This is a genomic window from Kutzneria sp. NPDC051319 (genome assembly GCF_040682195.1).
GTDB lineage: Bacteria > Actinomycetota > Actinomycetes > Mycobacteriales > Pseudonocardiaceae > Kutzneria.
Genome location: NZ_JBFBAM010000036.1, coordinates 1 through 89,365 on the forward strand (window position 1 = coordinate 1; position 89,365 = coordinate 89,365).

Annotated in this window: 81 protein-coding genes; 47 read left to right on the top strand and 34 right to left on the bottom strand. The window is 70.1% G+C overall.

Features of this window, described 5'->3' with window-relative positions; all coding sequences use genetic code 11:
* Positions 1 to 88: 88 nt before the first annotated feature.
* Positions 89 to 1,528 (bottom strand): glutamate synthase subunit beta, encoded by a 1,440-nt coding sequence (locus AB0M73_RS29555; RefSeq protein ID WP_363897084.1) that lies wholly within the window; start codon positions 1,526 to 1,528, stop codon positions 89 to 91.
* A complete protein-coding gene (gltB, locus tag AB0M73_RS29560) occupies positions 1,521 to 6,020 on the bottom strand; it encodes a glutamate synthase large subunit (RefSeq protein ID WP_363897087.1) in 4,500 nt (1,499 codons plus the stop codon). Before gltB ends, AB0M73_RS29555 begins: the two co-directional genes overlap by 8 nt.
* A 406-nt stretch (positions 6,021 to 6,426) precedes the next feature.
* On the opposite strand from gltB, the gene AB0M73_RS29565 reads away from it, so the two are divergent.
* Entirely contained in the window at positions 6,427 to 7,131 is a 705-nt protein-coding gene (locus AB0M73_RS29565; protein WP_363897090.1) for an SDR family oxidoreductase, read from the top strand.
* A 92-nt stretch (positions 7,132 to 7,223) separates the two neighbouring features.
* Positions 7,224 to 8,258 (top strand): zinc-dependent alcohol dehydrogenase family protein, encoded by a 1,035-nt coding sequence (locus tag AB0M73_RS29570; protein ID WP_043732635.1) that lies wholly within the window; start codon positions 7,224 to 7,226, stop codon positions 8,256 to 8,258.
* 3 nt (positions 8,259 to 8,261) lie between these two features.
* Here AB0M73_RS29570 and AB0M73_RS29575 read toward each other — a convergent pair whose 3' ends face one another.
* The 9 genes from AB0M73_RS29575 to AB0M73_RS29615 form a co-directional block, all read right to left on the bottom strand.
* Entirely contained in the window at positions 8,262 to 9,161 is a 900-nt protein-coding gene (locus AB0M73_RS29575) for an acyl-CoA desaturase (protein WP_052396814.1), read from the bottom strand.
* A gap of 98 nt (positions 9,162 to 9,259) precedes the next feature.
* Positions 9,260 to 9,655, bottom strand: a complete 396-nt coding sequence (locus tag AB0M73_RS29580) for a MarR family transcriptional regulator (RefSeq protein ID WP_363897094.1) — start codon at positions 9,653 to 9,655, stop codon at positions 9,260 to 9,262.
* A 55-nt stretch (positions 9,656 to 9,710) separates the two neighbouring features.
* Positions 9,711 to 10,079 carry a nuclear transport factor 2 family protein gene (locus AB0M73_RS29585; RefSeq protein WP_363897097.1) on the bottom strand — a complete coding sequence of 123 codons (369 nt, stop codon included), beginning with the start codon at positions 10,077 to 10,079 and terminating at the stop codon, positions 9,711 to 9,713.
* Positions 10,076 to 10,921 carry an NAD(P)H-binding protein gene (locus tag AB0M73_RS29590; protein WP_363897100.1) on the bottom strand — a complete coding sequence of 282 codons (846 nt, stop codon included), beginning with the start codon at positions 10,919 to 10,921 and terminating at the stop codon, positions 10,076 to 10,078. The genes AB0M73_RS29585 and AB0M73_RS29590 overlap by 4 nt, the downstream gene beginning before the upstream one ends.
* Before the next feature lie 97 nt (positions 10,922 to 11,018).
* On the bottom strand, positions 11,019 to 12,119 hold the full coding sequence (locus AB0M73_RS29595) for a DUF222 domain-containing protein (protein WP_363897103.1): 1,101 nt from the start codon (positions 12,117 to 12,119) through the stop codon (positions 11,019 to 11,021).
* Between the two features lie 585 nt (positions 12,120 to 12,704).
* A complete protein-coding gene (locus AB0M73_RS29600) occupies positions 12,705 to 13,469 on the bottom strand; it encodes a crotonase/enoyl-CoA hydratase family protein (RefSeq protein WP_363897106.1) in 765 nt (254 codons plus the stop codon).
* A gap of 14 nt (positions 13,470 to 13,483) precedes the next feature.
* Positions 13,484 to 16,399, bottom strand: a complete 2,916-nt coding sequence (locus AB0M73_RS29605) for an AAA family ATPase (protein WP_363897109.1) — start codon at positions 16,397 to 16,399, stop codon at positions 13,484 to 13,486.
* Between the two features lie 144 nt (positions 16,400 to 16,543).
* The gene (locus AB0M73_RS29610; protein ID WP_363897112.1) at positions 16,544 to 16,747 is read right to left on the bottom strand and encodes a hypothetical protein; all 204 of its coding nucleotides are present in this window, start codon (positions 16,745 to 16,747) and stop codon (positions 16,544 to 16,546) included.
* A 43-nt stretch (positions 16,748 to 16,790) separates the two neighbouring features.
* Complete coding sequence (locus tag AB0M73_RS29615; RefSeq protein WP_363897115.1) at positions 16,791 to 19,796, bottom strand: type 2 lanthipeptide synthetase LanM family protein; 3,006 nt, start codon at positions 19,794 to 19,796, stop codon at positions 16,791 to 16,793.
* Between the two features lie 228 nt (positions 19,797 to 20,024).
* On the opposite strand from AB0M73_RS29615, the gene AB0M73_RS29620 reads away from it, so the two are divergent.
* Positions 20,025 to 20,387 (top strand): hypothetical protein, encoded by a 363-nt coding sequence (locus AB0M73_RS29620; protein WP_363897118.1) that lies wholly within the window; start codon positions 20,025 to 20,027, stop codon positions 20,385 to 20,387.
* A gap of 31 nt (positions 20,388 to 20,418) precedes the next feature.
* Here AB0M73_RS29620 and AB0M73_RS29625 read toward each other — a convergent pair whose 3' ends face one another.
* From AB0M73_RS29625 to AB0M73_RS29635, 3 genes are all read right to left on the bottom strand, one after another.
* Positions 20,419 to 21,297, bottom strand: a complete 879-nt coding sequence (locus AB0M73_RS29625; protein WP_363897121.1) for a hypothetical protein — start codon at positions 21,295 to 21,297, stop codon at positions 20,419 to 20,421.
* A 497-nt stretch (positions 21,298 to 21,794) separates the two neighbouring features.
* Positions 21,795 to 22,535 (bottom strand): MFS transporter, encoded by a 741-nt coding sequence (locus AB0M73_RS29630; RefSeq protein WP_363897124.1) that lies wholly within the window; start codon positions 22,533 to 22,535, stop codon positions 21,795 to 21,797.
* Positions 22,536 to 22,613: 78 nt separating this feature from the next.
* The gene (locus tag AB0M73_RS29635) at positions 22,614 to 23,165 is read right to left on the bottom strand and encodes a helix-turn-helix domain-containing protein (protein WP_363897127.1); all 552 of its coding nucleotides are present in this window, start codon (positions 23,163 to 23,165) and stop codon (positions 22,614 to 22,616) included.
* Between the two features lie 158 nt (positions 23,166 to 23,323).
* Between AB0M73_RS29635 and AB0M73_RS29640 the strand changes: the two genes are divergently transcribed.
* Both AB0M73_RS29640 and AB0M73_RS29645 read left to right on the top strand, forming a co-directional pair.
* Positions 23,324 to 24,454 (top strand): inorganic phosphate transporter, encoded by a 1,131-nt coding sequence (locus tag AB0M73_RS29640; protein ID WP_363897130.1) that lies wholly within the window; start codon positions 23,324 to 23,326, stop codon positions 24,452 to 24,454.
* Positions 24,455 to 24,468: 14 nt separating this feature from the next.
* Complete coding sequence (locus tag AB0M73_RS29645; protein ID WP_363897133.1) at positions 24,469 to 24,672, top strand: hypothetical protein; 204 nt, start codon at positions 24,469 to 24,471, stop codon at positions 24,670 to 24,672.
* 57 nt (positions 24,673 to 24,729) lie between these two features.
* Here AB0M73_RS29645 and AB0M73_RS29650 read toward each other — a convergent pair whose 3' ends face one another.
* Entirely contained in the window at positions 24,730 to 26,250 is a 1,521-nt protein-coding gene (locus AB0M73_RS29650) for a glycoside hydrolase family 76 protein (RefSeq protein ID WP_363897136.1), read from the bottom strand.
* 176 nt (positions 26,251 to 26,426) lie between these two features.
* Here AB0M73_RS29650 and AB0M73_RS29655 point away from each other — a divergent pair, with 176 nt between their 5' ends.
* Positions 26,427 to 26,918 (top strand): GNAT family N-acetyltransferase, encoded by a 492-nt coding sequence (locus AB0M73_RS29655; RefSeq protein WP_363897139.1) that lies wholly within the window; start codon positions 26,427 to 26,429, stop codon positions 26,916 to 26,918.
* On the opposite strand, the gene AB0M73_RS29660 is transcribed toward AB0M73_RS29655, so the two are convergent.
* Complete coding sequence (locus tag AB0M73_RS29660) at positions 26,869 to 28,044, bottom strand: alpha/beta hydrolase (protein ID WP_363897142.1); 1,176 nt, start codon at positions 28,042 to 28,044, stop codon at positions 26,869 to 26,871. The two genes, AB0M73_RS29655 and AB0M73_RS29660, sit on opposite strands and share 50 nt — an antisense overlap.
* Positions 28,045 to 28,235: 191 nt before the next feature.
* Positions 28,236 to 29,624 carry a hypothetical protein gene (locus AB0M73_RS29665; RefSeq protein ID WP_363897145.1) on the bottom strand — a complete coding sequence of 463 codons (1,389 nt, stop codon included), beginning with the start codon at positions 29,622 to 29,624 and terminating at the stop codon, positions 28,236 to 28,238.
* Positions 29,625 to 29,743: 119 nt separating this feature from the next.
* On the opposite strand from AB0M73_RS29665, the gene AB0M73_RS29670 reads away from it, so the two are divergent.
* From AB0M73_RS29670 to AB0M73_RS29680, 3 genes are all read left to right on the top strand, one after another.
* A complete protein-coding gene (locus tag AB0M73_RS29670) occupies positions 29,744 to 30,400 on the top strand; it encodes an HAD family phosphatase (RefSeq protein ID WP_363897149.1) in 657 nt (218 codons plus the stop codon).
* A gap of 55 nt (positions 30,401 to 30,455) precedes the next feature.
* Positions 30,456 to 31,175 carry a hypothetical protein gene (locus AB0M73_RS29675; protein ID WP_363897153.1) on the top strand — a complete coding sequence of 240 codons (720 nt, stop codon included), beginning with the start codon at positions 30,456 to 30,458 and terminating at the stop codon, positions 31,173 to 31,175.
* A 67-nt stretch (positions 31,176 to 31,242) separates the two neighbouring features.
* Positions 31,243 to 31,695 (top strand): GNAT family N-acetyltransferase, encoded by a 453-nt coding sequence (locus AB0M73_RS29680; protein ID WP_363897156.1) that lies wholly within the window; start codon positions 31,243 to 31,245, stop codon positions 31,693 to 31,695.
* Between the two features lie 66 nt (positions 31,696 to 31,761).
* Here the strand turns inward: AB0M73_RS29680 and AB0M73_RS29685 are convergent, their stop codons facing one another.
* The 3 genes from AB0M73_RS29685 to AB0M73_RS29695 all read right to left on the bottom strand — a co-directional run bounded on the left by AB0M73_RS29685 (position 31,762) and on the right by AB0M73_RS29695 (position 33,662).
* Positions 31,762 to 32,049 (bottom strand): zf-TFIIB domain-containing protein, encoded by a 288-nt coding sequence (locus AB0M73_RS29685; RefSeq protein ID WP_363897159.1) that lies wholly within the window; start codon positions 32,047 to 32,049, stop codon positions 31,762 to 31,764.
* Positions 32,046 to 32,819 (bottom strand): phosphotransferase, encoded by a 774-nt coding sequence (locus tag AB0M73_RS29690; protein ID WP_363897162.1) that lies wholly within the window; start codon positions 32,817 to 32,819, stop codon positions 32,046 to 32,048. The genes AB0M73_RS29685 and AB0M73_RS29690 overlap by 4 nt, the downstream gene beginning before the upstream one ends.
* A gap of 72 nt (positions 32,820 to 32,891) precedes the next feature.
* On the bottom strand, positions 32,892 to 33,662 hold the full coding sequence (locus tag AB0M73_RS29695; protein ID WP_363897310.1) for an enoyl-CoA hydratase/isomerase family protein: 771 nt from the start codon (positions 33,660 to 33,662) through the stop codon (positions 32,892 to 32,894).
* 69 nt (positions 33,663 to 33,731) lie between these two features.
* Between AB0M73_RS29695 and AB0M73_RS29700 the strand changes: the two genes are divergently transcribed.
* Complete coding sequence (locus AB0M73_RS29700) at positions 33,732 to 34,085, top strand: hypothetical protein (RefSeq protein ID WP_363897165.1); 354 nt, start codon at positions 33,732 to 33,734, stop codon at positions 34,083 to 34,085.
* Positions 34,086 to 34,140: 55 nt separating this feature from the next.
* Here the strand turns inward: AB0M73_RS29700 and AB0M73_RS29705 are convergent, their stop codons facing one another.
* On the bottom strand, positions 34,141 to 35,871 hold the full coding sequence (locus AB0M73_RS29705; RefSeq protein ID WP_363897168.1) for an Hsp70 family protein: 1,731 nt from the start codon (positions 35,869 to 35,871) through the stop codon (positions 34,141 to 34,143).
* Between the two features lie 182 nt (positions 35,872 to 36,053).
* On the opposite strand from AB0M73_RS29705, the gene AB0M73_RS29710 reads away from it, so the two are divergent.
* The 4 genes from AB0M73_RS29710 to AB0M73_RS29725 are packed head-to-tail and all read left to right on the top strand — an operon-like array spanning position 36,054 to position 41,459.
* Positions 36,054 to 37,109 carry an IniB N-terminal domain-containing protein gene (locus AB0M73_RS29710; RefSeq protein WP_363897171.1) on the top strand — a complete coding sequence of 352 codons (1,056 nt, stop codon included), beginning with the start codon at positions 36,054 to 36,056 and terminating at the stop codon, positions 37,107 to 37,109.
* Between the two features lie 15 nt (positions 37,110 to 37,124).
* On the top strand, positions 37,125 to 38,894 hold the full coding sequence (locus AB0M73_RS29715; protein WP_363897174.1) for a dynamin family protein: 1,770 nt from the start codon (positions 37,125 to 37,127) through the stop codon (positions 38,892 to 38,894).
* Positions 38,891 to 40,330, top strand: a complete 1,440-nt coding sequence (locus AB0M73_RS29720; protein ID WP_363897177.1) for a dynamin family protein — start codon at positions 38,891 to 38,893, stop codon at positions 40,328 to 40,330. Before AB0M73_RS29715 ends, AB0M73_RS29720 begins: the two co-directional genes overlap by 4 nt.
* 52 nt (positions 40,331 to 40,382) lie before the next feature.
* The gene (locus AB0M73_RS29725; protein ID WP_363897180.1) at positions 40,383 to 41,459 is read left to right on the top strand and encodes a hypothetical protein; all 1,077 of its coding nucleotides are present in this window, start codon (positions 40,383 to 40,385) and stop codon (positions 41,457 to 41,459) included.
* Here the strand turns inward: AB0M73_RS29725 and AB0M73_RS29730 are convergent.
* Positions 41,456 to 42,877 (bottom strand): helix-turn-helix transcriptional regulator, encoded by a 1,422-nt coding sequence (locus AB0M73_RS29730; protein ID WP_363897183.1) that lies wholly within the window; start codon positions 42,875 to 42,877, stop codon positions 41,456 to 41,458. The genes AB0M73_RS29725 and AB0M73_RS29730 overlap by 4 nt on opposite strands.
* 58 nt (positions 42,878 to 42,935) lie before the next feature.
* Entirely contained in the window at positions 42,936 to 43,925 is a 990-nt protein-coding gene (locus AB0M73_RS29735) for a helix-turn-helix domain-containing protein (RefSeq protein WP_363897186.1), read from the bottom strand.
* Between the two features lie 143 nt (positions 43,926 to 44,068).
* Here AB0M73_RS29735 and AB0M73_RS29740 point away from each other — a divergent pair, with 143 nt between their 5' ends.
* The 5 genes from AB0M73_RS29740 to AB0M73_RS29760 all read left to right on the top strand — a co-directional run bounded on the left by AB0M73_RS29740 (position 44,069) and on the right by AB0M73_RS29760 (position 48,091).
* The gene (locus tag AB0M73_RS29740) at positions 44,069 to 44,737 is read left to right on the top strand and encodes a hypothetical protein (RefSeq protein WP_363897189.1); all 669 of its coding nucleotides are present in this window, start codon (positions 44,069 to 44,071) and stop codon (positions 44,735 to 44,737) included.
* Positions 44,738 to 44,799: 62 nt separating this feature from the next.
* The gene (locus AB0M73_RS29745) at positions 44,800 to 45,444 is read left to right on the top strand and encodes an MFS transporter (RefSeq protein WP_363897192.1); all 645 of its coding nucleotides are present in this window, start codon (positions 44,800 to 44,802) and stop codon (positions 45,442 to 45,444) included.
* Positions 45,441 to 46,025 (top strand): MFS transporter, encoded by a 585-nt coding sequence (locus AB0M73_RS29750; protein ID WP_363897195.1) that lies wholly within the window; start codon positions 45,441 to 45,443, stop codon positions 46,023 to 46,025. Before AB0M73_RS29745 ends, AB0M73_RS29750 begins: the two co-directional genes overlap by 4 nt.
* Positions 46,026 to 46,301: 276 nt before the next feature.
* The gene (locus tag AB0M73_RS29755) at positions 46,302 to 47,498 is read left to right on the top strand and encodes a GGDEF domain-containing protein (protein ID WP_363897198.1); all 1,197 of its coding nucleotides are present in this window, start codon (positions 46,302 to 46,304) and stop codon (positions 47,496 to 47,498) included.
* Between the two features lie 80 nt (positions 47,499 to 47,578).
* Positions 47,579 to 48,091, top strand: coding sequence for a LapA family protein (locus AB0M73_RS29760; RefSeq protein ID WP_363897201.1), 513 nt, complete (start codon positions 47,579 to 47,581; stop codon positions 48,089 to 48,091).
* On the opposite strand, the gene AB0M73_RS29765 is transcribed toward AB0M73_RS29760, so the two are convergent.
* Positions 48,088 to 49,011, bottom strand: a complete 924-nt coding sequence (locus tag AB0M73_RS29765) for a hypothetical protein (protein WP_363897204.1) — start codon at positions 49,009 to 49,011, stop codon at positions 48,088 to 48,090. The two genes, AB0M73_RS29760 and AB0M73_RS29765, sit on opposite strands and share 4 nt — an antisense overlap.
* 130 nt (positions 49,012 to 49,141) lie before the next feature.
* On the bottom strand, positions 49,142 to 50,170 hold the full coding sequence (locus AB0M73_RS29770) for a phosphatidylinositol-specific phospholipase C domain-containing protein (RefSeq protein ID WP_363897207.1): 1,029 nt from the start codon (positions 50,168 to 50,170) through the stop codon (positions 49,142 to 49,144).
* Between the two features lie 276 nt (positions 50,171 to 50,446).
* Between AB0M73_RS29770 and icmF the strand changes: the two genes are divergently transcribed.
* From icmF to AB0M73_RS29795, 5 genes are all read left to right on the top strand, one after another.
* Complete coding sequence (gene icmF / locus AB0M73_RS29775) at positions 50,447 to 53,674, top strand: fused isobutyryl-CoA mutase/GTPase IcmF (protein ID WP_363897210.1); 3,228 nt, start codon at positions 50,447 to 50,449, stop codon at positions 53,672 to 53,674.
* A 163-nt stretch (positions 53,675 to 53,837) separates the two neighbouring features.
* Complete coding sequence (locus AB0M73_RS29780) at positions 53,838 to 54,998, top strand: MFS transporter (protein WP_363897213.1); 1,161 nt, start codon at positions 53,838 to 53,840, stop codon at positions 54,996 to 54,998.
* Positions 54,999 to 55,196: 198 nt separating this feature from the next.
* Positions 55,197 to 55,322 carry a hypothetical protein gene (locus AB0M73_RS29785; RefSeq protein ID WP_363897216.1) on the top strand — a complete coding sequence of 42 codons (126 nt, stop codon included), beginning with the start codon at positions 55,197 to 55,199 and terminating at the stop codon, positions 55,320 to 55,322.
* Between the two features lie 70 nt (positions 55,323 to 55,392).
* Positions 55,393 to 56,628, top strand: a complete 1,236-nt coding sequence (locus AB0M73_RS29790; protein WP_363897219.1) for a YcaO-like family protein — start codon at positions 55,393 to 55,395, stop codon at positions 56,626 to 56,628.
* Between the two features lie 76 nt (positions 56,629 to 56,704).
* Positions 56,705 to 57,100: a cupin domain-containing protein gene (locus AB0M73_RS29795; protein WP_363897222.1), complete on the top strand. Its 396-nt coding sequence runs from the start codon at positions 56,705 to 56,707 to the stop codon at positions 57,098 to 57,100.
* On the opposite strand, the gene AB0M73_RS29800 is transcribed toward AB0M73_RS29795, so the two are convergent.
* Together AB0M73_RS29800 and AB0M73_RS29805 are read right to left on the bottom strand one after the other, a co-directional pair.
* On the bottom strand, positions 57,097 to 58,002 hold the full coding sequence (locus tag AB0M73_RS29800) for an alpha/beta fold hydrolase (RefSeq protein ID WP_363897225.1): 906 nt from the start codon (positions 58,000 to 58,002) through the stop codon (positions 57,097 to 57,099). The genes AB0M73_RS29795 and AB0M73_RS29800 overlap by 4 nt on opposite strands.
* Positions 58,003 to 58,201: 199 nt before the next feature.
* Entirely contained in the window at positions 58,202 to 59,068 is an 867-nt protein-coding gene (locus tag AB0M73_RS29805; RefSeq protein WP_363897228.1) for an alpha/beta fold hydrolase, read from the bottom strand.
* A gap of 422 nt (positions 59,069 to 59,490) precedes the next feature.
* Here AB0M73_RS29805 and AB0M73_RS29810 point away from each other — a divergent pair, with 422 nt between their 5' ends.
* The gene (locus AB0M73_RS29810) at positions 59,491 to 59,718 is read left to right on the top strand and encodes a hypothetical protein (protein ID WP_363897231.1); all 228 of its coding nucleotides are present in this window, start codon (positions 59,491 to 59,493) and stop codon (positions 59,716 to 59,718) included.
* Positions 59,719 to 60,688: 970 nt separating this feature from the next.
* On the opposite strand, the gene AB0M73_RS29815 is transcribed toward AB0M73_RS29810, so the two are convergent.
* Positions 60,689 to 61,876 carry a glycoside hydrolase family 88 protein gene (locus AB0M73_RS29815; protein WP_363897234.1) on the bottom strand — a complete coding sequence of 396 codons (1,188 nt, stop codon included), beginning with the start codon at positions 61,874 to 61,876 and terminating at the stop codon, positions 60,689 to 60,691.
* A 252-nt stretch (positions 61,877 to 62,128) separates the two neighbouring features.
* On the opposite strand from AB0M73_RS29815, the gene AB0M73_RS29820 reads away from it, so the two are divergent.
* On the top strand, positions 62,129 to 63,016 hold the full coding sequence (locus AB0M73_RS29820; RefSeq protein WP_363897237.1) for an NB-ARC domain-containing protein: 888 nt from the start codon (positions 62,129 to 62,131) through the stop codon (positions 63,014 to 63,016).
* A 17-nt stretch (positions 63,017 to 63,033) separates the two neighbouring features.
* Positions 63,034 to 64,215 (top strand): tetratricopeptide repeat protein, encoded by a 1,182-nt coding sequence (locus tag AB0M73_RS29825; protein ID WP_363897239.1) that lies wholly within the window; start codon positions 63,034 to 63,036, stop codon positions 64,213 to 64,215.
* Here AB0M73_RS29825 and AB0M73_RS29830 read toward each other — a convergent pair.
* A complete protein-coding gene (locus AB0M73_RS29830; RefSeq protein ID WP_363897242.1) occupies positions 64,142 to 64,408 on the bottom strand; it encodes a hypothetical protein in 267 nt (88 codons plus the stop codon). The two genes, AB0M73_RS29825 and AB0M73_RS29830, sit on opposite strands and share 74 nt — an antisense overlap.
* 14 nt (positions 64,409 to 64,422) lie before the next feature.
* Positions 64,423 to 65,622, bottom strand: a complete 1,200-nt coding sequence (locus tag AB0M73_RS29835; RefSeq protein ID WP_363897245.1) for a hypothetical protein — start codon at positions 65,620 to 65,622, stop codon at positions 64,423 to 64,425.
* Between the two features lie 200 nt (positions 65,623 to 65,822).
* On the opposite strand from AB0M73_RS29835, the gene AB0M73_RS29840 reads away from it, so the two are divergent.
* From AB0M73_RS29840 to AB0M73_RS29850, 3 genes are all read left to right on the top strand, one after another.
* Positions 65,823 to 68,792 (top strand): BTAD domain-containing putative transcriptional regulator, encoded by a 2,970-nt coding sequence (locus AB0M73_RS29840; protein ID WP_363897247.1) that lies wholly within the window; start codon positions 65,823 to 65,825, stop codon positions 68,790 to 68,792.
* Positions 68,793 to 68,943: 151 nt separating this feature from the next.
* A complete protein-coding gene (locus tag AB0M73_RS29845; RefSeq protein WP_363897250.1) occupies positions 68,944 to 69,072 on the top strand; it encodes a hypothetical protein in 129 nt (42 codons plus the stop codon).
* A gap of 260 nt (positions 69,073 to 69,332) precedes the next feature.
* The gene (locus tag AB0M73_RS29850; RefSeq protein WP_363897313.1) at positions 69,333 to 70,325 is read left to right on the top strand and encodes an MBL fold metallo-hydrolase; all 993 of its coding nucleotides are present in this window, start codon (positions 69,333 to 69,335) and stop codon (positions 70,323 to 70,325) included.
* On the opposite strand, the gene AB0M73_RS29855 is transcribed toward AB0M73_RS29850, so the two are convergent.
* Entirely contained in the window at positions 70,322 to 71,176 is an 855-nt protein-coding gene (locus tag AB0M73_RS29855; protein WP_363897253.1) for an SAM-dependent methyltransferase, read from the bottom strand. The genes AB0M73_RS29850 and AB0M73_RS29855 overlap by 4 nt on opposite strands.
* 172 nt (positions 71,177 to 71,348) lie before the next feature.
* On the opposite strand from AB0M73_RS29855, the gene AB0M73_RS29860 reads away from it, so the two are divergent.
* The 7 genes from AB0M73_RS29860 (at position 71,349) to AB0M73_RS29890 (ending at position 76,876) form a co-directional block, all read left to right on the top strand.
* Positions 71,349 to 72,233, top strand: coding sequence for an AraC family transcriptional regulator (locus tag AB0M73_RS29860; RefSeq protein ID WP_363897255.1), 885 nt, complete (start codon positions 71,349 to 71,351; stop codon positions 72,231 to 72,233).
* A gap of 88 nt (positions 72,234 to 72,321) precedes the next feature.
* A complete protein-coding gene (locus AB0M73_RS29865) occupies positions 72,322 to 73,008 on the top strand; it encodes a hemerythrin domain-containing protein (protein WP_363897258.1) in 687 nt (228 codons plus the stop codon).
* Positions 73,008 to 73,877: an LLM class flavin-dependent oxidoreductase gene (locus tag AB0M73_RS29870; RefSeq protein WP_363897261.1), complete on the top strand. Its 870-nt coding sequence runs from the start codon at positions 73,008 to 73,010 to the stop codon at positions 73,875 to 73,877. Before AB0M73_RS29865 ends, AB0M73_RS29870 begins: the two co-directional genes overlap by 1 nt.
* A gap of 90 nt (positions 73,878 to 73,967) precedes the next feature.
* Entirely contained in the window at positions 73,968 to 74,441 is a 474-nt protein-coding gene (locus tag AB0M73_RS29875) for a MarR family transcriptional regulator (RefSeq protein WP_363897264.1), read from the top strand.
* Positions 74,442 to 74,455: 14 nt separating this feature from the next.
* Complete coding sequence (locus tag AB0M73_RS29880) at positions 74,456 to 75,283, top strand: VC0807 family protein (protein ID WP_363897267.1); 828 nt, start codon at positions 74,456 to 74,458, stop codon at positions 75,281 to 75,283.
* A gap of 157 nt (positions 75,284 to 75,440) precedes the next feature.
* On the top strand, positions 75,441 to 76,007 hold the full coding sequence (locus tag AB0M73_RS29885; protein WP_363897270.1) for a TetR/AcrR family transcriptional regulator: 567 nt from the start codon (positions 75,441 to 75,443) through the stop codon (positions 76,005 to 76,007).
* 92 nt (positions 76,008 to 76,099) lie between these two features.
* Positions 76,100 to 76,876 carry an SDR family oxidoreductase gene (locus AB0M73_RS29890; protein WP_363897273.1) on the top strand — a complete coding sequence of 259 codons (777 nt, stop codon included), beginning with the start codon at positions 76,100 to 76,102 and terminating at the stop codon, positions 76,874 to 76,876.
* Between the two features lie 349 nt (positions 76,877 to 77,225).
* On the opposite strand, the gene AB0M73_RS29895 is transcribed toward AB0M73_RS29890, so the two are convergent.
* Complete coding sequence (locus AB0M73_RS29895; protein WP_363897276.1) at positions 77,226 to 77,723, bottom strand: Lrp/AsnC family transcriptional regulator; 498 nt, start codon at positions 77,721 to 77,723, stop codon at positions 77,226 to 77,228.
* Positions 77,724 to 77,839: 116 nt separating this feature from the next.
* Between AB0M73_RS29895 and pdhA the strand changes: the two genes are divergently transcribed.
* Genes pdhA through AB0M73_RS29910 form a run of 3 tightly spaced genes read left to right on the top strand, consistent with a single transcriptional unit; the run spans position 77,840 to position 81,137 of the window.
* Complete coding sequence (pdhA, locus tag AB0M73_RS29900; RefSeq protein ID WP_043725434.1) at positions 77,840 to 78,931, top strand: pyruvate dehydrogenase (acetyl-transferring) E1 component subunit alpha; 1,092 nt, start codon at positions 77,840 to 77,842, stop codon at positions 78,929 to 78,931.
* Complete coding sequence (locus AB0M73_RS29905) at positions 78,931 to 79,944, top strand: alpha-ketoacid dehydrogenase subunit beta (RefSeq protein ID WP_363897280.1); 1,014 nt, start codon at positions 78,931 to 78,933, stop codon at positions 79,942 to 79,944. Before pdhA ends, AB0M73_RS29905 begins: the two co-directional genes overlap by 1 nt.
* Positions 79,945 to 79,946: 2 nt before the next feature.
* Positions 79,947 to 81,137 (top strand): dihydrolipoamide acetyltransferase family protein, encoded by a 1,191-nt coding sequence (locus AB0M73_RS29910; protein ID WP_363897283.1) that lies wholly within the window; start codon positions 79,947 to 79,949, stop codon positions 81,135 to 81,137.
* A 51-nt stretch (positions 81,138 to 81,188) separates the two neighbouring features.
* Here the strand turns inward: AB0M73_RS29910 and AB0M73_RS29915 are convergent, their stop codons facing one another.
* Positions 81,189 to 81,338: a hypothetical protein gene (locus tag AB0M73_RS29915; RefSeq protein ID WP_363897286.1), complete on the bottom strand. Its 150-nt coding sequence runs from the start codon at positions 81,336 to 81,338 to the stop codon at positions 81,189 to 81,191.
* A gap of 70 nt (positions 81,339 to 81,408) precedes the next feature.
* Between AB0M73_RS29915 and AB0M73_RS29920 the strand changes: the two genes are divergently transcribed.
* Together AB0M73_RS29920 and AB0M73_RS29925 are read left to right on the top strand one after the other, a co-directional pair.
* Positions 81,409 to 81,738 (top strand): hypothetical protein, encoded by a 330-nt coding sequence (locus tag AB0M73_RS29920; protein WP_363897289.1) that lies wholly within the window; start codon positions 81,409 to 81,411, stop codon positions 81,736 to 81,738.
* On the top strand, positions 81,731 to 84,067 hold the full coding sequence (locus AB0M73_RS29925) for a caspase family protein (protein ID WP_363897291.1): 2,337 nt from the start codon (positions 81,731 to 81,733) through the stop codon (positions 84,065 to 84,067). Before AB0M73_RS29920 ends, AB0M73_RS29925 begins: the two co-directional genes overlap by 8 nt.
* 56 nt (positions 84,068 to 84,123) lie before the next feature.
* Here AB0M73_RS29925 and AB0M73_RS29930 read toward each other — a convergent pair whose 3' ends face one another.
* Entirely contained in the window at positions 84,124 to 85,053 is a 930-nt protein-coding gene (locus AB0M73_RS29930; RefSeq protein ID WP_363897294.1) for a PAC2 family protein, read from the bottom strand.
* Between the two features lie 187 nt (positions 85,054 to 85,240).
* Between AB0M73_RS29930 and AB0M73_RS29935 the strand changes: the two genes are divergently transcribed.
* The 5 genes from AB0M73_RS29935 to AB0M73_RS29955 all read left to right on the top strand — a co-directional run bounded on the left by AB0M73_RS29935 (position 85,241) and on the right by AB0M73_RS29955 (position 89,269).
* Complete coding sequence (locus tag AB0M73_RS29935) at positions 85,241 to 85,906, top strand: HAD family phosphatase (protein WP_363897297.1); 666 nt, start codon at positions 85,241 to 85,243, stop codon at positions 85,904 to 85,906.
* A 248-nt stretch (positions 85,907 to 86,154) separates the two neighbouring features.
* Positions 86,155 to 87,171: a beta-ketoacyl-ACP synthase III gene (locus AB0M73_RS29940; RefSeq protein WP_363897300.1), complete on the top strand. Its 1,017-nt coding sequence runs from the start codon at positions 86,155 to 86,157 to the stop codon at positions 87,169 to 87,171.
* Between the two features lie 144 nt (positions 87,172 to 87,315).
* On the top strand, positions 87,316 to 87,570 hold the full coding sequence (locus AB0M73_RS29945) for a hypothetical protein (RefSeq protein ID WP_052396089.1): 255 nt from the start codon (positions 87,316 to 87,318) through the stop codon (positions 87,568 to 87,570).
* Between the two features lie 14 nt (positions 87,571 to 87,584).
* On the top strand, positions 87,585 to 88,976 hold the full coding sequence (locus AB0M73_RS29950) for a DUF4331 domain-containing protein (RefSeq protein ID WP_363897303.1): 1,392 nt from the start codon (positions 87,585 to 87,587) through the stop codon (positions 88,974 to 88,976).
* An 11-nt stretch (positions 88,977 to 88,987) separates the two neighbouring features.
* The gene (locus AB0M73_RS29955) at positions 88,988 to 89,269 is read left to right on the top strand and encodes a hypothetical protein (RefSeq protein WP_363897306.1); all 282 of its coding nucleotides are present in this window, start codon (positions 88,988 to 88,990) and stop codon (positions 89,267 to 89,269) included.
* Positions 89,270 to 89,365 lie beyond the last annotated feature (96 nt).

An 89,365-nucleotide genomic window follows, 5' to 3' on the forward strand; every position in this document is an offset into this window, starting at 1 on the left:
GCCGTTCGGAGCAATCCGCATGCAGGGAAGGACGCCTTACCCGCGTTGAACGAGGGTAAGGCGTCCTTCCCTGCATAACCAGGGGGTGTCAGGCGAGGGCTCGGTCGGTGGGGCGGATGGGGGCCGGGAGGACGTCGCGGCCGGTGAGGTAGGTGTCCACCGCGGCGGCGGCGGAGCGGCCCTCGGCGATGGCCCACACGATGAGCGACTGGCCACGGCCCATGTCGCCGGCCACGAAGACGCCGTCGACGCTGGTGGCGAAGGAGCGGTCCCGGGCGACGTTGCCGCGAGGGTCGAGGTCCACGCCGAGGTCGGAGACCAAGCCCTCCTGCTGCGGCCCGACGAAGCCCATGGCCAGCAACACCAACTGGCACTCCAGTTCTCGCTCGCTGCCCTCGACCGGCGTGAACCGGCCGTTCTCCATGCGCACCTCGACGAGCTTGAGCCCCCGCAGGTTGCCGTCGGCATCCCCGAGGAACTCGGCCGTGGACACGGAGTAGAGCCGCTCGCCACCCTCCTCGTGGGCCGACGTCACCCGGTACAGCATGGGATAGGTCGGCCACGGGTGGTGCGGCGCCCGCGACACAGGTGGCTGGGGCATGATCTCCAGCTGCGTCACGGAAGCGGCGCCCTGACGGTGCGCGGTGCCGAGGCAGTCGGCGCCGGTGTCGCCGCCGCCGATGACCACGACGTGCTTGCCGGCGGCGCTGATCGGCGAGTGCGCGTACGCCTTGTTGGCCGGCGGCAGGTACTCCATGGCTTGGTACACGCCGGTGAACTCCCGACCCGGCACGGGCAGGTCCCGCCACACGGTCGCGCCGCCGGCGAGCACCACCGCGTCGTGAGAATCCCGAAGCTCAGCAACGGAAAGGTCCTCGCCGACGTTCACACCGGTGCGGAACTCGGTGCCCTCGGCCCGCATCTGGTCGAGACGGCGGTCCAGCCGCCGCTTCTCCATCTTGAACTCGGGAATCCCGTACCGCAGCAGCCCGCCAACGGCGTCGGCCCGCTCGTACACGACCACCGAGTGCCCGACGCGGGTCAGCTGCTGGGCGGCGGCCAGGCCGGCCGGGCCGGAGCCGACCACCGCGACCTTCTTGCCGGTCAAGGAAACCGGCGGCTGCGGCACGACCCACCCCTCGTCCCAGGCCCGGTCGATGATCTCCACCTCGACCCGCTTGATGGCCACCGGATCGGAGTTGATGCCGAGCACGCACGCCGCCTCGCACGGCGCCGGGCACAACGTCCCGGTGAACTCCGGGAAGTTGTTGGTGGCGTGCAGCCTCTCGATGGCGTCACGCCAGTCCTGCCGCCACACCAACGTGTTCCACTCGGGGATCAGGTTGCCCAGCGGACATCCCTGATGGCAGAACGGGATCCCGCAGTCCATGCACCGGCCGGCCTGCTTCTCCAGCCGGTGGTGCTCGAAGTCCTCGTAGACCTCGCGCCAGTCCTGCAGCCGCAGGTCCACCGGGCGGTAGCTGGCGTTCTCCCGCGGCGTGGTGAGAAAGCCCTTGGGGTCAGCCATGGGAGGCCTCCATGATCGCGGTGTCCACGTCCCTGCCGTCGGCCTCCGCACGGGCTCGCGCGGCCAGCACCCGCTTGTAGTCCTTGGGCATCACCTTGGTGAAGCGGCCGACGGCCAGCTCCCAGTCGGCCAGCAGCAGGTCCGCCACCGCCGACTCGGTCTCGCGCCGGTGCCGGTCGATCACCTCGTGCAGGAAGACCTGGTCCTCCTCGGTCAGCTCGTCCAGGTCGACCATCTCCTGGTTGACCCGAGCCGGGTTGAGGTCCAGCACGTACGCCACGCCGCCGGACATGCCGGCCGCGAAGTTGCGGCCGGTGGCGCCGAGCACGATCGCCCGCCCGCCGGTCATGTACTCGCAGCCGTGGTCGCCGACGCCCTCGACGACGGCCAGCGCGCCGGAGTTGCGCACGCAGAACCGCTCGCCGACCTTGCCCCGCAGGAACAGCTCGCCGCGGGTCGCGCCGTAGGCGATCACGTTGCCGGCAATGATGTTCTGCTCGGCCGTGAACGGCGCGGACGGATCGGGGCGCACGGTGACGCGCCCGCCGGACAGGCCCTTGCCGAGATAGTCGTTGGCGTCGCCGACCAGCCGCAGCGTGATGCCGCTGGGCAGGAACGCGCCGAACGACTGCCCGGCGGTGCCCGTGAACGTCACGTCGATCGTGTCGTCCGGCAGGCCCTCGCCGCCCCACCGCTTCGTGAGCTCCGAGCCGAGCATGGTGCCCACGGTCCGGTTCACGTTGCGCACGGGCAATTCCAGCCGAACCCGGTCGCCCGAGCCCAGGGCGCCCTCGGCCAGCTGGATCAGCGTGTTGTCCAACGCCTTCTCCAGCCCGTGGTCCTGGGCGGTGGTGCGGTGTCGGGCCGCGCGCGGCGGCAGCTCGGGCACGTGGAAGATCGGCGTCAGGTCGAGACCGGACGCCTTCCAGTGCTCGACCGCGCCCGCGGTGTCCAGCAGCTCGGCGTGCCCGACCGCCTCCTCCAGGGACCGGAAACCCAGCTGCGCCAACAGCTCCCGGACCTCCTGGGCGATGAACTCGAAGAAGTTCACCACGTACTCGGCCTTGCCGCTGAACTTCTCCCGCAGCACCGGGTTCTGCGTGGCCACGCCGACCGGGCACGTGTCCAGGTGGCAGACCCGCATCATGATGCAGCCGGACACCACCAGCGGGGCCGTGGCGAAGCCGAACTCCTCCGCGCCCAGCAGCGCGGCGATGATCACGTCCCGGCCGGTCTTGAGCTGGCCGTCGGTCTGCACCACGATGCGGTCGCGCAGCCGGTTGGCCAGCAGCGTCTGCTGCGTCTCGGCCAGGCCCAGCTCCCACGGCGCGCCGGCGTGCTTGATCGACGACAGCGGCGACGCGCCGGTGCCGCCGTCGTGACCGGAGATCAGCACCACGTCGGCGTGGGCCTTGGACACGCCCGCCGCGACCGTGCCGACGCCGACCTCGGACACCAGCTTCACGTGGATGCGGGCGGCCGGGTTGGCGTTCTTGAGGTCGTGGATGAGCTGGGCCAGGTCCTCGATCGAGTAGATGTCGTGGTGCGGCGGCGGGGAGATCAACCCGACGCCCGGCGTGGAGTGCCGGGTCTTGGCGATCCACGGGTAGACCTTGTTGCCGGGCAGCTGCCCGCCCTCGCCGGGCTTGGCGCCCTGCGCCATCTTGATCTGGATGTCCTCGGCGCTGACCAGGTACTCGCTGGTGACGCCGAACCGGCCGCTGGCCACCTGCTTGATCTTCGAGCAGCGCTCGGGATCGTCGAGCCGGTCCGCGTCCTCGCCGCCCTCGCCCGTGTTGGACTTGGCGCCGAGCCGGTTCATCGCGATCGCCAGGATCTCGTGCATCTCCTTGGAGATCGAGCCGTAGGAGATGGCGCCGGTGGCGAACCGCTTGACGATCTCGGCGACCGGCTCGACCTCCTCGATCGGCACCGGCGGCCGCACGCCGTCGCGGAACCGGAACAGCCCGCGCAGCGTCAGCAGCCGCTCGGCCTGGTCGTCGACCGCCTTGGTGTACTCCTTGAACACCTCGTACTGACGGGTGCGGGTGGAGTGCTGGAGCTTGAACACCGTGGTCGGGTTGAACAGGTGGGCCTCGCCCTCGCGGCGCCACTGGTACTCGCCGCCCACCTCCAGCTCGCGGTGGCTGGCGTGCACGCCGTCGGCGGGGAACGCCTTGCGGTGCCGGCGGGCCACCTCCTCGGCGATCTCGTCGAAGCCGACGCCGCCCAGCCGCGAGGTGGTGCCGGTGAAGCAGTCGTCGATCACCTCGGAGCCGACGCCGATCGCCTCGAAGATCTGCGCGCCGGTGTAGGAGGCCACCGTGGACACGCCCATCTTGGACATGGTCTTGCGCACGCCCTTGCCCAGCGCCTTGATCAGGTTGCTGGTGGCCTTGTGGGCGTCGACGTCCGGCAGCTCCTCGACCGTGGCCATCGCCAGGTACGGGTTGACCGCGGCCGCCCCGTAGCCGATGAGCAGCGCGATGTGGTGCACCTCGCGGGCATCGCCGGCCTCCACGATGAGGCCGACCTTGGTGCGCGTCTTCTCCCTTACGAGATGGTGGTGCACCGCGCCGGTCAGCAGCAGCGACGGGATGGGCGCGTACTTGCCGTCGGCGCCACGGTCGGACAGCACGATCAGCCGCGCGCCGTCGTCGATCGCCTCCGACACCTCGGTGCGGATCTCGTCCAGCCGGGCCCGCAGCGCGGTGCCGCCGCCGTCCACCCGGTACCGGCCGAGCACGGTGACCGCCTGGTAGCCGGCCATGTCGCCGTCGTCGTTGACGTGCACCAGCTTGGCCAGCTCGTCGTTGTCCAGCACCGGGAACTCGAGCGAGATCCGGCGGCAGGACGCGGGCGTGGCGGCCAGCAGGTTGGTCTCCGGGCCGACCGTCGCGGTCAGGGAGGTGACCAGCTCCTCCCGGATCGCGTCCAGCGGCGGGTTCGTGACCTGCGCGAACAGCTGCGTGAAGTAGTCGAACAGGCTGCGGGAGCGGTCCGAGAGCACGGCGAACGGGGCGTCGTTGCCCATCGAGCCGATCGGCTCGGCCCCGGTCAGCGCCATCGGCCGCAGCAGCAGCTGCAGCTCCTCCTCGGAGTAGCCGAAGACCTGCTGGCGGGTGACCAGCGCGGCGTGCTTGGGCATCTCGCGGTCGCGTTCCGGCAGGCCGGCCAGCCGGACCATGCCGGCGTCCACCCAGTCCTGGTACGGGTGCTCGGCGGCCAGCGCGGACTTGATCTCCTCGTCGTCCACGATGCGGCCGGCCTCGGTGTCCACCAGGAACATGCGGCCCGGCTCCAGCCGTCCCTTGCGGACGACGCGCGCCGGATCGATCTCCAGCACGCCGGCCTCGCTGCCCAGCACCACCAGGCCGTCGTCGGTGACCCAGTAGCGGGCCGGCCGCAGGCCGTTGCGGTCGAGCACCGCGCCGATCACGCTGCCGTCGGTGAACGACACCAGCGCCGGGCCGTCCCACGGCTCCATCAGGGCCGAGTGGAACTCGTAGAACGCGCGCCGGGCCGGATCCATCTCGGTGTGGTTCTCCCACGCCTCCGGGATCATCATCAGCACCGCGTGCGGCAGCGAGCGGCCGCCCAGGTGCAGCAGCTCCAGCACCTCGTCGAAGGACGCGGAGTCGCTGGCGTCCCGGGTGATCACCGGGAACAGCCGGGACAGGTCGCCCGGGATGAGGTCCGAGTCGAGCATGGCCTCCCGCGCGTCCATCCAGTTCCGGTTGCCGCGCAAGGTGTTGATCTCACCGTTGTGCGCGATGTACCGGTACGGGTGGGCCAGCGGCCACGAGGGGAACGTGTTGGTGGAGAACCGGCTGTGCACGAGGCCGACAGCGCTGTCGACCCGCTCGTCGGTGAGGTCGGGGAAGAACCGGGCCAGCTGCGGCTCGGTCAGCATGCCCTTGTACACGATGGTGCGGCCGGACAGGCTCGGGAAGTACACGTCGGCGTCGTGCTCGGCGCGCTTGCGGACGCAGAAGGCGATCCGCTCCAGCGCGAGGCCGTGGACCGCGTCGTCCACCGGGGCGAGGAACAGCTGGGCGAAGTGCGGCATCGTGCTGGCGGCCGTCGGCCCGACGTGCTCGGTGTCGACGGGCACGTCCCGCCACCCCAGCACTCTCGTGCCCTCCTCGGCGGCAATCCGCTCCACGGCGGTGACGGCCGCCGCGCGTTCGGCGGTGTCGACCGGCAGGAAGGCCGTGCCGACGAGGTAGCCGCCGTCCGCCGGCAGCGGCAGGTCGGTCACCTCGCGGAAGAACGCGTCCGGCACCTGGATCAGGACGCCGGCGCCGTCGCCGGTCTCCGGCTCGGCGCCGCGGGCGCCCCGGTGTTCCAGGTTGCGCAGCGCGGTCAGCGCCTTGCGCACGATGTCATGGCTGCGGCGGCCGGCGAGATCGGCCACGAAGGCCACGCCGCACGCGTCGTGCTCGAACTGCTCGTCGTACAGGCCCCCGACATGGGGGTGGTGGTGGATCACGGCTGTACGGCCCTCCCGTGGTGGGACGCCCTGTCGCGGGGGCGTGCGTCTGACGCGGGGGTGCTCGAAATGGCCCGGGAACGGGCGGGTAAATTGGCACGCACGACGCTGTGCGCTGACCGAATGCCCTCTTGAGGCAGGTCACAGTGCTCCCCGAGATGGGGTCCCCGGGGTGGTCGGGGGTCTTGTGACGATAGTGTGAACGTGGGGTTATCCGCACTACCCGTGTTCCACGCCACAGCAAGTTGCATCTCAATTGTTGCGCGGACGGACCTGTTTCGCCTGGTCGGCGGTACCGCGAGCGGGCGATGATGATCTCACTATCCGGGAGTTCGGCCGGGTGGGTGTGTGGCGCCCAGGTAACCGCTGCCTTCCTGGTCCCGGCGATCCGGCGTGGACTGTCGGCATGTCGAAAGTCGTTCTTGTCACCGGGGCTTCCTCGGGTATCGGCGCGGCCACTGCCCGCCACCTCGCGGCCGCCGGTCACCGGGTCGTGGCCGGCGCCCGCCGCGCTGAACGCCTGGCCGAGCTCGCCGGGCCGTTCATCGACGTCCATCCCTTGGACGTCACGAGCCTGGACAGCATGCGGGCCTTCGTCGACGCCGCGGTCGGTCGCCATGGCCGGGTCGATGTGCTGATCAACAACGCCGGCGTGATGCCGCTGTCGCCGCTGGCGGATCTGCGGGTCGACGAGTGGAACCAGATGATCGACGTCAATCTGCGAGGGGTCCTGCACGGCATCGCGGCGGTGCTGCCGTTGATGCGTGCCCAGGGCGGCGGGCACATCGTGAACGTCTCGTCGGTGTCGGGGCATCGAGTAGATCCGACGGCGGCGGTCTACAGCGCCACCAAGTTCGCCGTGCGGGCGGTGTCGGAGGGATTGCGTCAGGAGAACACGGACATTCGCGTCACCGTCGTCAGTCCGGGCTTCACCGAGAGCGAACTGAGTGACCACGGTGGCTCCGCCGCCGCGCAGGCGGCCGCCCGCGCGGCGGCGGCGCAGTTGGCCATCCCGGCGTCCGCTATCGCCGAGGCGATCGGCTTTGCCGTCGACCAGCCGTCCATTGTGGACGTCAACGAGCTCGTGGTGCGGCCCACGGCGCAACCGTGACCATGGTCTGGAGCTGGTCCCGCTCCAGCTCGGGCGCGCGGGAAAACGGCTAGGGTTGGCCGGTTCCCGAACTTTCGACGCATGGGGTGACGATGCGAGCGACCTTGCTCTACGGAAAGGGCGACATCCGCGTCGAGGAGGTGCCGGATCCGAAGATCCAGCAGCCGACCGACGTCCTGGTCCGGGTGACCCGCTCCTGTGTGTGCGGCAGCGACCTGTGGCCGTACCAGAGCGCGCCGGACGTCGAGGCCGGCCGGCGGATCGGCCACGAGTTCATCGGTGTCGTGGAGGAGACCGGTGCGGACGTGGCGACGCTGGCCAAGGGCGACGTCGTGGTGGCGCCGTTCCTGTGGGCCGACAACACGTGCGACTACTGCCGGGCCGGCCTGCAGACCTCGTGCCGCAACGGCGGCGGGTGGGGCTTCGGGGGCGTCGACGGCGGCCAGGGCGAGTACGTCCGCGCGCCGCAGGCCGACGGCACCCTGGTGAAGCTGCCGGTGGGGGAGGACGACGAGCTGATGCCGTCGCTGCTGACCCTGTCCGACGTGTTCAGCACCGGTCACCACGCGGCCCGCACGGCCCGGGTGGAGAAGGGCTCCACGGTCATCGTGATCGGCGACGGCGCGGTGGGCCTGTCCGCGGTGCTGGCGGCCAAGCGGCTGGGCGCGGAGCAGATCGTGCTGCTCGGCCGGCACCAGGCCCGTACCGACCTGGGCCGGGAGTTCGGCGCGACCGATGTCGTGCCGGAGCGCGGCGAGGAGGCCGTCGCCCGGGCCAAGGAGCTGACCAACGGCGACGGCGCGCCGCACGTGCTGGAGTGCGTCGGCACCCTGGGCGCGTACGAGACGGCCCTCGGCGTGGTGCGCCCCGGCGGCGCGATCAGCCGCGTCGGCGTGCCGCAGTACACCGACGGGCCGGTCGGCCGGGTCCTGTTCGGCCGGAACGTCACGCTGACCGGCGGCGTCGCGCCGGCCCGCGCCTACATCGAGGAGCTGCTGCCCGACGTGCTGTCGGGCGCCGTGCAGCCGGGTCGGGTCTTCGACCGCACGATGGCGTTGGCCGACATCCCCGAGGCCTACCGGGCGATGAACGACCGGGAGGCGCTGAAGGTCCTGATCAAGCCCTGATGATCAAGCACGGAGCCGGCTGAGGCGGCGGGTGCTCGGCCAGCGCACGTCGCGCACCCAGCCCAGCTTCTCGAAGATCCAGATCAGCCGGGCGGACACGTCGACCTGGCCCCGCAGCACGCCGTGGCGGGCCGAGGTCGGGTCGGCGTGGTGCAGGTTGTGCCAGGCCTCGCCCATGCTGAGGATGGCCAGCGGCCAGAAGTTGGCCGACCGGTCGCGGGCGGCGAACGGGCGGTCGCCGATCATGTGGCAGATCGAGTTCACCGACCAGGTGACGTGGTGCAGGAAGGCCACCCGGACCACGCCGGCCCAGAAGAAGCCGGTCACGGCGCCCCACCAGGACCAGGTGACCAGGCCGCCGACCAGGGCCGGCAGGAGCAGCGTGGCGAAGGTCAGCGGGCCGAACAGGCGATGCACCAGACGCATGTCCGGGTCCGCTTCCATGTCCGGCGCGAATCGCTGGCGGTTGGTCAGGTCGCGGTCGAAGATCCAGCCCATGTGGGCGTGCCAGAAGCCGCGGACCAGGGCCGCCGGCGAGGTGCCGAAGTTCCACGGCGAGTGCGGGTCGCCCTCGCGGTCCGAGAAGGCGTGGTGCCGGCGGTGGTCGGCTACCCAGTGCAGGACGGGGCCCTGCACGGAGAGGCTGCCGGCCACCGCCAGCGCGATCCGCATGGCCCGGCCCGTCTTGAACGAGCCGTGGGTGAAGTAGCGGTGGAATCCGACGGTCACGCCGAGGCAGCTGACCGTGTAGAAGACCGCGGCCGAGATCAGGTCGGCCCAGCCGACTCCCCAGCCCCACAGCACCGGGATGGCGGCGACCAGCGCGATCGCCGGCACGATGGCGAAGATGTACACGGCGACCTGCGCGGGCATCTTGCGTTTGCCCTCGTGCAGCGCGGTCATCCGGCGGGTGTCCTTGGCGTCGGCCAGGGTCGTCATGAGGGCGAGAGTACGGGTCCAGGCCGGGGTGTTCGCCAGACCCACCGGTGAAAAGTAGTTGTCTAGTGGTTTGCCTCGTGCCGCACGTTCGCCACCAGCAGCGCGAGCGTGTCACCCAGTTCGGTGAGCCGCTCCGGCTCGATGCCGTGTCGCAGCCGTTCGTCGAACTCGCCCGCCGCCTTCCGGAGCCGGTGAAATGCCTGCTCACCGTCGTCGGTGAGCTCGATCTGGTGGACCCTGCGATTGGCCGGGTCCCTCCTTCGGGTGATCAGTCCGTCCCGCTCCATGCCCGACAGGTGGTGGGTCATCGTCGCCTCGCGCAGCTCCAGCGCCTCCGCCAGGTCTCGTTGCGTCGCACCGGGATTGATCTTGAGCTGCAGCAGCACCAGCCACACCGACTGCGAGCCGCCGGCCGCCGCGAGCGCGTCTTCGAAGGCCCGGCTGAGGGTGCGTGCCACTCGGGCGACAGCGAGCCCGATCGGTGGTTGCTGTGGACGGCCCATGGCGTCGAGCTTAGGCCGGGCGTCCGATGGGGCTCAGCTGCGTGCCCGCCAGCTGCCAGTTGTCGCCGTTTCGCACCCAGATGTGCGTCGACCGGAACCTTCCGTCCGACGGCGTGCCTCGGTAGGCCGCCTTCTGCGCGTGGATCCCGATCACCAGCGCCGTGTCGCCGATCTCGCGGACCTCTCGCTCCTGCCAGTCCAGCTGCGTCGTCACCAGGTCCCCGCTGCGGTACCGGTCCAGCCACTGTGTCTTGTCCAGCACGAAGCCGAACGGTCCCACCAGCCGGAAGTCCTCGGCCGTCATCCCGTCCAGTGTGGACACGTCGCCTTTGACTTCCGCTTGCGCCCACTGCGTTTCCAGCTCGTCGATCGTGCTCATTGCTCCTCCTTGAAGTGCTTTTCCGCCCACTGCTCGAATGTCGTCGTCTTGCGTTCGAGGATCTTTTCGGTGGCGTCGGAGATCTCCGCCCCGTAGTCCCCTCTGAGCACGTGCTCCACCAGCGCTTCCGCCAGCCCACGCTCCATGCCTCCCCGGACGATCCCGTCGACCGTCTCTTCCACCGTCGGTTCCCTGAGCGTCAGCCGTCGATTCAGGATCTTCGCCACGATGTCCAGTTCTTGTTGCGGCGTAATCGCTTCCGGCCCCGACAGCTCTAGCGTCTGGTTCGCGAGGCCGCCCTCCGTCAGCGCTTTCACCGCCACCGCCGCAATATCTTCCGGCGCGATCGGCGCCGTCCGCTTCTTGGCGAACGCCACCGTCACTTCGTCGCCCCTTCGCAGCATGTGCTTCCAGTGCAGCGTGTTCGACATGAACCTTCCCGGCCGGAGCATCGTGTAGTCGATCCCGCTCCCCGTCACCGCCCTTTCGTCTTCGCGGTGCCATGCCGCCACCTTCGGGTGGCTGTCTTCCCCTCCCTTCGCCACCGAGAGCTTCACCAGGTACTCCACGCCCGCCTCTTTCGCCGCCCTGACCTGGGCCTTCGTGTGCAGGTTCTCGCTCCCCGTCACCTGCCCCGTCATCAGGAACGCCTTTCGCACCCCTTCGAACGCCTCCCTCAGGCTCTCCGCGTCCTCGCAGTCCCCTCTGACCACCTCCACGCCTTCCGGAAACCTCGCCCCTTCCGGCCTCCTCGTCATCGCCCGCACCGCCAGCCCTCGCGCCGCCAGCGCCGTCACCACCTCGGCCCCCACGTGCCCCGTAGCTCCAGTCACCAGGATCATGGCAAGAAGGTTAGATGCCTAAGAGTTAGATGTCAAAGTATCTCGTCGACCCACGACGTGACGTGAGTAGCACACCTGACGTGACCCCCGGTCAGCCTCAGAACGGCGGCTCGTCCAACGGTTCGGGCTTGATGACGTACGTCTGCCCCCACCGCGTCTTCACCGTCGTGGTGCCGTCTTTCTCGATACTCACCTCGGCGTTGGTGGCGTGCTTGTACCGATGATGCCGCCGATCCAAGGGCGCGAGATTGGTGCCGGTCGACTCACCCAACGGCCACGGCGTCGCATGGTCGATGTCGCACGACCGCGAGGGATGCGAACAACAGGGCATCACGCACGTCTGGTGGCGGGCGCGGACGAACCGATCCACGCCGACCTTGGGCCGATACAACTTCGGCGTGTACTCCACCAGGTGCCCGGCCGGGTCGGTCAACAACCGGTGGAACAGCGTGCCGGGGTGGGACATCAACTCTCGCACCACTGCGGCGGGAATCAACTGCCCGGCCGCCATCCTCCCGGGCCGCTCGTCGACACCCAGCAGGGCGGTGATGGGCACAGTCACCTGGATCAGCGGTTTGAGCCCGGCGGTCTTGGGATCTTCGAGAATCAGGCCGGCCATGACGTCGGCGCGGACGGCGTCGATGGTGCGGCCGTTCTTGGCTTCCTGGCTGGCGATGCGGTCGATCTTGGCGTACATGGCCTGGGCGATCTCGGCGGGCTGTTGGCAGGCGAGGGTGGCCATGCTGTCTTCGTCGTCGTAGAGGACGACTTTCCGGTCGCGGCGGGCTTTTTCGCGGCGTTCCAGGTGTACGGCGGGGTCGGCGCGCTGCAACCGGGCTTGGGAGGAGCGGCGGAGTTGTTGAGGGGAGCGGCCTTCGGCGGTTTCCAAGGTCTTGGCGACGACCCGTTGGGCGAGGTCGTCGGGGTAGTCCTTGGTGGGGTCGACGATGGCGTGGGCGGAGCGTTCGGAGATGGCGCCGGCGGCCATGGCGTCGAAGACGTTGGGGAATAAGGACTCTACGCGGGCGCACCATTTTACGGTGTCCTCGGCGTTGGCGGGCGAGAGTCCGAGGGCCATGCCGATGTCGGTGGGGACGTACTCGTCGGTGTACAGCTCGGCGATGAGGCGGGCTCGTTCGGCGCTGAGCCGGCGGATGAGGCGCTCGCATTCGAGCAAGCGAGCGACTTTGTGGTTCATACCAGCAATTCTACGCGCCAAAGAAGATCGACTCGAATCACGAATGGGTGAAAGATGTTGGGGTGCAACGACTTGTGGCGACAAAAGCTGGCAATGAAGGGGGTGGGGTAGTGGTGTTGGCAGGCAACGGGTGTGGCTGGAATGTGAGTAACGGCAGGGACTGCTGGCAGGGGCTGATCGGCCAGCAGGGAGAGTGCGGGGTGAAGGTGAGTGGCGGGGGCGGCTGGCAGGCACAGGGCTACTTGCCAAGCGGCCAAGGTGCTTCTTGGTGGAGGACGTGGCTGTGAGTGAGACAGCCTGGTGCTCCTGTTGGGTTGGATGACGGAGGGCCGTCCCGGCGGACAGACCGACGGCTGGAAGGACAGAGACAGCCGACAGGCTCCGGCAATGGCTGCCGGGGCGGGTCGAACGGGGGGAGTTGTTGTGGTACTGGGGCCGACGGCTGGAAGGGCAGGGACAGCCGGTAAGGCCCGCCTCTGGGACGGGTTCAGCAGCGGGACTTGGACACCACGCCGGCGGGGCGGAACGACCGGGAGCTGCCAACTGCGCCACAAGAACAGCCGGCAGCTCCCCGAACCACAGGACCTACTGCCCGGTCCAACGGGGCGGGCGCTTCTCGGCGAAGGCCTGGGCGCCTTCGCGGGCGTCGGAGGAGGCGAAGACGGGGGCGGTGATGGCCTCCTGACGGGAGAAGGCCTCGGCGGAGGGCCAGTCGCGGGACTCGACGATGACCTTCTTCGTGGCACGGACGGCGAGGGGGCCGTTGGCGGCGATCTCGGCGGCCAGGGAGCGGGCGTCCGAAAGGGCTTCCCCGGGCGAAGCCAACCGGTTGACGAAGCCGAAGTGGTGGCCGCGAGGCGCATCGAGGAAGCCGCCGGTCAACGCCAGCTCCATGGCCACGTGGTAGGGGAGGCGAGAGGGCAGGCGGAGGACACCGCCGCCGGCGGCGACGAGACCGCGCTTGACCTCGGGGATGCCGAACTTGGCGTCGGTGGATGCGACGACGAGGTCGCAGGCGAGGGCGATCTCCAGGCCACCGGCCAAGGCGTAGCCCTCGACGGCGGCGATGAGGGGCTTCACGGGAGGCCGCTGGGTGATGCCGGCGAAACCACGGCCCTCGACGGTGGGGAACTCACCCCGCACGAAGGCCTTGAGGTCCATGCCGGCGCAGAACGTGCCACCGGCGCCGGTGACGATGCCGACGACTAGGTCGTCACGGCGGTCGAGCTCGTCGACGGCGGCGGCGAGGCCCTCGGCGACGGCCCGGTCCACGGCGTTGCGCGCGGAAGGGCGGTTGATGGTGATCACGGCGACGCCGTCGGAGAATTCGGTCAACACCTCATCGGACATGGGACCCAGGCTAGTCAGGGTGCCAGGATCGCGCTGGCGTAGGTGCTGAGGGCCTCGCGGTCGGGCTGCTGGGTCTTGGCGATGAGGCTGGCGACGTGCTTCTCCACGGTACGAGGAGAGATGTGCAGGCGGTTCGCGATGGCCTTGTTGCCGAGTCGCTCCACCAACAGCCGGAAGACGTCGTACTCCCGCACGGTGACGCCGACGGACCGCAGGGCGCTGGGCACCTGGTCGGCTCCGACGCGACGCTGCTGAACGGACACGCCGACCTGGCGCAGCAGGGCCCGGCAGGCGGACGCGGTGCCGGTGACATTGTTGCGGTGGAAGTACTCCTCGGCATTGCGCAGCCACGTGACGGGATCGCCCCAACCGTCGACGTGGGCGGCCTCGGCGACCAGACGCAAACCGAGGTTCCGCGCCATGGGGAACGCCCCGCCGACCTGCTGGGCGGCGGCCATGGCGCACTCGGCCTGCTCGACCTTGCCCTCCCGGCCGTACAACACGGCCCCGGCGAGCTCGGCGAAGTGCCGGTTCCACCGCATCCCACCGGCCGGCGTGGACGTCACGGAGTGGTGCTGCGACCAGTCGAAGCGGCCCTCAAGGACCCCCAGCAACAGGTCGAGACCGTGCCGCCCGGCCAGGTGGAAGGTGGTGGGGTTCTCGGCCTCGAAAGCCAAGGCCTGCGCCAACTCCCGGTCGGCGAGGTCCCGGTTCTCCTCCAACAGCGCGCAGAAAACCCGGGCCAGGCCGAAGGAAAGGGGCAGCTCCTGCGACCTTTCCCCGCCCCACTGCCGAAACTCGGCCAGTGCCTCGTCCATCTCCCGCCGACGGCCCTGGTGTCCGGCCAGAGTGGCCTTGGCCATCAGGGCATAACGGACGATCGAGCTGAGCTGGAGCCTGCGGGCGGACTCGCCGCAGGCGACGATCCGCTCGGTCGCCAGGTCGAAGTCCCCGCCCAGCACGGTGTGCAGGGCGATGATGGCGTCGGCGTTGTAGGCCATGGTGATCGCGCCGATCCGCAAAGCCTCCTGCCGCGCGCGTTCCAGGCTGCCGGTGTCCGCAGTGGACAGCCAGTCGATGCCGGCCATGCGCATCATGGCGTACGCCCGCTGCATCGGCAGCTGGTGCTGCTCACCGAGCTGTTTGGCCTTCTCCAGGCAGTCCATGGCCTGCGTGATGTCGTGTTCACGGGCGATGATGCCGAGCAGTTCCCACGCCTCGCAGGCGACAACGGGCTGCGAGGACCGTTCGGCGGCGTCCACGGCACGGCGGGCCAAGGCCTCGGCGCGGGTCAGGCGATCCGGGCGCGGGGTGTCCAATTCCAGGTACGCCGCAACAACATCCACCGGCGCGGTGTCCTCGTCGGCGGCGTCGGCGCCGAGCAGAGTACGGGCGGCGGTGACCTGTTCCACGCCGTCCAACGGGCGACCGGCCAGGTAGGCGACCTTGGCCAGCCGGGTGTGCAGGGCGGCCCGCCGCCGGGTGTCCAGGACGTCGCCGTCGAAGTCGGCGAGCTTGCCGGCGAGCTGGAAGGCCCGCTCGAAGTGGCCGGCCTCGGCCAGCGCCGGCAGCAGGGATTCCAGGATGTCGGCCCGGATGCCGGCGTCGAGCTTCCGGGTCAGCAGGCGATTGGCCTTGTCCAGCAAGGTGATCGCGGATCCGGCGGCGCCGTCACGCAAGGCGCGGCGGCCGGCCTCGGCGAACAGGCGACCGGCGGCGGCGTCCTCGCCGGCGTCCAGACGCAGCGAGGCGACCAGCTGGCACCAGTGGCCGGGCAGCGTGGGATGCAGCTCCAGCACGGCATCGGCGGCCTTGGAGGACAGCTCGGCGCGGTCGATGGGCGTGAGCTGGCTGAGCAGAGCCTCCGCGGTCAACGGATGACGGAAGGCGTACCAGTCCGGGGCGGGCTCGTCGGGAGTGACGAGCTGGGCGGCCACACCGGCGTGCAAATGGGAAAGCAGTCCACGATCGTCGATGTCGGCGACCTTGCGTACCACCGAAAGTGGGAACCGGTGACCCAGCACAGCAGCCACTGACAGTAGCATTCGGCCTTGGGGCCCCAGCCGATCCGTGCGGTTGGCGATGCTGCGCACCACCGCCGCCGGCACCTCGGTGCGCAGCTGCCCGACGACCTGCCAGCTGTCCCCGCTGGGCACGAGCAGACCGTTGCTCACCATGCCGTGCAACAGTTCCTCGACGATGAACGGGTTGCCGGCGCTGTCGACCCACAGCCGCTGCACCACCTCGTCGGCGACCTCGACGCCGTTGACCTCAAGGCACGAGGCGGCCATCGCGCGCACCTGCGCCCGATCCAACCGGCGCAGCTCCAACAGGGCCCCGGTGCGCCGCTGCTCGCTGGCCCGGGCCAGGTCCAGAGCCGCGCAGGGCTCGCCGCGAATGGTGGCCAGCAGCATTACGGGCTGAAGGTCCAGATTGTCCGTCAGGTACTCGACGACGGCCAGCGTCTCGGCGTCGGAGTCGTGCAGATCCTCAAGCACCAGCAGGCATCCGCGCCCGCGGCCGGCCACCGACAGCAGCCGCAGCACTGCCTCGGCCAACACGACCAGCGACACCGGCTGCGGCGGCGCACCCGCGCCCCACTCGGGTATCAGCCGGCCCAGAACCGGACGGTACGGACCGAGTTCGTTGTCGTCGAACGGCTCCCCGCCACGGAAAAGCGACAGCAATGCCTCGGTCAACGGACGGAACGGGACCATCGGCCCGATGGTGCTGCCCCGACCGCGCAGCACTCGCATGCCGGCGTCGAAGGCCCGCCCGGTGGCCAGCGCGGCCAGCCGTGACTTGCCGATACCGGCCTCTCCGACCAGGAACGCCGATCCTCCGCGCCCGGCTCGTGTTCCGGACAGCGCCCGCGTGAGCTCGGTCAGCTCGGCGTCGCGGCCGACCAACAGTGGCGCGCGGGTCTGCATGGGGCGACCCTAATCGCACAAGCTTGAAAATCCAGCAGAACTCGATCGTCAATGGCCGAATTGCGGGACGGTCTGCCCCTAGGGGTACGACGGATCCCCCCATCCGGGCACATCGGATGGGGGGACCCGTCGATCAGCCGGTGGTCAGACCGTGCCCGGCGCGCTGACCGTGGTGAACGGCATGGCGGTGACCGCCATGAAGGCGCTCATGCCCAGCGTGAGGCCGGCCAGCGCCCGAGCCCGCGCCCCCGCGCGGGTTCTGGTGCTCAGCACGATCTCGCCGGCCGGGTTCTCGCCCTCGACGGCGGCGAACTCGGCGGCGGTCTCGTCGGCGGTGAAGTCGTTCATCCCAGTCTCCCTCAGTAAATTCCCTCAGTGGCACAACGAAAATTCAGGCGTCGAGCAGGAGCACGGACGGCACCTGGTCGGCGAAGCCGAGTCGCAGCAGGCCATAGCCGACGCCGGCCAGGCCACACAACAGTCCGGGGGTGGGGACCTCGTTGGGCGTGCCGCAGCGCGCCCCGTACTGGTCGAGCGAGCCGAGCACCAGGCCGGCCCGGCGGCCGACGGCCACAGCGGCCCGCGTGTCGCCGGCGCGGCCGAGCACCGTCAGTGCCTCGATGGCGCCGAGCTCACCGTGGCACAGGCTCAGGTCACGCAGGGGCGGGTGTCCCGTGAGGGCGTCCACGCAGCGGTCGAGCCCTTCGTCCGCACGGCCGATCCGCGCCAGCACCGCCCCCGGCACGCCGCCGCACCAGCCGTGATCGTCCAGCCTCGCCGCGGGATCCCCGTCCGCGGCGAGGAAAGCCGCGCCGGCCTCCTCGTGCCGGTCGCTGCCGATCACGGAGGCCAGCCGCAGCAGGGCCCAGCCGGCACCGGCCGGGCCGCGGGCGAAGCCGGTCGCGTCGGTGGTGGCGTGGCGGCCGGTGGCCAGCCGATCGGCGTAGCGAATGGCCAGCGTGCCGGCGGTCGACATGCCGGTCTCGGCGTGCACGGCAAGCATCGACGCCAGGCCACCGGCCAGGCCGTTGGCGACGTCGGCGGGCTCGTCGCCCGCCTCGGTCTCCAGCGCCGTGGCCAGCCGAACGGCCGTGGTCAGCCAGCCCAGCACCTCGGCGTCGTCGCCGAGCAGCCGGTGCAGACGGGCCAGGGCGTAACAGATGCCGCCGAGGCCGTGGAAACCGCCGGAGCCGACGGCCAATGCCAGCCCGAGGTCGTCGCCGAGCGCGTCCAGCAGCCGCGGGATGGGCTGGATCGCCCGCCGGGCCAGGTCGCCGTAGCGGGGCGCGCCGGTCAGCTTGGCCAGCTGCGCCAGGAAAAGGGCCAGGCCCGGGTAGCCGTTGGCCAGGCCGGCGCCCATCGGCAGCACGGTCCACTGCCGGTCGTCCACGAGTTCGAGGCCGAGCCAGTTCGTCCGGTCCGGGCCGGGAACCGCCCGGCCGACCAGTTCGTCGGCGATGCCGCAGGCCGCCGCGAGCAGCCGCTGCGGATCCGGCACGACGGTGGCCACCGCGCCCGGCAGCACATCGACGCCGCGGTGCGACACGGGCTGCGGGCGGGTCGCGAATGAGGCCCGGACCAGCCATTCCTGGTTGTGCCGGTCGATCTCGCCCATGTCGGCGATCTTCGCCTCGGCGGCGTCGAGACCGGACACCGCCAGCAGGTTGGGCAGCCGGACTCCCGTGGCGGAGAAGACGTCGCGGGAACCCACTCGGCAGGTGAACATCGGCACGTCACCGGCCCACAGGTCGGCGATCTCGTGCGGCACGAGCCGGCGTCGCATCGGGTCGTCCAGCGAGTCCGTCCACAGCAGATCGAACACGCTGTCCCGGTCGAGGGCGTCGCGCAGCACATCCGGGTGCGTCGACTCATCCAGCAGCGTCGCGTACAGCGCGGTCGGCCGCGCCACGAAGCGCAGTTCGTCCTCGGAGCAGCTGCGCAGCAGGGTCACGAACGAGGACCGGTGCTCGACGATCGCGTCGTAGGCGGCCTGGAAGCCGGTCAGCAGCGCCGCCTGGTACTCGCGCGGCTCGGCCTCCCGCTCGCCCAGACGCGGCCGGTTGCGGCCTCCCCGCATCGCAACCGGCCGCCGGACCAACCGCATGGAGTCCGTGCCGGCGCCGTCCCAACCCACCCCATCGGTCGGGAAGACGCCCTGGTCACCGCCCAGCCCGGACAGGTCGAGCGAGCCGTTCTCACCCAGCATCACCTGCGGCAGCAGCGCGGTGCGGAACACCGAGCGCACGAGCTCCTGCGCGGCCGGGTCGTGGCCCGTCGCCGTGTCCACCTGCATCGTCGGGTGGAACAGCGTCTCCACGTCCACCAGCACCGGCTGGTCCCCGGCGGCGATCAGGTTCTCGTAGTGCATGTCGCTGCCGTCGACGGCGTAGAGCAGGGCGAGCAGCGCGCCCTGGCGGCGGTAGAACCGGCTCAGCCCGGTCACTTCCTCGCACGGTCCGGCCGAGACGAACTCCTGCCAGCCGTAGCCGTCACGGCACAGCAGGGCGATCCGGCGCAGGCTCAGGTCGTGCACGCGGCCGTTGAGCCAGTCCAGCAGGTCGTTGAAGTGGTCGTGCAGGTCGAGCGGGCGTGGCTTGTAGACGACGGTTCGCCCGTCCTCGAACGTCACGAGGGCGACCGAGCGGCCGTGCTGGTGGGCGTCGCCGCCGGTGGACTCGATCTTGGCCAGCGGGCCGGGGTCGCGGCCGTCCAGCAGTGTCTCGACGATGGCGTCCCGGTCGGCGGCCAGCCGCTCCAGCAGCTCCAGGTGCGCGGCGACGGCCTGCTGGCACGTCTGCGCCAGCAGCCGGGCCAGCACGGGGTACTCCGCGAACAACGCGTCCAGGTCGGGGCGGCGGGCGAACTCCGCGAACCGCTCGGCCGGCGTGCCGCTCTTGAGCCGGCCTTCGGCCCGGGCCCGGTTGAGCTCCAGGACCAGGGTCCGCGCGGCCAGCCGGGCCAGGCAGCGGCCGAGGCAGTGCACGAAGCAGGCGGTGACGTCGGCGTCCGCGGCCCCGGCGACGGCCGCCTCCGCGATCTCCACCAGCGGCCGCAGCCCCGCCGCCAGCGCGCCGATCCAGTCGTCGCCGAAACCCTGGCGGTGGCCGGTCGGCGTGGTCAGGGCCGAGGCGACGAAGTCGGCCCAGCCCGGCCGGGCCACCCGCCGGCCCAGCGCGTCGGGCGCCTCGGCCAGCAGTCCGGTCAGGAGCTTCTCGTCCAGGCCGGCCGCGGCCAGCCGCCGCTCGAACCAGTCCGGGGCCAGCTCCTCGTGCGCCCGGCGCCACCGCTGAAGCCGCTCCAGCGCGTTCGCGGTGCCGCTGACCTGCTGCGACGGGCGGGGTAACCGCTCGTGCAGGGTCAGGCCCCCGGCCCACCAGAACGTCGCTGACTTCGTCACGTTGAGAAAGGTGTCACGTCCGGCACCCCCCTACATGGGTACGCGGCCCCCATATTCGCGCCCCCTACTACCCACCCCCCGGTTTGCCACATGCGCTTCCCCTGTGGCGCCAGATGCCACATGGGAAGCGCATGTGGTTTTAAGGCGTCACTCGATGGGGTGGAGGCGCGGGCGGGAGGGGGCTCGCGCGCGCGAGGATGGGCCGAACGGGGTACTGAAGGAGTGCGGATGTCGGCAATGCGGGTCGGGATCGTCGCGCTGGCGGTGGTCACGGTCGCGGCGACCGGCGCCCCGGCGGCGCTCGCCGTCGGCGGGTGCAGCAGGAGCGCGTGTGTGAACGTGGTGGGCGAGGGCCTGCACGTGAGCCACGTCGACGCGTCCACGACGAAGGACGTCTACGGGCATCTCCACATCTGGGGCCCCGGCCTGGACCGCAACAGCGAGACGGCGCACTGGCCGCAGGGCCGGGTGTTCCGGGTCGACCTCGGCCGCGACGTGCCCAACGGCGCCTGGATCTGCGCGGAGGTCTGGCAGCAGGCCTACCAGGAGTACCTGTCACAGGGGAAGGCGTGCGAGCAGATCGCTTTCTGACGGCGCCGGTGGCGGCCGGCGCCGTCACGACTCAGGCGTTCTGGGCGCCGTTGTAGACGTCCAGGGCGGCGTTGCGGTAGAAGGCGAAGTAGGAGTCGCCCCAGCTGCCGAAGAAGCTGGCGGTCTGCATGGCCGACCCGTCGCCCTGGTAGTTGACGATGAACGCGCCGCCGCTGGCCCCGCCGGACAGGCCGTTGCAGTTGGGGATCTGGACGCCGCCCTGCGGCCCGTCGTAGGGCTGACCCTCGCACCAGACGGCGTAGTCCTTGTCGGCCGGGATGCCCAGCCCGTGCGCGTAGTTGTTGCTGGGCTGGTTGAAGCCGATGCCGGAGCTGCCGACGGCGTCCTGCACGTGCCGGTTGCCGTTGCCGCCGGTGGCCAGCACGATGAAGGCGTTGTCGCCGCCGGGGCTGGTGTCGTCGATCCGCCAGCCCATGGACCGCCAGTTCCACCAGCCCTGGGGTGCGCTGCCACGGTTGTAGGAGGGCGCGAAGCGGAAGTTGTTGTACGTCTGGCCGGTGCTGATGTCCATCACGCAGTGCCGGGCGGTGGCGATCACGTCACGGTTGTTGCTGGTGACGACGTTCGCCGAGCAGAGGTAGTCGCCCTTGCCGGGCACCGAGAACACGAGGCGGCCCATGGTCGTCCACACGCTGCTCATGGGTTGGAAGCCGGCGGGTTCGGTGGCGTGGACGAAGGTCGGCCGGCCCACCTGCTCCTGCGCAGTGGTCGGCAGGGCGCGCGGCGCCGGCATCGGCTTGGCCTGCGCGAGGCGTTGCGGCGTCCAGTACGCGTCGAGGGTGTTGGCGGACACGGCGTTCGTCGCGGTGGCGACGGCCGCGTGCGCGGGAGCCACGGTGACCAGCATGGACAGTGCGGCGGTGAGCAGGACTGCGGCGGTTCTGTGCACGATGTCTACCCCGTTCGTGAGCGGCGGCGGAATCGTGGCGGCCGGCTCATGGTGCCAGAGCAATCGGCGTAATCGTTGCGGCGCAGTCGATTCCTGTCTGGTAACGGACACGGCCGGCCCGCGATAAGCCTCCCGTGGTGTTCCGACGTGCATCTGAGTTAGGCGACCGGCTGCTCGAACTGTCCAGGTTCAAGTACCCGGCTGACACCACGGCCCTGGAGCATGGGGCGCGGCTGGCCGGCTACCTGGACGACGACGAGTCGCTGTTGGAGGTTGTGCATGCCCGCCAGTCGTTCGGCGCGACAGTCGCATGTGGACTCGTGTTGACGCCCAAGCGCTTCATCTTCATGCCGGAGACCCGCCATCTGGCCGAGGTGCGTCGGCTGTTGCCCGGCAGCGGCGGCGCATTCGGGCTACCGCTGACCGATGTCACGGCCGTGCGCACCGAGGGCTCGGCGGAGGAGACGGACTGGCTGGAGGACCTGTTCACGCACCAGTCATCGCATGCCGCCCTGGTGATCCGCGCCCGCGGCCTCGACGAGCTCCACTTCGGCTCGGTCGTCCCGGTCGACGGTCCGGCCAAGGTCGTGGCTCGGCTGCGGCAGATGGGCGTGCGGGGCTGACGGGAGGCAGCGCCGGCCTCGCATCGGGCCGGTCAGCAGGATCCCGGCCGACAGCGCCAGCAGCACGACCATCGCCCACACCGTGGCCCGGGTGCCGATGGCCGATCCCAGCGCGCCGGCCAGCAGCCCGCCCAGCGCCATCATGCTGGTGGAGATCACCGCCGAGCTGGCCGACACCCGGCCCAGCAGGTGCGGCGGGCAGTAGCCCTGCCGCCAGCCCGAGAAGATCACGTTCGACGCGACCACGCCCGCGACCAGCACGAACGAGCTGATCACGAAGAACAGCAGGCCGAAACCCGGGCCGGTGAGGGGAAGCAGCAGGCCGAACGTGACCGCGACCAGTTGGCACAGCAGCACGGCGCGGGCGTTGCCGACGCGGGCGGCGATCCGCGCGGCCAGCATCGAGCCGACCAGGCCGCCGACGCTGCCCACCATGAACAGGCCGCCGATCATTGCCGGGTTCGCGCCGACGTCACGCAGCAGGAACAGCGACTCGATCGCCTGGTACCCCATCAGCGCCAGATTGGACACCGCGCCGTACACGGTGAACGTGAGCAGGATCCGGTCACCGGCTGTGAAGAACACCGTCGCCACGCCGGTCAGCACTGCGACCACCAGAAGCTGAGCAACCGTCAGCAAATTCAGGAATTGGGCCGCTGGAATGCTCAGGTACAGCACCGCGGAAGTCGTGGTTCACGGCTTGGCCGGGACGCCGTAGCCGAACACGAAAACCGGCTCGCGCTGCTGGCCGTCGTCCGGGATGTCGCGGCGGGCCCAGCGCACCATCAGGGCGATCAGCTCCTCGGAGAACTCGGCCAGCTCGGCGGGGGACAGGCGTAGCCAGGAGTCGGAGGAGAACGCCGCGCTCCGCCACTGCGGCGAGCAGTCTTCGCGGCCGGCCATCCAGGCCCGCATCACGGCGATGTGGCGTTCGAGGTTGAGCGACTCCGCGGCCTCGGCGATGACCGTGGCGGCGGCGTCGTCCGCGAAATCGCTGACGGCGAACCGGACCTGCCCCGAGCGCTTGCGCCACCACCGTTCGCGGCGGTCGTTGGCCAGCTCGGGGGCCTGTTCGACCAGCTCGGCGGCGGCCAGCACCTTCATGTGGTGGCTGATGTTGCCGACGGCCTGGTCGGTGCGTTCGGCCAGCGTGGAGACGGTGGCGGGGCCGTCGACGGCGAGCACGTCCATCAGGCGGCGGCGTAGCGGATGGGCCATCGCGGCCAGCACCTGGGAGTCGGTCATGCGGTCCAGGATGCATCCACAAGAGATGTTGCACAAGAGCTCTTGTGCAACATTCCGGCAATTCGTCGGTGCGCGAATCGACTTCGGCCTGATTCGGTTCACCTGCCGTTCGCCTACGCCGTTTACCTTGCGGTCCTCCGATGCGGCAGGAGGCGCGGATGGATCTCTCGCTCCTGGTCGTCGTGGTCATCGTGACCGCGCTGGCCTTCGACTTCACCAATGGCTTCCACGACACGGCCAACGCCATGGCCACCTCGATCGCCACCGGGGCGCTCAGCCCGAGAATGGCGGTCGCCGTCTCGGCCGTCTTCAATCTCGTCGGCGCGTTCCTGTCGGTGCAGGTGGCCAAGACCATCTCCAGCGGCATCGTGGACGAAGCCAAGATCAACAGTGCCATCATCTTCGGCGGGCTGGTCGGGGCCATCGTGTGGAACCTGCTGACGTGGCTGCTCGGGCTGCCCTCCAGCTCGTCGCATGCCCTGTTCGGCGGCCTGATCGGCGCCACCTGGATCGCCGCCGGCTCCGACGCGGTGCACTTCACCACCGTGATCGAGAAGGTGATCGTGCCGGCCGTCGCCTCGCCGATCATCGCCGGCGTGGTCGCCACGGCCGCCACGTTCCTGGCCTACAAGGTCACCAACAAGGCCGACAAGACGGAGCGGGCCAAGGGCTTCAAGGCCGGCCAGATCATCTCGGCCTCGCTGATCTCGCTCGCGCACGGCACCAACGACGCCCAGAAGACCATGGGCGTGATCACGCTGACCCTGATCGCCGCCGGCACGCTGCCGTCCGGCTCGAACCCGCCGCTGCTGGTCATCCTGGGCTCCGGCCTGGCCATCTCGCTGGGCACCTTCCTCGGCGGCTGGCGGATCATCCGCACACTGGGCAAGGGCCTGACCGAGATCGAGACGCCGCAGGGCTTCGCCGCCGAGGCCAGCGCCACGGCGACGATCCTGGCCTCCTCACAGGTCGGCTTCGCGCTGTCCACCACGCACGTGGCCACCGGCGCGATCATCGGCTCCGGCATCGGCAAGCGGCTGTCCGAGGTCCGCTGGGGCGTCGCCGGCCGGATGGCCGTGGCGTGGCTGTTCACGCTGCCGGCCGCGGCCGTCGTCGGCGCGATCGCCGGCCGCACCGCGTCGCTCGGCAACGTCGGCACGGCCGTCGTGGCCCTGGCCGCGGTGGCCATCGCGGTCGGCGCCTACGTGCTGTCCCGCCGGCAGCCGGTGTCGGCCGGCAACGTCAACGAGCTGCCCTCATCCGCCACCCCCGCGCCCGCGGCCGTCTGAGCAGGAGGACGTCCATGACGATCAATTGGGGCGGTCTCGGCACGGTCTTCGTGGTCGCGATCGTGGCCTCGGTGCTGTTCGTCGGCTTGTTCTCGGTCGGCATCAACTCGTGGACGAAGCGCGGCGAGGCGGCGCTGAACAACGTGGTGGCCATCGGCTGCTTCGTGCTCTGCGCCGCCATCGTCGGCTACGGCCTGTACGCCATCGCATTCAGGTAAGGGCTTTCCGACGGTGGTCCCCTCCGCTGATCGAGGCGCAGGGGACCACCGCTGTGCTCAGCCGGTCGCGTTCAGCAGGTCCAGCGCGCTCTGCTGCCGGGCCGCGTCGGACTGGTCGAACGGGCCGGACCAGACCAACCCGTAGTGGTCGAACCCGTTGCGATCACTGGCATACGCCGAATCCGCCTGGCGTTTCAGGTAGTTCGTGTACGGATGGTCGGAAAGCGTCGCGTTCAGCGCCGCCAGATCCCGGGCGTAGACGCCCTTGAAGGTCGGGCCGTCGGCGCCGCCGCCACCGGGCTGCTCGCCCGGGTCGTGCAGAATTCCGTTGGTGTTGAGGACGGTGCTCGTCGTGGACGCGTTGGCCAGCGTGCGGGCCTGGTCGAGATAGGCGGTGTTCCCGGTCGCCCTGTACAACTCGGCCAACGCCGCCAGGGGCACGCCCTGGTTGTAGGACCAGGTCGCCTGGTTGTTGTTGGCACAGGCGGTGGTCAGGCCGTCGTTGACCAGGTTCTGGCCGTTGATCAGCCCGCTGTTGCGGAACCACGTCCACCCGGCCCTGGCTCGTTGGAGATACGCCGAGTCGCCGGCGATCCGGTTGTGCAGCGCGGCATTCAGCTGGATGTAGAGCGAGTTGGGGATGGCGTTCTTGTACGTTTTCGCCGAACTCCACCACACCCCGCCGCCGCACGTGCCGTCCCAGTACGAGTAGACGTGGTCGGCGTCGAACCGGGCGGTGTTGAGATAGCGGCTGTCGCCGGTCACGTCGTAGGCGGCGACCCAGGCCAGGCCCCACCAGAGCGTGTCGTCGTTGTAGGTGTTGGTGAAGTTGCCGCCCTGGGCCGAGAGGTTCTTGTCGTACGTCCGCGCGATGGCGTAGGTGTAGCTGCCCATGCCGGCCGCCCGGATGTCACCGATGATCGCCGTCAGGGCGTTGGCCGAGTTCCACCAGCCGGTCGTGTCGAACAGGCCGGTGCCGTTGTCGTAGTCCTCCATCAACGTGGTCGCGGCGGCGGCGCGCCGGTCGTTGGCGTTCCACGTGGTGCGGCGCCAGTCGGTGCAGGTGATCGCCGTGCCGCCCGCCGCCTGGGCGCAGGCCCGGAGCAGGCCGACACCGTTGTTGTTCCAGTCGTCGACGTTGAACATGAGCGTGCGCCAGCCCGGGTAGCCGGCCGGCGTCCGGGTGTCGCCGATCTTGGAACCGGAGGTCCAGCTGCGGCCGGCGTCGAAGGACCGGTCCAGCCACAGCTCGTCGCCGGCGGAGCTGCCGGTGAGGGCGCCCCAGCCCATGTCGTCGGAGTCGTCGAGGTGCAGGGAGAGTTGGCGGCCGGCCGCGGTGGCGGTCACGGCTGTCCGGTCCTGCGCCGCCAGGGCAGGATCCCGGCCGTCGCAGTACTTGTCGCAGATGGTGACCTTGGGCGTGACGGTCGGGCCGTTGGACGCGGGCGGGGCGGCGGTGGTCGGAGCGGGGGTCGGTGGCGCACCGGTGGACGCGACGGCGCCCGGAGCGGCCAGGACGGCGGCGGACAGGGCCAGTGCGCCGAGCAGGGCACATCGAACCAACGCGACTCTGAGCATGGAACCTCCCGGTGTGCAGGGTTGCCGGTCGGAAACGTGCTGGTGAGAGCGCTCTCAACGGCGAATGTAAGGTCCGCGTGAGCTGGCGTCAATGATTCTGCTCGGATGTGTCCGGTTGTCGTCCGCTGATCGGAACTCGGTGGCCTTCGCCGCCCGGCTTGCCGCAATCTGACCCGGTGGAGACCGATCGCCTGCTGCTGCGCCCGGCCCGACCGTCCGATGTGGACGAGCTGCGGGCGTTGGACGCCGACCCCGAGGTGATGCGCTTCCTCGGTACGGACGGGGCCAGCTCGGTGGGGCTGGTCGGGCGCGCGGGCTACTGGATCGGTATCGAGAAGGCCACCGGGGACTTCGTGGGCTGGTTCGGGCTGGGGGAGGAGCTCGGCTACCGCGTTCGACGGGACAAGTGGGGCCTCGGCTACGCCACCGAGGGTGCCTTTGCCGTGCTGCGCAAGGCTTTTGCCGACGGCGTCGAGCGGGTCACGGCCCAGACCATGTTCGTCAACACGGGATCGCGCCGGGTCATGGAGAAACTCGGCATGCGCCACGTGCGAACGTTCCATGTGGACTGGGATGACCCGCTGCCGGGATCCGAGCACGGCGAGGTGGAGTACGAGCTCACTTCTTGGCCAGGTACGACAGGAACTGCTCCACCGCGTGTGCGGTAGCGACGGTCCGGGCGCCGGCGACGGAGTCGAAGGCGTGGTGGGCGTAGGGCAGCTCGGCGTAGCCGAAGGGCGAGCCGAGCTCCCGGGCCCGGGTGGCGAACTCACGGGCCTGGTCGACCGAGACGATCTCGTCGCGATCACCGTGCACCACAAGCAGAGGCGGTGCGTCGGCGGTCAGCCGGTGGATCGGGGAGGCGTCGCGGAAGGCGGCCGAGTCGGGGTCGTCGTCGATCATCACGCGCTGGATGTGGTCGCGCAGGCCGGAGCTGCCGTCCTCGTTGAAGGCCGACAGGTCGTAGACGCCGTACAGCAGGGCGCCGGCCTGGATCGAGGTGTCGGCGTCCTCGAAACCGGGCTGGAACGCGGGATCGTTGCCGGTCAGCGCGGCCAGACCGGCCAGGTGGCCGCCGGCCGAGCCGCCGGTGACGGCGATGAACGACGGGTCGCCGCCGTACCGCTCGATGTTGTCGCGGACCCAGGCGATGGCCCGCTTCACGTCGACGATCTGCGCCGGCCAGCGGTTCTTGGGGCCGAGCCGGTAGTCGACGGCCACGCAGACCCAGCCGTTGTCGGCCATGTGGGCCAGCAGCGGCAGGTTCTGCTGGCGGCGATCGCCGCCGGTCCAGGAGCCGCCGTGCACCTGGATCAGCACGGGCGCGCCGGTGACGCCCGCCTTGCGCCACACGTCCAGCTGCTGGTCGCCCGAGTAGCGGACGCCGTCGGCGACGATGAACTCCTTGCGGCGATATCCCTGCGGCAGCGCCGGAGTCGGCGCCCACACCTCCACCGCGCCGCGGCCCAGGGCCTCGTCGACCGCGCCCTGGAGGTGCCGCCGCGTGTCGTTGGCGGGCTTCTGGAGCGCAGCCAGACCGACCGCCGCGCCCAGGGACACGGCCATTGCCGCCACGCCGATCTTGCTGCGATGGGCCTTGAGCGCCGCCGCCACGCCCGTGACCGCGAGCTGCGCCGCCGCGGCCGGCACCGAGGCCTCCGCGCCGACGACGCCGAACCCCATGCCCACCAGGGACAGCGGATACCGCCGCCAGGGCGCCCGCCGCACGATCACGTTCAACGCCACGCCGCCGACACCCGCTGCGACCGCCAGTGCGGTCCCTGTCCTGCTCACGGTCACACAACGAAGCAAACGTGCTTTACCGCTGCTACTGAGGAGTGAAACCGATCACACAACCGCAGTCGCGGATCCATTCTGGTCTTCGTGACGCCGCTGCGGCTTCCGCTGGCGGCCTGATGCAGGGAAGGACGCCTTACCCGCGTTCAACGAGGGTAAGGCGTCCTTCCCTGCATGGGGGAGAGAGGTCAGGAGGCCGTCAGGGCGGTGTCGTCGAGGACGAAGGTGGTCTGCTTCTCGTAGTCCTCGACGCCGGTGAACTTGATCGTCACGGACTGGCCGGCGTAGGCCGACAGGTCCACGGAGTGCTGCTGGTAGCCGCTCGCCGCGTCGAGGTTGGAGTACGTGGCGACGGTGCTGGAGCCGACCGCCACGCTGAAGGTGTCGTACTTGCTGCTGGTGGTGGTCTCGGCGGTGGCGACGTGCAGCCAGAAGCTCAGGCTGGCGGAGCAGCCGGCGGGGATGGAGACGGTCTGGCTCTCCGTGTTGGTCGTCGCCACGCCCTTGCCGTCGAACGCGGCGTCGCTGGTGCCGGCGTGCGCCGCCTGCGCGGATCCGACGGTGGCGTTGCCGCTCCACGACGTGGCGCCGCTCTCGAAGCCGGGATTGGCCAGCTTCTGCCCGGGCGAGGCGCAGTTGCCGCCGCCCGGGGGAGTGGTGGAGCCACTGCCGGCCAGCCACGCGGTCGCGTTCAGGGCCAGGGCGGCGTTGTTGGCCGTGGAGTCGGTCCAGCCGTTGTACAGGGTCTTGCCCGACTCGCCGGTGCCGTCGTCGATGGGGGAGCTGTCGTTCCAGATCGCCACCCGGCCCTGGCCGAACGTGCTGGTGACGAAGGTGGCGTTGGCGTTGCCCGGCGAGGAGGTGCTCAGGTACAGCAGGCCCTTCACGTTCGGGTTGTCGGCCGGCTTGAGCGTGAACGTGGTGCCGTTGGCGATCAGGCTGTGCTTCACCGCGCCGAAGGAGCCGTTGAGCACCGGGTTGGAGGAGTCGCTGATGGCCACCGGGTGGTCGGTGCTGATGTTCTTCAGGTCGACCGAGAAGCCGAACGGGTCGGTGTTGTCGACGCCGTTGTTGGTCAGGATGTCGTTGATGATCTTCGGCGAGTCCCAGCCGTCGTTGTTGCGGTCGCTGCCGGTGTGGTCGGAGATCAGGAACAGCCCGCCGCCGTTCTGCACGAAGGTCAGCAGCGCCTTCTTCTCCGTGGCCGACAGCTGGATGTTGGGCTCGGGCAGCACGAACTCGTCGAAGTTCTTCAGGTCCAGCGCGCCCGAGCCGCCGTAGGTGATCGTGTTGCCGGCCGGCAGGGTGTCCAGTGTGTACTGACCGGTCTTCTGCAGCGCGACGCCCCACGAGGACAGCGCCCCGGTCCAGTCCTTGTCGCTGCTGGGCGTTGAATCCTGTTTGAGCGGATCGGGCTGGCTGGTGCTGATGATCCAGTCCGCGTTGCCGGCGGTTTCGGCCTTGGTGGCGTCGAAAAGGACACGATGCGTGGTGGCAGCGTGGGCACTGGCGGCCAGTCCGGGTAGGACGGCCGCGGTCAGCGCGGCGACGAGCGCCGCGCCGGTGATGGGGCGCATGGGTGCGTACCTCCGGTGCAGGGGAAGGTGAACTCGCCGCACGAGGATCTCCCGCCCACGCAGCGGGAGCAATGATTCAATCTTCACTTCACGCAGACGTCATCCATTAGCCTCCGGGTGTGGACGCGGTGGTATTTGATCTGGACGGCGTGCTGGTCGACTCCGAGCGGACCTGGGACGAGGTGCGGCGGGCGGTCACGGCCGAGCACGGCGGCACCTGGGACGGCGAGAACACGACCCGGGCGCTGATGGGCATGAGCACGCCGGAGTGGGCGGAGTATCTGGCTACTGCACGTGGAGTGCGGCTGACCCCCGACAAGATCGCCCAACTGGTGGTCGACGGCATGGTCGCCCGCTACGCCGAGGGCCCGCCGCTGCTGCCCGGCGCCGTCGAGGCCGTGCGGGCCGCGGCCGCCCGCTGCCCGGTCGCCATCGCCAGCTCCTCGCCGCCCGCGTTGATCAACGAGGTGGTCCGGTCGACCGGTCTGGGCGACGTCGTGAAGGTCGCGCTGTCCAGCGAGCTGACCGGGGCCGGCAAGCCCGCGCCCGACGTGTACCTGGCCGCTGCCAAGGCTTTGGGCGTCGACCCGACGAAGTCCGTGGCGGTCGAGGACTCCACCAACGGCATCAGGGCGGCGTTGAACGCCGGCATGATCGTGGTGGCCGTGCCCAACGAGCACTTCCCGCCCGACCCGCAGGTCGTGGCCCGCGCGGCGAAGGTGATCTCCGGGGTCGGTGAGCTGCCGATGATCCTTGATCTTTTGTCAGCGGGGTGACAATCCCGCTGTCGGCCGATCCCGCGACGTGACGGAAAGGCCCTATCCTGGCCGCTTGCGGAAATTGACCCTGCGTGAACGAGCGATCATGGAGCTCGACCGGGTCGTCGCGTGGCTGGAGACCGGCGCGGTCGACTCCGTCCGCGTGCTCGGCTCCGACGACGAGCGTGACTGGATGCTGCGCATGTGCGCCGCCCTGGTCGCGCTCCTCGACGACCACGTGGTCGACGAGAACGGCCGCTGCACCCGCTGCCGCGAGCCGGGTTCCGGGCTGCGCCGGGGACGCCGCGCCACCTCGTGCGCCGTGCTCGACCACGTCATCGCCGCCTTCGGCGACTCCGTCGAGGCCGTGTGGACCCGGGTCCTGACCACGCTGGGCTCCGACATGACAGAAGACGAGGTGCGCCACTGGCTGGCCGCCCCGCCCATCCCCGAGGAGCCCAGGCTCGCCCTGTTCAACCTCGACGTCATCGGCGGCTACGGCTTCGGCGCCGCCGACTTCGACCTCGAGCAGGTCAGGTCCCTGCCCGAGACCCCCGACGAGAGCACCGACCCCATCTCCGGCTGGTTCCGCCGGCCCTACATCTACGCCGACGACCCCACCGAGCCCGGCACCGCCCTGCGCGCCGTCAACTCCTACCGGCAGCAGGCCAAGGTGTGGCGCACGCCCGAGGAGTTGGCCCGGGAGATGGACACCGCCGTCCTGCCCCGCCTGGAGTTCGCCGACACCGTGCCCATGTACCTGCCGTCGTTCGGGCCCGCCGTCCGGGCCTGACCGGCTCTGTGATCTCGCCCGCTCGCGCGTGGACACGCGTCCCGGCGGTTGCCCAGACTCCCCGGTCATGTCCCTCCGACTGGAAACCGTGACCCCGGACAACGTTTCGGCCGCCTGTGCGCTGCGAGTCGAGCCGTGGCAGGAGAAGTTCGTCGCGCCCGTGGCGGAATCCCTGGCCGAGGCCTACACCCAGCCCGCCGCGGCCTGGCCCCGCCTGGTCTACGACGACGACCGGCTCGTCGCCTTCCTCATGGGCTGCTTCGACCCCGATGCCCCGTTCGACTTCTTCCGCTGCGGCATCTGGCGGCTCAACGTCGCGGCCGGTCACCAGCGCGGCGGGTACGGACGCTTCGCCGTCGAGCAGTTCTGCGCCGAGGCCCGGCGCCGCGGGCAGAACCGGATCACCGTGCTCTGGGTGCCCGACCCGGACGGACCCGAGCGGTTCTACCTGGGACTGGGCTTCACGCCCACCGGCCAGACCTTCCACGGCGAGACCGTCGCCGAGCGCTTCCTCGACTGACGCCGGCGCGCTGGGAACGGACCGTTCCTCAACTCCGAGTAGAGGAACGGTCCGTTCCGAACGTCGTCAGGAGGAGAACAGGAAGCGGCCGAAGCCGCCCTTGCGCTGGCGGCGGTCGCCCCAGCCGGGGCCGTTGTGGTGGCCGCCGCCGTAGCCGGGGCCGGGGGCGTAGTGCTGCTGGGGCGGCTGGTTGGCGTACTGCTGCTGGTTGTTGGACCACTGGGCCTCGGCGCGGGCGAGGGCCTCGAGCTCGCCGTGGTCAAGGAAAATGCCGCGGCAGGTGTCGCACTGCTCGACATGCACGCCGTTGCGCTCGTAGCTGCGCATGGAGCCGGGGCACTTGGGGCAGTTCATCGGGTCTCCTCAGTGTCGGTCATTCGGCGGCACGCGGCGAGCAAGGCCCGGTCCACGTCGTCGAGGGGGCGGTCGGCGAGTAACGCGCAAGCGGCGGTGTAGACGACGAAGGCGCGGGCGACGGGTTCGAGCACGGGCCAGGGATCGCCGGACAGGGCGATGGTGGGGCCGTGACCGGCGCGGTAGCCGGCGAGGAAGCGCTGCCAGCCGTGCTCGGGCAGGGCCCCGATGGCGTAGCCGGCGGCGATGCGGCCAAGGTCCCAGGCGGGATCCCCGAGCCCGAGATCGTCGACGTCGATCAGCAGCCACCGGCCCCCGTAGCGGACGAGCTGCCCGAGGTGCCAGTCGCCGTGCACGAGGTGGTAGCCGGGCTCCAACGGTCGGACGGTGTCCCAGGCGGCGAGAACCGGTGCGGCGGAAGGGTTTCCGCGTAATCGGGCAACGGCCCCGGACAGTCGGGCGGGGGTGCCGGCGGCGGGGATGCGGCCGAGGCGGGACGGGTCGACGCGGTGCAGGCGGGCCAGCAGGCCGCCGGCCTCGGCCCACGGCGCGGCGGCCTCGTCGTCGGCAACGGGAGCGCCGAGCGGCCACACGCTGACCCACCGGTCGCCGACCGGGATGGGGTGGCAGTCCTTGGGAGGCAACAGAATGCCGGCCAGGGCCGGATGCGCGGCGAGGCGCATCCGATCAGCCAGGGCACGGCCGTCGGCGCCGTCGTGGTGGGCCTTGACGACCTCGTCGACCGCGCTGACGACCACTCCGGAACCCATTCCCGCCACCTCCTCCGTTCGCCAACACTTGGTAAACGGTCTGCAATGGAGGGAAGGTTCCCGGAGAACCTGTCAATGGCCTGAGAAAGTGGCCTTGCCGGGACCGTCGGTCAGGAACGAGCGCACGGCCCCACGCAGGTCCTCGGTGTCGAACAGCTCGGCGGCGATGGCGGTGACGTGCGCGTTCGCCTCGGGAACGCCGCCGTGCTCGAAGTGCCGCAACACCTGCTTGGTCGCCGCGTGGGCCCTGGTCGGCCCGGCCGCGAGCCGCCGGGCGTAGGCCAGCGCGGCGTCGTCGAATCCGTCATCCGGCAGCACCCGGTTGACGACGTTCCACCGCTCCAGCGTCGCCGCGTCGTAGCGGTCGCCGGTCATCACGAACTCCTTGGCCCGCCCGACCCCGGCCCGCGCGGCCAGCCGCTGCGTGCCGCCCATGGTCGGCGTCAGCCCGATGACGTTCTCCACCAGGCCGAACTTGGCGCGCTCGGCGGCCAGCAGCACATCGCACGCCACGGCGATCTCGAACGCCCAGGTCAGGCACAGAGCGTGCGCGGCGAACACGGTCGGGAACGGCAGCGCCGCGATCCGGTCGGGGATCGTCAGCATCTCGTCGAACGCCTTCTTGGCCGCGGCGGCCGAGGGTTGTGCGTCGAAAAGGGCAACGTCGACGCCGCCGGTCACCACCCGCCCGACGGCCCTGATCAACAGCGCCCGCGGCCGCATGGCCTCGATCTGCCCGATGGCGTCGAGGAGTTCGGCCTGCATGGCGGCGGTGTAGAGGTTCAGCGGCGGCGCGTCGACGGTCAGCACGGCCAGGCCGGCGTCCTCCCGGTCCAGTCGCAGCAGATCCACGGCGCACTCCCATCACAAGTGATCTTTGCTTTCCCACCCTCTCACGCCCATGATGTCGGGGTGTCGGAGTTAGCGTCGTGGAACGGCGAACAACCGCAGGTGAAGCTGCTCGATCCCGTGCTGTTCGGACAGCTCGGCGCGGGCGGCGGGCAGTACACGGAGCTGCTGCTGGCCGAGTGGGGCCGGCCCGAGCAGGTCATCGAGCGCGGCGAGGTGCCGCACGGGATCCTGCACTACATCCAGTTCGAGGAGCGGCCGGACCGCCCGGCCTGGACAACACACCTGATCTTCGGCGGCGCGACCGAGCCGCAGGTGCGCGAGTTCCTGGTGACGATCGGCCTGGGCTCGGTGGAGGTGCACACCGTCTACGGCGCCACCGAGCCCATCTACGACGCCCCCGAAGAGGTCGACTAGCTCTGACCCCTCCCACGCCATCCTCCCCATTTTCCCGCCACATGCGGGGCGAGCGTCAGGTCGTCGTGGGGCCGGGGTCGGTGGTCGAGGCGATGACCGACGTCGTGGTGTCGGCCGGGGCCGAGGTGACGATCGTGGCGGGGGGCGTGTCGTCGGGCGGCGGGTCGTTGCGCGGCGCGGCGGCGCTGGTCGACGGCGGCGGCGTGTCCACGGTGGTGGTCGGCGGCGGCGGAGGCGGCGGGGCCTCCGAGGAGGACGTGCTGTCGTCCGGGGGAGGTCCGATCATCGGCGCACCGGCCCGATCCTGGACGCTGGTGTCCGGGGCAGGGGAGGTGGTCGGCGCCGCGCCGGAGGTGGTGGTGGCGTTGCTGCCGGAGGTCTTGGACGTCGACGTGCTGTGAGTGGTCGTCTTGGACGGCTTGTGCGCGGCGGCGTTCGTGCCGCTGGCGCCGCCGGCGGGCGGCTGGGCGACCGAAGGCGTGGTGCCGGGGGTCGCGGCCTGGGCCGGGGCGCCGGAGTCGGCGGTCTGGGCGCTGTACACCAAGGCGCTGCTGGCCATCGCGACGAGCGCCAACCCGGCGGCGCCGGCGAACATCCGGGGCCGGACGAACCGCGCCGGGCGGGGTGCCGGAGTGACCAGGTGCAACGGGATCTCGGGTTCGGTCGGCCGAGCCGGCGGCGCGGTCATCGCGACGATCGCCGGCACGGGCTCGACGACGTTGTCCAGCGACGCCGACAACACGGCCCCGATGGCGACGGTGGCCTTGGGATCGGCGTCGACGGCCACGGGACGCCCCAACCCGGCCGACAGCAGCTCGGTGACCAGCGGGATCCGCGACGAACCGCCGACGAGCAGCACCGCCGCCAGGTCGGCCTCGGTCAGCCCCGCCGAGCGGATGGTCCGCCGCAGCAGGTCGACGGTCTCCTCCAGCGCGGCCCGGATCATCGCCTCGAACTCGGCCCGGATCAGCCGCGCCTGCCGCTGCCCGGACGGCAGCAGCACGGGGATCACGGCCTCCGTGTCCAGCGAGAGGGCCTCCTTGGCCTCGGTGATCTCCCGCCGCAGCCGCCCGACCGCGCTTACCGCGAGCGGGTCGTCGGCCGACAGGCCGGTCATGAGCTCCGGGAACTGGTTGCGGATCCGCTCGAACAGCAACTCGTCGAAGTCGACGCCGCCGAGGTGGTCGTCGCCGGCGGGCTCGCCGAGCAGCTCGAACGAGCCGATGGCGTCCTTGCGCAGCACGGCCGTGTCCACGGTGCCGCCGCCGAGGTCGTAGACGCCGATGGCCGCGCCGGGCGCGAGCCGCTCGGTCGAGGCGTAGGCGATGGCGGCGGCGGCCGGCTCGCTGAGCAGCAGCGAGTCGCCGAGGCCGTACTCGGCCAGCGCGGTGCCCAGCAGCGCGGTCTTGTGCCCACCCCAGCCGGCCGGATGCGTGATCGAGACTTGCTCGGGTTCGCCGCCCTCTCGTGACCGTACGAGGTCGACGACCCAGCGGGCCAGCCGCGCGGTCAGCTCGTGGGCGGTGTGCCCGCCGTCGCCGAGCAACATCGGCGTGACGTCGCCGATCCGCCGCTTGAACTCGCGTGCCACCCCGGACGGATCGACCGCGGACCGCCGCTCGGCGGCGTCGCCGACCAGCACGGAGCCGTCGCGGCCGATGTGCAGCACCGAGGGCATGCACGTACTTCTGTTACCGAGGGTGACCATTTCCGGGGGTCCACCACCTCGGCGTATGGCGGCCGCGGTGAATGTCGTGCCCAGGTCCAATCCCAACAGATAGCCCACGGGAGACTCATCGCGACACTCTGGGTGGTCATTAGCGCCGAAAACCCCCAATAATCCCCCAACCGACCCCCGTATCCGATCCCCCAACGCCGGGGAAACGAGACGGGGGCCGCCACCCGATGCCCCCACGGCTGATCACTACCTAGCGTCATGGCAACTCGCCGACCGAGGAGGAGATTCCCATGGCGACCGGAATCAGCTTGCTGGACTTCATCATGGAGCTGCTGGGCGACCAGAGCGCCCGCGACCATTTCGAGTCCAACCCGCAGCAGGTGCTCAACGACCACGGCTTCAACCACCTGTGCGCCGCCGACGTGCACGACGCGATGCCCCTGGTCATCGACGCCGCGCAGTCGTTCGACAGAACCTACGACGCCGGCGGCCCGAGCCACGTGGTGACCCCGCCGCCGCCCCCGCCGGTGCACGGCGGCGGCGGCATGGAGCACGCCATCGAGCAGATCCGCTACATCACGCAGAACTACTCGTACTCGGTGGACAGCCACAACACCGTGGTCGACAACTCGGTGAACCAGAACGTGTGGGCCCGCGACGTCTTCCAGAGCTTCGACAACCACTCCGTGGTCACCACGGGCGACCACAACGTCGTCGGCAACGGCAACGACGTGCAGAACGGCGACCTGACGGCCGACCACGGCGGCGCGGTGGCCGTGGGAGGTAGCGCCACGGGCTCCAACGACGACAACTCCACTGACGTGCACGCCTACGGCAGTGGCGACGTGGCCACGGCGACCAACGGCAGCAGCCTCAGCCAGACCGACTCGCACAACACGACCGACAGCCACAACACCACCGACAGCCACAACGACTCGCACAACAACACCGCGGTCGGGTCGGGCAACGACTCGCACGACAACACGGCCGTCGGCTCCGGCAACGACTCGCACGACAACACGGCGATCGGCTCCGGGAACGACTCGCACGACGACTCGCACAACAACACGGCCGTCGGCTCCGGGAACGACTCGCACGACAACACCGCGGTCGACTCGGGCAACGACTCGCACGACGACTCCCACGACGACGTCAACACGGCGATCGGCTCCGGGAACGACTCGCACGACGACATCGGCTCCGACAACAACACGGCCATCGGCTCGGGCAACGACTCGCACGACCACAGCCTGACCGAGCTGGACTCGCACAACGACACGGATGTCGCGTCCAACAACGACATCGCCTCCAACAACGAGGTCGACCACAACCTCATCCACATCTGATCGGGAGCCGCCACCATGCCGCCGACCGCCGCCGAGCTGCTTGACCTCGCGATCAGGGCCACCGCGGCCTACCGCAGGGAAGATCTCGGCGAGCGGTTGGCGGTGGCGCGCCGCCGCCTGCTCGACCCGGAGGTCCGGGTCCTGGTGGTCGGCGAGTTCAAGCAGGGCAAGAGCCTGCTGGTCAACTCCCTGGTGGACGCCCCGGTGTGCCCGGTCGACGACGACCTGGCCACGGCGGTGCCCACGCTGGTCCGCTACGCCCCGGAACCGTCGGTGGTGCTGGTCGGCGACGACGAGCACCAGCGGCGTCAGGTGCCGATCGACCAGCTCGCCCAGCACGTCTCGGAAGCGGGGAACCCCGGCAACCGCGAGCGACTGCGCTACGCGGAGGTCGGGGTTCCCCGCACCGTGCTGTCCGGCGGCCTCTGCTTGGTCGACACGCCGGGAGTGGGCGGCCTCGACTCGGCCCACGGCGCCAGCACCATGGCCGTGCTGCCCACCGCCGACGCCGTGATCCTGGTGTCCGACGCGGCCCAGGAGTACACCGGGCCGGAGCTGGACTTCCTGCGGCAGGCCATGAAGATGTGCCCGACCGTCCTGTGTGTGCTGACCAAGACGGACCTCTACCCGCAGTGGCGGCGGATCGCCGAGCTGAACCGGGGGCATCTCGCCGCCGCCGACGTGGACGCCGATCTGATCCCCGTCTCGTCCACCTTGCGGCAGCACGCCATCCGGACCCAGGACTCGCAGCTGAACGACGAGTCCGGCTTCCCGGAGCTGATCCACCGGCTGCGCCACGACATTCTCGGCCAGGCGGCGGCGCTCGCCGATCGTTCGGTGGCCAACGATGTGCTGTCGGTGACCACCCAGCTGTCGGCGTCGATGCAGGCCGAGCTGGCCGCGTACCGGGATCCCCACCACGCCGAGGATCTCATCGCCCAGCTGACCCGGGCCCGCGGCCGGGTCGACGCGTTGAAGGAGCGTTCCGCGCGCTGGCAGCAGACCCTCAACGACGGCGTCAGCGACCTGATCGCCGACATCGACTACGACCTGCGCGACCGCATGCGGCATCTGTTGCGGGAGGCCGAGGAGGAGCTGGAGACCGTCGATCCGGCCACTGTGGACGAAGAGTTCACGCTGTGGCTGCACCAGCGGGGCGCGGCCGCGGCGTCGGCCAACTTCGTGTGGACGCACCAGCGGGCGCAGTGGCTGGCCCGGCAGGTGGCCGAGCACTTCGGCGACGCCGGCGAGCAGGCCCTGCCCGACCTGAGCTTCCACGCCCCGACCGCCTCCAGCAGCTTCGAGATGCCGGCCGGCGAGCGCTTCGGCATCGGCCAGAAGGTGATCACCGGCATGCGTGGCGGCTACGGCGGCACGATCATGATCGGCATGCTGAGCACGGTCGCCGGACTCACCCTGCTCAACCCGGTGTCGGTGGCGGCCGGTCTGCTGCTGGGCCGCAAGACCGTGAAGGACGAGCGCAAACGCATGCTGCAACGACGCCAGAGCGAGGCCAAGTCGGCGGCGCGGAGATTCGTCGACGACCTGATCTTCCAGGTGGGCAAGGAATCCCGCGACCTGCTGCGTGAACTCCAGCGGACGCTGCGGGACCACTTCACCGCCCACGCGCAGGAGCTGTCCCGGTCGGTGCAGGAGGCGCTGAGCGCGGCCCAGCAGGCCTTGAAGGCCGATGCCGGCAGCCGGGACGGGCGGATCAAGGACGTCACGGCGGAGCTGTCCCGGGTCGACCACCTGGCGGGCCTGGCCCGGGAGCTGGCCCGATGAGCCGGCTGGGCGGGCAGGTCCGCACCCTTCTTCGGGACGCTGTCGAAGTCTTCCGGGAGACGCCGGAGATCGCGCAGTCGCTGCGTGAGCACCTGGACCGGCTGGACGGGCCGCTGCGGGTGGCGATCGCCGGCCAGGTCAAGGCGGGCAAGTCGACGCTGCTCAACGCGTTGGTCGGGGAGCGGCTGGCGCCGACCGACGCGGGGGAGTGCACCCGCATCGTCACCTGGTACCGGCAAGGGCACCGGCCCCGGGTCTGCGCGCATCCGCTGGGCGGCGGCCCGAGGCAGCTGCGCATCGACCGCGAGGACGGGGCCCTGCGTATCGACCTGGAGGGCCTCAATCCCGCCCACGTCGAGCGGCTGGTGGTGGACTGGCCGTCACGCGGGCTGTCGGACACCATCCTCATCGACACGCCCGGCATCGCCTCCCTGTCGACGGACATTTCCGCGCGCGCCAACGGTTTTCTCGTTCCGGACGACGAGCCCAGCGAGGCCGACGCCGTCGTCTACCTGATGCGGCACCTGCACAGTGCGGACCTGCGTCTGCTGGAGTCGTTCCACGACAACGGAATCGCGCGGGCCAACCCGGTGAACACGATCGCCGTGCTGTCCAGGGCGGACGAGATCGGTGTCGGCCGGGTGGACGCCCTCATGTCGGCCAGCAAGATCGCCCGCCGCTACCGGTCCGACCCGCGCCTGCGACGCCTCTGCCAAGGCGTCGTGCCGGTGGCCGGGCTCCTGGCCGAGACCGCGCGATCGCTGCACCAGCATGAATTCGACGCACTGGCCCGGATTGCCGCGACGCCGCGGGCCGAGGTCGAGTCGGCGCTGCTGTCGGCCGACCGGTTCATCGAGTACACGGACGGTTTCGCGTTGCTGGAACGGTTCGGGCTGTTCGGCGTGCGGCTGTCGCTGGCGCTGATCCGCCAGGGCTTCAACGATCCCGGGCATCTCGCGGCCGAGCTCACCCGGCGCAGCGGCATCGACGAGCTGCGGGCGGTGTTCGCCGCCCAGTTCACGCAGCGCCGCGACCTGCTCAAGTCCCGCTCCGCCCTGCTGGCGGTGGATGCCTTGCTGCGCAAGGACTCCCGTCCCGGTACCGAAATCCTGCGAGACGAGGTCGAGCGGATCCTGGCCGGCGCGCACGAGTTCACCGAGCTCCGTGTCCTCGGCGCGCTGCGTTCCGGCGTGACCGACCTCAGCGATCACGCCATGGACGAGGCCGAGCGGCTGCTCGGGGCCGGCGGCGCGCAGGCCTGGTCCCGCCTGGGCCTGGCCCCGAACGTGAACGAGGACGACCAGCGGGCCGCGGTCCTCGACGCCTTGGCCCGCTGGCAGCGCCAGGCCGAGAACCCGTTGTCACGCAAGGCGACCGTGGACGTGGCCCGGGTCGTCGTCCGCACCTGCGAGGGCATGGCCGCCGAGTTGTCGTGACCACTGCGGCGAAAGCCCGCACACGGCCGACCGTCCCAGCTAGCATGCCGCCATGCAGATGGGGGTTTTCCGCCGCTTGGCGGCAATCGGGGCTGTCGTCCTGTTCGTGCTCGCCTCGACGACCGGCGTGGCCCAGGCGGCCACATCGCCGCTGGGCAAGCAGAACTGGGTGGTGAGCCTGGCGTCCTTCACGCCGTCGGCCGATCACACGAACTCGATGCGCCTGGGCTACCTGGTGTTCGACCCGGCCAGCAACGTCGTCAAGCACGACTTCTGGCTGTGGAACCAGCAGGACTACCCGATCCCGGTGAACAGCGGCGACGTCTACTACTGCGGCCAGTGGCATCCCGGCACCAACCCGAAGAACAACTGCGCCATCCGCACCGGCGCGGGCTTCACCGGCGAGCCCAACGGCCACTACACCGGCACGTACGCCTACGACGCCATGGCCGGCCAGGTCACCGTGACCTGGACCGACAGCACGGTCAACGGTGTGTCGGGGAAGATCAACCTAGGCGAGACCTGGGCCGTCTCCCAGCCCCGCACCGGCCTCGGCCGCCTCGCCCTGACGGCCAACACCTACGGCCTGACCACCGGCATCGGCTACGGCAGCAACGCCTCCCTGGCGGCCAAGGCCTCCATGACCACCATCCACGGCGCCGAGCGTCCGTACGTGCTGGAGGGCCAGGGCTGGAACTCCGACCAGGTCGCCACCTGGGCCCGGGGCCACGCCGGCGCGCTCACCGTCGGCCCGGCCTGGAACGCCTGCGACGACGCCTCCTGCCTCGGCTTCGTGCAGTACGACGCCGGGTGCGACGCCAACTCGTGCTGTCCCAAGGACGCCAACTACGACGCCTGCGTCCAGAAGATCAAGGACACCGGCGACCGGCGGTTCTACTACATGACGGGCATCCTGGGCGGCCGCCGCGACAGCTACGAGTTCTACTGCGAGTGCCTGGCCTACGGAAAGTGCTACCTGGCCAACAGCCACGTCCGGCCCATGCTCCAGGTGCTCGACGACGCGGGCGCGTTCCAGGGCTGGGTCGGGGCCGAGGTCAGCCCGCACGTCGGGGCCGGCGGCCGGCACGCCGAGGCCGACCACTACGCCAGCTTCGCCCTGGTCAGCTAGCTCCCGGCCACGAGGGCCCGGAGCCGGACCAGCAGCTCGCGGCGGGAGTTCGAGCCCAGGCGCTGCCGGATCCGGGCCACGTGGTGCTCCACGGTCTTGGCCGAGATGAACAGGCGTTCCCCGATCTGCTTGTACGTCATGCCGCCGACCAGCAGCTCCGCCACCTCGATCTCCCGGGCCGACAGCTGCGGCGCGGGCGAGTCCTCGGCGCTGTGTGGGGCCCCGTGCAGGGCCCGGGCGCAGGTCAGCAGGGTGGTCATCGCCGCGCGGTCGGCGGTGCGGATGGCGGCCTGACCGGCGAGCCGGGCGCCGTCCCAGCCCAAGCCGACCGCCCGTAGCTCACGGGCGGCGGCCACCACCGGCTCCACCTGCACGTCCCCGGCCAGTACGCGCAGCCAGGCGCGGGCGCACCCGGCCAGTGCCGCCGCGTAGCGGGAGGTGCGGGCCATGGTGGACAGCGCGGCAGCGTGCCGTGCCGCCGCGGACGGCGACTCCGCCGCCACAGCGGCCTGCAAGGCGAACCAGTGCAGCGGCACCGACCACAGCGCCGGCCGCCCCAACCGCTCCAGCAGCCCGTCGGCCTCGGCCAACCGCGGCGCCAACCACTCGTCCTCATGCAACCGCGCCGCCGCGACGGCGATCTCGCCCAGCGGCTGCAACACGAACAGGTCCACCGGGTGCGCGATCACGGCGTCACGGGCCCGTGGCCACGCGTCCAACAGTCCGGCCAGGTCGGAACGCCGCCGGGCCACGCCGATCGCGATCGCCGCCGCGAACAGCTCGTCACGGGGGCGGGCGCAGTGCCCCGGCACATCGGCCGCGGCAAGATCGCCGCGCTGCAACGAAATCCAGGCCCGGAGCAGGGCATGCCGCATGGAATCGTCGCCGACGGCCGACTCCGCCATGTCCAGCTGCCCCAGGTGCAGGGCGATCAGACAGGCCAGCGCGGCCGGGGTGTCCGGCAGCAACACCTTGCCGGCATGGGGTTCCAGCACCGCCGAGGCCTGCACGAGCTGCGACAACGCTGCCACGGCCGATCCCGTCACCGACTCGCTCAACGCGTGGGCGACAAGGGATTCGACAGTGGACAGCGAAGTGGGCGTGCGCACGGCGTCGTCGAAGGCGGACAGCTGCTCCGTGGCCTGTGCCAGGTCGCCGACGCCCAGCAGCGCCGCGACGGCGAAACCCGAGCGGCCACCGTCCACACTCTCCGCCCACCGGTACAAGGCGACGCTGTCGGCCAGCATGCCGCGCTGCGCCAGCACCGCCGCCGCGACCTCCGCGCCGTGCCGGTCCCCGTCGAGGATCGCCCGGTCGGCCAGCAGGGAAGCGGTGTCCAGGTCGCCCTCCAGCGCGGCGGCCTCGGCCTGCGCTGACAGCGGCCCGGTCTCCACGGCGTCGTCGACCACGTGGGTCATCTCGCTCCCGACGGTTGTCGTTCGGACCTACGCATAGTCGTACCGCCGGGCGGTTTCGTTAGTTCGACTCCAGCAATGCTTTACCCTTTCGGGTGACGGAGTGCCGCACTGCCTGTCCGTGTCGGCGACTCACCACGAAGCCCGCGTTGCGCAGCAAAGTGACCTGCTGGCTGGCCGAAGCCAACGACATGCCGATGGTTTCGGCCAGCTCCGACGTGGACCGAGGCGTGCGCAACGCGACCAGGATCCGGGCCCGCGTGCGGCCGATGACCTGGGTGAGATGGAACAGCGCGCGCTCCTGCGCCGCCGGGTCGCGGCGCAGCGGCCGGGCCGGAAACACCAGCATGGGCGGCAGTTCCTCGTCGATCAGCGTGACGGGATCGCCGACGCAGAAGAACGACGGCACCAGCGTCACCCCGCGGCCGCCCAGCCGGATCTCGTGCGTGCGGGGATAGTCGGTCTCCAACCACGGCCAGCGCCAGCGAAAAGACGGCCCGAGCCGGGCGAACATGCCGCCCAGACCGTCGTCCAGCAGCTCACGGACGCGGGATTCGCCGTCGGCGCGGACAATCTCGCCGACCTCGTCCCACACCGGCGCGATCGCCGTGTCGTAGTAGCGCCGCAGCGCGCCGACCAGGTCGGTCATCGGTTCGGTGTGGCCGGCGGCCAGGCCGTGACCGAAGCGGGAGGCCTCGACGCGGCGCAGCCGAGCCGGGCTCATGTCCAGCGCGAGGCGGGATCTCGGCGTAGACCGTATTACGTCGAACGCGCCGTCGATGCCGTCCGATGTGGGCAAGGGCGTCAGGAAGTCGGGAAAGTTGCCGCGCCGGGGGATCAGCCGCCGCAGCAGCCCGACCGCGTGCGCCGACTCGGCCTCGGACAGCCGAGGTCGGACCTCTCGCCGCCACGCCGCGTGCCGGTCCGGCTCGCCGGCCGGGGAGAGGTGATGGACGCTCAGCACCAGCTCCCACAGGGGATCGGGCTCGGTCAACACCCTCGTGCGCAGCAGATCCTCGGCCGTGAAGTGCAGGCGCAGCGTGCCGGTCATCGTCCACCCCCTCCCCTTGAGATGGTCGCATCCGGTCCCGGGTCGCCCGCGCGGAACCTTTTGGACATGCCTGAAAGGTCCTACCAGCTGCCCGCGCGTCATGCCATGGTTTACGCGGCACGATCACGGTGGGGGGCTCGCTCATGGACGACGCTTCGCTGCGCATGCGCGTGGCCTTCGACGAGCGAATCGGGGATTCGCGGGCCGAACTGGCCCAGCTGTTGGCACGCTGTGGCACGACAAACGTTCGCACCGGTTACCTGGCGGAGTTGGCGGCGCGGCTGGAGGTGTTCGGCAGCGCGGGTGAGCCCTCGTCGACATCGATACTGAACGCCGGGGCGTCCGGGCTGGAGTACTTCCGCCGGCACGGCCCGGAGCACGCCCGGCGCCGCCACGGACAGTTCGACTTCGACGAGGAGATCGGCTCCCGCTACGACACGCAGCGCGACATCCCGCTCGCCGAGTTACGGGCCGACGCCGAACGCCTGGAGTCGCTCTGTTCGGACATGTTGGACGCGCGGCACGACCCGTGGCAGCGGGCGGTGTGGCAGCGCATCGGCGGCTTCGCCGACAGCCTGCGGGTGGCCTGCGACGCCGTGGAGCGCATCGTGTTCGACAAGGCCGACGCCGTGCATCGGCTGGCCGAGGGCGTCGAGCCGTACGACGACCTGGGGTACGAGGCGCGGCTGGCGGTGTTCGAGGCGGCCTGCCGGCACGCCGACGCCGATGTGGCCGATGTCCTGCGCCGATTGGGCCACGAGATGGCCTCAACGGGCACGCGTGACCTCGCCGAAAACCGGTACGCAACGTGACGATCCCGCTACCCTCGTGAGATCGGTGCTGGGGAGCGCCGGTTACGGGGGACAACTTGATCATGGATGCCGAACCCGAGCGGGTCACCTTCGCGACCGTGCTCCGAACCGGCGAGTTCCGGGCGCTCTGGCTGGCCGAGCTGCTGTCCACCCTGGGCGACCAGGTGGCCAGGGTGGCGCTGGCGGTGCTCGTGTTCACCACCACCGACTCGGCCGTGCTGACCGGCCTGACCTTCGCCCTGACCTACGTGCCGACGCTGCTGGGTGGGATCTTCCTGTCCAGCCTGGGGGATCGGTTCCCGCGGCGTGAGGTGATGGTCGCGGCCAACGTCGTGCAGGCGGTGCTGGTCGCCGCCATGGCCGTGCCCGGGGTGCCGCTGCCGGCGCTGTGCGTGCTGCTGGCGGTGTCGGTGCTGGCCACCGGGCCGTTCAACGCCGCGCAGCTGGCGATCCTGCCGGACCTGCTCAGCGGGCAGCGCTATGTCACGGCGATGTCGCTGCGCAACGTGACGACCTACTCGGCGCAGCTGGCCGGCTTCGCCGGCGGTGGGCTGCTGATCGCCGTGCTCAACCCCTACCTGGGGCTGGCCATCGACTCGCTGACGTTCGTGGTGTCGGCGTTGCTGCTGTGGACGGGGATCCGCCGACGGCCGGCGGTGCGGTCCGAGCAGGCCGAGCCGACCTCGATGCTGCACGGTTCACGGTGATCTGGCGTGACCCGCGGACCCGTATCCTGCTGGGCATCGGCGCGCTGGCCGTGTTCTACATCGCACCCGAGGCACTGGGTGCGCCGTACGCCAAGCAACTGGGCATGGGGCCGGTGGCGGTGGGCCTGCTGATGGCCGCCGACCCGATCGGCGCCGTCGTCGGCTCGCTGCTGTTCGAACGGCTGTCCGAGGTGGCCCGGCTGCGGTCGGTCGGCTGGCTGGGGGTGGCCGCCGGGGCGCCGATCGCGGCCTGCGCGCTGTACCCGAACCTCGTGCTGTCCATGGTGTTGTTCGCGTGCAGCGGGGCCGCCGCGACGATTTACACCATTCAAGCGATGACCACCGCGTCCCGTTTGCTGCCCAATTCGGTGCGCGCCCAGGGAATGGGATTCGCGTCCGCGGTCATCCAGTCCGTGCAAGGTGTCGGCGCACTTGTCGCGGGCGCTTTCGCTCAGGTGTTCACGCCGGCCGGTGGAATGGCTGTCGTCGGCTGCATCGGTGTCGTGCTGGCCGCCGGACTGGCATTGGCGTGGCGTCGGGTCGCCGATCCCGCGCAACTGGCCGTGCAGCTGACCGGCTAGGTGGTGAACACGGTCGGCGACGATTGGCGGACCGCCGCCGACCCCGTTCGATGGATCACCTTGATCTGATCAGGTTGTCCTACCACGCATTGTCCGACCTCCGTTGCGCTAGCCGGGTGGTCCTGATCCGTTTCCAGAACACACTCCGCAGCTTCCCGCATACTCCATGGAAACCGTGGGGGGAGAGCCATGGCGAGCATACGACAAGATGACCTTGGGTTGGCAAGAATCGAAAAATGGCCGTTGTGGGGGCGGCCGGCGATCTCGATCTGGTATGTGCTTGCGGTAGATCTCGGCGCATTGGCGGTGATCGCCGCCGCGTTCGCCCGACCCGGCGGCGCCGATCTGCCGGTGGTGGCCGCGGCGGCCCTGGCCGTCGCTGCATTCGTGCAGGGCGAGGCGTCCCGTCGAATCGAGCGGCTGCGCCGGGTGATGAGCGGATCCGTGCACATCAACATGGTGTCCGTGTGGGTGTTCGCGGCCGTGCTGACGCTGCCGATGTCCTGGGTGGCGGTGCTGACCGGCCTCGTGTCGGCGCATGTCGTGCTGCGCAGCTACCGGGTGCAGCGCAGCTACCCGCACCGTCAGGTGATGAACGCCGCCGCGATGGTGCTGGCGGCCTGGGCGGCGCGGCTGGTGCTGGACGCGGGGGGCGTCCCGGTGCTGACCCGCGCGACCGCCCTCGACGCCGTGTCCATCGGGATCGTGCTGGCCGCGGCCGTGGTGTTCTTCGCCGTCGACGGCGTGCTCATCGCCGTCAGCCTGCGGGTCGACGCCGGCCGGCGGCCGCTGCGGGACCTGATCGGCTCGGCCGACGACAACGCCCTGGAGCTGGCCACCATCTGCATCGGGGCGGTGATCGGGCTGGTGCTGGTCTACCAGCCGTTCGCGCTGCTGTTCCTGTTCGTGCCGCTGTTCGTGCTGCACCGCAGCGTGCTGGTCAAACACCTGGAGGAGCTGGCCACCAAGGACCAGAAGACCGGCCTGCTCAACGTCACCACCTGGCAGGACCTGGCCAGCAAGGAGCTGACCCGCGGCTCGCCGTTCGGGGTGCTGATGGTCGACCTCGACCACTTCAAGCGGGTCAACGACACCTATGGGCACCTCGCCGGGGACGAGGTGCTCAAGGCCGTCGCCGGCACCGTGCGGCGGTCCGTGCGGGACTACGACTCCGTCGGCCGGTTCGGCGGCGAGGAGTTCGTCGTGCTGCTGCCCGGCCTGCGTGACGGCGACGTGCTGGCCATCGCCGAGCGGATCCGGCGGGCCATCAGCCAGCTGCGGGTGCCGCTGCCCTCCTGCGACACCACGCTGTCCGCGCTGTCAGCCTCCATCGGCGTCGCCGTGTACCCCGATGCCGCCTCCGGCGTCGACGGGCTCGTGCACGCCGCCGACACCGCCCTCTACCGGGCCAAGCGGGCCGGCCGGAACCGGGTGGTGAGCAGTTTGACCGTCTACGACACCCGAACGGGCTAAGTTCGACGCGCGGCGCCGGCGGTTCGCGGGTACCAAAGGGGGGCAACCCAGGGACGAACTCCTGCGAAGAGGTGGCCCCCATGACCGACCCGAAGCGCGGCGCCGCCGCCGAACGCGATGTGCCCGAGGTCCCGCCCATGCGGGACGCCGTGCCCGAGACCCCGGCCGTCCCCGCCATGCCCGGCGGCGCCGTTCCCGGCGGCGGCGGTGTCATCGAACCCACTGGCCCGTCGGCTGAGGTCGAGCGCCCGGTCGAGCCCTCGACCGACCCCTCGGTGGTCGAACAGTCGGTCACCGGGCCGTCGAACACCGGGCCGTCGGTCGCCGAGCCCGTGCGCATCAAACGCACCCGCTTCAGCGGCCTGTGGACCGGCATCGTCATCGCCGCCGTCGTGCTGTTGCTGCTGCTCGTGTTCATCGTGCAGAACAACACCTACGTGACCATCTACTTCTTCGGCTGGGGCGGCCAGTTCCCCCTCGGCGTCGCCCTCCTGCTGGCCGCCATCTGCGGTGTCCTGCTCGTCGCCGTCCCCGGCTACGGCCGCATCATCCAGCTCCGCCGCTCCTTCCGCCGCGCCTCCCGCCCGAGCTAGTCGGTGAAGTAGGACGGGTCCCGAGGGGCGAGGGTTCGCGTGATGCCCTTGAGGAGGTCTTCCGGCACGGTGGCGCTGGTCCGCTCGACGGCCACCATGACGTCGCCTTTGCGGACGAAGTAGCTGACGTAGTCGCCGTTGTTCCAGCGCCACACGTTGTCGGCGACCTGCGGGCACGGTGGGCGGTAGTCCTGGGTGCCGGTGCTGCCCGTGACCGAGCAGTGGTTCGGCGGGGCGAACGTGGGGGAGGTCGGCGCGACGATGACCCAGACGGCGTTGTTCTCCTCGGTGGTGAGATCGGGAGTCGTGCCGATGGACGCGGGCTCCAGGCGGTAGAAGAGTTCTCGCTGGGTGCCGCCCTCGGTGCCGGCGCGCCGGACCACGTAGCCGGCGGGCAGGTCGGGGCCGAGCAGCGGCACACCGGCCTGGGCCAGCTCCGCTTCTTGGGCGCTGGCGGCCCGCGCGCCGGCCGTCAACTCGACGACCGGCCACGGCAGCAGGGCCAGCACCAGCGGCAACACCCGCCACTGCAACGGAACCCGGGCGACGACCACCCACGCGGCCACGGCGTAGGCGACGGCGACGATCGGCACCAGCCACGGGGACGTCAACGTCGGCGAGTAGCCGAATCCGTCCCTGGCCATCACGCCCAGCATGGCGACCACAGCACCGACCAGCACGATCAGCCAGGCCGGCCGGACGCCGACCCACCGCATCACCGGCCACGCCACCACCGCGCCGACGGCCGGGATGACCCAGTAGCCGAAGATCAGCAGGATCCCGCAGGTCCACGTGCCCTGGCAGACCGGCGACGTGTAGGCGACCCACACGATGACGATCCACAACGCGGTCAGGCCGCCACCTACCGCCGCCGCGCGGAGGGCGTGCCGCCAGGGTGTCTCCGGAGCGCCGAGTGCCATGCCCAAGATCGTCTACTCCCGGCGCGAGGACCACTCAGGCAACGCACTTCATTCTCGTAACGATCCCTGATGCCACATGCGCTTCCCCTGTGCGCCCAGGCGCCACAGGGGAAGCGCATGTGACAGAAAATCAGCCGCGGGGGAGCACCTCGGGCAGCACGGTCGTGAGCTGGCGCCAGTCGGTGCCCACCACGGAGGCGCCCTTGCTGGCCACCAGCGCGACCCGGTCCTGGGCCTGCTGCACGGTCGGGTTGACGTCGTCGATGGCCGGCTTGACGTTCTGCGCGTCGGTCATGATCAGGAAGTAGTGGTTGTTCACGTAGAACGAGGTGTCGATGCCGCCGTCGATGTAGCCGCTGGCGTCACCGTCGAACACCACGAACCAGGGGCGGAGCGTGGTGTCGGCGTACCGGGTGCGCGGGTCGCCGGCGGCGGCGTTGTGCACGGCCGGGAAGATCTGCGCCTGGGCCAGGTTGCCCGCCGCGGCCAGGCCCTTGAGGTACTGGGCGTACTCGACGTCCGTCCACAGGTGGTCGGTCGGGTTCTGCTCCTCCACCGTGCCCGGGATGATCTCCACCAGCACCCGCGCGGCCAGCGCGGACCGCGTCGGCCAGTTGTCGGCCTTGGCCGCGTCGTCCAGCGTCGGGTACGAGCCGAGCAGGTCGACCGGGCGGAACACCCGGCTGCCCAGGCTGTTGTGCACGTAGCTGTCGAGGCTGGCCGGGCCCATCCCGATGGTGCTGTCGAAGCCGGCCTTGAGCTCGATCTTCACGGTCAGCGGGCCGGCGGACGGGTGGTTGCCCAGCCAGACGTTGATGTCGTCGAGGCAGTCGTTGAGGTTCTGGTTGCGGTTGCCGCTGTACAGGTTGGCGGTCGGCGACTTGGCCTGCACGCAGTTGTTGTCGCTGCCGATCGGGTTGCTGTGGCTGACGTTCCACTTGTGCGTGAAGATGTTGAACCACGCGTCCAGCTCGATCAGGTTCGCGCCGGCGTCCAGCGACTGGGCGAGGTACTGGTAGGCGGCCGTGTCGTAGGTGTTGTGGACGCCGACGGTGGTGGCCTCGGACAGCCGCAGCGACCCGGTGCCGTCGGCCGACGCGGTCCCGGCGGTCAGCCCCGCCAGCGCCAGCACCGCGACCGCGACCTTGCTCACCCGCATAGGGATCTCCTCAGTCCTGATGGGAACAGGGCGGTGTGGCGGCACCGGAGTGGGACCCTACGGGCGGGTAGGCGTTACCGACAGGCTCAACCGATAACCGCATCACGCTGGTCGCCGGATGGATGAACGCCGTTAACCCGTACGGCGTCGACGTGGTCGTTTCCGCCGGTCATGACCGGTTCGGCCGGGTCGTGTGAGCGAGGCCTCTCCGGTGGTTAGTTGCACTCCCGATAGTAGGAAGGCAAAGTATTTAGGAGGCCACCCCTAGGAGTCCCCATGAACGCCGCAGTTGCTCTCCACAAGCCGAGCAACCCGGTCCGGTTCATCACCGCCGCCAGCCTGTTCGACGGGCACGACGCCGCGATCAACATCATGCGGCGCATCCTGCAGTCGCAGGGCGCTGAGGTGATCCACCTGGGCCACAACCGGTCGGTGGACGAGGTCGTCACGGCGGCGATCCAGGAGGACGCCCAGGGCGTCGCCATCAGCGCCTACCAGGGCGGGCACGTCGAGTACTTCACGTATCTGGTGGAGCTGCTCATGCAGCGCGGGGCCGGGCACGTCAAGGTGTATGGCGGCGGTGGCGGCGTGATCGTGCCGCGGGAGATCGAGCTCCTGCACTCACGGGGCGTGGCCCGCATCTTCTCGCCGGCCGACGGCCAGCACATGGGCCTGGCTCAGATGATCAACACGATGGTCGAGGGCTGCGACACCGACCTGTCCGAGACGGTTCCGGCCAGCTGGGACGGCCTGTTCACCGGCGCGCAGGACGCGCTGTCGCGGGCCATCACGGTGATCGAGGCCGGCAAGCTGTCGGACGAGCTGCGGGCGGCGATGACCGACGCGGTGGGCGATCGGCACGTGCCCGTGCTGGGCATCACCGGCACCGGCGGCTCCGGCAAGTCCTCGCTGACCGACGAGCTGGTCCGGCGGTTCCGCCTCGACCAGCAGGACAAGCTGCACATCGCGGTGCTGGCCGTCGACCCGTCGCGCCGCCGTGGCGGCGGCGCCCTGCTGGGCGACCGGATCCGGATGAACTGCCTCGACCGCGAGCGGGTGTTCTTCCGTTCCATGGCCACGCGGCGGGCCGGCGCGGAGGTGCCGGACGGCCTGGCCGACGCGATCCTGGCCTGCAAGGCGGCCGGCGCGGACCTGATCGTCGTCGAGACGCCGGGCATCGGCCAGGGCGACGCCGCGATCGTGCCCTTCGTCGACCACTCGCTGTACGTGATGACGCCGGAGTTCGGCGCCGCGTCGCAGCTGGAGAAGATCGACATGCTGGACTTCGCCGACGCGGTGGCGATCAACAAGTTCGAGCGCCGCGGGGCCGAGGACGCCCGCCGGGACGTGGCCCGCCAGCTGGTGCGCAACCGTGAGGCGTTCGGCGCCACGTGGCAGGACATGCCGGTCTTCGGCACCAGCGCCGCCACCTTCAACGACGACGGCGTCACGGCGCTGTACCAGCACCTGGTGTCGGAGCTGGGATTCGAGCACGGGGTGCTGCCCGTCGTCGAGGGCAAGGTCTCCACCTCGGCGTCGACCATCGTGCCGGCAGCCCGCGCCCGCTACCTCTCCGACATCGCCGACACCGTCCGCACGTATCACCGACGGACCGAGGAGCAGGTCGACGCCGTCCGCCAGCACTCGCACCTCGCCGCCGCGCAGAAGGCACTCGACGCCGCCGGAAAGTCCACTTCGGACCTTTCCGAGCTGGTGGACGCCAGCGAGCGCAAGGTGGACCGGGACAGCGCCGACCTGCTGGCCGACTGGCCGCGCACGGTCGAGCAGTACTCCGGCGACGAGGTGGTGTTCACCGTGCGGGACAAGGAGATTCGCACCGAGTTGACCCGGGAGACGCTGTCCGGCAACAAGGTCCGCCGAGTCAGCCTGCCTAGGTTCGACGACGAGGGCACGCTGCTGCGCTGGCTGCGCAATGAGAACCTGCCCGGCCGCTTCCCTTACACCGCAGGCGTCTTTCCGTTCAAGCGGGACGGCGAGGACCCGGCGCGCATGTTCGCCGGCGAGGGCGACGCGTTCCGCACCAACAAGCGGTTCAAGCTGCTGTCGGAAGGCTCGGCGGCGACCCGGCTTTCGACCGCCTTCGACTCGGTCACGCTCTACGGCCGCGACCCCGACACCCCGCCCGACGTCTACGGCAAGATCGGCACCTCCGGCGTCTCGATCGCGTCGCTGGAGGACATGAAGGCCCTCTACGACGGCTTCGACCTCACCTCGCCGACCACGTCCGTGTCGATGACGATCAACGGCCCGGCGCCGACGATCCTCGCGTACTTCCTGAACACGGCAATCGACCAGCGCATGGCGGCGTTTCGCGCCGAACACGGCCGTGAGCCCAACGCGGAGGAGGCCGACGAGCTGCGGGCGTGGGCGCTGGCCAACGTGCGCGGCACCGTGCAGGCCGACATCCTCAAGGAGGATCAGGGGCAGAACACCTGCATCTTCTCCACCGAGTTCAGCCTGCGCATGATGGCCGACATCCAGGAATGGTTCATCGACAACCGGGTCCGCAACTTCTACTCGGTGTCGATCTCCGGCTACCACATCGCCGAGGCCGGGGCCAACCCCATCAGCCAGCTGGCCTTCACGCTGGCCAACGGGTTCACCTACGTCGAGTCGTACCTGGCCCGCGGCATGAGCATCGACGACTTCGCGGCCAACCTGTCGTTCTTCTTCTCCAACGGCATGGACGCCGAGTACAGCGTGATCGGCCGGGTGGCCCGGCGGATCTGGGCGGTGGCCATGCGGGACCGCTACGGGGCCAACGAGCGGTCGCAGAAGTTCAAGTATCACGTGCAGACTTCGGGCCGCTCGCTGCACGCGCAGGAGATGAACTTCAACGACATCCGCACCACGCTGCAGGCCCTGTGCGCGCTGTACGACAACTGCAACAGCTTGCACACCAACGCCTACGACGAGGCCGTCACCACGCCGACCGAGAGCTCGGTGCGCCGGGCCATGGCCATCCAGCTGATCATCAACAAGGAGTGGGGCCTGTCGATGAACGAGAACCCGTTGCAGGGTTCGTTCGTCATCGACGAGCTCACGGATCTGGTCGAGGAGGCCGTGCTGGCCGAGTTCGACCGGATCTCCGAGCGCGGTGGCGTGCTGGGGGCCATGGAAACCGGCTACCAGCGTGGCCGCATCCAGGACGAGTCGATGCTGTACGAGCAGCGCAAGCACAACGGGTCGCTGCCGCTGATCGGCGTGAACACGTTCCTGGCCCCGCAGGCCGACGAGGGCCCGGTGGAGATCGAGCTCGCCCGCGCCACCGAGCAGGAGAAGGAATCCCAGGTCTCGCGGACCCTGGACTTCCAGCACCGGCACCGTTCCGACGCCGCCGACGCGTTGGCCCGGCTGCGGACCGCGGCGACCAGCGGCGAGAACGTGTTCGCGGTGCTGATGGACGCCGCCCGGGTGTGCACCCTCGGCCAGATCACCGAGGCGTTCTTCGAGGTGGGAGGCCAGTACCGGCGCAACGTCTGAGGTCAGCGTGGTTGCGACAGCGAGGCCTTGACCGCCCGCGCGATCTCGTCGACGAGCACAGGTGCACGTCACATCTGGGTTGGGAAGATCTAGCCAGCTGTGCTCGATCTGCTCACAGCAGAGGACGGCCCTGTCGCCCGTTCTGACTTGTAGGGTCGCCGCCGTGACCTTGCTAGTGCAGCACAAGGACTTCCGGCGGCTGTGCGTCGGCAACTCCGTATCCATGCTGGGTTCCAGCGTGACGACGGTGGCGCTGCCGCTGGTCGCGGTCGTCTCCCTCCACGCCACGGCGTTCGAGATGGGCCTGCTGGGCGCGGTGGCGTTTCTGCCGCACCTCGTGCTCGGCCTCCCGGCCGGGGTGTGGGCCGATCGGTTGCCCTACAGGCGAATCCTCGTCCTCGCCGACCTGGGTCAGCTCCTCCTGATCGGCTCGGTCCCCGTCGCCGCCGTCCTGGGCGTCCTCACGTTGACCCAGCTGTATTTCGTGGTCACGTTGGCCGGTGTCTGTTCCCTCTTCGACGCGATCGCGGCGCAGTCCTTCACGCCGATGCTCGTGCCCCGCGATCAACTCCTACCGGCCAACAGCGCCCTCATGCTGACCAGCTCCACCGTCAACGTCGCCGGCTCCGCCCTCGGCAGCGCCCTGGTCGTCCTGCTCGCCGCACCGCTGGCCATGGCCGTCGACGCCGCGTCCTTCCTGGCGGCCGCCCTCTGCAAGGCCCGGATCGCCGTCCCCGGCACCGCGAATTCGGTGCGGGGCAAAGCCGATCTCTTCGGCGGCCTGCGCATCGCCTTCACCCACCCGGTGCTGCGGCCGGTCACCATTGCCGCGACCCTCGGCGCCCTCGGCGGGCAGATGCAGAACGCCGTCCTGGTCCTGTATTTGGTGCATGTACTGGGTTTCTCGCCTTGGCTCGTCGGCATCGCCGTCACGATCGCCGCTGCGGCCGGCATTCTCGGTGCCCTGATCACGCCGACCGTCACCCGAAGGCTGGGTCCTGGCCGCACCTTCGTGCTGGGCATGCTCTTGTCCTCGGCTGCCGGCCTGCTGCTCGCGGCCGGTCCCGCGCTGCTCTCCCAGGTCCTGCGCGGCGCCGGCCCCGCGCTCTACGGCGTGAACCAGCAAACCTTTCGTCAGACCTTGGTCGCCCCCGAACAGCTCTCGCGCGTCAACGCCGGCTGGCGCTTCCTCGTCTACGGCACCCAACCGCTCGGCGCCCTCCTCGGCGGCGCACTCGGCACCGTCGACCTCCGACTGGCCCTCATCGTCAGCGCCTGCCTCATGCTTGCCGGCACCGCGCTGGCGCTTCCCGTCACGCGCTGACCGGCGGCGGATTATGGCCGAGCTTCCCTGATCCCACAATGAATGTTCGCTTGATACTGCCCAAGTTGTCGCGGCTTATGGTGCCTCGACAGAACGTGCAGCGAAGCGAGAACTAAAGGCTTTGCGTGTTTACCCGGATCCGCGAGTTCTGGGTAACTGTCCGTGCTCCATTCACCACTCGGAACGCGGAGGTTGGAAATGGGTTTTCTCAAGGATCTGTACGGCCACAACGCCGAGGAGCTGGTGCTGTCGGCCCATGAGCAGCAGGTGATCGCCGAGCTGGTCAAGGCCGAGAACCAGGCCGCGGCGGCCACGGAAGAGTGATGAGCGGCGCCGTCGTCGGCACGCGTCCACGAGCCGACGGCGGCGCCTTTCCCACGGAAAAGGTGAGGCCATGACCAACACACTCGACCGCGGCGCCCATCAGTTCGGAGAACGGCAATCCTCGCTCGATCAGGCATGGCGAAAAGGCCTGGGGGCCGTCGCCGAACTAGGCCTCACCGCCGAGGTGACCGCGGCGTCGGACAGCGATCCCGGGGCCTGGACGTGCCGCCTGCTCCGGGACGGCGTGCCCGTGCCCGGCGGATTCGGCTCCGGCAAGGGCAACCGCGAGGCGGCACGGGTAGGCGCCGTCTTCGAGGCCCTTGAACACCACCTCAGCGGCCGCGCCGGCCTCCCGCCCGCCGCCACCCTCCGCGACCCCCACGCCATCGCTGCCGGCCCCCTGCGCTCCGACGTCGCCGTCACCATGCTGACCGAAGGCCCGGCGCGCCCGATCGCCTGTCTACGCTACGAGTCGCTCACCGGCGATCGCGGCACGGACGTGCCGATTTTCCTGTCCATGCCGGACTTTCTGGCCAAGGGCGCGGCGGAGCTGCGGGCGGGCCTTGGTGACCACTACGACTACACGACGGTCGGGCGCTACTCGGCCAACAACGGCTGGGCCGCCGGGGCCGACGCGGGCGAGGCGATGGTCCACGCGCTCAACGAGATCATCGAGCGGGACGCCCTGTCGCTGCTCCTGATCGAGCACTTCCTGGCCGCCCGGCCGATAAGGCTGGTCGACCGGGCGACGCTGCCGGCCGATCTCATGGCGCTCCTGGCCAGCACCGAGGAGGCGGTCGGGGCCCGCGTGCACCTCATCGACATGACCACGGACCTGGGCATCCCGGCCTACTACGCCTACCTCCCCTCCGCGCCCGGTCAGCCGGCCCGCATGCGCGGCTGCGGCGCATCGCTCTCGCGGTACTACGCCATCGCGCGGTCGCTGACGGAACTCGTGCAACTCCACGCCATGGCCCAGCTCGGCGGGCGAGAGGAGAAGCGCACGGTGTGGACCACCTCGTACCCCGAGCTGCACGCCTGCTACCTGGCGGATTTCTCGCCGGGCATCCCGAACGCTCACGTCGTCGCGTATGAGGACAGCGAGGCGCCCGTTACGCCTGCGGGTCACCTCAAGGCACTGCTGGCGGCGCTGCGCAAAGCCGGGCTGCCGGCATACGTGCGCAGGCAGTGGATGTCCGAGAACCTGGCCGTGGTCAACGTCTTCGTCCCCGGCCTGGAACGGTTCATGCTCGTCACCGACGGCCAGTTAGTCGTCCCCGGCCCGCGCGGTGCGGCCGCCCGCTGAACGGTGTCACAGAATCTTGTCCTGCCTTGTCTTCACTGCGAAAGACCCCGATTACGGAGGTGGTGCAGTCCACGAGATGGGCACGGTGGACGGTGTCGGTCCCAAGATGCTGGCTGACGTCAAGCCGCCGTTCATTCCCGAGGGGGCCTCGGGAATGACGGTTCTGGTGGAGTGGCCGCCCGGGCATCCCGGGACCCCGCCGCACCGCCACTCCGGGCCGTGCTTCGGCTATGTGCTGGAGGGCGCCATCCGGTTCGAGCTGGAGGGTGAGCCGGAGCAGGTGATCAAGGCCGGCGAGACGCTGTACGAACCGGGTGGCGACAAGATCCACTACCAGAACGGCAACGCCTCGGCGGACGAGCCGGCCAAGTTCGTCGTCACGATGCTGTGCGCGCCGGGGCAGCCGATGCTCACCCTGGTCGAGGACGAGGAGTTGGCCCGGCGTGCTCATCTGCGCGCCCCGAGGCCCTAGGCCAGGTGCCGCACGAACCAGTCCCGGGCGGCGGCCGACGCGATCTCGAAGCCGGGGCCGGTGTAGGCGGCGAAGTGTCCACCTGGGACGAACACCGCCTGCTTCGGCTCCGCGGCCGTGGCGAAGGCCGACGCGGCCAGGTTGCCGCCGGTCAGGCCGTCGTGGCTGGCGACGATCATCAGCAGCGGCGTCGGCGTGATCAACGGCAGGTACAGGCCGGGTTCGTAGCCGCGCATCAGCTCCAGGCTGCGCAGGGTGACCTCGTTGTGCCACTCCGGGGCCATGCCACCCCGCGCCTCGGTGAAGAACTCGTGCGCGTCCGGGGTCGGAATTCCGGTCACCTGCCCCGGATCCGTGCCGATGACCGGGATCATCGCCGGCGGCTCGCCCGCGGCCCGGGCCCGGCGGTCGGCGGCCAGCAGGCGGGGATCGATCACCAGATTGTTCACCCGGGCCAGGTTGGCGTACGTGTCACGGCCGCTGACGAACGGTGCTTGGCCGCACACGGCCTTCACCCGCTGGTCGATCGCCGCCACCACGAACGCGTGCCCGCCGGAGAAGCTGCTGCCCCACACGCCGATCCACTCGGGGTCCACTTCGGACCGGTTCTGCGCGTAGGAGATCCCGTGCTGGTAGTCACGGACCTGTTCCCACGGATCGATCTCGTGTCGAGGCTTGCCCGGCGCCGTGTCCGAGTCGCCGAAGCCGCGGTTGTCCCACAACAGCACGCACAATCCCGCCGCCGCGAACACCTCGGCGAACCGGTCCAGGTAGATCCGGCGGGTGGCCGACCAGCCGTGGGCCATCACCACGCACGGCGCGGGCCCATCCACGCCCTCCGCCTCGTAGAACCAGCCCCGCAGTGTGACGCCCTCGGCGTCGAACTCGATGTCGTGTCGCATGGTCTCCACACTCGCGCGGGAGACCCGTTGCCGTCCAAGACCTTCTGCCACGCCTGTGATACCCGCCGGGCACCAGCGGCGGGCCCGGACCCGCCGCCGGTGTACGCTCAGCTGCCCAGGAACGCGAGCAGCCGGCCGGTCAGCTCGGCCGGCTTCTCCTCCCAGAGCCAGTGTCCCGAGTCCTGGACGACCTCGCCGGTCACGTTGGCGGCGTACTGACGCACCTGGTCAGCGACGAAGCCGCCCCAGCTGTGATCCGCGCCGAGGGCCAGCACCGGCATGGCGAGTTTCGTCCGGCCGTTGACGGCGTTGTCGGCCACGTCCCGGTTGAAGGCGCGGAACCATTCGAAGCTGGCCCGCAGATGCCCGGGCTGCGCGAGGTTGTGGCCGTAGAGGGCGGCGTCGGCCGGGGTGACGCCGTCCTTGTTGTACTCCAACAGGTCGGTGAAGCCGTCGACCCACTCGGTCTCCCGGCCTTGATCGTCTTCTCCGGAAAACCGTTGCGGACGTTGAAGAAACCGAGATTCCAGGTGCCCCCGCCCTGGGCGTTGAGCGCGGGGAACGTGTACAGCTGTTGGTCGGGGATCGGGGCCTCGGACAGCACGAGCTTGGTGACGTCCTGGCGGTTGGCGGCGGCGTAGGCGTACGCCACCATCGTGCCGATGTCATGGCCGACAACACGAACGTCGTGATCACGGCCGAGCCGGACCAGCAGCCCGTGGATGTCCGTGGCCATGGTCTTCTTGTCGTAGCCGGTCGCGGGGGCGTCGCTGCCGCCTGCACCGCGCAGGTCGGGCGCGATCACGTGATAGTGCCGGGCCAACTCGGGCATGACCTTGTGCCACTCGTACCAGCTCTGCGGGTAGCCATGGATCAGCACCAAGGCCTTGCCCTGCCCGCCTTCCACGAAGTTGATGTGGGCGCCGCCGCCCAGGTCGATCTTGTGCTCGGCGAAGCCGGCCGGCGGCCTCGCCGTGGCGTCGGCGGCCGGCGGCGAGGCGTCGGCCGGTAAGACGCCGGACAACGCGGCCAGCAGGGCGACACCGACCAGGTAGTGCTTTCGCATCGAGATCCTCCACCCGGGTGGTCGAGCACGGACACCAGCAGTGATCTCCACACGCCGATCGCCGTGACGGGTCTGTCCGGATGACGGCCGGGGTCCTCACGAACGGTCGGACCGTCACGCTCGCTTGTCGGCCAGTGCCAACAGATCCGAAGCATGTCGGGGAACATCGCGAGCAGTTCCGGTGTGGCGTGGACGTGGCGGACCCAGCGGCGTTTGTTGGGGTAGCCCAGCAGGATCTGGTGTTCAGGTCATTCGTCACATATTGATCTTGAACACTCTCCTCTCGTGCGGTGACGTCGCCCGCTCTCACACGATCTTCATGGCATCAACCATCTAGCTGAGCTGGCCGGTATTACACTGCTGAGCTCAGGGGCGGCGTGCCGTGAGTGCACGGTTCGTCGCCGTGCCGAAGGGGGCCCGCTATGACATGGTTCATCCTGGTTGCCGTTGTCGTCCTGGCACTGGCCGTCGCAGCATTGGTAGACATGCGGTCGCGCCGGATCCGTGGGCACGCGCTGACGATGCGACTGCCCAGTCGGCTGGCACGCAGGAGCGAGGCTCGGGCGTTGATGTCGCGTCGGGTCGCACCTGCCGACTGGGACAAGTACCGGGCCCGCCGGCCAGGCGAGGACATCCCGAGGGCGGACTGAAATCGACACCCTCAGGCAGATGGTGCGGGGCGCGTCCACCATCGTGGCCGGCACCGGGTCGCAGACCACCAATTCCCGGTCGGGCGACTACTCGTCGATGAGCGTAGTCCTCGCCGACGGCTGCACGTTCTGGTACACCCACGCGTACCTTGCCACCACCGGTGCGCGGGTGCGGAAGACGCGCAACGCCTCCTTCACCTGCCGGGCTTTACGACCAGCAGCAACGACTTCGCGGTGTCGGCCAGCCCGACGTCCGACTCGGTCGCCGCCGGCGCATCGGCCAGCACCACCGTCAGGAATGCTTATCGTCAACCGGCTCGCCTGGCCGGCCGACTGAACACGGCCAGCAGCCCCACAACAGTCGCCGCTCGGCCAGAGCCGCCCGCCCGGGCCGGAGGCCCGCTCGTCGGCAAGAAGAGTGCGTGCGCGAAGCCTTCCGATGCCCCCACCTCGGCAATGTCCTTTCTGCACTCCCGCTCAACGACTGCGGAACACGATCGCGGCGCCGAGCGCGGAGTCGGCGGGCACGAACGAGTCGTCGACGGCCGTCGTCCGACGCGGGATTCCCGTTGCCATGAAGGAACTCTGTGGTCTGGTCAAGATCGGCGACCGCGGCCGTGCAGGCGACGATGGCGGGCAGCCCACGCGGGCGTTCGCCCGGCAGCAGCGCCGCCAACCCGGTCGGCGAGACGAGCGTCAGCCCGGCCCCGTCGAGGTCGAACTCCGGGCGGCTGACGCCGCCTGGCCGAGATAGGTCTCGTAGCGGTCCTGGATGCGCCGCTGTCCCTGCGGCGATGGAGATCGCCGCAGGGACAGCAGGAAGGCATCGCCACCTCGACATCACTGCGTTCGCCGGATGTCTCCCGCTGTGTCACTGCCCGGACGCTTCCCTTGCTGTGCAAGGGAGTCGAACAGCCCGTCCTTCCGGGACAGTTCCGGGACAAACCCGGCCGGTGATCGGCAGCAGTCGCTATATGCCCAGGTCAGGGCCTAGGCTGCCGTGAGATGTCAGCTCCTCGTTCATGAGCAGGAACGTGCCGAGGCCGTGCTGGTCATTGGCCGTGCGCGGGCGGCTGTAGTAGCCCGACAGCGAACCGGTGACGGCGGTGCCCGGGCAGATGTCCGCGATGTTGGTGCGGCCGTCGGAGCCCAGGGTGACCTTCTTCAACACGCCCTGATATCCCTTCTGCGCCGCCGAGGACAGGCTCGCCGGCACGTAGCCGGCGCGGACGGCGCGGGAGATGGCGTAGGTGTACATGCAGGAGGCCGAGGTCTCCGTCCAGTTCTGCGGATCCGTGCCCTTGTCGACGACCTGGAACCAGCGGCCCGTGGCCGGATCCTGGTACCTCACAAAGGCATTCACCAGTTGCTGCACGTTCTTCACCAGCTGCGCCCGCCGGGAGTCGTCGGCCGGCAACGCGTCCAGCACGTCGAAGTGGGCCAGCGCCACCCAGCCGACGGCTCGGGCCCAGAAGTACGGCGACGTGTGCGTGGTCTTGTTGGCCCACGATGCCTTGCCGTCGGCCGAATACGCGTGGAACAGCAGCCCGGTCGGGGACGTGAGATGGCCGAAGTACGTGGTCAGGTTGTGGCACGCCTCCTGGAAGCAGTAGGTCCCGTCGTTGTACTGCTTGCCGTAGTTGGCCAGGAACGGCTGCGCCATGTACAGCCCGTCGCACCACAGTTGCTGCGTGAACGACGTCGAGTGCCACATCGCGCCGTCGCTGGTCCGCGGGTAGCCGGGAAAGCGGTTGCGGATCTGCTGCGCCGCCGTGTGGTAGCGGGCGTCGCCGGTCTCCCGGTGCAGGATCAGCAGCAGGTTGCCGGCCTGCATCGAGTCCAGGCTGTTGAATGCGTCGTTGATGTGGCCCTTGCTGTCGACGGAGTAGTCCACCCAGCGCTTGATGTACGCCAGGTACGACGCCGTGCGCAGGCGTTGGTAGACGAGGTACGTGCCGTACAGGAACAGGCCCTGTGTGTAGCCCCAGCCGCCGAGCGACTTGGGGTCCGGGTTCCGGGCGATGGTCGAGTCCACCACCGCCTTCGACCAGTCGGTTGCGGCCGGCGCCGCCGACGCCGTGCCCGCGGTGACGGCCAGTGCGCCACCCGTCAGCACCGCGAGGCGGCCGAATTCCCGCCGCGAGATCGAGCTGGACATGCTTCACCTCCGGCCGAGCCCCGGCGGCGAGCCCGACGATCCTCGTGGGAGCGCTTTCTCCGCAGGAGTACACGGCCGCGTGTCACCGCCGCAAGAGGCCGGACGGCGTCCCGTTCGGCGGATCCGGGGCGAGGGTGCAGTCCCGTACCGTCGAAATCGAGGCGACGGGACGGGGGTGCCGTGGACAACGAGGTGAAGGCCGCATCCATAGCGAATGTGGTGCAGGCCGGCGTGATTCACGGTGGAGTTCATGTGCACGAACCGATTCGCTCGGATCGGCCGCCACGGCAATTGCTGCCACCGCCGGTGCACTTCACCGGTCGGCGAACCGAGTTGGCCGCGCTGGACGACATGCTGGCCGAGGCACAGGCGGGTGAGTATCCGCTGGTCGTCGTGCTGACCGGGCCGGGCGGGGTCGGCAAGACGGCGCTCGCGCTGCACTGGGCGCACGCCATGCGAAAACGCTTCCCCGACGGCGAGCTCCACGCCGATCTCGCCGGTTTCGGCGGTTCCGATCCGGTGGCCCCGCGCGAGGTGCTCGGCGCCTTTCTGCGCACACTGCACGTGGACACCGCCATTCCGGCCGGCCTGTCCGAACTGGCGTCGCGGTTCCGGAGCGTGACCGCCGACCAGAGGCTGCTGGTCTTCCTGGATGACGCCTTCACGGCGGCGCAGGTGCGGCTGGCCCTGCCGGCGTCGCCGGGCTGCGCGGTCATCGTCACCAGCCGCCACCGCCTGACCGGGCTGGCCGCCGACGGGGCCCGGATCCTGGAGGTCGAGCCGCTCACGCCGGCGACGGCCGTCCGGCTGCTGGCCCGGACCGTCGGGGACGATCGGGTGGACCGGCAGCCCGATGAGGCGCAGAGCCTGGTGAATCTGTGCGGCGGGCTGCCGATCGCGGTCCGGGTAGCGGCGGCGCGCCTGGCGACCAGGCCCAAGTGGTCGGTCGCGAGGGTGGTGACCGAGCTGTCGGACGAGGGCCGCCGGCTGGACGCGCTGTCCGCTCCGGGGCAGGTGTCGGTGCTGGCCAGCTTCGACCTGTCGTACCGGCGCTGTCGGAGGACGCCGCGACGCTGTATCGGCGGCAGTCGTTGCAGCCGGGCGCCGAGTTCGCCGTCGGACCGGCGTGCGCGGTGCTGACGGGGGTGGATCCGGCGGTGGCCAGGAACCTGCTCGGCGAGTTGGTCGAGGTGAGCATGGTGGACGAGATCGGCGAGGATCGGTTCCGCCTGCACGATTTGCTGCGGTTGCACGCGCGTCAACGGTGCGTCCGGCATGACGGCGAGACCGAGCGGGCGTCGGCGCTGCGGGCCGTCGTGGAGTGGTACCTCGCCGCCGCCGGCCGTGCTGATCGCATCGTGAGTCCGAGCCGCCGCCGTCTGCCGTACGCCTACGCCGCCGAGCCGGCCGAGTTGCCGGAGTTCGCCGGTCGTGACGACGCGCTGGACTGGCTGGAGGCCGAGCGGGTCAACCTGATCGCCGCCGGACGCGCCGCGCTGGCGGCGGACTGGGCGGAGCTGGCCTGGCAGCTGTCCGACGTGATGTGGCCCCTTCTGTTGTACCGCAAGCACTATCTCGACCGGTTGGAGATCGATCGCCGCGGGGTGGCGGCCGCTCGGGCGTGGGGCAACGTGTTCGCCGAGGCCGACATGCTGAAGCGACTGGGCCGGGTGTGCGGCGTTCTCGGCCGGCACGAGGAGTCCGAGCGGTGTTTCCGGCAGTCGATGGACCTGGCGGGGTCGATCGACGACGACCGCGGCGTCGCCGCCGCCCAGCAGGGACTCGCGCTGCTGCACCTGGAATCCGGCCGGCCGAGCCTGGCGGTCGAGGAGTTCGAGTCGCTGGTCGCGACCAACCGGCGGCTGGGCGCGGCCCGCTCGCTGGGCCTGACCCTGATCAACCTCGGCGCGGCGCTGTCGGCGACGGGCCGCCACCGGGAGGCGCTCGACGTCCTCGCCGAGGCGTCCGCGGTGTTCGCCGGGCTGGATGTCGCCGATCCGTACAACGAGGCGAGGGTTCTCGTGGCCATGAGCTGCGCCGGCGCGGGCGCGGGGGAGGCCGACGCGGCCTGGGAAACGGCCACGCAAGCCTTGTCCGACCTGACCGGTCTCGGTTCGCCGGCCGGAGTTGCCGAGAGCCACGAGGTCCTTGCCGACCTCGCTCGGCGCCGCGGCGACATCGCCGCCGCCGTCGGGCATCTCCGTGCCGCAGTCGAGATCTTCACGACCCTGAAGTCGTGGCGTCTGCCCGCGGCACGGAGCCTGCTCAACGAATTGACCACATCGCATGCAGCGCAAGCGCCAGATGGTCCACAAGAGACAGACCGGAATGGACGGTGAACGTCCGGCCGTCACGGAGGGCGACGACAAAACCGTTGTTCGGCAACGTGATCAACAGAACGGCGGCGGGGCGCTCGGCGAGCGTGCCCGGTGCCGTGCGGCGTGCGGTCCGCTCGTCGGGGGCGGCGCCGACGAGCACGTCCGCCAGGTGCGCGAGTCCGTCGTGGACGGTGCAGAGCAGGGTGCCGTCCACGGTCCGATGCACGGTCACCACCCGTTCGGCGTCGGCACGGGCACGGGTTCGACGGCGCGATGTCGCCCCGACGGCGCCAGGCCGAGCAGCCGGTACACCTGTTCGGCCAGCGCGACCTCGGCGGTGCCCGGGCGGGAGGTGATGCTGCCGGCCACCGCCGCGCTGACGTCCCGAGCCCGTTGCCGGGCGGATTCCAGTTGCGGCACAACCGGTTCTCCTGGCGCCAGCCGGACAGCGGTCGCCGACAGCGACTCCTGCGCCGAGCCGGCGGAGGGCACCGCCTGCAGCGGCTGGTCGGTCAGCAGCACCGGGCGGCCGATGGAGGCGGCATAGGCCGGTACGGACCCGTGGTCCCCGATCAGGTAGTCGGCCGCCACGACCACGGCCCGCCAGTCGGCCTCTGGCGGCACCAGCAGCAGTCCCGCCGCCCGGCTGTCGGCCAGCCACGCCCGCAACTGTCGGCGCCCGTGGCCGAACCACACCGCCGGGTGCATCAGCGCGGCCAGCCGGTAGCGGTCGGCCGGAAGGTGTTCGTGCAGGTGCGGCAGTAGGTCGCCGTTGCGGGCGAACAGCGAGTTCCCGCCCCAGGTGGAGGCGACGACGACCAGCTCCTGGCCCGGAGCCAGGCCCAGCGCCGCCCGGTAGTCGTCGCGGCGCGGGATGCTGGCCTTGAGCCGGTCGTAGCAGATGTCCCCGACCACGACGGCCCGCTCGACCGCCTCCGGGCACTGCCGACGCAGCACGTCCAGTTGGCTGTCATGGGAAAGCACCACGGCGTCCATCAGCATGCGGCCGTTGTGGGTCAGCCGCTGCGCGTCCAGACCGTAGCTCTCGGACTGCGTGCCGCTGTCGAAGGTCTTGCTGTAGCCGGCGCCGTGTGGCATGACGAGCAGCGGCGCGTGCAGTTCACGCAGCCCGCCGTATGCGGCGCAGACGGCCAGGTCGAAGCGTGTGTTGACGGCCTGGTGCCAGTCCAGCACCACGCCTTCGGTGTCCCGGAGGAAGTCACCGACCCCGTTGCTGAACGCGTCCGGGCCCTGCGTGTAGACCACCTGCACCCGTGGATCGGACTCGACGGTTTCGATCGCCTCGAGCAGCCGCTGACCGCTCGTGACGGTGTGGACGACGGCGAGCACGGTGCGCAGGCCCGAGCGCGTCACCCAGCGGGACGCGTTCAATCCGATCGGCGCGCCCAGCCATTCGGCGGCGGACATGTGGTACCCCCTTGCGTTATCCCGACTTCGCGCGACCAGCGTGGCCTTGACGGTTGGCGGTGCTCTTGCGGTTCGCTTGCCACACACGGGTCGGCTAGACCGATCGGGAGAACAACCCCGAATTTGCGGTGGTGCCGTGCGCGAACTGGTGCACACTGGAAATCCGAAGTCTGAAGAAGGACCAGCGAAGGGCGGCGCTGGTGGAATTCACGATCCTCGGACCTACCCGGCTGCACGTGCACGGGGTTCAGGTGGATCTTGGCACGTACAAGCAGCGCGGCCTGCTCGCGTTGCTGCTGCACGATGCCAACAACTCGGTGCCGATCGACACCCTGATCGGCGAGTTGTGGTCGCCGGACCGGACTTTCGAGCAGGTCAGAAGCAACTTCCACGCGCTCGTGAGCCGACTGCGCAAGGCGCTGGAATCCGCCGACGCGCCGGCCAGGATCGTGCGTGACGGTTATGCCTATCGCATCAGCACCGATCCCGCTCTCATTGATCTGCACAGGTTCCGCGCCATTGCCGAACAAGCGTACGAATCGGCGGCCCGGCACGATCACGCGACGGCGTGCGGCCTGCTCAAGTCCGGTTTGGCGCTGTGGACACCAATGCCGCTGGCCGAGGTGCGCGGGCCGTGGGCCGATCACTGCCGGGAACAGCTGGAGACGTTCGACCGGTTGCGTGCCCACTACGCGCTGTTCGACAGTCAACTCGCGCTCGGCGAAAACACTGAAGTCCTTCGTGTCGTCGGCGACCTCGTTCGCGGCCACGAACTCGATGAGGAACTCGTGCTGCGCCAGATGCGGGCACTCGCCGCGCTCGGCCGGGTCACCGAGGCCATCCGCGTCTACAACCGTTTCCGCGAGCGCGTCGCCGACGAACTGGGCACCGATCCCGGCCCCGAGCTCCGCGCGCTGCACACCCGGCTGCTCCGCTCGGAAAGCGATTTCACGGTGCACGCGCAATTGACCGTGCACTCTCGCCCGACCCGCCAGCTGCCGCGTCCCGTCCCCGACTTCATCGGCCGGGCCGACCTCCTCGCCCGCCTGGACACGTTGGCCGGCACCCACCGCGTCTTCACGCTGCACGGCATGCCCGGGGTCGGCAAGACGAGCCTCGCCGTGCAGTGGATCGACCGCAACCGCGCCCAATTCCCTGACGGCCAGTACTCCATCGACCTGCGCGGCTACGGGCCCACCGCGCCGCTCGCCCCCGAGGACGCGCTGTCGTTGCTGCTGCTGTCACTGGGCGACGCCGAGATCCCCAAGACCGTCGACGAACGACAGGCCCGCATCCGAACCATGCTGGCGCACAAGAAGGTCGCGCTGCTCATCGACGACGCCCACGACAGCGGCCAGGTCAAGCCCCTGCTGGCTGCCACGCCCGACTGCGTCGTCCTGATCACCAGCCGGGACATGCTCGCCGGACTGGCCGTGCACGACCACGCCGTGTCGCTGACGGTGTCACCCCTGGACACCGCCGAGTCCTTCACCCTGCTGACCTCGTCGCTCGGCCCTAATCGCGCCGCCGAGGACCGCGACGCCGTCCGGCGCCTGGCCGACCTGACCGGCGGCCTGCCGTTGGGACTGCGCATCGTCACGCAGCGCGTCGTTGAGCGGCCGCACACCCGCCTCGCCGACTTGGCCCGCGAGCTGCAACGCCAGGACGTGCTCGGCATCCTCGGCACCGGTGACGAGGGCGCCACCCTCGCCGTGCCGTTCAGCTGGTCCTTCGCGGCGCTGTCGCCCGCGGCCGCCGGCACCTTCGCCGCCCTGGGGCTGCTGCCCAGCGTCGACTTCTCCGCCGAGGCCGTGTGCGCCCTGCTCGACGCCGATCGGTCCGAAGTGGTCCAAAGCCTCCGGGCCCTGGTCCGCGTCAGCCTCGTGCAGCACGGCACCGGCCGCCGATTCCGCCTCCACGACATGTTGCACGGCTACGCCGCACAGCTCGCCGAGCACACCGACGCCGTGCCCGACCGTGAGGCCGCGCAGCGCCGCCTGCTCGACTGGTACGTGCTCAGCATGGCCGCCGGCTACCGCCGCGTCGTGCCGGTCGGTGCCGAGATCCCGCCCCTGCCCGACCCGAGCCCCGTGCGCCCCATGGCTTTCGCGGACGAGTCCGAGGCGGTGTCCTGGGTCGCGCAGGAGGCCGGCGCGATCGTCCAGGCCGTGGAGCTGTCCTGGCGGCTGGGCCTGTACGCGCACACGTGGACTCTGGTCGCCAACGCCCAGGAGATTTTCGACAGCCTGTCACTGCACCGTGAGATCGCCGCGCTGCTGCGCACCGGCCTGGCCGCGGCCAAACTGCTCGACAATCGGGAGGCCGTCTGCGGCCTGACCAACGACTACGGGATGGCGGCCTATCGGTTGGGGGACAACGCGACCGCACGGGTGAGGCTCACGGAGGCGCTGGAGATCGCCGATCGAGAGGGATTCCACGAACTGAAAGCGATCGTGCTCGCCAATCTCGCGTCTGTGGTTCTGGCGGCGGCCATGGCCGGCGACGACCGCGCCGCCGCGCGTGAGGCGGTCGATCTCTATCACGCCGCCTTGGTTCTCATACGTGAATCGGGAACGCCCTACACCGAGGCCGTCGCACTCGACCAGCTGGCCCGTGCGCAGCGGAAGCTCGGGCGCGACGATCTGGCATTCGAGAACTATTTCACGGCATTGGCCATCCAGGAGAGAATCGGGCACGCGCGGGGTGCGGGAACCACGCTGTCGGAGTTGGCCGGTCTTTATCACGAGCATGGCGAGAACGGTGAGGCGTTGTTGTGCGCGCGCCGCGCGCTCGACCTTCAGGAGCGTAGCGGCGATCGTGAGCACATCGGCGTCACAGTGGTGACGATGGCCGAGATTCTGTACGACTTCGGCGCCTTCGAGGAATCGATAGCCACCTGTGTTCGCGCGCTCGGCATGGGCGACGGTGAATTGAGCGAAGGGCTTCAGGTTCGGGCGTTGATCATTCTCGGTTATGCCCGTTCCGCGCTGGGTGAGAACGGGGACGCCCGGGCCGCGTGGTCGCGAGCGGTCGAGATCCTGGTCGCCGCCGACACGCCGGCCGACGATGTCCGGTTGGCCCAGCTCGACCGCCTGTTGCGAACAGGCGTGCGCACAGCGGATCTCCCTGGCGGGCCGGTGCCGCTCTGGGACGCCAGCCACGGAGCGTGATTTTACCGACGAGTAGAATCTCGAAAGATGATTGCTTTCCGCAAGCAACAGGGAGCTGTTGCGCTGATTGGGTAGCGAATACAGGACTGAAGGTCCGCTTTGGGTGAACCCCCTCGCGTGAGCGCTCACTCGACTGTGTCATGATCATCGTGTGCGTACCCGAAATAAGAAGCGCCTCATCCTCGGCGCGCTGCTCCTCACGGTGGCTTTGAGCCCCATGTGGGGCCATATCTATGGCTCGTCCGACTCGGCCTCGCCGGCCGCCATGGCGGTGGTCTGAACCAAATCCACCGGAGAACACGAAATGGGCGGGAATATGAGACCGAGCCGTTCCGCTCGGCGATTAGGTCGGGGGCCGCGGGGCGAGGGTGAGCGCCGCCGCCGGTCCTGATGTGCGGCATGGGCGGTCACGGGCGAGGCCCGTGGCCGCCGCCGCGTGATGCTGTTCACCGGGCGGGCCGTGGGCGGGTGTGGCGTGGCACACTCCCGAGAGGGAGGTTGGCTTTGGCAACTGATATCGCCGATGCCCGGACGGCCTGGATGGAGCCGGGGGCGTTCGAGGTGGCGCCGGGGGTGCACCGGATCCCACTTCCGCTGCCCAACGACGGCCTGCGCGCGGTCAACGTGTACGCGATCGCCGACGGGGACGAGCTGGTGCTCGTGGACTCGGGGTGGGCGCTGGACGAGGCGCGGGACCAGCTGGAGCAGGCGCTGGGTAGCATCGGGCACGGGTTCGAGAGCGTGCGGAGGTTCCTGGTCACGCACGCCCACCGCGACCACTACACGCTGGGCGTCACGCTGCGGCGGATGTTCGGGTCGAGGATCAGCCTGGGCATCGGCGAGCAGCCGACGCTGGAGGCGGTGATCAACGGCCAGGTGGACGGCCAGCTGACGGACCTGGTCCGCTGGGGCGCCCACGACATCGCCGACCGGATCCGCAGGAGCATGGCCAAGGGCGGCGGCCCGAGGCCGGACGGCTACGAGATGCCGGACGAGTGGATCCGTGGTGTGACGGACATCCGCCTGGGCAGCCGGACGCTGCGGGCGCTGCCGACGCCGGGACATACCGCCGGGCACGTGGTGTTTCTGGACACGGAGTCGTCGCTGTTGTTCGCGGGCGACCACATTCTGCCGCACATCACGCCGTCGATCGGGTTCGAGCTGATACGGCAGGAGATGCCGCTCGGCGACTACATGGACTCGCTGCGGCTGGTGCGCGAACACCCGGACATGAGGCTGCTGCCGGCGCACGGCCCGGTCGCGGACTCGACGCACGTGCGCGTGGACGAGCTGCTGGACCACCACCGCAAGCGCCTGGACGAGACGGAACGTGCCCTCGCCCAGGACGAGGCGACGGCGGCGGAGGTGGCGGGCCGGCTGGGCTGGACCCGGCACAACCGGAAGCTGTCCGAAATGGACTTCTTCAACCGCATGCTGGCCATCGGCGAGACCTCCGCCCACCTGGACGTGCTCGTCCGGGACGGACGGCTGCACGCGTCCACAGTGGACGGAGTCGCGCGCTACTGGGCCTAGCCCTTGGTGGCGGTGATGAGCACGGTGTGCCGCAGGCCCGCCGCGCTGTCCCGCAGCGGCCGGCCGTAGCCCTCGGCCGCCGCGACGACCGGGGTGCTGGTGACCCGCCAGCCCCGGTCGGCCAGCCACGGCGCCGGCGCGAAGGTCTTGCCCTTGGGCCACATGTCGAGCAGGTTCATGCCGTAGTCGCGGGCCATGTCGCTCATCGGCTGCTGGTTCTCCAGCTCCTTGATGTCGATGTCGATGTGCTCGACGGCGAATCGGCTGCCGGGGGCGGCCAGCTCGTCGACGAGCGTGAACAGGCGCTCGACCGCGTCGTTGGGCAGGAATGGCAGCAGCCCCTCGGCCAGCCACGAACTCGGGGCCGTGCGGTCGAATCCGGCTCCCATCAGGGCTGCCGGCCAGTCGTCACGCAGATCGACAGCCACGTTCCGAATCTCGGCCCGCGCCGCGACGCCGTTGTCGGCCAGCACGTTCTGCTTGAACTGCAACACCTTCGGCACGTCCAGCTCGTAGACGACGGCGCCCGGCGGCCAGTCGAGGCGATGGCCCCGCACGTCCAGCCCGGCCGCGAGCACCACGGCCTGCCCGGTTTTCTCGGCGGCGAAGTACTCGTCGAAGTACCGCGACCGCACACCCATGTAGTCGGCCATGTCCCGCCACGACTCGGCGGCATCCGCCTGCCGTGTCGGCATCGCCGGCTGTGGTCGCGCCGCGGCGACGAAGAGCTCCGCGCACGGATCCGACACCAGCGGATTCGTGCGGTGGCTCTCGATCGCCCGGGCGGCGGCCACCGCCAGCGCGGTGATACCGACATCCGTGACGATGTCCCAGTCGGCCTGCTGCGTCATCGAGGACCCCTCCCGACATCGCGTGATCAGTTGTGCACACACCGTAGCACTTAGTAGCGCTAAGCAACCTTGTGAGCCGGGTCGCTCCTGCCCGGAATCGTGAATAATCGTGCACTTTTAGCCGGGGTTGTACACTTCGGCAATCGGCCCGGATCCGGAGAATCAGATGCTGGTGCGCACCACGACAATCGAAACCATTCCGCAGCACGAGGTAACGGTGTCGACCTATCGCGCCGCCGATCTCGGGCCGGTGAACATCGGCGAGGTCACTATGACCGGCGAGCTGCGCCTGGAATGCGACGACATCGGCACCGGCTTTTACGTGCAGCTACCGGTGGCCGGCCGGTTCGAGTCGCGGCACCGCGGCGTGGACATGATGGTCAACCCGCTCTCCGTCGCCCTCTACCGACCCGGCGGCGGCCAGTTCCATGCCCGCTGGGGCGCCGGCTACCGCGCCCTGTGCATCCGCATCGAGATGACAGCGATCGACGCCGCGCTGGCCCGGCTGCTGGGCGACCAGATGTCGGGCCGGGTCGCCTTCGAGCCGGTCATGAACACCGCCGACGGCTATGGCCGCAGCTGGGCCGAGCTGCTGCTGTCGATCAACCGGCAGCTCACCGCCCCGGGTGGCTTGCTCGCGCAGCCGCTGGTGGCTGCCCCGCTGGCCGACAGCCTGGTCAACGGCTTCCTGATGGCCGCCACCAATGCGCTCGCCGCCCCGGTGGCCGCGGCCCGTCCGGCGGCCGTCCGCGCCGCCGTCGACGTGATCGAGTCCGACCCGTCCGCGCCGCTGACCCTCTCGACGCTGGCCGCGCACTGCGGGGTCGGCCCGCGGAGCCTGCAGAAGGCGTTCCAGCAGCACCTCGGCATGTCGCCGATGGAGTACGTCCGCGATGTCCGGCTGCGCCGCGCGCACGAGGAATTGCGCACGGCCGATCCGTTCGCCGACTCGGTGGCCGCCGTCGCCCGTCGCTGGGGCTTCACTCATCTGGGTCGATTCGCCGCCGCGCACGAGGCGAAATTCGGGCAGAAGCCGCTGCGTACGCTTCGCGGATAGACCTTTTCGCTTACTGGACAGTTCGGGGCGCCGCCCCGTTCGCGTTGCTAGCGTTCGAATTCCAGAGCCGACACGTGGAAAGCGAACCATGAGCGACGAACCCCTTGCCGATGTGCGTGACATGTACATGGCGCACACCATGTTCCGCCGGGAGATCGGCCTCGCGCCGGCCCTGATCCGCGGTGTCGCCGACGGCGACACCGCGCGGGCGGCGATCGTCGCCGACCATCTGCGGATCGTCGACAACGGCCTGCACCACCACCACACCGCCGAGGACCGCCACCTGTGGCACCGCCTCGTCGAGCGTGCGGGGAAGGAGGCCGCGCCGGTCGTCCAGGTGATGGAGGACCAGCACGGAGCGATCGACAAGCTGCTGGACGAGGTCCGCGGCGGACTCGACCAGTGGCGCACCAGCGCCGACGCGGCCCAGGGCGCGGCGTTGGCCGACACCACGACCGAGCTGTACGAGCGCCTCGTCGAGCACCTCGCCACCGAGGAGGCGCGGGCGCTGCCGCTGATCGAGCGGCACATCACCGCCGCCGAGTGGGGCCAGATGATCGCCGACGGCGCGGGCGACGCGGTGCCGGAGCAGATCCCGCTGATCTTCGGCATGATGGCCTACGAGGCCGACCCGGACGTCGTCCGCGACATCATCGCCCAGATGCCGCCCGAGATCAGCGGCGTGATCGGCGGCCTGGCCACACAGGCCTACGCCGCCCACGCGCAACTCGTCCATGGCACGGCGACCCCGCCGCGCATCGGCAAGGGGGCGTGATGGACCTGATGTTCGGGGCGCTCCTGGAGCAGAGCGCTGAGCGTCCGCAGGACGTGATCGAGCTGGCCGTGCTGATGGAGCAGGTCGGGCTGGACGTCGTCACGCTGTCCGACCACCCGTACTGGCCCGAGCGGCTGGACACCATCGCCCTGCTGTCGGCGATCGTGACCCGGACGTCGCGGATCACCGTGCTGTCCAACCTGTTGAACCTGCCGCTGCGGCCGCCGGCCGCGCTGGCCCGCACCGCCGCCACCCTCGACATTCTCAGCGGCGGCCGCTTCGAGCTGGGGCTGGGGGCCGGTGCGCAGCAGATGTGGGAGTCGATCCTCGCCGAGGGCGGCCCGGCCCGTAGCGCCGGCGAGTCCATCGAGGCCCTGGAGGAGGCCACCGAGCTCATCCGTGCACTGTGGACGTCCAAAGAGGACGTCACGTTCAACGGCGAGCACTACCAGCTTGGCGGGGCCAAGCCGGGACCCGTGCCGCTGCACGAGATTCCCATCTGGTTCGGCGCGTACCAGCCGCGGATGCTGCGGACCGTGGGCCGGCTGGCCGACGGCTGGATCCCGAGCTCGCCGTTCTTCCCGCCGGCCGCGCTGACCGGGGCCAACCAGATCATCGACCAGGCGGCCGAGGCCGCCGGCCGGTCGCCGCGCAGCATCCGACGCGGCTACAACATCGAGGGCAGCTTCGGCGCCGGTTCGGGCTTCCTGGAGGGCTCGGCCGCGGTGTGGGCGGAGCAGCTGGCCGAGCTGGTGCTGGCCGAGCGGATCACCGCCTTCTTCCTGTACCGGGTCAATGACCCGGATGTGCTGCGCCGGTTCGCGGCCGAGGTCGCGCCCGCCGTCCGCGATCTGGTGGCCAAGGCCTGACCAGCGAAAACGCCGGCCCTGGGGGAGCCGGCGTTTTTTCTCGGCCAAAGTAGTTGATGGAGTCCATCAACTACCTCTACAGTGGGCGGCATGGTGAACCGGGAGGACGTGGCGGGACTGGTCGCAGCCCTGTTCACGGTCAACAACGGCCTGACCCGGGCGATGAAGCAGCGCCCCAAGGCCGGTGAGCTGCGGCTGCTCCAGGCCGTGGCCCTGCACGAGGGCAGCAGGCCGTCCGAGCTGGCCGAGGCCATGGGCGTGGACCGCTCGCTGGTCACGCGGCAGCTGCGCGACCTGGAGGACGAGGGCAAGGTGGCGGTCCGGCCGGATCCCAGCGACGGCCGGGCGTTCGTCGCCGAGCTGACCGAGCAGGGCCGGCAGCAGATCGCCGAGCTGACCGAGTTCGGCATGCGCCGCTACGAGAGCTTCCTCGACGGCTGGGAGGCGGACGAGGTCCGCGAGCTCACCCGCCTGCTGTGGAAGTTCGAGCAGGGCAAGGCCGCCGTGATCGAGCGCGAGCAGCAGGAACAGCAGCGGCCCGAACGCGGCCGCCGTCAACGTTGAGGGGGAGCTTTTCCATGAACACGGCCAAAGTACGGGTATTGCTCATCGCGCTGCTCGACATGGCGCTGGACATCGTCGTCCCGATCGTGGTCTACCTCGTCCTGCAGCCGCTCGGCGTGCCGGCGGTCCTGTCGCTGGCCGCCGGCGGCATCCTGATCGCCGGCAAGGCGGCGTTCGGCAAGCTCACCGACACCGGCGATCGTGACACCGCACTGCTGCTGACCTGCACGATCGTCTCGTTGGCGGCCATGTTCGGCCTGTACGCCGCCGGCGTCCCGGCCCCGATCGCCCTTGTCTGCGGCGTGGTGCTCCAGGCCATCGGCACGGCTGTGTCGATCATCCGCCGCCGCAAGCTGGACGGCTTCGCCCTGCTGGTGCTGATCGAGCTGGCCCTCGGCATCGCGCTCAGCTTCGTCAGCAGCGGCGACCCGCGCTTCCTGGTCGCCCGCCCGGCGTTCTACACCTTCGTCGCCGCGGCCTACGTGTTCGTGACCGTCTTCCGCGGCAAGGCTTTCATGTTCGTCGTCAGCCGGCCGATGGCCGTGGCCGGCGACCCTCGACGCGACGTGGCGTACGACAGGGCGTGGGCCAACTCCGCCGAATTCCGCCGCCTGGAACGGATCGGCACCGCCGCCTTCGGCCTGATCCTGCTGGCCGAGTCGGTGCTGCGGGTCGTGCTGGCCTTCCAGTTCGGCGCCGACGAGGTGGTGGCCTCCAGCCTCGTGTCCCAGCTGCCGGTGATCGGCCTGTTCGTGCTGTTCATCCTGGGCTTCAAGGTGATCCTCGTGCCGCGGCTGACCAAGCTGGTCGAGGCCGAGATGCCGGCCGAGAAGGCCGCGTAGCACAGCAGCCCGGGTTCGTTGTGTAGATGGTTGTTGCTGTCAGGGGGGTGGGCTGGTCGGCGTGGCGGTGGGCTTGTTTCCGCGGCGAGGCGGCATCGACCGGTGATGCCGGTCACCAACCTTGACTGCCTACCAACTAGAAGGTAGAAATACTGGTGTGACGACAGCGGATCGGATCCTGGACAGCGCTCAGGCGCTGGTGCAGGTTCGGGGGTACAACGGCTTCTCCTACGCCGACATCAGTGCCGAGCTGTCGATCACGAAGCCGAGCATCCATCACCATTTCCCCACCAAGGCCGCATTGGCCGAGGCGCTGATCGCGCGCTATCGGGAGCGGTTCGCCGCAGCGCGAAAAGAGGTCGACGACGTGGCGGGCGGGCGGCAGCGCCTGGTGAACTACGCGGGGCTGTACGCCGAAACCTTCGCCGACGGTGGCCGTATCTGCCTGTGCGGCGTCTTCGCCGTGGATGCGGAGAGCCTGCCCGTTGAAGTGCGGCGGGCGACAGACGGATTCTTCGCCGATCAGCGGCAATGGGTGGCCGGCGTGCTGGCCGAGGCGGGCGTGCCGGCTACCCGGACCGGCGCGGCGGCGGAGGCGTACCTGGCGGCCTTGGAGGGGGCGCTGTTGCTGGCCCGGGCTCACGGGCAGCCGGACGGCAACGGCGGACACGACCGGGACATCGTCCGGTCGGTAGCGGCAACCTTGGTCGACGCTCTGATCTGAAACGCGCCCTGAGTGCACCGCGCCTACCGCGGTGCCTTTTTTGGGACCAACCAACCTTCCAACTAGTAGGTAGTCACGTGAGGAGAACGCACATGGGACAGGACTTCACCGGCCGAAAGCTCATCGTGGTCGGCGGCAGCAGCGGCATGGGCCGTCAGGTCGCCGCGGACGTCGTCAGCCGCGGCGGCAGCGCCGTCGTCATCGGCTCCCGCCCCGAGCGGGTCGAGAAGACCGTGGCCAACCTGGCCAGCCGCGGACAGGCCTGGGGCATCACCGCCGACCTGCGTGACCCCGCCGAGGCGGCCCGGGTGCGCGAGGAACTGGCCGGCCAGCACGCTGACGCGACGCTGCTGGTCAACGCGGCCGGCGTGTTCAAGCCGCTGCCATTCCTGGAGCACACCGCCGCCGACTACGACAGCTACCTGGACCTGAACAAAGCGACGTTCCTGATCACCCAGACCGTGGCCCAGAGCATGGTGAACAGCGGCCAGGGCGGCGCCATCGTCACCATCGGCAGCATGTGGGCGAAGCAGGCCATCGCCGCGACCCCGTCGTCGGCGTACTCGATGGCCAAGGCCGGCCTGCACGCCCTGACCCAGCATCTGGCCCTGGAGCTGGCCGCCCACAAGATCCGGGTCAACGCCATCTCCCCGGCCGTGGTGGCCACCCCCATCTACGAAGGTTTCATCCCACCGGCCGAGGTCAGCTCCGCGCTGGCCGGGTTCAACAGCTTCCACCCGATCGGCCGGATCGGCACCACCGAGGACGTCTCCGCCGCCATCACCTTCCTGCTCTCCGACCAGGCCGGCTGGGTCACCGGCGCGATCTGGGACGTCGACGGTGGCGTCATGGCCGGCCGCAACCAGTAACCACCGAGGCAGGGCCGTCGGCACTGTTGTCAGAACCGCGACCAAGACGTTTGCGGCGCCGGGGTCAAGCCGCTCAAGTAGCGGGTTGACCCCAGCGTCATTGGCGTTCGCTGCGGACGCGTCACGCCTTAACCGAGTGGGTGTGAAACAACCGGCTTCCCAACCACCGACGTGCTGGTGCCGAGACAAGCCGTCGATACTGCCCGTCTCCCGCCCATCGCAGGGCATCAATGATCATCGCGATCGGCCGAGCCGATGGGCTGGATCACCATCATGGCTCCGGCCGGTGAGACCGGCGGGCAGCACAGCCTGCTCGGCAAGTATGACGCTTATGTGACGTTTGCCGGTGTTAAGGCCATTGGGGTCCCATGCCGGGGTCCTCCTCGAAGACCAGCCAGGTCCGCGTGCCGCGCACGCCCTTGATGCTCTGGATCTTCTCCAGCACCAGTTCGCGCAGCGCCACGTTGTCGGGGGCGTGCACCAGGGCCAGCACGTCGAAGTCGCCGCCGACCAGGGCGAGATGCTCGATGTAGCGGATGCCGCGCAGCGCCTTGGCCACCGAGCGCCAGGTGTTCTGCTCGATGGTCAGCAGCACGTAGGCGCTGGTGCCGAGGCCGGCACGGCGCGGCGAGATCTCCGCGCTGAAGCCGGTGATCACCTGGTCGGCCAGCAGGCGGTCCAACCGCGCGTAGGCGCTCGTGCGCGAGATGTGCACCCGCTCGGCCAGGGTCCTGATCGACATCCGGCCGTCGCGGCGCAGCTCGGCCAGTATCGCGCGGTCCACGTCGTCGAGCTCGGCGGCCGAACGTCCGGCCGGCCCGGCTGTGACGTCGGTCTCGATGGTCAAATTGCCCTCCAAATGACCTTCCGGCGGAAATCTGTCTCGGATCTTCCGCCAGTGTCGGACAAGGAGCTCAGAATGTCGAGAAAGCGCCTGCAAACGTCTGCCGAAGGAGGACCCCGGTGTCCGACCACCTCGCCACCGATCTGCTGCCCTCGGCCACTCCCGTCCGCTACCTCGCCGAAGACGGCACCCCTGTCGACGGACCCGCCGGCTACACCCAGCCGAGCGTCGAGGAGCTGAAGGACGCGCACCGCCGGATGGTGGTGGGCCGCCGGTTCGACGCCCAGTCGACCGCCCTGACCAAACAGGGCCGCCTGGCGGTCTACCCGTCCAGCCGCGGCCAGGAGGCGTGCCAGATCGCCGCCGCCATGGTGCTGCGCGAGGACGACTGGCTGTTCCCGACCTACCGCGACAGCATGGCCATGGTCTCCCGGGGCATGGACCCGGTCGAGGTGCTGACGCTGCTCCGCGGTGACGCGCACTGCGGGTACGACCCCAATGCGGCCCGGGTCGCCCCGCAGTGCACCCCCCTTTCCACGCAGACGCTGCACGCCACCGGGCTGGCGTACGCGATGCGGCGCAAGGGAACCGACAGCGCGGTGCTGGCGCTGATCGGCGACGGCGCGACCAGCGAGGGCGACTTCCACGAGGCGCTGAACTTTGCCGCCGTGTTCGAGGCGCCGGTGGTTTTCCTGGTGCAGAACAACAAGTACGCGATCTCCGTGCCGCTGGACAAGCAGAGCGCGGCGCCCTCCCTGGCGTACAAGGGAGTCGGCTACGGCGTGCGCTCCGAGCAGGTCGACGGCAACGACCCCGTCGCCATGCTGGCCGTGCTGCACAAGGCTTTCGAGCACGCTCGCGCCGGCCGGCCGTTCCTGATCGAGGCCCACACCTACCGCATCGAGGCGCACACCAACGCCGACGACGCCACCCGCTACCGTGACAGCGCCGAGGTTGACCGCTGGCTGGACGCGGATCCGTTGGCACGGCTAGAGAAGCACCTGCGCAACCTGGGCGTTCTGTCCGATGAGGACGTTGCGCAGGCGCAGGCCGAGGGCGAGCGGCTGGCCGCCGACCTGCGCAGCCGGATGAACGCCGAGCCGCACCTCGACCCGATGACGCTGTTCGACCACGTGTACGCCCGGCCGACCACGCAGCTCGTCGAGCAGCGTGACCTGCTGGCCGCCGAGCTCAAGGCCCAGGAGGGCTGATGGCCGCCACCACCATGGCGCAGGCGCTCAACCGGGCCCTGCGCGACGCGATGACGGCCGACGAGCGGGTGCTCGTCTTCGGCGAGGACGTCGGCCAGCTCGGCGGCGTCTTCCGCATCACCGACGGCCTGACCAGGGACTTCGGCGAGCAGCGCTGCTTCGACACGCCGCTGGCCGAGGCCGGCATCGTCGGCTTCGCGCTGGGCATGGCCATGGGCGGCTTCAAGCCCGTCGTGGAGATGCAGTTCGACGCCTTCGCCTACCCGGCCTTCGAGCAGATCACCTCGCACGTGGCGAAGATGCGCAACCGGACCCGCGGGCACCTGTCGGTGCCGATGGTCATCCGGGTGCCCTACGCCGGCGGCATCGGTGGCGTCGAGCACCACTGCGACTCCAGCGAGGCGTACTACGTGCACACGCCGGGGCTCAAGGTGGTGTCGCCGGCGACCGTCAACGACGCGTACACGTTGCTGCGTGAGGCGATCGACGACCCGGACCCCGTGATCTTCATGGAGCCGAAGAAGCTCTACTGGTCCAAAGAGGACATCGAGCTCCGGCACATCGACGAGCCGCTCGGCCACGCCGCGATCCGCCGGCACGGCAAGGACGCCACGCTCATCGCCTACGGGCCGTCGGTGCCGGTCGCGTTGCAGGCGGCCGAAGCCGCGGCCGAGGAGGGCGTGGACCTGGAGGTGGTCGACCTGCGCTCGCTGGTGCCGTTCGACGACGACACCGTGATGCGTTCGGTGCGTCGGACCGGGCGTTGCGTCGTCGTGCAGGAGGCTTCGGGTTTTGCCGGCTTCGGCGCGGAGATCGTCGCCCGGATCCAGGAGCGTTGCTTCCATTCGTTGGCAGCGCCGGTGATCCGCGTGTCCGGCTTCGACATTCCTTACCCGCCGCCCATGTTGGAGCACTCGCACCTGCCCAGCGTCGACCGCGTGCTGGACGCCGTGGACCGGTTGCAGTTCACCGACGAGCCCGATCACCGGTATCTCACGGGGGCTCACTCATGACGATGGAACAGCTGTTCCGGCTGCCCGACCTGGGGGAGGGGCTGACCGAGGCCGAGGTGCTGGGCTGGAAGGTCGCCGTCGGCGACACCGTGCACGTCGACCAGGTCGTGATCGAGGTCGAGACGGCCAAGGCCGCTGTCGAGGTGCCCGTGCCGTTCGAGGGCACCGTGCTCAAGCTGTTCGCCGAGGCCGGCGCCGTGGTGTCGGTGGGGGAGCCGCTGATCGCCGTCGGCTCGGCCGTGGAGGCTTCGGAGGGTTCGGAATCCGGGTCCGGCAACGTGCTGATCGGCTACGGCACCAAGGACGCGCCCAGCACGCGCCGCCGCCGGGCCAAGGTCGCCACCGTGGCCAAGCCGGTCGAGCCGGCCGTCGCGCAGGCCCCCAAGGTGATCTCCCCGCTGGTGCGGAAACTGGCCCGGGACAACGGGATCGACATCGCGTCGATCGCGCCCAGCGGCCCGGACGCCATCGTGCTGCGCAGCGACGTCGAGGCCGCCATCGCCAAGCCCGGCCCGGCCGTCGACGGCGAGCGCATCCCGCTCAAGGGCATGCGGCGGGCCATCGCCGACAAGCTCTCCCGCAGCCGCCGCGAGATTCCCGACGCCACCACCTGGGTCGACGTCGACGCCACCGAGCTCATGGCCGCCCGCAAGGTGATCGGCGTCGGCGTGCTGGCCCTGATGGCCCGCATCTGCGTCGCCGGCCTGGCCCGCTACCCCGAGCTCAATTCCACTGTGGACACCGAGCGGCAGGAGATCGTCCGGCTGCGCTCGGTCAACCTGGGCTTCGCCGTCCAGTCCGACCGGGGCCTGGTCGTGCCCGTCGTGCGGGGCGCCGACCGTCTCACCACCGTGGAGCTGGCCGCCGAGCTCACCCGCCTCACCGAGCTCGCCCGCGCCGGTTCCCTGGCCGTCGAGGACATGACCGGCGGCACCTTCACCCTCAACAACTACGGCGTCTTCGGCGTCGACGGCTCCACGCCCATCATCAACCACCCCGAGGCCGGTCTGCTCGGTGTCGGCCGCATCGTCGACAAGCCCTGGGCCGTCGACGGCCGGCTCGCCGTCCGCAAGGTCACCCAGCTCTCCTTCACCTTCGACCACCGCGTCTGCGACGGCGGCGTGGCCGGCGGCTTCCTCCGCTACGTCGCCGACTGCGTCGAAAACCCGCTCACCCTCCTGAAAGGCCTGTGACAACCCCCGCGAGTCACGCTCTCCGGCACACCGAAATACGGTTTCGGGCAGTTACCAGGTCTTGCTGACGACCCACCACCGCTGCCCGTCGAACATCAGGCTGGCCTGGCCCTCGCCCCGCTCCTCCGGCTCGCCGTCCGGGGTGGCGGCGGCGAGGCCGGCGTAGTGGCCCGGGCCAGCTCGTCGTGGCCACGGCTCCACTTCGCCTCACTCATGGCAAAACCCCAGCCCGACCCGTAACGTCCGCCGGCCCGACACGATGCCGATGGGTATGCAGATCGCCATAGCCGTCGCCGGTGAGGACCTGTTCGCGCTGCGCGCCTGGCTGGAGCTGGATCCCGCCCTGACCGGCGCCGTCCGGCTCGGCGACACCGAGATCGAGCCCGGCGCGATGGGCGATCTCGGCGAGGTCCTGGTCGTCGTGATGGGCGCCGGCGGCATGGCCACGGTGCTGGCCAACAACCTCACCTCATGGCTGGCCACCCGCAAGTCCGAGGTGACGATCACCAGGACCGCCGCGGACGGTGCGACGGCCACCGTGACGATCAAGGACGTCAAGAACGCCGAGAAGATCGTCACGGCCTTCCTCGCCGATGACTGAGGCGCCGCGGCTGCCCGACCCGGAGCGCAGCCGAGCGGTGATCATCGGCTCGGCCGCCTACGACGATCCCACGATCCCGCAGCTGCCCTCGGCCGGCCGCAGCGCGCAGGCGGTGCACAATCTGCTCACCGACCCCGCCCGTGGCAGCCTGCCGCGGGCCAACTGCCGGCTGGTCGCCGACCCGCGCAACAGCGTCGAGGTGATCGAGGCGATCTCGCTGGCCGCCGCCGAGGCCGAGGACCTGCTGCTCGTCTACTTCGTCGGCCACGGGCTGCCGGGCCGGGACGGCAGCGCGTACCTGGCGGTGCGGGAGAGCCGCAAGAACCTGGCCCAGCTGTCGGCGGTCCCGTTCGGCGCGATCAAGGACGCCTTCGCGTCACGTGCGGCCACGAAGGTGCTCATCGTGGACAGCTGCTTCAGCGCGCAGGCGATCAAGGAGATGATGAGCGGCGATCCGCTCACCGAGGCGCTGGCCACGTTCGACGGCGTTTTCGTCGCGGCGTCGGCCGACCGGTACAAGACGGCCGCCGCGCCCGTCGGCGACCGCTACACCGCGTTCACCGCGGCGCTGTTGGACGTCCTGGAGTCCGGCGTCGCCGGCCGCGGTGACGTGCTCACGCTCAACGAGGTGTTCGACACCGTCCACGCCCGCATGGTCGCCGAGGGACTGCCCGAGCCGCACGCGGCCAGCCGCGACCGGGCCGGCCACCTCGGCCTGGTGCGCAACGCCGGCGTCGGAGTGTCCACGCCGAAGCAGGTCGCGGCCCTGCCACGGCGGGCGGTGTTCGCCTCCGGGTACCGCAATGCGCACAAGACGGTGTCGAGGGTGTCGTGGCCGGCCGGCCTGGCGGCGCTGATCGTCTGTTTCGACCAGAACTTCCCGATCTGGGCCTCGACCGTGGTGCTGGCCGCCATCCTGGCGTACTTCTGGGCGGACACCTTTCTGCCGACGGACCTCCAGCTGGAGATCGACGATCGCGGGATGATGCTGCGGGTCGCGAAGCGCCAGTACGCCGTGGACTGGATCAACGTGGCGAATGTGACGCTCCTGCGCCTGTCGAGCGACGAATACGAGCTCTGGGTCCGGCTGCTGCCGGGCGCGGCGCTCCGTCGGCCGCCGCGATGGCGGCCGGGACCGCGGCGCACCGAAATACCCAACGACTACGTCTTCGTGCGGACGCGGCAGCTGGCGGCCACGCCGTCGGCCGTTGACGACGCGGTGCGCCGGTTCGGCGGCGTGGCCTGGCTTCGCAGCGAGGGAATCGCCGAGGCGCGGGCCGCGGCGGCGGCCGAACTCCGCACCGTCAAGGTGTTCCGGAGCAGAACGCTTCAGTTGTTCGGCGGCGGCGCGCTGCTGGCGGTGTTCGGGATGGAACCGGCCTCGACCATCCTGACGACGGCATCTGCCGCCACCATGATCGTCTCCGCCCTGGCGGCCCTGGTCGGCAGCGCGCCGGGCCTGTTCCTCGCGGTGTGCGCCTGCTTTCCGGCCGAACTCGAGGTCGGGCCGGACGGTCTACGGCTGGAGCGCTTCGGCCGCCGCCTGGAGTTCGCGTGGGAGGACGTGGAGAAGATCGGCCTGGCGTCGCCGTGGCGGCCGTCCCTGGGCCTGTGGACCGTCTACGTGCGACTGGCCGATTCACGCGAGCTGGCGCTGGTCGACGCGTTGTCCCTGACGTTTCGCCGGGCCACGCTCGCCGCGGCACTGGCCCCCTACGCCGGGCCACGCTGGGACGACTCCTATCGGCCCGACCGCGGCGTGCGGCGCAAGGACAACCACGCCGTGATCACGGGCCGCGTGGCCGGCTGGGTGACGCTGGGTGCGCCGATCGCCACGTTCCTGCTCCTGATGAACGTGTTCATCGTCGTGGACTGGAGCACCGCCGGCGTCACGGTGCTCTTCGTGCCCTTCGCCGTCGTCGCCGCCGTGTCCGCGTCCGCGTTGGTGTGTCGGCTCCGGTGGATGATGCTCATCGTGCCCGATGGCATCGCGGTTGGCCTGTCCGGCCGGAGGATCGACATTCACTGGGACGACGTGCGCCACGTCCAGATGGTCACCGTCGTCACCGCGCCGACCAGGCTGCGCCGGGCCCGCCGGCACACCGAGATCCGCATCGCGCCGAACCGCGACGACGCCGTCACGCGGCGGCCGTGGAGCATGCCGGGATTCATGGTGCCGGTGCATGACGTCTATCGGCTGTGCGTAATGGACACCACGCTGTTCCATCTGGACGCGTCGATCGACACCGTCGATCGGGAACTGCGCCGGCACGCCGGCCCGGAACGCTGGCGCCCGCGCGTCGTGGAAAGCATTCGGTCCGCCGGATAGCGAATCGCGCACAAAGGCGGCGGGGAGATCCCCGCCGCCTTGGCGTTCACGCCAACCTATTGCCGGCCCAGTGGCCCGGGCGGGCCGTCGCCGCGCTGGCCGGGGCCGCCGCCGCGGCCACGGCGGCGCAGGTAACGCTCGAAATCGGCGGCGATGGCGTCGCCGCTGGTCTCGCTGAGCTGGTTGTCGGCGTCGGCGTCGCCGCGCTCCTCGAGGGCACGGACGTAGTTGCGCACGTCCTCGTCCTCCTCGGCCATCTCGGTGACCGTCACCTCCCACTCCTCGGCCTGCTCGGGCAGCGCGCCGAGCGGCACCTCGATGTCGAGGGCCTCCTCGACCCGGTGCAGCAGCGCGAGCGTGGCCTTGGGGGCGGGGGGCTGCGAGACGTAGTGCGGCACGGCGGCCCAGAAGGAGATGGCCGGCACGCCGGCCTGGACGCACGCGTCCTGGAACACCCCGACGATGCCGGTCGCGCCCTCGTAGCGCGAGCTCTCGAGCCCGAACTTGGCCGCGGAGTTGGCGTCGTAGGCCATGCCGGTGACGGGCACGGGGCGGGTGTGCGGCGTGTCCATCAGCATGGCCCCGAGCGTCACGACGGTGGTCACGCCCAGCTGCTCGACGTAGCCCATCAGCTCGGCGCAGAACTTGCGCCACCGCATGTTCGGCTCGATGCCGTGCACGAGCACCACGTCCACCGACGACCCCGGCGGGCGGCAGACCGACAGCCGGGTGGTCGGCCACTCGATCCGCCGCGTGACGCCCTCGACCATCCGGATCGTGGGCCGCGTGACCTGGAAGTCGTAGTAGTCGTCCGGGTCGAGTTCGGCGAGGGGAGTGGCGTCCCAGGTCAGTTCGAGGTGCTCGATCGCGGTGCTGGCGGCGTCGCCGGCGTCGTTCCACCCTTCGAAAGCGGCCACGAGGACGGGGTCGGTGAGCTGACGCTGCTCGGCCGAGGCGCCCTCTGGGTTCAGGTCCGGATCGGTCACCGGTCCAGCCTACGACCTGGGCCGCCGCCGACTCGATCGGTGCACCTCATTACTGCCCGCGCGTCGTAACGCGGGCTCGTCGGCGCAGGGGTGTGGCGCTGGCCGCACCGGGCCCGCGAACCGCAGGCCCGCGGGGTCGGCTCGGTTACGGTTGGACGGGCTTCGACTTCGACAGGCGGGAGTAACCGTGCGCAGGCCGGCGGCGGTCTTGTTCGACATGGACGGCACTCTGATCGACTCCGAGAAGGTCTGGGACGTCTCGCTGGCCGATCTGGCGTCCAGCCTCGGCGGCGCGCTCTCGCCGGAGACCAGGGCCGTCATGATCGGGTCCAACATGGACCGGACCATGGTGCTGATGTTCGACGACCTCGGGCTGCCGCACGACCGGCTGGCCATGGAGGAGGGCGGCCGGTTTCTCACCAAGCGAACAGAGGAGTTGTTCCGGGACGGCCTGCCGTGGCGGCCTGGCGCGGCCGATCTGCTCGTCGCCGTGAAGGAAGCGGGCATCCCGACGGCATTGGTCACGTCCACCGAGCGGGCCCTGACCGAGGTCGCCCTGGACACGATCGGCCGTGACTTCTTCGACGTGACCATCTGCGGCGACGAGGTGGACGGCCGCAACAAGCCGCTGCCGGAGCCGTACCTGAAGGCGGCGCGGCTGCTGGGCGTCGACCCGGCCGACTGCGTGGCGGTCGAGGACTCGCCGACCGGCTCGGTGTCGGCCGCCGCCGCGGGCTGCACGGTGCTGGTCGTGCCGTGCGACGTGGATGTGCCGATCGGGCCGAACATGGTGCACCGCGAGTCACTGGTCGGCGTGGACGTGTCGGTTCTCGGGGCGCTGCTGGGCCGGTGATTTCGCCGCCCTCGGGTGGTATATCACTGGTTCGGGTGGCATTCTGGCTGGTACTACCGGGGACGGGACGGGCGCCGCGGGTCGATCGGGCCCGCGGCGCCCGAGGTGTTTTCCTGGGTATTTTTGCGAAACGAGACGGGTTCGTTTTTGGGTGTGGCGGACGCGACCGCCGACGGAATTGCCTTACCGATCGGTAGCGGATCTCCTTGACGGCACGTGATTTTTCGTCGACGACAGGAGCCGCCGCCGTGAGGGCGTCCATTCGCAGCAACGCCCCCGTCCGCAACGCCGCCATGCTCGGCATCGGCGCCTACCGGCCGCGACTGGTCGTGGACAACGACCAGGTGGCCGGGCTCATCGACTCGTCCGACGAATGGATCCGCACCCGGTCCGGGATCCGCTGCCGCCGCTGGGCCGGCGAGGACGAGACGATCGTCGAGATGGCCACGGCGGCCGCGGCGGAGGCGATCGAGCGCAGCGGCGTCGACCCGGAGCGCATCGGCTGCGTGCTGCTGGCGACGATCTCCAACCTGAAGCAGACGCCGGCGGCGGCCAGCGAGGTCGCCACCCGGGTCGGCGCGGTCAACGCCGGCGCCATGGACATCTCCGCCGCCTGCGCCGGCTTCTGCTACGGCCTCGCCCTGGCCGGCGACATCGTGCGCGGCGGCAGTGCGGAGTACGTGCTGCTGATCGGCGTGGAGCGAATGACCGACCTGATCGACGACCGCGATCGCGGCACCGCCTTCCTGTTCGCCGACGGGGCCGGCGCGGCGGTCGTCGGCGGCAGCGACGAGCCCGGCATCGGGCCGGTGGTGTGGGGGAGCGACGGCAGCCAGTCGGAGCTGATCAGCCAGGACCACAGCTGGCTGGACTGGCGGGACCAGCTGGCCAAGGACCCGTCGGCCGAGGCGCCCGCGCTGCGTATGAAGGGGCAGCCCGTGTTCCGCTGGGCGACCGTGGAGATGGCCAAGGTCGCCCGCCGCACCCTGGAGGTGGCCGGCCTCGACGTGGCCGACCTGGACGCCTTCATCCCGCATCAGGCCAACGACCGGATCACCGAGGGGCTGGCGCGGTCGCTGCGGCTGCCGGCGTCGGTGGCGATCGCCCGCGACGTGATCGAGCAGGGCAACACGTCCGCCGCGTCGGTCCCGCTGGCCATCGACACGATGATGGCCTCGGGGGCCGTGCGCAGCGGCGACACCGCCCTGCTGTTGGGCTTCGGCGCTGGTCTGAGCTTCGCGGGGCAGGTCGTCGTGCTGCCGTGACTGCTGTCCGGCTTGTTGCAAGTGACTTGCAAATAGCATTCGAGTGAACTGATCCGGTTCTCCGCGCGAAGTGATCTGGTGACCCGACTCGCGCCAGTTCGTACCTTGTGTCTGGAGACCCGGATCATGACAAGTCTTTCCCCAGTGTCGCGCCGCAAACTGCTGCGCGGCGCACTGGCCGTCGGCGCCGCCGGTGTCGTCGGCGGTGTCGCCGTCGAGGCGTTCACCACCGGCGCGTCGGCGCAGACCGACTCACAGGCCGCGGGCGGCGACGCCGAGCCCGTGGTCGCGCACGTCCGGGACGTCGCGTCGGGGGACATCGACATCTTCGTCGGCACCAAGCTGGTCCGGCTCAAAGACCCGCAACTGGCCGCCCGACTGGCCCAGGCCGCCCGCTGACGAGGAGTTTGACGTTGTCATCGCACCGCGAAGCCCCCGAGATCTCGCAGGACCCGGTCGCCGACTCGGCCGACCTGTACGCGTTCGTCAGCCCCGACGCGCCCAACACCGTCACGCTGATCGCGAACTACGTGCCGCTCCAGTCGCCCGCCGCCGGCCCGAACTTCTGGGAGTTCGGCGAGGACGTGCTGTACGAGATCAACATCGACAACGACGGCGACGGCCGGGCCGATGTGACCTACCAGTTCCGGTTCAAGACCGAACTGGGCAACAACAACACGTTCCTGTACAACACCGGCCCGATCCAGTCGCTGGACTCGCCGAACTGGAACCGCAAGCAGTTCTACGACGTCACGCGGATCAGCAAGGGCTACAGCCAGAAGCTCGGCGCCCACCTGCCCAGCCCGCCGTGCAACATCGGGCCACTGTCCACTCCGAACTACAGCAAGCTGGCCCAGGACGCCGTGCGCGACCTCGGCGGCGGCCGCAAGGTGTTCGCCGGGCAGCGCTCCGACGGCTTCTACGTCGACCTCGGGGCGATCTTCGACCTCGGCCGGCTGCGCCCGTTCGACGCCGCGCACAACAACTTCGGGCTGGCCAAGCTGGTCAACTCCGGCGGCGTGAACGCCACCAAGGACCTCAACGTGCACACCATCGCGTTGCAGGTGCCCATCTCCGACCTGACCCGCGGCGGCTACAACGCCAAGGACGTCAACAACCCGGCCGCCGTCATCGGGGTGTGGACCGCCGCCCGCCGGCAGCAGGTCAAGCTGTGGGACGACGTCAAGCGCCGCCACGAGTACTCCGGGCCGTGGACCCAGGTGTCCCGGCTGGGCAACCCGCTCGTCAACGAGGTGCTGATTCCCATGTCCCGCAAGGACGAGTGGAATCATTCGCAGCCGTCCGACGACAAGAACTTCGCCCAGTTCGTGACCAAGCCCGAGCTGGCCGGCCTGCTGCCCGTGCTGTACCCGGGCGCCTTCCCCAACCTGGACGCCCTGAACAAGTCCGGCAAGTCCCGCGACGACCTCGCCGCCGTGTTGCTGACCGGCCTGCCTTCCGGTGTCGTGAACGGGTTCCAGAACAACACCGGCCACATCCAGGCCGACATGCTGCGCCTGAACACCGCCGTGCCGCCGGCCATGAAGCCCAACATCCTCGGCGTCGTCGGCGGCGACCTGGCCGGCTTCCCCAACGGCCGCCGCGTCTACGACGACGTCGTGTCGATCGAGCTCCGCGCCATCGCCGGCGTCACCTTCAGCCTCATCGACAAGAACTTCAAGCCCGACGCCGTCGCCGGCCAGCTCACCGACGGCCTCACCCCCGCCAACCTCGACATCCAGTTCATGCCGCACTTCCCGTTCCTGGGCGTGCCCCACGACGGCTTCGACACCCCGGCGAAGTAGGAGCGTCCCCCTTGGCTGACAGCCTCGTCCTCGACATCGGCGGCGACATCGGCGCCCTGGTCATCCACACCGGACCCGACCTCGACTCCGCCGAGATCGAGCTCAGCCCCGTCGGTTCCGACCACCAGCGCTTTCACAACCAGGTCCACGCCCGCCACCTCCCCGACGGCATCCGCCACAACGCCGTCTTCCCCCGCGTCCACGCCGGCGCCTACAACATCTGGCGCGACCACCACACCCTCCACGGCACCATCACCGTCGAGGGCGGGCGAGTGGCGGAATACACCTGGTAATCCCCCGCGAGTAACGGGGGCCTGTGACGGCCGCTGTTGATGCGGGAAAATAGGCCGGCGTCCGTCCGGGACGCCGACGTGACTGTGATGCCTCGA

What these genes read in the sequence shown, in the direction of transcription:
- AB0M73_RS29555 (WP_363897084.1), bottom strand. Translation starts at nt 1,528, where the DNA reads ATGGCTGACCCCAAGGGCTTTCTCACCACGCCGCGGGAGAACGCCAGC.
- AB0M73_RS29565 (WP_363897090.1), top strand. Translation starts at nt 6,427, where the DNA reads ATGTCGAAAGTCGTTCTTGTCACCGGGGCTTCCTCGGGTATCGGCGCG.
- AB0M73_RS29570 (WP_043732635.1), top strand. Translation starts at nt 7,224, where the DNA reads ATGCGAGCGACCTTGCTCTACGGAAAGGGCGACATCCGCGTCGAGGAG.
- AB0M73_RS29575 (WP_052396814.1), bottom strand. Translation starts at nt 9,161, where the DNA reads ATGACCGCGCTGCACGAGGGCAAACGCAAGATGCCCGCGCAGGTCGCC.
- AB0M73_RS29585 (WP_363897097.1), bottom strand. Translation starts at nt 10,079, where the DNA reads ATGAGCACGATCGACGAGCTGGAAACGCAGTGGGCGCAAGCGGAAGTC.
- AB0M73_RS29590 (WP_363897100.1), bottom strand. Translation starts at nt 10,921, where the DNA reads ATGATCCTGGTGACTGGAGCTACGGGGCACGTGGGGGCCGAGGTGGTG.
- AB0M73_RS29595 (WP_363897103.1), bottom strand. Translation starts at nt 12,119, where the DNA reads ATGAACCACAAAGTCGCTCGCTTGCTCGAATGCGAGCGCCTCATCCGC.
- AB0M73_RS29600 (WP_363897106.1), bottom strand. Translation starts at nt 13,469, where the DNA reads ATGTCCGATGAGGTGTTGACCGAATTCTCCGACGGCGTCGCCGTGATC.
- AB0M73_RS29605 (WP_363897109.1), bottom strand. Translation starts at nt 16,399, where the DNA reads ATGCAGACCCGCGCGCCACTGTTGGTCGGCCGCGACGCCGAGCTGACC.
- AB0M73_RS29610 (WP_363897112.1), bottom strand. Translation starts at nt 16,747, where the DNA reads ATGAACGACTTCACCGCCGACGAGACCGCCGCCGAGTTCGCCGCCGTC.
- AB0M73_RS29620 (WP_363897118.1), top strand. Translation starts at nt 20,025, where the DNA reads ATGTCGGCAATGCGGGTCGGGATCGTCGCGCTGGCGGTGGTCACGGTC.
- AB0M73_RS29635 (WP_363897127.1), bottom strand. Translation starts at nt 23,165, where the DNA reads ATGACCGACTCCCAGGTGCTGGCCGCGATGGCCCATCCGCTACGCCGC.
- AB0M73_RS29640 (WP_363897130.1), top strand. Translation starts at nt 23,324, where the DNA reads ATGGATCTCTCGCTCCTGGTCGTCGTGGTCATCGTGACCGCGCTGGCC.
- AB0M73_RS29645 (WP_363897133.1), top strand. Translation starts at nt 24,469, where the DNA reads ATGACGATCAATTGGGGCGGTCTCGGCACGGTCTTCGTGGTCGCGATC.
- AB0M73_RS29650 (WP_363897136.1), bottom strand. Translation starts at nt 26,250, where the DNA reads ATGCTCAGAGTCGCGTTGGTTCGATGTGCCCTGCTCGGCGCACTGGCC.
- AB0M73_RS29665 (WP_363897145.1), bottom strand. Translation starts at nt 29,624, where the DNA reads ATGCGCCCCATCACCGGCGCGGCGCTCGTCGCCGCGCTGACCGCGGCC.
- AB0M73_RS29680 (WP_363897156.1), top strand. Translation starts at nt 31,243, where the DNA reads ATGTCCCTCCGACTGGAAACCGTGACCCCGGACAACGTTTCGGCCGCC.
- AB0M73_RS29685 (WP_363897159.1), bottom strand. Translation starts at nt 32,049, where the DNA reads ATGAACTGCCCCAAGTGCCCCGGCTCCATGCGCAGCTACGAGCGCAAC.
- AB0M73_RS29690 (WP_363897162.1), bottom strand. Translation starts at nt 32,819, where the DNA reads ATGGGTTCCGGAGTGGTCGTCAGCGCGGTCGACGAGGTCGTCAAGGCC.
- AB0M73_RS29710 (WP_363897171.1), top strand. Translation starts at nt 36,054, where the DNA reads ATGGCGACCGGAATCAGCTTGCTGGACTTCATCATGGAGCTGCTGGGC.
- AB0M73_RS29715 (WP_363897174.1), top strand. Translation starts at nt 37,125, where the DNA reads ATGCCGCCGACCGCCGCCGAGCTGCTTGACCTCGCGATCAGGGCCACC.
- AB0M73_RS29720 (WP_363897177.1), top strand. Translation starts at nt 38,891, where the DNA reads ATGAGCCGGCTGGGCGGGCAGGTCCGCACCCTTCTTCGGGACGCTGTC.
- AB0M73_RS29725 (WP_363897180.1), top strand. Translation starts at nt 40,383, where the DNA reads ATGCAGATGGGGGTTTTCCGCCGCTTGGCGGCAATCGGGGCTGTCGTC.
- AB0M73_RS29730 (WP_363897183.1), bottom strand. Translation starts at nt 42,877, where the DNA reads ATGACCCACGTGGTCGACGACGCCGTGGAGACCGGGCCGCTGTCAGCG.
- AB0M73_RS29735 (WP_363897186.1), bottom strand. Translation starts at nt 43,925, where the DNA reads ATGACCGGCACGCTGCGCCTGCACTTCACGGCCGAGGATCTGCTGCGC.
- AB0M73_RS29740 (WP_363897189.1), top strand. Translation starts at nt 44,069, where the DNA reads ATGGACGACGCTTCGCTGCGCATGCGCGTGGCCTTCGACGAGCGAATC.
- AB0M73_RS29745 (WP_363897192.1), top strand. Translation starts at nt 44,800, where the DNA reads ATGGATGCCGAACCCGAGCGGGTCACCTTCGCGACCGTGCTCCGAACC.
- AB0M73_RS29760 (WP_363897201.1), top strand. Translation starts at nt 47,579, where the DNA reads ATGACCGACCCGAAGCGCGGCGCCGCCGCCGAACGCGATGTGCCCGAG.
- AB0M73_RS29765 (WP_363897204.1), bottom strand. Translation starts at nt 49,011, where the DNA reads ATGGCACTCGGCGCTCCGGAGACACCCTGGCGGCACGCCCTCCGCGCG.
- AB0M73_RS29770 (WP_363897207.1), bottom strand. Translation starts at nt 50,170, where the DNA reads ATGCGGGTGAGCAAGGTCGCGGTCGCGGTGCTGGCGCTGGCGGGGCTG.
- icmF (WP_363897210.1), top strand. Translation starts at nt 50,447, where the DNA reads ATGAACGCCGCAGTTGCTCTCCACAAGCCGAGCAACCCGGTCCGGTTC.
- AB0M73_RS29785 (WP_363897216.1), top strand. Translation starts at nt 55,197, where the DNA reads ATGGGTTTTCTCAAGGATCTGTACGGCCACAACGCCGAGGAGCTGGTG.
- AB0M73_RS29790 (WP_363897219.1), top strand. Translation starts at nt 55,393, where the DNA reads ATGACCAACACACTCGACCGCGGCGCCCATCAGTTCGGAGAACGGCAA.
- AB0M73_RS29795 (WP_363897222.1), top strand. Translation starts at nt 56,705, where the DNA reads ATGGGCACGGTGGACGGTGTCGGTCCCAAGATGCTGGCTGACGTCAAG.
- AB0M73_RS29800 (WP_363897225.1), bottom strand. Translation starts at nt 58,002, where the DNA reads ATGCGACACGACATCGAGTTCGACGCCGAGGGCGTCACACTGCGGGGC.
- AB0M73_RS29805 (WP_363897228.1), bottom strand. Translation starts at nt 59,068, where the DNA reads ATGCGAAAGCACTACCTGGTCGGTGTCGCCCTGCTGGCCGCGTTGTCC.
- AB0M73_RS29810 (WP_363897231.1), top strand. Translation starts at nt 59,491, where the DNA reads ATGACATGGTTCATCCTGGTTGCCGTTGTCGTCCTGGCACTGGCCGTC.
- AB0M73_RS29815 (WP_363897234.1), bottom strand. Translation starts at nt 61,876, where the DNA reads ATGTCCAGCTCGATCTCGCGGCGGGAATTCGGCCGCCTCGCGGTGCTG.
- AB0M73_RS29835 (WP_363897245.1), bottom strand. Translation starts at nt 65,622, where the DNA reads ATGTCCGCCGCCGAATGGCTGGGCGCGCCGATCGGATTGAACGCGTCC.
- AB0M73_RS29850 (WP_363897313.1), top strand. Translation starts at nt 69,333, where the DNA reads ATGGAGCCGGGGGCGTTCGAGGTGGCGCCGGGGGTGCACCGGATCCCA.
- AB0M73_RS29855 (WP_363897253.1), bottom strand. Translation starts at nt 71,176, where the DNA reads ATGACGCAGCAGGCCGACTGGGACATCGTCACGGATGTCGGTATCACC.
- AB0M73_RS29865 (WP_363897258.1), top strand. Translation starts at nt 72,322, where the DNA reads ATGAGCGACGAACCCCTTGCCGATGTGCGTGACATGTACATGGCGCAC.
- AB0M73_RS29870 (WP_363897261.1), top strand. Translation starts at nt 73,008, where the DNA reads ATGGACCTGATGTTCGGGGCGCTCCTGGAGCAGAGCGCTGAGCGTCCG.
- AB0M73_RS29875 (WP_363897264.1), top strand. Translation starts at nt 73,968, where the DNA reads ATGGTGAACCGGGAGGACGTGGCGGGACTGGTCGCAGCCCTGTTCACG.
- AB0M73_RS29880 (WP_363897267.1), top strand. Translation starts at nt 74,456, where the DNA reads ATGAACACGGCCAAAGTACGGGTATTGCTCATCGCGCTGCTCGACATG.
- AB0M73_RS29890 (WP_363897273.1), top strand. Translation starts at nt 76,100, where the DNA reads ATGGGACAGGACTTCACCGGCCGAAAGCTCATCGTGGTCGGCGGCAGC.
- AB0M73_RS29905 (WP_363897280.1), top strand. Translation starts at nt 78,931, where the DNA reads ATGGCCGCCACCACCATGGCGCAGGCGCTCAACCGGGCCCTGCGCGAC.
- AB0M73_RS29910 (WP_363897283.1), top strand. Translation starts at nt 79,947, where the DNA reads ATGGAACAGCTGTTCCGGCTGCCCGACCTGGGGGAGGGGCTGACCGAG.
- AB0M73_RS29920 (WP_363897289.1), top strand. Translation starts at nt 81,409, where the DNA reads ATGCAGATCGCCATAGCCGTCGCCGGTGAGGACCTGTTCGCGCTGCGC.
- AB0M73_RS29925 (WP_363897291.1), top strand. Translation starts at nt 81,731, where the DNA reads ATGACTGAGGCGCCGCGGCTGCCCGACCCGGAGCGCAGCCGAGCGGTG.